This is a genomic window from Flavobacterium sp. (assembly GCF_040402835.1).
Classification (GTDB): domain Bacteria; phylum Bacteroidota; class Bacteroidia; order Flavobacteriales; family Flavobacteriaceae; genus Flavobacterium.
Map to the genome: position 1 here is coordinate 1 of NZ_JBBALW010000002.1, position 115343 is coordinate 115343.

Annotated in this window: 106 protein-coding genes, 2 tRNA genes and 1 pseudogene (1 of these 109 running past the window's edge); 74 read left to right on the top strand and 35 right to left on the bottom strand. The window is 33.0% G+C overall.

Going from position 1 to position 115343, the window contains the following annotated elements:
* Positions 1–274: 274 nt before the first annotated feature.
* The 7 genes from AC9UEH_RS00970 to AC9UEH_RS01000 all read right to left on the bottom strand — a co-directional run bounded on the left by AC9UEH_RS00970 (position 275) and on the right by AC9UEH_RS01000 (position 6163).
* A complete protein-coding gene (locus AC9UEH_RS00970) occupies positions 275–739 on the bottom strand; it encodes an RES family NAD+ phosphorylase (protein ID WP_509527568.1) in 465 nt (154 codons plus the stop codon).
* On the bottom strand, positions 739–1233 hold the full coding sequence (locus AC9UEH_RS00975; RefSeq protein WP_509527571.1) for an Xre family toxin-antitoxin system antitoxin: 495 nt from the start codon (positions 1231–1233) through the stop codon (positions 739–741). Before AC9UEH_RS00975 ends, AC9UEH_RS00970 begins: the two co-directional genes overlap by 1 nt.
* A gap of 459 nt (positions 1234–1692) precedes the next feature.
* On the bottom strand, positions 1693–3009 hold the full coding sequence (gene sufD / locus AC9UEH_RS00980; RefSeq protein WP_509527573.1) for a Fe-S cluster assembly protein SufD: 1317 nt from the start codon (positions 3007–3009) through the stop codon (positions 1693–1695).
* Positions 3010–3084: 75 nt separating this feature from the next.
* Positions 3085–3837 (bottom strand): Fe-S cluster assembly ATPase SufC, encoded by a 753-nt coding sequence (gene sufC / locus AC9UEH_RS00985; protein ID WP_509527576.1) that lies wholly within the window; start codon positions 3835–3837, stop codon positions 3085–3087.
* Between the two features lie 89 nt (positions 3838–3926).
* Positions 3927–4274, bottom strand: a complete 348-nt coding sequence (locus tag AC9UEH_RS00990; RefSeq protein WP_509527579.1) for a four helix bundle protein — start codon at positions 4272–4274, stop codon at positions 3927–3929.
* Positions 4275–4305: 31 nt separating this feature from the next.
* The gene (sufB, locus tag AC9UEH_RS00995) at positions 4306–5754 is read right to left on the bottom strand and encodes a Fe-S cluster assembly protein SufB (protein WP_509527582.1); all 1449 of its coding nucleotides are present in this window, start codon (positions 5752–5754) and stop codon (positions 4306–4308) included.
* A gap of 79 nt (positions 5755–5833) precedes the next feature.
* Positions 5834–6163, bottom strand: a complete 330-nt coding sequence (locus AC9UEH_RS01000) for a HesB/IscA family protein (RefSeq protein ID WP_509527584.1) — start codon at positions 6161–6163, stop codon at positions 5834–5836.
* A 259-nt stretch (positions 6164–6422) separates the two neighbouring features.
* Between AC9UEH_RS01000 and AC9UEH_RS01005 the strand changes: the two genes are divergently transcribed.
* The 4 genes from AC9UEH_RS01005 (at position 6423) to AC9UEH_RS01020 (ending at position 11770) form a co-directional block, all read left to right on the top strand.
* Positions 6423–7283, top strand: a complete 861-nt coding sequence (locus AC9UEH_RS01005) for an MBL fold metallo-hydrolase (RefSeq protein WP_509527586.1) — start codon at positions 6423–6425, stop codon at positions 7281–7283.
* Between the two features lie 70 nt (positions 7284–7353).
* Complete coding sequence (locus tag AC9UEH_RS01010) at positions 7354–8973, top strand: S8 family peptidase (RefSeq protein WP_509527589.1); 1620 nt, start codon at positions 7354–7356, stop codon at positions 8971–8973.
* Positions 8974–9075: 102 nt separating this feature from the next.
* On the top strand, positions 9076–10950 hold the full coding sequence (locus tag AC9UEH_RS01015) for a M1 family metallopeptidase (RefSeq protein ID WP_509527592.1): 1875 nt from the start codon (positions 9076–9078) through the stop codon (positions 10948–10950).
* 52 nt (positions 10951–11002) lie between these two features.
* Positions 11003–11770, top strand: coding sequence for a UDP-2,3-diacylglucosamine diphosphatase (locus AC9UEH_RS01020; protein ID WP_509527595.1), 768 nt, complete (start codon positions 11003–11005; stop codon positions 11768–11770).
* A gap of 46 nt (positions 11771–11816) precedes the next feature.
* Here AC9UEH_RS01020 and AC9UEH_RS01025 read toward each other — a convergent pair whose 3' ends face one another.
* The 5 genes from AC9UEH_RS01025 to AC9UEH_RS01045 form a co-directional block, all read right to left on the bottom strand.
* Positions 11817–12278 carry a DUF2062 domain-containing protein gene (locus AC9UEH_RS01025; protein ID WP_509527597.1) on the bottom strand — a complete coding sequence of 154 codons (462 nt, stop codon included), beginning with the start codon at positions 12276–12278 and terminating at the stop codon, positions 11817–11819.
* A 22-nt stretch (positions 12279–12300) separates the two neighbouring features.
* Entirely contained in the window at positions 12301–13563 is a 1263-nt protein-coding gene (locus AC9UEH_RS01030; protein WP_509527600.1) for an MFS transporter, read from the bottom strand.
* Between the two features lie 14 nt (positions 13564–13577).
* On the bottom strand, positions 13578–15266 hold the full coding sequence (gene recJ, locus AC9UEH_RS01035) for a single-stranded-DNA-specific exonuclease RecJ (RefSeq protein ID WP_509527602.1): 1689 nt from the start codon (positions 15264–15266) through the stop codon (positions 13578–13580).
* Between the two features lie 47 nt (positions 15267–15313).
* The gene (rsmI, locus tag AC9UEH_RS01040; RefSeq protein WP_509527605.1) at positions 15314–15991 is read right to left on the bottom strand and encodes a 16S rRNA (cytidine(1402)-2'-O)-methyltransferase; all 678 of its coding nucleotides are present in this window, start codon (positions 15989–15991) and stop codon (positions 15314–15316) included.
* Positions 15992–16068: 77 nt separating this feature from the next.
* Positions 16069–17025: a DUF8457 domain-containing protein gene (locus AC9UEH_RS01045; RefSeq protein ID WP_509527607.1), complete on the bottom strand. Its 957-nt coding sequence runs from the start codon at positions 17023–17025 to the stop codon at positions 16069–16071.
* Positions 17026–17226: 201 nt separating this feature from the next.
* Here AC9UEH_RS01045 and AC9UEH_RS01050 point away from each other — a divergent pair, with 201 nt between their 5' ends.
* From AC9UEH_RS01050 to AC9UEH_RS01080, 7 genes are all read left to right on the top strand, one after another.
* Complete coding sequence (locus AC9UEH_RS01050; RefSeq protein ID WP_509527609.1) at positions 17227–17844, top strand: thymidine kinase; 618 nt, start codon at positions 17227–17229, stop codon at positions 17842–17844.
* Positions 17845–20289, top strand: coding sequence for a bifunctional UDP-N-acetylmuramoyl-tripeptide:D-alanyl-D-alanine ligase/alanine racemase (locus tag AC9UEH_RS01055; protein WP_509527612.1), 2445 nt, complete (start codon positions 17845–17847; stop codon positions 20287–20289). It abuts the gene before it with no gap.
* Positions 20290–20309: 20 nt separating this feature from the next.
* Positions 20310–20690: a large conductance mechanosensitive channel protein MscL gene (gene mscL, locus AC9UEH_RS01060; protein WP_509527615.1), complete on the top strand. Its 381-nt coding sequence runs from the start codon at positions 20310–20312 to the stop codon at positions 20688–20690.
* 154 nt (positions 20691–20844) lie between these two features.
* A complete protein-coding gene (locus tag AC9UEH_RS01065; RefSeq protein ID WP_509527617.1) occupies positions 20845–21834 on the top strand; it encodes an aspartate-semialdehyde dehydrogenase in 990 nt (329 codons plus the stop codon).
* 92 nt (positions 21835–21926) lie between these two features.
* Positions 21927–22274: a hypothetical protein gene (locus AC9UEH_RS01070; RefSeq protein WP_509527619.1), complete on the top strand. Its 348-nt coding sequence runs from the start codon at positions 21927–21929 to the stop codon at positions 22272–22274.
* A gap of 63 nt (positions 22275–22337) precedes the next feature.
* On the top strand, positions 22338–24545 hold the full coding sequence (locus AC9UEH_RS01075; RefSeq protein WP_509527621.1) for a TonB-dependent receptor: 2208 nt from the start codon (positions 22338–22340) through the stop codon (positions 24543–24545).
* 40 nt (positions 24546–24585) lie between these two features.
* Positions 24586–26703 (top strand): prolyl oligopeptidase family serine peptidase, encoded by a 2118-nt coding sequence (locus AC9UEH_RS01080; protein WP_509527624.1) that lies wholly within the window; start codon positions 24586–24588, stop codon positions 26701–26703.
* Positions 26704–26755: 52 nt separating this feature from the next.
* On the opposite strand, the gene mtgA is transcribed toward AC9UEH_RS01080, so the two are convergent.
* Both mtgA and AC9UEH_RS01090 read right to left on the bottom strand, forming a co-directional pair.
* Positions 26756–27436: a monofunctional biosynthetic peptidoglycan transglycosylase gene (gene mtgA / locus AC9UEH_RS01085; RefSeq protein ID WP_509527626.1), complete on the bottom strand. Its 681-nt coding sequence runs from the start codon at positions 27434–27436 to the stop codon at positions 26756–26758.
* A 5-nt stretch (positions 27437–27441) separates the two neighbouring features.
* Positions 27442–28554: an NAD(P)/FAD-dependent oxidoreductase gene (locus tag AC9UEH_RS01090; protein ID WP_509527843.1), complete on the bottom strand. Its 1113-nt coding sequence runs from the start codon at positions 28552–28554 to the stop codon at positions 27442–27444.
* A gap of 139 nt (positions 28555–28693) precedes the next feature.
* Between AC9UEH_RS01090 and AC9UEH_RS01095 the strand changes: the two genes are divergently transcribed.
* From AC9UEH_RS01095 to AC9UEH_RS01110, 4 genes are all read left to right on the top strand, one after another.
* On the top strand, positions 28694–30595 hold the full coding sequence (locus AC9UEH_RS01095; RefSeq protein ID WP_509527628.1) for a S9 family peptidase: 1902 nt from the start codon (positions 28694–28696) through the stop codon (positions 30593–30595).
* Between the two features lie 95 nt (positions 30596–30690).
* On the top strand, positions 30691–31074 hold the full coding sequence (rnpA, locus tag AC9UEH_RS01100) for a ribonuclease P protein component (RefSeq protein ID WP_509527845.1): 384 nt from the start codon (positions 30691–30693) through the stop codon (positions 31072–31074).
* Positions 31075–31157: 83 nt separating this feature from the next.
* Positions 31158–32795, top strand: a complete 1638-nt coding sequence (locus AC9UEH_RS01105; RefSeq protein WP_509527631.1) for a S41 family peptidase — start codon at positions 31158–31160, stop codon at positions 32793–32795.
* Between the two features lie 2 nt (positions 32796–32797).
* Positions 32798–33610: an OmpA family protein gene (locus tag AC9UEH_RS01110; RefSeq protein WP_509527633.1), complete on the top strand. Its 813-nt coding sequence runs from the start codon at positions 32798–32800 to the stop codon at positions 33608–33610.
* Here the strand turns inward: AC9UEH_RS01110 and AC9UEH_RS01115 are convergent.
* The 4 genes from AC9UEH_RS01115 to AC9UEH_RS01130 form a co-directional block, all read right to left on the bottom strand.
* The gene (locus AC9UEH_RS01115) at positions 33607–34056 is read right to left on the bottom strand and encodes a GNAT family N-acetyltransferase (RefSeq protein ID WP_509527635.1); all 450 of its coding nucleotides are present in this window, start codon (positions 34054–34056) and stop codon (positions 33607–33609) included. The two genes, AC9UEH_RS01110 and AC9UEH_RS01115, sit on opposite strands and share 4 nt — an antisense overlap.
* A gap of 10 nt (positions 34057–34066) precedes the next feature.
* Positions 34067–35050 (bottom strand): DUF4837 family protein, encoded by a 984-nt coding sequence (locus AC9UEH_RS01120; protein WP_509527638.1) that lies wholly within the window; start codon positions 35048–35050, stop codon positions 34067–34069.
* 45 nt (positions 35051–35095) lie between these two features.
* Complete coding sequence (locus AC9UEH_RS01125) at positions 35096–37378, bottom strand: lytic transglycosylase domain-containing protein (protein WP_509527640.1); 2283 nt, start codon at positions 37376–37378, stop codon at positions 35096–35098.
* A 99-nt stretch (positions 37379–37477) separates the two neighbouring features.
* Positions 37478–38665 carry a phosphoglycerate kinase gene (locus tag AC9UEH_RS01130; RefSeq protein ID WP_509527643.1) on the bottom strand — a complete coding sequence of 396 codons (1188 nt, stop codon included), beginning with the start codon at positions 38663–38665 and terminating at the stop codon, positions 37478–37480.
* Between the two features lie 431 nt (positions 38666–39096).
* Here AC9UEH_RS01130 and AC9UEH_RS01135 point away from each other — a divergent pair, with 431 nt between their 5' ends.
* Positions 39097–40269, top strand: coding sequence for a cation:proton antiporter (locus AC9UEH_RS01135; RefSeq protein WP_509527646.1), 1173 nt, complete (start codon positions 39097–39099; stop codon positions 40267–40269).
* 430 nt (positions 40270–40699) lie between these two features.
* Entirely contained in the window at positions 40700–41290 is a 591-nt protein-coding gene (locus AC9UEH_RS01140) for a hypothetical protein (RefSeq protein WP_509527648.1), read from the top strand.
* A gap of 551 nt (positions 41291–41841) precedes the next feature.
* Here AC9UEH_RS01140 and AC9UEH_RS01145 read toward each other — a convergent pair.
* The 4 genes from AC9UEH_RS01145 to AC9UEH_RS01160 form a co-directional block, all read right to left on the bottom strand.
* Positions 41842–41912, bottom strand: a tRNA-Cys gene (locus tag AC9UEH_RS01145).
* A 116-nt stretch (positions 41913–42028) separates the two neighbouring features.
* On the bottom strand, positions 42029–42388 hold the full coding sequence (gene folB / locus AC9UEH_RS01150; protein ID WP_509527651.1) for a dihydroneopterin aldolase: 360 nt from the start codon (positions 42386–42388) through the stop codon (positions 42029–42031).
* Between the two features lies 1 nt (position 42389).
* Positions 42390–42689, bottom strand: a complete 300-nt coding sequence (locus tag AC9UEH_RS01155) for a type II toxin-antitoxin system RelE/ParE family toxin (protein ID WP_509527653.1) — start codon at positions 42687–42689, stop codon at positions 42390–42392.
* Positions 42679–42897, bottom strand: a complete 219-nt coding sequence (locus AC9UEH_RS01160) for a hypothetical protein (protein WP_509527656.1) — start codon at positions 42895–42897, stop codon at positions 42679–42681. Before AC9UEH_RS01160 ends, AC9UEH_RS01155 begins: the two co-directional genes overlap by 11 nt.
* A 110-nt stretch (positions 42898–43007) precedes the next feature.
* Here AC9UEH_RS01160 and AC9UEH_RS01165 point away from each other — a divergent pair, with 110 nt between their 5' ends.
* Complete coding sequence (locus AC9UEH_RS01165) at positions 43008–45128, top strand: glutamine--tRNA ligase/YqeY domain fusion protein (RefSeq protein WP_509527658.1); 2121 nt, start codon at positions 43008–43010, stop codon at positions 45126–45128.
* Between the two features lie 107 nt (positions 45129–45235).
* Here the strand turns inward: AC9UEH_RS01165 and AC9UEH_RS01170 are convergent, their stop codons facing one another.
* From AC9UEH_RS01170 to AC9UEH_RS01180, 3 genes are all read right to left on the bottom strand, one after another.
* Complete coding sequence (locus tag AC9UEH_RS01170; protein WP_509527661.1) at positions 45236–46222, bottom strand: SPFH domain-containing protein; 987 nt, start codon at positions 46220–46222, stop codon at positions 45236–45238.
* A gap of 155 nt (positions 46223–46377) precedes the next feature.
* Positions 46378–47916 carry a glutamate--tRNA ligase gene (gene gltX / locus AC9UEH_RS01175; protein WP_509527664.1) on the bottom strand — a complete coding sequence of 513 codons (1539 nt, stop codon included), beginning with the start codon at positions 47914–47916 and terminating at the stop codon, positions 46378–46380.
* 100 nt (positions 47917–48016) lie between these two features.
* Positions 48017–48826 carry a Fic family protein gene (locus tag AC9UEH_RS01180; RefSeq protein ID WP_509527666.1) on the bottom strand — a complete coding sequence of 270 codons (810 nt, stop codon included), beginning with the start codon at positions 48824–48826 and terminating at the stop codon, positions 48017–48019.
* 148 nt (positions 48827–48974) lie between these two features.
* Between AC9UEH_RS01180 and AC9UEH_RS01185 the strand changes: the two genes are divergently transcribed.
* The 7 genes from AC9UEH_RS01185 to AC9UEH_RS01215 all read left to right on the top strand — a co-directional run bounded on the left by AC9UEH_RS01185 (position 48975) and on the right by AC9UEH_RS01215 (position 60042).
* Complete coding sequence (locus AC9UEH_RS01185) at positions 48975–52361, top strand: hypothetical protein (protein WP_509527669.1); 3387 nt, start codon at positions 48975–48977, stop codon at positions 52359–52361.
* A complete protein-coding gene (gene ybeY / locus AC9UEH_RS01190) occupies positions 52354–52773 on the top strand; it encodes an rRNA maturation RNase YbeY (protein WP_509527672.1) in 420 nt (139 codons plus the stop codon). Before AC9UEH_RS01185 ends, ybeY begins: the two co-directional genes overlap by 8 nt.
* A 208-nt stretch (positions 52774–52981) precedes the next feature.
* Positions 52982–54853 (top strand): tRNA uridine-5-carboxymethylaminomethyl(34) synthesis enzyme MnmG, encoded by a 1872-nt coding sequence (gene mnmG / locus AC9UEH_RS01195; RefSeq protein ID WP_509527675.1) that lies wholly within the window; start codon positions 52982–52984, stop codon positions 54851–54853.
* 186 nt (positions 54854–55039) lie between these two features.
* Positions 55040–55900: a class I SAM-dependent methyltransferase gene (locus AC9UEH_RS01200; protein ID WP_509527677.1), complete on the top strand. Its 861-nt coding sequence runs from the start codon at positions 55040–55042 to the stop codon at positions 55898–55900.
* Positions 55901–56131: 231 nt separating this feature from the next.
* Positions 56132–56731 carry an OmpH/Skp family outer membrane protein gene (locus tag AC9UEH_RS01205; protein ID WP_509527679.1) on the top strand — a complete coding sequence of 200 codons (600 nt, stop codon included), beginning with the start codon at positions 56132–56134 and terminating at the stop codon, positions 56729–56731.
* A gap of 122 nt (positions 56732–56853) precedes the next feature.
* Positions 56854–59127, top strand: coding sequence for a helix-turn-helix domain-containing protein (locus AC9UEH_RS01210; protein WP_509527682.1), 2274 nt, complete (start codon positions 56854–56856; stop codon positions 59125–59127).
* Positions 59128–59529: 402 nt separating this feature from the next.
* Positions 59530–60042, top strand: coding sequence for a hypothetical protein (locus tag AC9UEH_RS01215; protein ID WP_509527685.1), 513 nt, complete (start codon positions 59530–59532; stop codon positions 60040–60042).
* A gap of 302 nt (positions 60043–60344) precedes the next feature.
* Here AC9UEH_RS01215 and AC9UEH_RS01220 read toward each other — a convergent pair whose 3' ends face one another.
* Positions 60345–60728 carry a DoxX family protein gene (locus tag AC9UEH_RS01220; protein ID WP_509527688.1) on the bottom strand — a complete coding sequence of 128 codons (384 nt, stop codon included), beginning with the start codon at positions 60726–60728 and terminating at the stop codon, positions 60345–60347.
* A gap of 6 nt (positions 60729–60734) precedes the next feature.
* Positions 60735–61883 carry a DNA polymerase III subunit gene (locus AC9UEH_RS01225; RefSeq protein ID WP_509527690.1) on the bottom strand — a complete coding sequence of 383 codons (1149 nt, stop codon included), beginning with the start codon at positions 61881–61883 and terminating at the stop codon, positions 60735–60737.
* A gap of 783 nt (positions 61884–62666) precedes the next feature.
* Here AC9UEH_RS01225 and AC9UEH_RS01230 point away from each other — a divergent pair.
* Together AC9UEH_RS01230 and AC9UEH_RS01235 are read left to right on the top strand one after the other, a co-directional pair.
* On the top strand, positions 62667–66341 hold the full coding sequence (locus tag AC9UEH_RS01230) for an ice-binding family protein (protein WP_509527692.1): 3675 nt from the start codon (positions 62667–62669) through the stop codon (positions 66339–66341).
* Positions 66342–66343: 2 nt separating this feature from the next.
* On the top strand, positions 66344–66571 hold the full coding sequence (locus AC9UEH_RS01235; protein ID WP_509527694.1) for an Fjoh_0651 family PID-CTERM protein: 228 nt from the start codon (positions 66344–66346) through the stop codon (positions 66569–66571).
* Positions 66572–66996: 425 nt separating this feature from the next.
* On the opposite strand, the gene AC9UEH_RS01240 is transcribed toward AC9UEH_RS01235, so the two are convergent.
* From AC9UEH_RS01240 to rnr, 3 genes are read right to left on the bottom strand one after another with little or no spacing between them, the layout of a single operon-like run.
* On the bottom strand, positions 66997–67674 hold the full coding sequence (locus tag AC9UEH_RS01240) for a LysE family translocator (RefSeq protein WP_509527696.1): 678 nt from the start codon (positions 67672–67674) through the stop codon (positions 66997–66999).
* 40 nt (positions 67675–67714) lie between these two features.
* Positions 67715–68395 carry a head GIN domain-containing protein gene (locus AC9UEH_RS01245; protein ID WP_509527698.1) on the bottom strand — a complete coding sequence of 227 codons (681 nt, stop codon included), beginning with the start codon at positions 68393–68395 and terminating at the stop codon, positions 67715–67717.
* Positions 68379–70568 (bottom strand): ribonuclease R, encoded by a 2190-nt coding sequence (gene rnr / locus AC9UEH_RS01250; RefSeq protein WP_509527700.1) that lies wholly within the window; start codon positions 70566–70568, stop codon positions 68379–68381. The genes AC9UEH_RS01245 and rnr overlap by 17 nt, the downstream gene beginning before the upstream one ends.
* A gap of 143 nt (positions 70569–70711) precedes the next feature.
* On the opposite strand from rnr, the gene AC9UEH_RS01255 reads away from it, so the two are divergent.
* From AC9UEH_RS01255 to AC9UEH_RS01265, 3 genes and pseudogenes are all read left to right on the top strand, one after another.
* Positions 70712–70945 carry a DUF2007 domain-containing protein gene (locus AC9UEH_RS01255; protein WP_509527702.1) on the top strand — a complete coding sequence of 78 codons (234 nt, stop codon included), beginning with the start codon at positions 70712–70714 and terminating at the stop codon, positions 70943–70945.
* A gap of 643 nt (positions 70946–71588) precedes the next feature.
* Positions 71589–72017 carry a ribose 5-phosphate isomerase B gene (gene rpiB, locus AC9UEH_RS01260; protein ID WP_509527704.1) on the top strand — a complete coding sequence of 143 codons (429 nt, stop codon included), beginning with the start codon at positions 71589–71591 and terminating at the stop codon, positions 72015–72017.
* A gap of 31 nt (positions 72018–72048) precedes the next feature.
* Positions 72049–72216, top strand: a pseudogene (locus tag AC9UEH_RS01265) (S1 RNA-binding domain-containing protein); the annotation flags it as partial.
* Positions 72217–72255: 39 nt separating this feature from the next.
* Here AC9UEH_RS01265 and AC9UEH_RS01270 read toward each other — a convergent pair.
* The gene (locus tag AC9UEH_RS01270) at positions 72256–72429 is read right to left on the bottom strand and encodes a Sec-independent protein translocase subunit TatA/TatB (RefSeq protein WP_509527706.1); all 174 of its coding nucleotides are present in this window, start codon (positions 72427–72429) and stop codon (positions 72256–72258) included.
* Between the two features lie 213 nt (positions 72430–72642).
* Here AC9UEH_RS01270 and AC9UEH_RS01275 point away from each other — a divergent pair, with 213 nt between their 5' ends.
* From AC9UEH_RS01275 to purD, 21 genes are all read left to right on the top strand, one after another.
* Positions 72643–73143 (top strand): peptidase, encoded by a 501-nt coding sequence (locus tag AC9UEH_RS01275; RefSeq protein ID WP_509527709.1) that lies wholly within the window; start codon positions 72643–72645, stop codon positions 73141–73143.
* Positions 73144–73147: 4 nt separating this feature from the next.
* Positions 73148–74647, top strand: a complete 1500-nt coding sequence (locus AC9UEH_RS01280; RefSeq protein WP_509527711.1) for a GH3 family acyl-acid amido synthetase — start codon at positions 73148–73150, stop codon at positions 74645–74647.
* A gap of 7 nt (positions 74648–74654) precedes the next feature.
* Complete coding sequence (locus AC9UEH_RS01285) at positions 74655–75596, top strand: carboxypeptidase-like regulatory domain-containing protein (RefSeq protein WP_509527713.1); 942 nt, start codon at positions 74655–74657, stop codon at positions 75594–75596.
* Between the two features lie 2 nt (positions 75597–75598).
* Positions 75599–76462, top strand: a complete 864-nt coding sequence (locus AC9UEH_RS01290) for a carboxypeptidase-like regulatory domain-containing protein (RefSeq protein WP_509527715.1) — start codon at positions 75599–75601, stop codon at positions 76460–76462.
* Between the two features lie 42 nt (positions 76463–76504).
* Positions 76505–78184: a DUF6909 family protein gene (locus AC9UEH_RS01295; protein WP_509527717.1), complete on the top strand. Its 1680-nt coding sequence runs from the start codon at positions 76505–76507 to the stop codon at positions 78182–78184.
* A 9-nt stretch (positions 78185–78193) separates the two neighbouring features.
* Complete coding sequence (locus tag AC9UEH_RS01300; RefSeq protein WP_509527719.1) at positions 78194–79204, top strand: hypothetical protein; 1011 nt, start codon at positions 78194–78196, stop codon at positions 79202–79204.
* Positions 79204–80061 carry a glucose-1-phosphate thymidylyltransferase RfbA gene (gene rfbA, locus AC9UEH_RS01305; protein WP_509527721.1) on the top strand — a complete coding sequence of 286 codons (858 nt, stop codon included), beginning with the start codon at positions 79204–79206 and terminating at the stop codon, positions 80059–80061. Before AC9UEH_RS01300 ends, rfbA begins: the two co-directional genes overlap by 1 nt.
* A 2-nt stretch (positions 80062–80063) precedes the next feature.
* Positions 80064–80615: a dTDP-4-dehydrorhamnose 3,5-epimerase gene (gene rfbC / locus AC9UEH_RS01310; RefSeq protein WP_509527723.1), complete on the top strand. Its 552-nt coding sequence runs from the start codon at positions 80064–80066 to the stop codon at positions 80613–80615.
* Entirely contained in the window at positions 80609–81460 is an 852-nt protein-coding gene (rfbD, locus tag AC9UEH_RS01315) for a dTDP-4-dehydrorhamnose reductase (protein ID WP_509527725.1), read from the top strand. The genes rfbC and rfbD overlap by 7 nt, the downstream gene beginning before the upstream one ends.
* Before the next feature lie 314 nt (positions 81461–81774).
* Positions 81775–82311, top strand: coding sequence for a hypothetical protein (locus AC9UEH_RS01320; protein WP_509527727.1), 537 nt, complete (start codon positions 81775–81777; stop codon positions 82309–82311).
* A gap of 108 nt (positions 82312–82419) precedes the next feature.
* The gene (locus AC9UEH_RS01325; RefSeq protein WP_509527730.1) at positions 82420–83079 is read left to right on the top strand and encodes a class I SAM-dependent methyltransferase; all 660 of its coding nucleotides are present in this window, start codon (positions 82420–82422) and stop codon (positions 83077–83079) included.
* 33 nt (positions 83080–83112) lie between these two features.
* Positions 83113–84387 carry a flippase gene (locus AC9UEH_RS01330; RefSeq protein WP_509527733.1) on the top strand — a complete coding sequence of 425 codons (1275 nt, stop codon included), beginning with the start codon at positions 83113–83115 and terminating at the stop codon, positions 84385–84387.
* Position 84388: 1 nt separating this feature from the next.
* Positions 84389–85201, top strand: a complete 813-nt coding sequence (locus AC9UEH_RS01335; protein ID WP_509527735.1) for a glycosyltransferase family 2 protein — start codon at positions 84389–84391, stop codon at positions 85199–85201.
* 33 nt (positions 85202–85234) lie between these two features.
* Entirely contained in the window at positions 85235–86464 is a 1230-nt protein-coding gene (locus AC9UEH_RS01340; RefSeq protein ID WP_509527738.1) for an O-antigen ligase family protein, read from the top strand.
* 1 nt (position 86465) lies between these two features.
* Positions 86466–87143 (top strand): acyltransferase, encoded by a 678-nt coding sequence (locus AC9UEH_RS01345; protein WP_509527740.1) that lies wholly within the window; start codon positions 86466–86468, stop codon positions 87141–87143.
* On the top strand, positions 87143–88291 hold the full coding sequence (locus AC9UEH_RS01350; RefSeq protein ID WP_509527742.1) for a glycosyltransferase family 4 protein: 1149 nt from the start codon (positions 87143–87145) through the stop codon (positions 88289–88291). The genes AC9UEH_RS01345 and AC9UEH_RS01350 overlap by 1 nt, the downstream gene beginning before the upstream one ends.
* A gap of 50 nt (positions 88292–88341) precedes the next feature.
* Positions 88342–89451, top strand: a complete 1110-nt coding sequence (locus AC9UEH_RS01355; RefSeq protein ID WP_509527744.1) for a DUF1972 domain-containing protein — start codon at positions 88342–88344, stop codon at positions 89449–89451.
* A complete protein-coding gene (locus AC9UEH_RS01360) occupies positions 89390–90721 on the top strand; it encodes an O-antigen ligase family protein (RefSeq protein WP_509527746.1) in 1332 nt (443 codons plus the stop codon). Before AC9UEH_RS01355 ends, AC9UEH_RS01360 begins: the two co-directional genes overlap by 62 nt.
* A gap of 67 nt (positions 90722–90788) precedes the next feature.
* Positions 90789–91772 (top strand): UDP-glucuronic acid decarboxylase family protein, encoded by a 984-nt coding sequence (locus tag AC9UEH_RS01365; RefSeq protein ID WP_509527748.1) that lies wholly within the window; start codon positions 90789–90791, stop codon positions 91770–91772.
* 2 nt (positions 91773–91774) lie between these two features.
* Positions 91775–93142 (top strand): exopolysaccharide biosynthesis polyprenyl glycosylphosphotransferase, encoded by a 1368-nt coding sequence (locus AC9UEH_RS01370; RefSeq protein WP_509527751.1) that lies wholly within the window; start codon positions 91775–91777, stop codon positions 93140–93142.
* 105 nt (positions 93143–93247) lie between these two features.
* Positions 93248–94519 carry a phosphoribosylamine--glycine ligase gene (purD, locus tag AC9UEH_RS01375; RefSeq protein ID WP_509527753.1) on the top strand — a complete coding sequence of 424 codons (1272 nt, stop codon included), beginning with the start codon at positions 93248–93250 and terminating at the stop codon, positions 94517–94519.
* A 31-nt stretch (positions 94520–94550) separates the two neighbouring features.
* On the opposite strand, the gene AC9UEH_RS01380 is transcribed toward purD, so the two are convergent.
* Positions 94551–94781: a DUF6341 family protein gene (locus AC9UEH_RS01380; RefSeq protein WP_509527756.1), complete on the bottom strand. Its 231-nt coding sequence runs from the start codon at positions 94779–94781 to the stop codon at positions 94551–94553.
* A gap of 48 nt (positions 94782–94829) precedes the next feature.
* Here AC9UEH_RS01380 and AC9UEH_RS01385 point away from each other — a divergent pair, with 48 nt between their 5' ends.
* Complete coding sequence (locus AC9UEH_RS01385) at positions 94830–95759, top strand: DUF6427 family protein (RefSeq protein ID WP_509527759.1); 930 nt, start codon at positions 94830–94832, stop codon at positions 95757–95759.
* On the opposite strand, the gene upp is transcribed toward AC9UEH_RS01385, so the two are convergent.
* Entirely contained in the window at positions 95754–96407 is a 654-nt protein-coding gene (gene upp, locus AC9UEH_RS01390; RefSeq protein WP_509527762.1) for a uracil phosphoribosyltransferase, read from the bottom strand. The two genes, AC9UEH_RS01385 and upp, sit on opposite strands and share 6 nt — an antisense overlap.
* A 67-nt stretch (positions 96408–96474) precedes the next feature.
* Here upp and AC9UEH_RS01395 point away from each other — a divergent pair, with 67 nt between their 5' ends.
* Positions 96475–97080, top strand: a complete 606-nt coding sequence (locus AC9UEH_RS01395; protein WP_509527765.1) for a DUF4254 domain-containing protein — start codon at positions 96475–96477, stop codon at positions 97078–97080.
* A gap of 57 nt (positions 97081–97137) precedes the next feature.
* The gene (locus tag AC9UEH_RS01400) at positions 97138–98124 is read left to right on the top strand and encodes a glycosyltransferase family 9 protein (RefSeq protein WP_509527846.1); all 987 of its coding nucleotides are present in this window, start codon (positions 97138–97140) and stop codon (positions 98122–98124) included.
* Between the two features lie 72 nt (positions 98125–98196).
* On the opposite strand, the gene AC9UEH_RS01405 is transcribed toward AC9UEH_RS01400, so the two are convergent.
* Complete coding sequence (locus AC9UEH_RS01405; RefSeq protein ID WP_509527768.1) at positions 98197–99249, bottom strand: 2Fe-2S iron-sulfur cluster-binding protein; 1053 nt, start codon at positions 99247–99249, stop codon at positions 98197–98199.
* A 152-nt stretch (positions 99250–99401) separates the two neighbouring features.
* Here AC9UEH_RS01405 and AC9UEH_RS01410 point away from each other — a divergent pair, with 152 nt between their 5' ends.
* From AC9UEH_RS01410 to AC9UEH_RS01495, 18 genes are all read left to right on the top strand, one after another.
* Positions 99402–99737 carry a PadR family transcriptional regulator gene (locus AC9UEH_RS01410; RefSeq protein WP_509527771.1) on the top strand — a complete coding sequence of 112 codons (336 nt, stop codon included), beginning with the start codon at positions 99402–99404 and terminating at the stop codon, positions 99735–99737.
* A 2-nt stretch (positions 99738–99739) separates the two neighbouring features.
* Positions 99740–100411, top strand: a complete 672-nt coding sequence (locus AC9UEH_RS01415) for a hypothetical protein (RefSeq protein WP_509527773.1) — start codon at positions 99740–99742, stop codon at positions 100409–100411.
* Positions 100412–100414: 3 nt separating this feature from the next.
* Positions 100415–101107, top strand: coding sequence for a hypothetical protein (locus AC9UEH_RS01420; RefSeq protein WP_509527775.1), 693 nt, complete (start codon positions 100415–100417; stop codon positions 101105–101107).
* Positions 101108–101110: 3 nt separating this feature from the next.
* Entirely contained in the window at positions 101111–101722 is a 612-nt protein-coding gene (locus AC9UEH_RS01425) for a hypothetical protein (protein ID WP_509527778.1), read from the top strand.
* Between the two features lie 3 nt (positions 101723–101725).
* On the top strand, positions 101726–102433 hold the full coding sequence (locus AC9UEH_RS01430) for a hypothetical protein (RefSeq protein WP_509527780.1): 708 nt from the start codon (positions 101726–101728) through the stop codon (positions 102431–102433).
* 39 nt (positions 102434–102472) lie between these two features.
* Positions 102473–103942 (top strand): DUF5687 family protein, encoded by a 1470-nt coding sequence (locus AC9UEH_RS01435; protein WP_509527783.1) that lies wholly within the window; start codon positions 102473–102475, stop codon positions 103940–103942.
* Positions 103943–103953: 11 nt separating this feature from the next.
* A complete protein-coding gene (locus tag AC9UEH_RS01440) occupies positions 103954–104649 on the top strand; it encodes an ABC transporter ATP-binding protein (protein ID WP_509527785.1) in 696 nt (231 codons plus the stop codon).
* Between the two features lie 261 nt (positions 104650–104910).
* Positions 104911–107754, top strand: a complete 2844-nt coding sequence (gene porW, locus AC9UEH_RS01445; RefSeq protein ID WP_509527788.1) for a type IX secretion system periplasmic lipoprotein PorW/SprE — start codon at positions 104911–104913, stop codon at positions 107752–107754.
* A gap of 5 nt (positions 107755–107759) precedes the next feature.
* Positions 107760–108167 carry a bactofilin family protein gene (locus tag AC9UEH_RS01450; protein WP_509527848.1) on the top strand — a complete coding sequence of 136 codons (408 nt, stop codon included), beginning with the start codon at positions 107760–107762 and terminating at the stop codon, positions 108165–108167.
* Positions 108133–108375 (top strand): AtpZ/AtpI family protein, encoded by a 243-nt coding sequence (locus AC9UEH_RS01455; RefSeq protein ID WP_509527791.1) that lies wholly within the window; start codon positions 108133–108135, stop codon positions 108373–108375. The genes AC9UEH_RS01450 and AC9UEH_RS01455 overlap by 35 nt, the downstream gene beginning before the upstream one ends.
* A 1-nt stretch (position 108376) precedes the next feature.
* Complete coding sequence (locus AC9UEH_RS01460) at positions 108377–108784, top strand: hypothetical protein (RefSeq protein ID WP_509527794.1); 408 nt, start codon at positions 108377–108379, stop codon at positions 108782–108784.
* A 68-nt stretch (positions 108785–108852) separates the two neighbouring features.
* Positions 108853–109938, top strand: a complete 1086-nt coding sequence (atpB, locus tag AC9UEH_RS01465; RefSeq protein WP_509527797.1) for a F0F1 ATP synthase subunit A — start codon at positions 108853–108855, stop codon at positions 109936–109938.
* A 19-nt stretch (positions 109939–109957) separates the two neighbouring features.
* Positions 109958–110164, top strand: coding sequence for an ATP synthase F0 subunit C (atpE, locus tag AC9UEH_RS01470; protein WP_338406946.1), 207 nt, complete (start codon positions 109958–109960; stop codon positions 110162–110164).
* 69 nt (positions 110165–110233) lie between these two features.
* Complete coding sequence (locus AC9UEH_RS01475; RefSeq protein WP_509527800.1) at positions 110234–110728, top strand: F0F1 ATP synthase subunit B; 495 nt, start codon at positions 110234–110236, stop codon at positions 110726–110728.
* Position 110729: 1 nt separating this feature from the next.
* Complete coding sequence (atpH, locus tag AC9UEH_RS01480; protein ID WP_509527801.1) at positions 110730–111263, top strand: ATP synthase F1 subunit delta; 534 nt, start codon at positions 110730–110732, stop codon at positions 111261–111263.
* A gap of 14 nt (positions 111264–111277) precedes the next feature.
* Positions 111278–112855 (top strand): F0F1 ATP synthase subunit alpha, encoded by a 1578-nt coding sequence (gene atpA, locus AC9UEH_RS01485; RefSeq protein ID WP_509527803.1) that lies wholly within the window; start codon positions 111278–111280, stop codon positions 112853–112855.
* Between the two features lie 121 nt (positions 112856–112976).
* Positions 112977–113837, top strand: coding sequence for an ATP synthase F1 subunit gamma (gene atpG, locus AC9UEH_RS01490; protein WP_509527805.1), 861 nt, complete (start codon positions 112977–112979; stop codon positions 113835–113837).
* Between the two features lie 75 nt (positions 113838–113912).
* Positions 113913–114350 carry a GNAT family N-acetyltransferase gene (locus AC9UEH_RS01495; protein ID WP_509527806.1) on the top strand — a complete coding sequence of 146 codons (438 nt, stop codon included), beginning with the start codon at positions 113913–113915 and terminating at the stop codon, positions 114348–114350.
* 16 nt (positions 114351–114366) lie between these two features.
* Here the strand turns inward: AC9UEH_RS01495 and AC9UEH_RS01500 are convergent, their stop codons facing one another.
* Positions 114367–114816 (bottom strand): 6-pyruvoyl trahydropterin synthase family protein, encoded by a 450-nt coding sequence (locus AC9UEH_RS01500; protein ID WP_509527808.1) that lies wholly within the window; start codon positions 114814–114816, stop codon positions 114367–114369.
* Positions 114817–114922: 106 nt separating this feature from the next.
* Between AC9UEH_RS01500 and AC9UEH_RS01505 the strand changes: the two genes are divergently transcribed.
* Positions 114923–114996 (top strand) — tRNA-Ala (locus tag AC9UEH_RS01505).
* Between the two features lie 260 nt (positions 114997–115256).
* Positions 115257–115343, top strand: the 5' portion of a protein-coding gene (locus tag AC9UEH_RS01510) for a T9SS type B sorting domain-containing protein (protein WP_509527809.1). 3795 nt of this gene lie beyond the right edge of the window; the window shows 87 of its 3882 coding nt (coding positions 1–87); it begins with the start codon at positions 115257–115259; its stop codon lies off the right edge, out of view.

The following is a 115343-nucleotide window of genomic DNA, read 5'->3' on the forward strand; positions in this document are numbered from 1 at the left end:
AGTAATTTCAATAAAATCAGTCACTAACGAGTGCGACTAAAGCGCCTATACCTATTTTTATTTTATGGGTTTTTTTGTAAATCTGAAATCATAATTCTTAAATCAGTTCTTCGCATTAGGGATTGCAGCGTAAAGCCCACAGGCAAGTGTAGCGAAAGCGGAACTTATCTAAGAAATGAAAAACATAAAATCAAAAAAACCAGCCCACAACCGCAGTTTGGCAAATGACGGTTATGGGCTTAATTTAAAGTTGGATTTTGTTTTAAATTAGTATTTAACTGAAAGTCTGGAGCCTTTCATCGATAGGTAAATTGATAAATTCAATGACTTCTACTTTGCCAAAATCTTTGTACAGTGGATTCAGAATAATATTTGATTCCAATCCAACAATTGTAGAAGGCACTCGTAAAGCGAAAATATTTCGGTCTTTTGATAATTTTGTAAAGATCTCTGTGGTTTTTGATGAATAAGGATACTGGTTCCATCTTTCTGGAATTTCCTTTAATTCTTCAATAACAAAATCATCTGGAAATTCAATTTTTGCGACCAATATTTCTTTAGGTAAATATGCGATATTTTCAGAATGGACATAATACTCGAGCAAAGCTAAAGAAATATTTTCTGAACAATAGACAGCTCGTGTACCAACTTCATTCCATCTCCCACCTACTTTTTCAGCTCCTATTCCCGAAAGTGTTGAATCTTTATATTTGATATTGGCAATCCAATAAACAATCATTAGCTGTAAACATTATATTGAATCCTAACAATTTCATTTTCTACCATTTCAAAACCAAAACTACTATCAAGTAATTCAAAAGGTATTTTGTTTCCAAAAGTTCTTGATGGAGTCATTAACCATTCTTTAAAATCTTCTTTAGAATCAAAAACATCATATCCCAATCCAAATAACCGTGCCAATTCGTATATTCTTTCAGACGTTTCCTTACTGTAAACTGTTTTCTTTTGCATACTACTTATAGAGGCTGGTAATATATGTTCAAATTCTTTTTCAGTAGATCCAGTATATTGTATTAATTGCTTCCAATCTGTTTTTTTTACACCTTCTCGAATTCTAACTATTAATTCCATTTTATATCCAGGTGCATCTTTACCATTCAAAACAACCCAAGAAGGTGAAAATTTTGTCAGGTTTGACTCTTTAGAGAGTTTTCTGGATACTCTAACGATTGTGCTTTTAGGTTTTCCTAAATTTTTAGCAGTTGTTTTCATACTCGTAATTGTATTATTACATTTATACGATTGTAAATTTACAATAATATTTTAAAATTTGACTATTTTTTCTGAAAATTCTCTAAACCGTATTAAAAATAAAAAAAAATTACCGCCAACTGCGGTTTCGAGAAACGGCGAGGCACGGGACTTTTCAAAATGGAAAAGGTTTTTAATTTAAGTTTTGTGTATATTTATGAAGACTTGGACTTGGCTCATCGCCACTTCATGAAGGTGCAAAACGTTATCTTGAAAATCTAAAATCATAATTCTAAAATCTGTCCTCCGCATTAGGGAATGAAGCGTAAAGCCCACAGGCAAGTGTAGCGAAAGCGGAACTTGGCGAGGACTTGCAGCGGAATGCCCGACCGCAACTGGAACGAAAGTGGAAGTTGGGGTAATGCCCAAAAGAAAAACCCCCGACAGTTTTAAAAAACTATCGGGGTTTGAAATTATAATCTACAAATCAAATCCCATTTTTACACCCAATCGTGTAGCAATAATTGTAGTAATTCGTTGTTTCAATTCTGGGATTTTGATGCTTTCTATTACTGCATTTGAGAAGGCGTACATCAATAATGCTTTGGCTTCTTTTTTAGGAATTCCACGTTGTTGCATATAAAACATTGCGGTTTCGTCGAGCTGACCAATGGTACAACCGTGAGAACATTTCACATCATCGGCAAAAATCTCCAATTGTGGTTTGGCATTTATTGTTGCTTTGTCACTCAATAAAATATTGTTGCTTTTCTGGAAAGCATTCGTTTTCTGCGCTTCTCTTTCAACGAAAATTTTACCATTAAAAACGCCCGTCGAACGATCTGAAAAGATCCCTTTATAATCTTGGTGGCTTTCGCAATTTGGCGTCGAGTGTTGCACCAAAGTATAATGATCTACATGTTGCTTGTCGCCAATTATCGTAATTCCATTTAAATTACTTACAATTCGTTCCCCAAAATGATAGAAATTCAAGTTGTTTCTCGTCAAATTTCCGCCAAATGAAAAAGTGTTTACAGAAACATTGGTTTCCTTTTGTTGGGAAACGTAGGTGTTATCAATTAGATTGGCTTGAAGGTTGTCATTTTGAATTTTATAATAATCAACAATGGCTCTTTTTTGAGCAAAAATCTCGGTTACAGAATTTGTTAATACTGGATTTTCATTCAAACTTTGATGTCTTTCGATAATTTGAACATGTGAATTTTCACCAACAACAATCAAATTTCGTGGCTGAACCAAAAGTGCTGCTTCACTTCCTGTAGAGAAATACATAATTTCAATTGGCTTGTCAACGACTTTGCTTTTTGGAATATTGATATACGCTCCCTCATTGGCGAAAGCCGTATTTAAGGACGTTAAACTTTCGTCTTTATTGGCAATTTTATCAAAATAATTATCAATAACCATTTTGTATTTTGGCTTGTTTAAAGCTGATGACATCAAGCAAATATCTAGCCCATCGTGTGTTGTGGACGACAAAAATGTATTGAAAAAGCCATCTATAAACACTAGTTTATACGTGTCTATTTCATGCAAAAAATATTTTTTTACATCCGCAAATTCTATTGCATTTTCGTTTTTTGGAAAGACGGAAAAGTCGTATTTCAAAACCGAATTCAGCGATGTATATTTCCAAGATTCCTCTTTTTTAGTTGGGAAACCTTTATTTTCAAAGTTTTTTATAGCCGAAGTACGAACATCGTGCAACTCTGAAGTCACGTCGATTCGTTCTTCAAAAGCCATAAAAGACGACAGTAATTTTTCTTTTAATTCCATATGTGGTTAATGGTTAATGGTTGTTGGTTGTTGGTTCTCAAAAACTGACAACCAACAACCAACAACCGACAACTCTTATGCTTCTTGTTCATTTTTAACCCAATCGTATCCTTTTTCTTCTAACTCTAATGCCAATGAAGCATCGCCAGATTTCACGATTTTTCCATTGTATAAAACGTGAACAAAATCAGGAACGATATAATCTAAAAGTCTTTGGTAATGCGTAATTACGATGATGGCGTTTTTGTCGCTTTTTAATTTATTTACGCCATTGGCAACAATTCGAAGGGCGTCAATATCCAATCCAGAATCGGTTTCATCAAGAATTGCCAATTTCGGTTCTAACATGGCCATTTGGAAAATTTCGTTTCGTTTTTTCTCTCCTCCAGAAAATCCTTCGTTTAAAGAACGGGACAAAAATTTACGGTCAATTTCCAATAACTCTGATTTTTCACGAATTACTTTCAGCATTTCATTAGCTGGCATTTCTTCCAATTTGTTAGCTTTGCGAGTTTCGTTAATTGCGGTTCTTATGAAATTGGTTACTGAAACTCCAGGGATTTCCACTGGATATTGAAACGACAAGAACACGCCTTTGTGGGCTCTTTCTTCTGGTGCTAATTCACTTAAATCCTCACCATCTAAAAGGATTTCTCCTTCGGTTACTTCATAATTTTCGTTTCCGGCTATGATGGATGCAAGTGTGCTTTTTCCGGCGCCGTTTGGCCCCATAATCGCGTGGATTTCTCCTGCTTTCACCTCAAGGTTGATTCCTTTTAAGATTTCTTTATCGCCAATGGAGGCGTGTAAATTTTTTATTGATAACATAATTAATTTGGAAATTTGGAAATTTGGAAATTTAATAATTAAAAACGAATTCTTTCATTTTCAAATTATCTCTTTTTCAAATTATCTCATTATTTTTGTTTTGATGTGATTATTATTTTATTTGTAATTCTTGATATTTTGTTTATTTGTTCTATTAATTCATCTGCATTCGGATAATTATCTGAGAATTTGCATAATTCTAGCCAGTAAATGGTTTCTTCAATTTCCTTAGCAGAGATTTTAAATTTATGCACAAAATCGGCTTTGCTTTCAGCATTTTGAGCTTCCCTAATATTTGCGCCAATTGAAGTTCCAGATTTTAATAATTGATTTGCAATTACAAACTTTTTGCTCTCTTGTAAGCTATCACAATATTTGATAATTTGAAGAGCAAACTTAAAAGTTAAGGTTACAATTATATTCTCTTTGTTCTCCATTTACAAATTTTCAAATTAAATAATTTTCAAATTATCCTACTGATCCTTCCAGTGAAATTTCTAACAATTTCTGTGCTTCCACTGCAAATTCCATTGGCAACTTATTCAGAACTTCTTTGCTAAAACCATTTACAATTAATGCGATGGCTTTTTCGGTAGGAATTCCACGTTGATTGCAATAAAAAACTTGGTCTTCGCCAATTTTACTCGTCGTGGCTTCGTGTTCTATTTTTGCCGATGGATTTTTACTTTCTATATACGGAAAAGTATTAGCGCTACAATTATTTCCCATCAACAGCGAATCGCATTGCGAAAAATTCCTTGCGTTTTCAGCATTTGGGCTAATTCTTACTAAGCCTCTATAGCTATTGTGTGATTTTCCTGCTGAAATTCCTTTGGAAATAATAGTTGATTTGGTATTTTTACCAAGGTGGATCATTTTCGTTCCTGTATCAGCTTGTTGAAAATTAGTGGTTACTGCAATCGAATAAAATTCCCCAACGGAATTGTCTCCTTTTAAAATAACAGAAGGATATTTCCAAGTAATTGCTGATCCTGTTTCAACTTGTGTCCACGAAATTTTTGCGTTTTTCTCACATATTCCTCTTTTAGTTACAAAATTGAATACTCCTCCAACTCCTTCTTTGTTTCCTGGATACCAGTTTTGAACGGTTGAATATTTAATTTCGGCATCTTCCAAGGCAATAAGTTCAACAACAGCAGCGTGCAACTGATTTTCATCCCGACTTGGTGCGGTACAACCTTCTAAATAAGAAACATAACTTCCTTCATCGGCAATCAATAATGTTCTTTCAAATTGCCCCGTTCCAGCTTGATTAATACGGAAATAGGTTGATAATTCCATTGGACAACGAACGCCTTTTGGGATATAACAAAACGAACCATCTGAAAAAACAGCGGAGTTTAATGCGGCATAGTAGTTGTCTTTTTGAGGAATAACGGTTCCTAAATATTTTTTTATTAATTCTGGATATTCACGAATGGCTTCGGAAATACTCATAAAAATGATTCCTTTTTCACTTAATGTTTTCTTGAATGTTGTAGCCACCGAAACGGAATCAACCACAATATCCATAGCCACATTGTTCATCATTTTTTGCTCATCAACAGAGATTCCTAACTTTTTGTACATTTCTAAAAGTTCAGGATCTACATCGTCTAATGTTTTATTTGGATCTACCGCTTTTGGAGCCGAATAATAAGATATAGCTTGAAAATCCGGTTTTGTATAATGAACATTTGCCCATTCAGGTTCCGTCATTTCTTGCCAAGCACGAAAAGCTTCAATGCGCCAATCGGTCATCCATTGCGGCTCTTCCTTTTTACGGGAAATGGCGCGAACAATGTCTTCATTTAATCCAATAGGAAACGTTTCCGATTCTAAATCAGTGTAAAATCCGTATTCGTATTCTTTAGTTTCGAGCTCAACTCGTAAATGGTCTTCTGTATATTTTGACATAATTTTGTCTTAAAGTTTTTAAAGTCTAAAGTTTTAAAGTCATTAGGAGCCTTTCGACTTGATGCCTTTCGACATTCGACTAAAGTGAGAATGATTCCCCGCAACCACAAGTTCTACTTGCATTTGGATTATTAAAAACAAATCCCTTTCCGTTTAAGCCGCCTGAAAATTCTAAAATTGTTCCCGCTAAATACAAAAACGATTTCTTTTCAACGGCAATTTTTACATTATTAACTTCAAAAACTTTATCTGTTTCTCCAATTTGTTTGTCAAATTTTAATTCATAAGACAAACCCGAACAACCTCCGCTTTTTACGCCCACACGAACGAAATCGATGGCTGCATCAAAACCATCGTCTTTCATCATATCGACGATTTTTTTACTTGCTGTATCTGATACTTGTATCATTTTATTATTTTTTATGATAGTAAAAACTGTAATTTTAAATTCAAAATCAATGAACTATTTTGATTTTTTAAAAACTCCGAAAATAGCTTATTTTGATTTTGTCTAAATAAAGGACAAATATATTACAATAAAATGTTTTTGTCCTATTTCTTCAATACTTTTTAACTAATAATTGTATAGAAAAAATTGATTTGACATCTTTATAAAGCCGTTCAGATTTCCTAAATTGCAAAAGATTTCAAATCATTAAATCTAAACCATGAAATTATACCCAATAGAATCTGGAAATTTTAAGCTTGACGGAGGTGCAATGTTTGGCGTTGTACCGAAAACCCTTTGGAACAGAACCAATCCTGCCGATGAAAATAATCTGATAGATATTGCCGCAAGGTGCTTACTTATTGAAGATGGCGCACGACTAATTTTGATTGATACCGGAATGGGGAACAAACAATCGGAGAAATTTTTTAGTTATTATTCGCTTTGGGGAACACATTCTTTAGATAAATCATTGGCAAAATACGGATTTCACAGAGATGATATTACGGATGTTTTTATGACGCATTTGCATTTTGATCATTGTGGCGGAAGTGTTCAGTGGAATTCTGACAAAACAGGGTATGAAATTGCTTTTAAAAATGCAAAATATTGGACAAATGAAAATCATTGGGAATGGGCAACAAAACCAAATCCTCGTGAAAAAGCCTCTTTTTTGCACGAAAATATTATTCCGATTCAAGAAAGCGGCCAATTACATTTTATTCAAAAACCTGATGGCGATTTTCTTGAAAAATCAGAACTTGGATTTGGTATTTTCTTTGCTGACGGGCACACCGAAAAACAGATGATTCCGCACATAAAATACCAAGATAAAACGATTATTTTTTGCGCCGATTTATTGGCAACAGCCGGACACGTTCCCATTCCGTATGTTATGGGTTACGACACACGACCATTATTAACGATGGATGAAAAAGCTAAATTTATGAATGCTGCGGCAGATAATAATTACTATTTATTCCTAGAACACGATGCCCACAATGAAATAATTACTGTCGAAAAAACCGAAAAGGGAGTTCGATTGAAAGAAAAATTTACTTGCAACGACATCTTAAAATAGTGTTAATCACTATTGTATAAATGAATTTCTTAAAGTATTTTTGAACCGAAAATTAAATAAAACTAACAAAATGAATGTAATTAAATTAACCTATTTATCGCTTTTTGCAGCATTAACCGTGTCGCTTTCAACAAATGCGCAAACTGCCGAAAAAGTTGCTGTTGCTAAAAAAGGAAAACTAACTGAAATCCAATTAAAAAGATGGAGTCATCTTGATTTAGACAAAGACAGTATTCCTGGTATGAGTGTTGACAAAGTATATTCTGAATTATTGAAAGGTAAAAAAAGCGTTCCTGTAATTGTGGGAATTGTCGATTCTGGTGTGGATATTGAACACGAAGATTTAAAGTCTGTTATTTGGACTAATAAAAAAGAAATCGCTGGAAACGGTATTGATGATGATAAAAATGGTTATATCGATGACATTCACGGTTGGAATTTTCTTGGAAATGTCACCAAAGAAAATTTAGAATATGAAAGAATAATCAATAATAAAAGTTTAGTTGATGAAGCTACCTATCTAGAAGCAAAACGGCTTAATGATAAAAAAATAGAAGAGGCTAATCAAGCAAAAACTCAAATAGAACGCGCTTTAAGTGGTACAACTAAAGCTGATGAAACATTGATAAAATTACTTGGAAAACCAACTTACACTGCGGAAGATTTAGATGCTATAGATTCAAAAGAACCAGAAGTTCTTCAAAGTAAAAGCATTATGAAACAAATGCTTGCTTATGGTTTGAGCGTTGCCGATTTGAAAAAAGAAATTCAAAAAGAATTAGATACTTATATTAAAGTATTGAGTGGTGACAATTTAAAAACCAATTACAGAAAAGTTTTAGGTGATAATCCAGATGATATTAAAGATGTAAAATACGGTGACAACAATGTTATGGGCCCTGATAAAGAAGAAATTCTTCACGGAACGCACGTTGCAGGAATTGTAGCGCAAGTGAGAAACAACAATATCGGAGGTGACGGAATTGCTAATAATGTTCAAATTCTTACTGTTCGGGCGGTACCAGATGGCGATGAATATGATAAAGATATTGCACTTGGAATTCGTTACGCGGTTGATAATGGTGCGAAAGTCATAAACGGAAGTTTTGGAAAAGCTTTTTCTCCTCACAAACAATGGGTTTACGATGCAATTAAATATGCAGAATCAAAAGATGTTTTAATAGTTCACGCTGCTGGAAATGATGCTGAAGATATTGATACTGAAAATAATTACCCAAACGATTCTGCTGATAAAAAAACAGAATTTGCGGATAATATGATTACTGTTGGCGCCCTGAATTATGAATACGGTACCAATGTAGTTGCCGATTTTTCTAATTATGGAAAATTAAATGTAGATGTATTTGCGCCAGGAGTAAAAATTTATGCTTCAACACCTAATAATACGTATCAATTTTTACAAGGAACTTCAATGGCATCGCCAAATGTAGCAGGAGTTGCGGCGTTAATCCGATCGTATTATCCTACATTATCTGCAAAACAAGTGAAACATATTTTGATGGATTCTGGAACTGCAATTACTACAAAAGTAACTGTTGGTGGAGATGAGAAAGATTCTCGTCAATTTTCAGATTTATCACAATCTGGAAGAATCGTAAATGCTTATAACGCAATGGTAATGGCTGAGAAAATGGCTAAAAAACCAAATTCAAAAAAAGTAAAAGGATAAATTTTAGAAAAATATATTAATAAGCTTGCCAGAATTTTATACATTTCGGCAAGCTTATTTCTATTTTAAAACTATCTGAACAACTTCAATTTTTATACAACTATGAAAAAATTCTATATAATTTCTATTCTTTTATTAAGTTTTGGAAAAGTAATTTCTCAAAATTCAACCTATTGGCAGCAAAAAGTTGATTATAAAATGGATGTTTCCATTGATGTAAAAACGTATTTATATAGAGGAAAACAGGAATTGGTTTATACCAATAATTCATCTGATACGCTGAAAAAAGTTTTTTATCATTTGTATAATAATGCATTTCAACCTGGAAGTGAGATGGATATGCGTTTGCAAAACATCAAAGATCCCGATGGAAGAATGGTCAATAAAATCAAAATTGGCGATAAAGAAGTTAAGGAAAGTAGAATTAAAAACTTGAAACCGAATGAAATTGGCTTTTTGCACATTTCAAATTTCAAACAAAATGGAGTTCCCGCTGCGGCAAAAGAAGTGGAAACTATTCTCGAAGTTACTTTGGCGAAAGCCATTTTGCCTGGTGAAAAAACAACTTTCACTTTAGATTTTGACGGGCAAGTTCCTGTTCAAATTCGTCGTTCGGGACGAAATAATAAAGAAGGCGTGGAACTTTCGATGGCACAATGGTACCCGAAAATTGCCGAATTTGATTTTGAAGGTTGGCACGCAGATCCTTATATTGCAAGGGAATTTCACGGTGTTTGGGGAAATTTTGATGTGAATATTACCATTGATAGAGAATATGTTTTAGGCGGAACTGGTTATTTGCAAAACAAAAACGAAATTGGTCACGGCTATCAAGATACAGGAATAAATGTAGTTTATCCAAAGAAAACAAAAATGCTGAGTTGGCATTTTATTGCGCCAAATGTACACGATTTTACTTGGGCAGCCGACAAAAATTACATTCACGATATAGTTCAAGTTCCTAATGGTGCAACGCTTCATTTCTTGTATAAAAACAATCTAAAAATTATTGAAAATTGGAAAAATGTAGAGTCAAAAACAGTGCAGCTGATGCAATTTTATAATAAAATTGTTGGAAAATATCCATACGAACAATACTCGGTTATTCAAGGTGGCGATGGCGGAATGGAATATGCAATGTGTACCTTAATTCTTGGCGAAGGCACTTATGACGGACTTCTTGGGGTTATTGCACACGAAATGGGACATTCTTGGTTCCAACACATTTTGGCTTCAAATGAAAGTAAACACGGCTGGATGGACGAAGGATTCACCTCATTTATAGAAGATTTAGGAATGAATGAATTGGCAGAAAAAAAGGCAGAAAACCCATTTGAAGGAAGCTACAAAAGCTATATAAATATGGCAAATTCTGGCAAAGAACAACCGCAAGGAACACACGCCGATCGTTTTGATGAAAATCGGGTTTATAGCATTTCGTCTTATAGCAAAGGAGAACTTTTCTTGTCGCAATTGGAATACCTCATCGGAAAAGATAATCTAATGAAAACGCTTCAACGTTATTATTCGGAATTCAAGTTCAAACATCCAACTCCAAATGACATAAAACGAACTGCGGAAAGGGTTTCAGGAGCTGAACTGGATTGGTATTTAACTGATTGGACAGAAACTACCAACACGATTGATTACGGAATTAAACAAGTTTCGGAAATTTCAGATAAAACATCCATTTCATTAGAAAGAATTGGTAGAATGCCGATGCCAATTGACTTGGAAGTAGAATATACAGACGGAACTAAAGAAAATTTTTACATTCCGTTGCGCATGATGAGTTTTGTAAAAGAGAATCCTAATGAAGCTATGAAAAGAACGGTTTTGAACGATTGGACTTGGGGAAATCCAAATTATGAATTTACGATTTCGGCTCCAAAAAACACAATTAAAAAAATTACAATTGACCCAAATGGCTTAATGGCAGATGTGAAAAGGGATAACAATGTGTATGAATTGAAATAAAAAATAACCATAAATGTTTTGCATTTCCTATCTTTGATTTTTAATTCGCAACATGCAACAGCTTTTAAATAAAAAAATATACTTTGCCTCCGACCAACATTTTGGTGCGCCAACTCCTGAATTAAGTTTTCCAAGAGAACAAAAATTTGTGGCTTGGCTTGACGAAATTAAAGTTGATGCGGAAGCGATTTTTTTATTAGGTGATTTATTCGATTTTTGGTTTGAATATAAAACCGTAGTCCCAAAGGGATTTGTTCGGGTTTTAGGGAAATTAGCTGAAATTCGGGATAGTGGAATACCAATTTATTTCTTTGTTGGAAACCATGATTTGTGGATGCATGACTATTTTCAGAAGGAACTTAATATTCCTGTTTATCACGATAATAAAGAATTTACTTTTGGAAATAAAACTTTCTTAATTGGTCATGGCGACGGAAAAGGCCCTGGCGATAATGGGTATAAAAGAATGAAAAAAGTTTTTACAAATCCTTTTTCAAAAGCTATATTTCGTTGGCTACATCCTGATATTGGTGTGAAATTAGCCCAATATTTATCCGTGAAAAACAAACTGATTTCTGGCGATGAGGACGTGAAATTCCTTGGCGAAGAAAACGAATGGTTGGTACTTTATTCCAAAAGAAAACTAGAAACAAAACATTACAATTATTTTATTTTTGGTCACCGTCATTTACCAATGAAAATTTCCGTGGGGGAAAATGCGGAATATGTGAATTTGGGAGATTGGATTGGCTATTTTACGTTTGGGGTTTTTGATGGAGAAAATTTTGAAATTAAGACTTTTCAAGAAACTATAGTGTAGTTTTTGAGTTTTAACAGTGCTTGAAAACAGAAAAAAATTATAAAACTTAACCCCGCATTTTTCCTTTCAATAATAGTTTCAAAATAAAAATTGACACCAAATATAACACAATAGAAAAAGGAACAGCCGTTAACAGCCATCCTCCAAAACCACAAAGCAATTCAAAAGAAAGATGGGAAAGTGTGGTAAAAAAACTATTTTGAAAGGATAAAATAATTTCAGAGGCCGAATGATTTGTTTTAGGAATAGAAAAAATAAACTCCCCAATATTGATAAATGGAACAATCATCACTATTTGAACAGGCCACATAATGAAACTTTGAGCAATCATTATTGGCAGGTTTAGATTTCTTTTTAGTGAAAGTGCTGTTAGTAACAAAGTGGTTAAACCGAGTATCGGAATTATTGAAATTAAACATGAAACAATGATGCTTTGCGTTATTTCAATTGGTGTTAAACCTTGTTTAAATAACGCAATTATTTTTGTTTTTAATGCAATTATATCCATTGTTTAGTGTTTTTAATTGACCTTATTTCTCGTGTTCATCAATGTCTTTTTGCAAGTCTAATTTTCTGAATGTTGGTGATGCAAAACCTGTAAACAACACAATAATCAGTGTCATCGTTCCTCCAAAAACTACAGATGTGACTGTTCCCATTAATTTTGCAGTCAAACCACTTTCAAAAGCACCAAGTTCATTAGAAGATCCTACAAAAATTGAATTCACAGCCGCAACACGTCCTCGCATGTGGTCGGGTGTTTTTAATTGTAAAATCGTTTGACGAATTACAACCGAAATTCCATCTACAACACCGCTTAAAAATAATGCAACTACCGAAAGCCAAAAAATAGTGGATATTCCAAAAACGATAATGCAAATTCCAAAAGCAAAGATCGAAAACAACAGCTTCATTCCTGCATTTTTATTCAACGGTACATACGCCGAAATAAACATGATTAGAAATGCTCCTAAAGCGGGGGCGGCACGTAAAACTCCAAATCCCTCGGGACCAACTTTCAAAATATCTTGAGCATAAATAGGCAAAAGCGCCACTGCACCACCAAAAAGTACCGCCACCATATCCAAAGATAAAGCGCCTAAAATGGTTTTATTATTGTAAACAAATTTTACGCCTTCCTTTAAACTTTGCATAATTGGTTCCCCAATTTTAGGATTTAGAATTGGTTTTGTACTAATTTGACTTAAAGCTATTAATGCCAATAACGAACATCCCAGAACAGAACACATTGACCAATGAACACCAATTAAAGTAATAGAAAAACCAGCAACTGCAGGCCCTAAAACAGAACTTATTTGCCAAACAGAACTACTCCAAGTGGCGGCATTTGAATATACTTTTTTGGGTACAATTAGCGATAAAAGCGAAAATATTGTTGGCCCTAAAAAAGCACGAACCAATCCGCCAAGAAATACTAAAAAGTAAATGGAATATAAGATAACTTTGGAAGAATAGTTGCTTTTGAAAGGCGGCCAAGTCAATAGAAATAATCCGAAGCTAATTACTAAAAAACCTAAAATACATTTCAACAACAATCCTTTTTTCTCGTTTTGATCTACAATATGACCCGCAAATAAAGCCATCGAAATTGCAGGAACCACTTCCATTAAACCAACAATTCCAAGTGAAAGCGCACTTTTTGTTAAGCTATAAACTTCCCATTCAATAACGATGAATTGCATCGACCAACCAAAAACCATAACAAACCGAAGCAGTAAAAAAACATTAAATTCTTTGTATCGCAAGGCTGCATAAGGATCATTCTTCTTCATATTCTTATAAACGATTATTTAATATCTCTTAATCTTAATTGAATAGTGACTTTTCCATTCCACTCATTTTCATCTAAACAATACACGGCATCAAAGGGTTTTTTATCGGTAACCAAATTGATTTTATTTCCCAAACCAAAACCAATTGCCTCAATTCCTTCTGAATTATTTTGCTTTACAAATAGTTTTAAATGTGCTTCTTCCGAACCCATATTTTTTGGATAACCCGTATCATTTATGTTTTTTGAAATGAAAATTGGCGTCATATTTAAAGGTCCAAAAGGTTCAAATTGTTTCAAAATCCGAATTAATTTGGGAGTAATTTCTGTAAAATCAAGTTCTGCATCAATGGATATTTCTGGCAATAACATATCAGGATGAATGGTTTCTGACACCACTTTTTCAAATGCTTTTTTGAAATCGGCATAGTTTTCTTCCTTTAATGTCATTCCAGCAGCATACATGTGACCGCCAAATTGTTCCAAATGTTCCGAACACGCTTCCAAGGCATTATAGACATCAAATCCTTTTACAGATCGTGCCGAAGCTGCTAATTTATTACCACTTTTTGTAAAAACCAACGTTGGACGATAATATGTTTCTATCAATCTGGATGCTACAATTCCAATCACACCTTTATGCCAATCTTCTTGGTAAACAACCGTTGTAAATCCAACAACTTCGTCATTTTCGACTATTTGTGAAAGCGCTTCAATGGTGATTTGTTTGTCTAATTCTTTTCGGTCGGAATTGTATTTTTCAATTTCTGAAGCAAATTGTTGTGCTTGCTCAAAATCAAATTCCGATAATAATTCAACTGCGTGATTGCCGTGTTTTATTCTTCCTGCAGCATTAATTCTTGGTGCAATTATAAATACAACATCGGTAATATCAAGCGTTTGCTTTTTTATTTGATGAATCAAAGCCTTAATTCCGGGTCGCGGATCTGAGTTGATAACTTGCAATCCAAAATGTGCTAAAACCCTATTTTCACCCGTCATTGGAACAATATCAGCAGCAATTGCAGTCGCCACCAAATCGAGATAGGGCGTTAAATCTTCAATGGTTTGATTTCTGTTTTCGCCCAATGCTTGAATCAATTTGAAGCCAATTCCGCAACCACATAATTCGTCATACGGATAGGAACAATCGTCTCTTTTTGGGTCTAAAACCGCTACAGCATCTGGCAAAAATTCTCCTGGTCGGTGGTGATCGCAAATGATAAAATCGATGTTTCGCTCTTTGGCATAAGCCACGTGATCAATAGATTTTATACCACAATCTAAAGCAATAATTAATGAAAATTCATTGTCATCGGCAAAGTCAATTCCCTTGAAAGAAATTCCGTAACCCTCATCATAACGATCTGGAATGTATGTGGCAACATCTGAATAATAGGTTTTTAAATAGGATGAAACCAATGAAACTGCAGTTGTTCCATCGACATCATAATCGCCAAACACAAGAATTTTTTCTTGATTTGCAATCGCCAATTCAATTCTTGCAACGGCTTTATCCATATCTTTCATCAGAAATGGACTGTGCAAATGTTCTAATTTTGGTCGGAAAAAATCTCTGGCTTCTTCGAACGTGTCAATGCCGCGTTGCACCAAAAGTGTGGCAACAAATTCTTCAACATTTAAGGCTTGCGCCAATTGGGTAACTTTTTGAGAATCGGGTTGTGGTTTTAAAGTCCAACGCATATAATTTGATTTTGAATGGTTACTAATTTATTGAACTTTACCCGTAATTATTTAGAAGGTTTCCCTCCCAAAATGACCACAATTTCCCCTTTTGGTGGTTTGTTTTCGAAATGAGTTAGCACTTCTCGAACGGTTCCACGAATGTTTTCCTCGTGTAATTTTGACAATTCTCGGGAAACGCAAATTGGTCGGTCTTCACCAAAATAAGTGATAAATTCCGTTAAGGTTTTTACTAATTTATGTGGCGAAACATATAAAATCATCGTTCTTGTTTCTTCGGCTAACGCTAAATATCGGGTTTGTTTTCCTTTCTTGTCAGGCAAAAATCCTTCAAATACAAATTTGTCATTTGGCAATCCGCTATTTACTAATGCAGGAACAAATGCTGTTGCGCCGGGCAAACATTCAACCGTAATTCCGTGTTCAACGCAAGCGCGAGTCAATAGAAATCCTGGGTCTGAAATCGCTGGTGTTCCTGCATCGGAAATCAATGCAATGGTTTCGCCGGCTTTCAATCTTGATATTAAATTCTCAATTGTTTTGTGCTCGTTGTGCATGTGATGGCTGTGCATGTGCGTGCCAATTTCAAAATGTTTCAGTAATTTTCCACTCGTTCTGGTGTCTTCTGCCAAAATCAAATCGACTTCTTTGAGAATTCGAATCGCACGAAGGGTCATGTCTTCGAGATTTCCAATGGGCGTGGGAACGATATATAATTTTGACATATTTAAAATAAATTTAATGCAAACCAGATGTGATTTAAAGAATTACCGACAACTTAATTTGAAATGAAAATGAAAATTTAGGCGAATTTCTTCTCTACAATTTCCATAAAACGGGCAACATAATCGTCTTTCCCTTCCCAATTATTATAATCTGGTTTTACCATGTCTTCAATGAAATTTTCTGCTTCATCAAAAGTATCAAACGTACTTAATTGAGAAATTACACGGTTTAAATCTTCGCTGCTTCCGCCAAATAATTGTTTTTCGAAAGCAATTTTATCGTTCAGTCCAAATGAAATTGTTTTGGCAAAACTATCATTGATTAGGTTCGATTTCTTTACTTCAAATTCTTCGACAACATCTTCAATTTCTTCTACTTCTTCAGGTGCTGACATTTCAAAAGCAGGTGAAAAAACTTCTTCTTCTTCAATTTCAGGAATTTCTTCTGTTTCAACTTCCGTTTCTGTAATTGGTTCATTTACTGCTTCTTCTGAAACTTTTGTGCTTTGTACTCGCTCAAAAATTGGATCCGAATTGGAACCTAACATATCTTCAAAAGAGATTTGTTTGACTTCTTTTTTGGATTTTTTCGTTTCAAATTTAACTTCCTTTTCTTTGAATAATTCAAAATGAGGTTCAAAATCTGTTTTATCTTCAAACGCAGCGATGGGTTTTTCGACTTCTTCCGCTATAATTTCTTCGCTTTGAGCAACTTCTTCCTCTAAAATTAGATTCAGGTCTTCCTCAATTTCTTCAGAGACAACTTCAATTTCTAATTCGGCTGATGCCAATAAAACTACTTCTTCAGCAATAATTTGTTCATTATCAAATGCCGCCGCTACTAATTCTTCCATTTTTGAAAGACCAATTGTTGGCTTGACATCCGAAAAATTATCTTCAACAAATTTCAAAACAGACAATTTCTCATACAATTTTTGCGTTTCTAAATGCAATTGAGCGAGTTCTGATTTGTTTTTTAGCTTTAAAATTCGGTGTGCGATACTGATTAAATCAGCTTCCAACTTTTTTTTCATGACTTTAAAATTATTGTTCGTAAGAGTGTTCGTGTTAAAAAAATGTCTTCTTTTATCTTTTATTTAGGCAAAGGAAGAAGCGACCTTTGATAAAAATTTTCTACATTTGAAACGACGTAAAAGTATAAAAAATTCATGTCGGTTTGTTAGCGTTACAAAGTAATAAAAACTATTCATTTTAAGAGCAAGAAAAGTAAAAAAATGTTTCTCGAAAATACAGTAAATCATAAAGAACAATTTGGATGGATTGAAGTAATCTGCGGGTCAATGTTTTCGGGCAAAACCGAGGAACTTATCCGAAGATTGAAAAGAGCACAATTTGCAAAGCAAAAAGTGGAAATTTTCAAACCTACCATAGATACACGCTATAACGATGAAATGGTGGTTTCACACGATTCCAATGAAATTCGCTCTACACCTGTTCCCGCTGCCGCAAATATTGCGATATTGGCGCAAGGATGTGATGTGGTTGGCATTGACGAAGCACAATTTTTTGATGATGAAATCGTAAAAATTTGTAATGATTTGGCTAATCAAGGGATTCGCGTAATTGTTGCTGGATTGGATATGGATTTTAAAGGAAATCCTTTTGGACCAATGCCCGCTTTGATGGCAACAGCTGAATATGTTACGAAAGTGCACGCCGTTTGCACACGAACAGGAAATTTAGCCAATTATAGTTTTAGAAAAGCCGAAGGAGATAAACTCGTGATGCTTGGTGAAACCGAAGAATACGAACCTTTGAGTCGTGCAGCGTATTTTTATGCGATGAAAAAAAATCAGGAGAAAGAAGAAGTTGTCAAAAACAAATTGCCTTAATTGAGTTTAAGCACACAAAATATAGCCCCAATTATCAATGCCAAATGGTTTGAAAATTCAAATTCTTTTGAAATTGACCACATATCTATTGACAGTCGCTCCTTGCAAAATGGTGTAAATACCTTGTTTTTTGCCTTAGTTGGACCTAATAATAACGGACATATATACATTGAAGAATTAATTCAAAAAGGCGTTCAGAATTTTGTAGTTACTTCAATTCCTGAAAATTTAAAAGACAAAGCCAATTTTCTTTTGGTTGAAAATTCAATTGTAGCCTTACAAGAATTTGCTGCCTATTATCGCAATTTATACCATTTTCCAATTATTGGAGTTACCGGAAGCAACGGAAAAACAATTGTCAAAGAATGGCTGAACTTTCTTTTAAATCCAGATTATACGATAATTAGAAGCCCAAAAAGTTATAATTCACAAGTTGGCGTTCCATTATCTGTGATTTCTATCAATGAAAAACACAATTTAGGGATTTTTGAAGCGGGAATTTCCACGAGAAACGAAATGGAAAAGTTGGAGAAAATCATTCGCCCAACCATTGGGATTTTAACAAATATTGGAACGGCTCACGATGAAGGATTTGATAATTTAGGTGAAAAAATTAAAGAAAAATTAAAGCTTTTCGTTCATTCTGAAATTCTAATTTACAATAAAAACAAAACTGTTGAAGCGTTTGTAAATTCAAAAATAAAAACTTTTTCATGGAGTTGCAAAGAAGAAACTGCCGATGTTTTCATAAAAATCAAACCAATTTTAGACAAAACTGTATTACAAATACACTATTTAGGTTCTAAATTTGACATAAAAATACCTTTTCAAGATGATGCTTCTATAGAAAATGCGATACATTGTTTGATGGTTTTACTTTATTTAAAGTATGATTTTGAGACAATTGAACACCGAATGGAATTGCTTTTTCCTGTTGAAATGCGCTTGAAAGTAAAAAATGGAATTCATAATTCAACGCTAATTGACGACAGTTATAGTTCCGATTTTCAATCTTTGAAAATCGCGTTGGATTTCCTTGAAAGTCAAAAGCAATACAAGAAAAAAACCGTAATTCTTTCGGATATTTTTCAAAGTGGTTTAACCAATGAAGAGCTGTATTCCAAAGTTTCACAGTTGATACTTTCCAATAAAATCAACAAAGTAATTTGCATTGGTGAAACGATTTCAGAATATAAAAACAAATTTATAAACTCAACCGCTTTCAAAAATACGGAGGCATTTATTTCTGAATTTGACAGCCTAAATTTTGGCAATGAAACCATATTAATAAAGGGCGCACGGGTTTTTGAATTTGAAAAAATTGTGACGTTACTTGAAGAAAAAACACACGAAACCGTTCTTGAAATAAACCTAAATGCTATCAGTCACAACTTGAATTTTTATAAATCTAAGTTGAAACCAACCACAAAAATGATGGTTATGGTGAAAGCTTTTGGCTATGGAAATGGCGGATTTGAAATCGCCAAATTGTTAGAACATCACAACGTAGATTATTTGGGAGTGGCTTTCGCCGATGAAGGAATTGCGTTGAAAAATTCGGGAATTAAGATGCCAATTATGGTCTTAAATCCTGAAACCACTAGTTTTTCTGCAATTATCCAGCATCAATTGGAGCCCGAAATTTATAGTTTGAAAGGATTGAATTCGTTTTTGCAATTGGGAAAACAGAAAGAAATAAACGAATATCCAATTCATATAAAATTGGATACTGGAATGCATCGTTTGGGTTTTGAAGAAGAAAATATGGCTGATTTGATTTCGGTTTTGAAAGACAATAAATATGTGAAAGTGAAAAGTATTTTGTCCCATATGGCAACAAGCGACGCATTGGAACACCGAGATTTTGCACTTTCGCAAATTGATTTATTTGAAAAATTATCTTCAAAAATAATATCTGAATTACAAATAAACCCTATTCGTCATATTCTGAATACTTCTGGAATTAGTAATTTTCCTCAAGCGCAATATGATATGGTTCGACTTGGAATTGGTTTGTATGGCGTTTCAAATGATGCAAATGAGCAGCGTTTTTTAGAAAATGTAGGAACTTTGAAATCTATAATTTCACAAATCAGAACCATCGAAAAAGGCGAAAGCGTGGGTTATGGTAGGCGATTTGTAGCACAAAAAACTTCAAAAATTGCCACAATTCCTATTGGATATGCCGACGGAATTTCAAGAAATTGGGGAAATAGTTTGGGATTTGTAATGATTAACAATCAAAAAGCAACCATTATTGGTAGCATTTGTATGGATATGTTGATGGTTGACATCACAGAATTAAAGTGTCAGGAAGGCGATGAAGTGGTTTTATTTGGAGCAAATCTAACGGTTAGTTTCATCGCTGAAAAATTGGAAACAATTCCTTATGAAATTCTTACGAGCATTTCTCAAAGGGTGAAACGGGTTTTTTATCGGGAATAATCATTTAAAAATACATAAATATGGGAATGCTTAAAGAATTTAAAGCCTTTGCGATGAAGGGCAATGTCATCGATTTGGCGATCGGGGTAGTTATTGGTGCTGCATTCGGAAAAATTGTTAGCTCATTGATTGAAGATGTAATTACGCCTCTTATTTTGAAACCGGCATTAGAAACAGCAAAACTATCAGAAATTGAACAATTAGTGGCTTTTGGGGGTGTGAAATATGGAATATTTTTGTCTTCATTAATCAATTTTGTTATTATTGCCTTTGTGTTATTTTTGATTATAAAAGGAATAAATACTTATAAAAAGAAGCACGAACCTGAAGAAATTCCAGTTCCAAAAGGACCAACTCAAGAAGAATTATTGACTGAAATCAGAGATTTATTAAAAAAATAATACCGCTGCATTATATGTTCTAACTTAAACCACGTCAATAGCGTGGTTCTTTTTTGTTGTAAATATAACAATTTGTGATATTTTGTTAAGAGCGTTGTTTTGCATTTAATATTAAGTACTTTTGCAATGCAAATAAATTTAAAATTAGAATCGTATGAAAATTGCAGTTGTTGGTGCGACAGGAATGGTTGGAGAAATAATGCTTCAAGTTTTAGCAGAAAGAAATTTTCCGATAGCAGAATTAATACTCGTGGCTTCGGAAAAATCGGTTGGTAAAGAAATTGAATTCAAAGGGAAAAAATATAAAGTTGTAGGAATGCAAACGGCAGTTGACATGAAAGCCGATATTGCTTTATTTTCTGCGGGCGGAGAAACTTCTTTAGAATGGGCTTCAAAATTTGCAGCAGCAGGAACAACCGTAATTGACAATTCTTCAGCATGGAGAATGGACGCTACAAAAAAATTAATTGTCCCTGAAATCAATGCTTCAGAATTGACAAAGGAAGATAAAATTATTGCAAATCCAAATTGTTCTACCATTCAAATGGTTTTGGTTTTGGCACCATTGCATAAAAAATACAATATCAAACGGGTTATTGTTTCAACCTATCAATCCATAACGGGAACTGGAGTAAAGGCGGTTCAACAATTGGAAAATGAATATGCAGGAATTCAAGGCGAAATGGCATATAAATACCCTATTCACAGAAATGCAATTCCACAATGTGATAGTTTTGAAGACAACGGCTACACGAAAGAAGAAATGAAATTGGTTCGTGAAACCAAAAAAATATTAAGTGATAATTCCATAAAAGTGACTGCAACGGCGGTTCGTGTGCCAATTGTAGGCGGTCATAGCGAGGCCGTAAACGTAGAATTTACTTCTGATTTTGATGTAAATGAAGTGCGTTCTATTTTGCACCACACCTCTGGAGTTGTAGTTCAGGATAATAATGATACTTATACCTATCCGATGCCGATTTATGCGCAAGGAAAAGACGAAGTATTTGTAGGTAGAATTCGTCGGGATGAAAGTCAAGAAAACACCCTAAACATGTGGATTGTTGCCGATAATTTAAGAAAAGGTGCTGCAACAAATACGGTTCAAATTGCAGAATATTTAGTGGCAAACCAATTGGTATAATCCCACTTTTGCTGATTAACCGTTTATTTTACAAATCACAAACTTTGTTAAAATCAACGGTTTTCTAATTTCCTTTTTTAATTTAGCCTACGATGAAAAAGAAAATAATACATATCCATTTTTCTTTAGTGATTGCAATATTATTTTCAATAATGTTCCAATCATTTGATTCCTATTCTCACTTTAAAAAAGAACTCTCCGAACCAAAATGTGTGCATGAAAGTGACTCAAAGCAACAAATTACGCACCAACATCATTCGACGGAACATTGTTTCATCTGTAAATTTTCTTTTAGTGCAGCTGTAACTTCTGATTTTTTTATTTTTAAAACTCAAAGCAAACTAATTGCAATTCCTAATAGTTTCTTCTTTTCTGAAGTTTATTTATCTTTTACAGAAAATTCAAACCCGCTTCGTGGCCCACCCGTTTTTAATGTTTAATCTGAATTGAATCAGTTGTTTAACATGCTTATTGTTAAACTTTAATAACATTAAATCTTTCAAATGAAAAAAATATTAATAACCCTTTTCGTAGGGTTTTCAGCATTGCTAAATGCGCAAAATAAAATATCAGGAACCATAACAGACAAAGAAAACCAACCCATTAAAGGAGTTTCGGTGTTTGTTTCTGATTTGCATAAAAGTTCCTCCACGGATGAAAATGGAAAATACAGCGTTACGAATCTTCCATTGGGAAACATCAAAATTGCAATTTCAGCCCTTGGTTTTATAACTCAAAATAAAACGGTCACTATCCAAAGTGGTGAAAATAGTTTGAATTTAATTTTAGAACCTACTATTTTTCAAATGGACGAAGTGATAGTTGCAACTGCATTTAATAAATTACAATCACAAAATGTAATGAAAGTGGAGCACGAAAGTATGAAATCATTACAACAAAAAGGAACTTCAACTTTAATTGAAGGACTGGCAACAATTCCAGGTGTTTCACAAGTTTCAACAGGAACTTCCATTGGAAAACCTGTAATTCGTGGGTTAAGCGGGAATCGGGTTTTGGTGTATTCGCAGGGCATTCGGATGGAAAACCAACAATTCGGCGACGAGCACGGATTGGGATTAAATGATGCTGGCGTTGAAAGTGTTGAAGTTATCAAAGGGCCAGCTTCTTTGTTATATGGTTCTGATGCATTGGGGGGTGTTCTGTATTTTAACCCTGAAAAATTCGCAAAAACCAATACTTTTCAAGGCGATTTTAGTCAAAAATTATTTTCAAATACCTTAGGAAGCAATACTTCTTTGGGATTAAAAACCTCAACAGAAAATTGGAAATACATAGTTCGTGGAAGTTATAATTTACATTCTGATTATAAAATTTCAGATGGAAATCGAGTAACAAATACCAGATACAATGAGCAAGATTTCAAGACTGGAATTGGTTATAGCAACTCCAATTTTTCAAGTGTTTTAAGGTATAATTTTAATAAATTGGATTTAGGAATTACTGGAAATAACATAGCAGAACAAACAACAAATATCAACACCAATTATCCAAAGCAAGGCGTTTTTAACCATTTGTTGAGCTTAAATTCTACTGTTTTTTTTAAAAACTCTAAAATAGATATTGACTTGGGATTCATTTCAAATGATAGAAGTGAATTTATTGAAAGTGCTACTGCAAATTTGCACATGAAGTTGAAAACGATGAATTATGATTTGAAATACCATTTGCCAAAAATCAGCAACGTAGAATTTATTTTCGGAATTCAGGGAATGCGTCAAACCAATTTAAATTCAGGCATTGAATTCTTAATTCCTGATGCAACAACAAATGATTTTGGGGTTTTTGGAACTTCAAATTACGAATGGAAATCGAATGTTTTTCAAGCGGGAATTCGATTCGACAATCGGAATATTTCTAGCGAAAGTCACGGTATTTCTGGCAATGAAAGTTCGTTTGAAGGAATTAATAAAACATTTAATAGTATAAATGGATCGTTGGGTTACAAAACCAATTTAAAAGAAAATTTAACTTTGCGTCTCAATTTAGCGTCTGGATTCCGAGCCCCAAATTTAGCAGAACTAACTTCAAATGGTGTTCATGACGGAACAAACCGCTACGAAATTGGGAATAGTGCTTTAAAAACAGAGCAAAATGTTCAAACAGATTTGAACTTGGAATATAAAAACAGCCATTTTGAGTTTTTTGCAAATGGTTTTTACAATCACATCAACAACTATATTTATACAAATCCTTCGGGGTTAATTATTGCAGGAAATGATGTTTTTAATTATATTCAAAACAACGCAATCCTTTATGGTGGGGAGATGGGAATTCATTTACACCCACATCCTTTGGATTGGTTGCATTTTGAAAGTAGTTTTGAAAGCGTCACGGGTAAAAAAGAAAATGGAGATTACTTGCCATTAATCCCAGCAAATAATTGGAATAACACACTTCGTGCAGAATTTAATATTAAAAATTGGTTGAAAGATGGTTTTGCCACACTTAATGTTTCTGATACTTTTAACCAAAATAATGTAAGTGGCTTTGAAACAAAATCGAATGGTTATACTTTAGTAAATTTTGGAATTGGTGGCGATTTAAAATTTGGAAAAACGGCTTTTAATATCCATTTAAACGGAAATAATCTTTTAAATAAAAGTTATATAGCCCATTTATCAAGATTGAAAACTGATGGAATTCCAAACATTGGAAGAAATATAGTTTTGGGAATAAATTTCAATATTTAGAAAATAACAACCTATTTTTGTAGTATAAAACTAATCTCTAATGAAAACAATAATTTCACTAATGGCAATATCTGCTTCCGTAGCCTCATTTTGTCAAAATCAAAAGTTGGATTTACTTACCTATCCAGAAACCAAGAAAACAGAAACCACCGATACGTATTTCGGCACTGTAGTCAATGACCCGTATCGTTGGCTGGAAGACGATAAATCCAACGAAACAGGCTCTTGGGTCAAAGAAGAAAACAAATTAACTTTTGATTATTTGTCTAAAATTCCATTTAGAATTAAAATCAAAGAACGAATGGAAAAATTATGGAACTACGAAAAAATTTCCGCACCATTCAAAGAAGGCGACTACACTTATTTTTATAAAAATAATGGGTTGCAAAACCAATCAATCTTATACAGAACTAATAAATCCGGAAAAGAAGAACTCTTTTTGGACCCCAATACCTTTTCCTCCGATGCTACAACTTCACTTGATGCTGTCAGTTTTTCTAAGGACGGATCGTTACTTGCTTATTCAGTTTCTAAAGCTGGGAGCGATTGGAGAACGGTAATTTTAATAAATGCTAAAACAAAAAAAGAAGTAGATACAGCATTAATTGACGTGAAATTTAGCGGACTCTCATGGAAAGGAAACGAAGGAATTTTCTATTCTAGCTATGAAAAACCGAAAGGAAGTGAACTTTCCGCTAAAACTGATGAACACAAATTGTACTTCCACAAATTAGGAACCGCTCAAAAAACAGATGCAATTGTTTTTGGAGACAAAGAAAAACGACGCTATGTTGGCGGAAGTGTTTCTGATGACAACCGTTATTTGTTCATTTCTGCGGCAAATTCTACCTCTGGAAACGAACTTTATCTTAAAGATTTAAGTAAGCCAAATTCTGAAATTATCCCAATTGTAACCACATTTGATTTTGATGTGGATGTTATTGATAATTTAGGGTCGAAATTATATATTCTAACCAATATAAATGCGCCCAACAAAAGAATTGTTTGTGTAGACGCAAGTAATCCAAGTCAAGAAAATTGGGTTGATTTTATTCCAGAAACCGAAAACGTATTGTCTCCAAGTACCGGTGCGGGATTTATTTTTGCAACTTACATGAAAGACGCTATTTCAGTAGTGAAACAATACGATTACAAAGGGGCTTTAATTCGCGAAGTTGCTTTGCCGGGAATAGGAACTGCTTCTGGTTTTAACGGAAAAATCAAAGATGCCGAATTGTATTTCTCGTTTACCAATTATACCACGCCAGCCACTATTTATAGTTTTGACCCTAAAGAAGGCAGATTTTCTGTTTACAAAAAACCAGTTGTAGATTTCAAAAGTGAAAACTATATTTCTACCCAAGTATTCTATGCTTCCAAAGACGGAACGAAAATCCCTATGATTATTACCTGCAAAAAGGGATTAAAATTAGATGGGAAAAACCCTACTATTCTATATGGTTATGGCGGTTTCAATATTAGCTTAACCCCAAGTTTTAGTATTGCCAATGCCGTTTGGCTTGAAATGGGTGGGATTTATGCTGTTGCCAATATGCGTGGTGGTGGTGAATATGGTAAAAAATGGCATGATGCGGGAACGAAATTCCAAAAGCAAAATGTATTTGATGATTTTATCGCTGCTGCAGAATATTTAATTAATGAAAAATACACTTCCTCCGATTTCTTAGCTATCAAAGGCGGTTCAAACGGTGGACTATTAGTTGGAGCAGTCATGACACAAAGACCAAAATTGATGAAAGTTGCACTTCCTGCTGTTGGAGTTATGGACATGCTGCGGTATCACACCTTTACAGCTGGAGCCGGATGGGCATATGATTATGGAACTTCAGAAGATTCAAAAGAAATGTTTGACTATATCTATGGTTATTCTCCAGTTCAAAATGTAAAACTAGGCACCAATTATCCCGCGACATTAATAACTACGGGAGATCATGATGATCGAGTTGTACCTGCACATAGTTTCAAATTTGCCGCAGAATTACAAGCAAAACAAGCGGGAACAAATCCGGTTTTAATTCGGATAGAAACCAATGCGGGCCATGGCGCTGGAAAACCTGTTTCGAAAACGATAGAGGAAGCTTCAGATGTGCAAGCCTTTACGCTGTATAATATGGGATTCAAGGAATTGCCTAAATAAAAAATTCTTTTGTACATAAAAAAAGCAGACTAATCTCTATTAGTCTGCTTTTTTAATAATCCAGTTTCCCAATATATCGCATTACTCGAACTATTTTATCTTTTCGGTTATTAATATAAACCGTAGAGTTTGAAGCTTTATATTTTCTTGGATTGGGTAATATTGCAGCAATTCCAGCGGCTTCTTTAGCAGTAAGATTGGAAGCATCCTTTCGATACCAATATTCAGCTGCTGCTTGTGCTCCATAAATTCCGTTGCCCATTTCAATGGAATTTAAATAAACTTCCATAATTCTTTCCTTGCCCCAAATCAATTCAATTAAAACTGTAAAATAGGCTTCAAATCCTTTACGGATATAACTTCGCCCTTGCCAAAGGAAAACATTTTTAGCCGTTTGTTGTGAAATGGTACTTCCTCCTTTAATTTTTCTCCCTTTCTGGTTGTTTTTTAAAGCTTTTTGCATCGCCGTAAAATCAAATCCGTAGTGGATTAAAAAGGTTCCGTCTTCACTAGCAATTACTGCTTTTTGTAAATTTTTTGATATGTTTTCTATTGGAATCCAATTGTGATTGCAAAACATTTCTTTTCCCGCCAATTTATTTTCAACCGCTCTTGAAACCATTAAAGGCGTAAAAGGTACTGGTACAAACTTGAATACAACAACAATTCCTATTGAGATTCCTAAAAACCAAAGAAAAATTCTAAAAACTATTCGGGTAAATTTTTTCCACATATAAATTATATTAAATCGGCCAATTCTGTACCAATTAAACTGCCAATTGCAACTCCCATTCCGCCCAATCGAACACCGCAATAAACATTTTCGGAAAGTGCTTCAACTATTGGATTTTTGGTTGTTCCCAAACCCATAATTCCGCTCCAACGGTGTTCTATTTTGAATTCTTGATGGGGTAAAATTACTTCTTTTAATAATTTTTCCAATCGGTTTTGGATTAATTCTGTTTCACCAAATTCAGAAGTGGTTTCTCCTTCAAAATCCAAATTTCTACCACCGCCAATCAATATTCTATCGCCAATATTTCTAAAATAATAATAGCCTTTGTCTAAATGGAAAGTGCCTTTTATATTCAAATTTGGAATAGGTTCTGTAATTAAAACTTGTGCACGAGCTGGTTTTACTTGCCCTTTTGTAATTTCAGCAGCGAAACCATTGGTTGCAAAAAGTATTTTTTTAGTCTTGAAATTAAAATCTCCAAGCGCCACTTCCACAGTAGTTCCATTGTCATAAAATGAAGTTACTGTTTGTTGATTCAAAATCAAAATATCATTTGAAATGGCTTGTTTTACCAATTCCTGCATCATATTTCCAGTGTCAATCTGACCTTCAAAAGGATTGAAAATCACACTTTCATGAATGCCATTAAATCCGAAACGATTTATTTCTTTGGCGAAAACATCGGATTTAAATAGCGGATTCAATATTTCATTGATGAAGGAAAGCTTGTTCAAACATTCGATATAAGTTGCTTCGTGTTCCTTTAAAAACATTTCGTAACCGCCAAATGGTTTGTAATCTAATTTTTTATCACCAACTCTTTTTCTTAATAATTGCAACCCAATTTGTCTTTTTTGAATCAATTGGATCACTTCTTCTTCAGAATGTGATTTTAAATCATCAATGATTTCGGAAAGACTTCCAAAACAGGCAAAACCTGCATTTTTAGTACTAGCTCCTTGCGGTAATATTCCTTTTTCAAGCACTAATATTTTACTTTCTGGAAAGCGTTCGCGCAATCTCAATGCGGCATGCAAACCAACAATTCCACTGCCAACAACTGTGTAATCTACATTGGTAAACCAATTTTTTATTTCCCAATAACTGAGTTGCATCATTTTTATTTCAAATGTAATTAAATATACGTTATGAAAAATATAAATACTATTGATTCTAGATTCAACAATTCAATTTGATAGTCTTTATTATAATAAAAAACTGTACTTTTAAACCTTGAATAAAACTTTTTTAACTATGAAAAAATTACTGATTTTAACTTTAATCACAATGAGTATAAATGCTGTTGCTCAAAATGTCATGTCGCCAGAATTGCTTTGGAAATTAGGAAGACTGTCTTCATTAGGGATTTCGAAGGACGATAAAAATATTATTTATAAAGTTTCAACGCCTTCTGTTGAAGAAAATAAATCGAGTTCAAAATATTATTCCATTCCTGTAAATGGCGGAAATGCAACAGAAATAACGGATTATAAATCGCGTTTATTGGATAAAAATAGTTCTCCTGATGGAAAATTTACGGTTTATAATGAAGAAGTAAAAATCGATAAAGTTCACGGAAAAGATTTCTATCCTAATTTGGATAAATCCAATGTTCAAATCTATAACGGATTGGATTATCGCCATTGGGACACTTGGAACGAAGGAAAATTCAATCACGTTTTTTATAAAGCAAACACTGAAAATTCTGTTGGAATTGACATTATGAAAGACGAAAATTTCGATGCTCCTCAAAAACCATTTGGTGGCGATGAAGATTATATTTGGTCTACAGACAGCAAAAGTATTTTGTATGTTTCCAAGAAAAAATCGGGAACGGCTTATGCAATTTCTACCAATACGAACATCTACGAGTACAACCTTGAAACAGGAAAAACAGAAAATAGAACGGAAAGCAATTTGGGATATGACACCAATCCAACATTTTCTCCTAAAGGAAATTTGACGTGGTTGCAAATGAAACGCGACGGTTACGAAGCCGATAAAAACGATATTATTGTCAATTTTAAAGGGACAAATGTAAACCTTACGGCAAATTGGGACGGAAGTGTAGAAAGTTTTATTTGGAGTAAAGACGGTAAAAATGTCTATTTTCAAGCGCCAATTGATGGAACACTTCAATTATTTGTAGTTGATTTTCCAGGTTTAACCAAAAAATTACCGCAAGTCGTTCAAGTTACCAATGGTGATTTTGATGTGTCAGGATTGGTTGGAATTGTAGGCGATAAAATCATTTTAACGCGTTCAGACATGAACCACGCAGCAGAATTGTATTCGTATGATTTGAAGAAAAAAGTATGGAATCAATTGTCAAATGTGAATACAGCAACCTACTCATCATTGGCGTTAAGCAAAACAGAACGACGCTATGTAACCACAACCGACGGTAAAAAAATGCTGGTTTGGGTAATTTTACCTCCTAATTTTGATGCGTCAAAAAAATACCCAACGCTTTTATATTGCCAAGGCGGACCACAATCGCCATTGACACAATTTTACTCTTTCCGATGGAATTTTCAATTAATGGCTGCTAATGGGTACATCGTTGTAGCGCCAAACCGAAGAGGAATGCAAGGTCACGGGGTAGAATGGAATGAGCAAATTAGTAAAGATTGGGGCGGGCAAGTTATGAACGATTACCTTTCGGCGATTGATGATGTGGCCAAAGAAAGTTATGTTGACAAAGCAAGATTGGGTTGTGTTGGAGCGAGTTACGGAGGTTATTCCGCATTTTATTTGGCAGGAATTCACAACAACAGATTCAAGACTTTTATCGCTCACGATGGCGTTTTTAACACTCAAAGTATGTTTGGAACTACCGAAGAAGTATTCTTTAACAATTGGGATTTTGGTGGTGCTTACTGGGAAAAAGACAACAAAGTAGCGCAAAAAACCTATACTGATTTCAATCCCGCAAGCCATGTGGATAAATGGAATACCCCAATATTAATTATCCAAGGTGGAATTGATTTTAGAGTGCCAATTGGTCAATCGCAGGAGGCATTTCAAGCTGCGCAATTGCGAGGGATTAAAAGTAGATTTCTATACTTCCCAGAAGAAAACCATTGGGTTTTGAAACCACAAAACGCACAGGTTTGGCAAAAAGAATTTTACAAATGGTTGAAAGAAACATTATAAAAAAATAAGATTAAAATGCAAAACCACGGATTCGTTCCGTGGTTTTTTATTACGTCATCCTTCGTACCTTTGCATTTTAGAATTTGAAAATGAAAATGAAATTTACCTATCCAAAAGCAGAAAAGCTAAAAAGCAAAACCACCATCGATTTACTTTTTTCAAAAGGAAAATCAATAGCAAAATATCCGTTGCGATTGGTATATATTGCAGGGGATTTTGGGGAGAATACACCAATTAAAATAGGTGTTTCTGTTTCTAAAAAACATTTCAAAAATGCCGTTGATAGAAATTATTTCAAACGCGTGCTCCGCGAAACCTATCGGCTGAACAAGCATTTGTTGTTGGATAATTTAGACGAACCTTATGCATTTATGTTTTTATACCAAACAAAAGACCGCTTGACTTATGAAGAAATCAATAAAAAAACGATTCAATTGTTCGAGAAGTTTTTGACAGCAATAAAAAGCGAGGAAGTATAGAAAGTTTATAATTATAAATAATTTATCATTGTCATTTAAAGTTAATTCGTATTTTCGTTAGCAATAAATTCTAAAGTTAATAAATGTACACTTTCCCTAAAAAACGATATATACTTCCCATAGTAGCAAGTGGTTTACTTTTTATTGGCGCAAGCTTCAAGGAAGATTTTTTTGAAGTTGCCAAACAAATAGAAATCTTCACCACATTGTTCAAAGCGGTAAATATGAATTATGTTGACAATACCAATCCGGGCGAATTAATGGACAAAGCTATCAAAAGCATGTTGGCCGGTTTGGACCCCTACACCAATTATTTTAATGAGCAGGATGTTGTGAAATTCAAAATCAACAACACCGGTGAATACACTGGAATTGGCGCTGTGATTACTCGAAAAGAAACCAAACTAATCATAAAAGAAGTATATAAAAATTATCCGGCTGACAAAGCTGGGTTAAAAGGAGGCGATGAAATTGTCCAAATTGGCGATATTCTTCTAGCCGATTTCAAAGAAGATGCAAGTGAATTATTGAAAGGTGGAAAAAATGCTAAAGTGGATATTAAATACAACCGCCAAGGCAAAACGCTATCGGCACAATTGGTATTGGAAGAAGTAGATTTGAAAGCAGTTCCGTTTTTTGGGAAAATAGACGATAAAACAGGCTACATTGTTTTGAATCAATTTACGAATAAAGCATCAACACAGGTAAAAGAAGCATTAGAACAATTGAAAAGAGAAGGTGCAGAGAAAATTATTTTAGATTTACGAGGAAATCCCGGCGGACTTTTAAACGAAGCTGTTGCTATTTGTAATCTTTTTGTCCCGAAAAATGAGATTATTGTTACCACAAAATCAAAAATTGAAAAACATAATACTACTTTTAAAACTACTCGAGACCCAATTGATACTGAAATTCCTTTGGTGGTAATTGTAAATGGAAAAAGTGCTTCTGCTTCCGAAATTGTGGCTGGAGCATTACAGGATTTAGATCGAGCGGTAATAATTGGAAGTCGTAGTTTTGGAAAAGGATTGGTGCAACGACCAATTGATTTGTGTTATGGAACCCAAATTAAAATTACAATTTCTCGATATTACACCCCTTCTGGACGCTGTATTCAAGCGTTAGATTATTCCCACAAAGACAAAGATGGCAAAGCAATTCGCACGGCATCAACTGATTATAACGCTTTTAAAACCCGAAAAGGGCGGACCGTTTTTGATGGCGGAGGAATTCTTCCTGATGTTGTTATGGACGAAACCAAACTCAGTACTATTTCGGATGCGTTGGTAAAAAATGAAGGTATTTTTAATTTCGTAACCAATTATTATTACAAAAATCCAAATTTAGGAACTACAATTCCCACAATTACCGATGCTGATTTCGTCGCTTTTAAAACTTTTTTAAAGACGGAAAATTTCTCATTTGATACAGAAACTGAATTGGCATTAAAAAAGACATTGGCAGTTGCAAAAAAAGAAAATTTAGATACTTCAATTGCAGTTGAATACCAACAATTGCTTTCTGCATTGCAAAAAAGTGAAGAAAATGTATTAAATCAAAACCAAAAAGAAATTAAAAACTTGATTTTGGACGAAATCATCAAACGCTACCAATACAAAGAAGGATTGTATTTGTATTACACAAAAAACAATTCTGAAATTAAAAAAGCTGTTAAAATTTTAACCAATCAATTGGAATACAATAACATATTAAAAAATTAATTATGCGCTTTTTGAAATTTATTCCGATTTTGTTTTGTGGTTTATTATATGCTCAAGATGAGGTGGTGCAATCGGTATATTTTGAATTCGATAAGTTCAACTTGGATGAAAAGCAAGGCAAAGCGGTTATTGATTATATCCAAAAAACGGATTCTACAAGGATAGAATCAGTGCAAATATTTGGATATACAGATGACGTAGGCAAAGACGCCTATAATTTTAAATTATCGTCTAACCGAGCAAATACCATCAAGGAAATGCTTTTAAATAACGGTATCAAAAATAAAATTATTGTAACTATTGAAGGTAAAGGCCGCATATTGATTGATGACGATATGGTTGAAAATTTACCTGAAAAACGTTCGAAAAATCGTAGAGTGGACGTTGTGTTAAACCTAAAAGAACTTCCCAAAATTGAACTTCCAGGGTTTTATAACTCCATTCAAAAGAAGCAAATTGTTGGCGATCATATTTATCTTGACAACCTATTATTTGAAAGAGGAAGCAGTAAATTAGAGTTTAAAGCCAAAACACAATTAGACAAAATTGCTCGGGATTTAATGAAATACAAAAATATTGAATTCGAAATACAAGGACATGTTTGCTGTACTCCGCTGTATCAAAAAGAGGCAATTGACCGAGAAACAAGAAAAAGAGAACTTTCAACTAATAGAGCAGGATCTGTTTATAAATACTTGCTTTTTAGGCGAATTTCAAAAGACAGAATGACCTTTAAAGGATATGGAAATAGTGTACCGCTAGGTAAAGGTCCAGAATATGATAGACGCGTAGAGCTTTTAATTACAAAAATTTAGACCTTAATTTTCATTTCTATGTGTGGAATATCGTCTTCTAAATACATTTCTGAAGTTTGGATAAACCCATGTGTTTCATAAAATTTCTTTAGGTACAATTGAGCGGAAATAGTAATATTTTCCTCTTTGAAATGCCTTTTAATTTCATCAATTCCTTGTTCTATTAGCTCGTGTCCAAATTTTCTGTCACGGTAATTTGCCGCTACAACAACTCTCCCAATAGAAGAAGAATCAAAATAATCACCGGCTTTAAAAAGTCTTGAATAGGCAATTATTTCACCATCACACTCTCCAAAAAGATGCAATGCTTTTTGATCTTTATTGTCTAAATCTTGATAAACGCAGTTTTGTTCGACAACAAAAATTTCGGAACGCAATCTCAATATTTGATATAATTCGACAACAGAAAGTGCATCAAATTTTTTCGTTACCCATTTAATTGGCATAATTTTTTATTTATTTTTTTATGAATTTCACCGATTTAATTATCGCTTCCAATTCAAACATTAAGTCTCTTTTTTTCTTAGATGGCGCATAGCAAAATCCTTCCAAAACTAACATTCTTCGGTTTTTATAGTCTGTAATACAATAATTTATGAACGGTCCAGACATAAAATCATTTTTCATTTCCCAAGTTCCTTTCGTTTCATAGGTGATTCTTCCGTCTAATTTTATGTTGAAAAAATAGGGGGAATAGGCTTGCTCGGTAATCATTTTTGAATGCCGTTCCATTCCGTGAATATAAAGAGAACCGATGGAATCTCTCATTTTGATAATAGTATTAATCACACTCGAATTAGGATGATTTTCGATGTTATTGATAGGTATTTGGTAAATTAAAATACTTGTACTTCCGCCAGTTATTTCTTTTTTAAACCATATAAATTTCTTGCGAGTCAAAACGCTATTGTACCCTTTTGGAATATTTAAAGCAATTTTGAACTTCTTTTTTATTCGCTCGGTTTTAATCAGTGCTGTATCGTTAATTCTTTGGTTTTCTGTGATTTCTGTTTGACGCATTATCTGAATTATTTCAGGCGTATGCTTTTCGATAGTATCGATGATTTCTATCGTATTTCGTCCTGAAATATAAAATACATTTTGAGGTGTAGCAAATTCATTCTTTTTAATTTCAAACCGGCCAACAGCTTCTTTTTTTATTACAATACTGTTTCTGCTATTTACTACAAATCCTTCTAAAAATTTAATAGGATATTGATTTATGGTGAATTGAGGTTCTTCTTGCGGTAGTCCAATAACCAATGAAGCAAACTTGTTTCGGACACTGTCTCCTATTTCCCCTTTCCACAATTGATCGTCTATAAGTATGGAAATAGTGTTGATTTCGCCCGTAGTTTTTTCAGTGGAAGTATCTCTTTTGTTATTGCACGAAACAAAAAATGCAGCCGTTAAAAGCAAAAAAAAATGGACTTTATTCATAATATATAAATGAATTTAAGTCCAAATTTAAGTAAAGATATTGTATTATCCGTTAATTTTTAATTTCATTCCCGGTTTAAGATTTTCACTGCTAATGCCGTTCCATTTTTTAATATCTGAAATGGTAATTCCAGGATATTTTTTTGCAATCGTATAAAGTGAATCTCCTTTTTGAACATAATAATGCTCTTGATTTTTAGTGGCTTTTGAAGCTATTTTGTCTTTCTTAGCCGCTTTTTCTGTAACAATAATTTCCGTTTTTGAGACTATTATTATACTTCCCAATTGAATATTATTGTCAGTTAAATTGTTCCATAATTTAATATCATCCGATGAAACTTTATATTTTTTTGCAATATTTCCAATGTTGTCGCCTTTCAAAATAACATATTCTTGTGTTTTATATTCTTTCTTTACAGCAACTTGTGCTTCTGGATTTTCACTTTCATTTGCAATTTTAAGTTGAAATCCAAGTTGAACATTTACATCATCTAAATTATTCCATTGTTTTAAATCTTCAACAGAAACAGCATATTTTTTTGCAATATTCCCAAGGTTATCTCCTTTTTGAACTACATAATATTCTGGTGTTTTTGAACCCTCAACAGTTGAATTTTTATCCGATTTAGAATCCGCTGAAGCTAGTGCATCTTTAGTTTCAACAGGTTTTTTATCCGATTTAATTTCTTTTCTAACTTTCGAAACTACTCTCTCGGTTGTCATTATTTTTAAAGTTTTTCCAGAAGAAATTGCATTCTTTTTTAGGTTGTTCCATTCCTTAATATCAGAAACTGAAACATCATATTTAGCAGCAATCGAACCTAAATTATCACCTTTTCTAACCTTATATTTTTTCGTTGTTTTCACAAATGAAACTACTTGTTCCTCTTTATACTTTTTGTCTGAAACAGTAGTATTTAAAGCAACAATAGCGGTGTCTGTTTTGATTTCAGCAGCTTTTACTTCTGCTTTTTTAGGAATCACAGCAACACTTTCATAACTGTAAATTTTCAAATTTCTACCTTTAGGAGCTTTGTTGTTTTTAAGTTTATTCCATTTTTTAATATCAGACATTGCAACGCCAAATTTACCCGCAATTTCACTCAAGCTATCGCCACGCTTCACTTTATAAAATCTGGTTTTAGAAACAACTGTTCGTTCTGAATCTGAATTTAAACTATCACGAACCGCGATTCCTCTGCTTTTATAAGGGCGTTCTCTTTTGCTGGCTTCATATTGCGTGTAAGCATAAATCTTGTCTTCATTTGAAGTATAAATTGCGACTTTATCATTCGGCAATCTCAAGAAATGATTTTCACCTGCAATAAAAGGAATTACATCTCTTTTATAGGAAGGATTCAATAATTGCAATTGTGAAACAGGAATATTCAATAAATCAGAAATTTGCTTGAAAGAAATTTGCTGCTTTATCATAATTGTATCCGTCGCAAAATGCTTAATTATAGCGCGATTGGGAACAATTCCGTGTGCTGTGTGGTATTCGTAAATGTACATGGTAGCCAAAAATGCAGGAACATAACCTTGTGTTTCTTTTGGTAAATACTTTCTAATATTCCAGAAATTTTGTTGTCCGCCAGAACGACGAATTGCTTTGGCAACATTTCCTGGTCCTGAATTATAAGATGCTAAAACCAAATCCCAATCGCCAAAAATTTTATACATATTCGACATATACAACGCCGCCGCATCACTCGCTTTCAAGGGATCACTTCTGTCGTCAACGTATGTATTTATATCTAAATTGTATTGTTTACCGGTTTGAAACATAAATTGCCAAAGTCCCGTTGCACCAACTCTTGAAACTGCTTTTGGGTTCAATGCCGATTCTACAACCGCCAAGTATTTAATTTCCAAAGGCACATTTTGTCTCGCCATTGCCTCTTCAAACATTGGAAAATAATATTCAGAAATTGCCATCAATCTTTCGAATGATTTTTTTCTGTTTTTTAGAAAGGATTTAATGATGTTTTCAAGACCTTGATTGTATTCTATATTGAATGGCGATTTCGCATCCATTGCAGCAAGTCTTGATTTCAGTAATGCGGTTGGTAATTCAAAATCAACTTTTTCATCAATATTAATGGTTTTAATGTCAACAGAAAGGTCGTTGTATAAATCCAAATTCGACAATTCTTTCATCCACAAACTGTCCACGCAAGCGGCAATATTATCATGAACAAATGTCGATTTTATAGAATCTAAATAAGACTTTTTCGTTTCCTTTTTCAAATTCCAAACTGGATCTTGAGCAAAGGTGTTTAGTGATAAAATCAGAAAAAGGCTTATGGTTATTTTTTGTATATTCATAAATGTTAATGTCAAAATGCTACAATTCAATTTATTACGTATTTTACAAATCTAATATTTAATAACGTAAAAAATCAATATTTAGTGTTAAAATGTCTTTTAGTCTAAGATTGCTGCAACTCCTGGCAAAATTCTTCCTTCTAACATTTCAAGCATTGCCCCACCACCAGTAGAAACATAGCTCATTTTGTCTTCTAAACCAAACTGTTTTACGGCAGCTACAGAATCGCCACCACCAACAAGTGAAAAAGCACCGTTTGCTGTTGATTCTGCTATATAATTTCCTAAAGATATTGTTCCGTTGGCAAAAGTTGGCAATTCAAAAACTCCCAAAGGACCGTTCCAAAGAATCGTTTTTGAATCCATAATTACTTTTTTGAATGCTTCCAATGATTTTGGTCCCGCATCTAAACCTTGCCATCCGTCAGGAATTTGGCTAACATCTAAAATTTGAGTTTGTGCGTCATTTGAAAAAGCATTGGCAGCAACAACATCAACAGGAATGTGAATTTGAACGCCTTTTTCTTTAGCAATTTTCAAAATTTCTAAAGCCAATTCCATTTTGTCGTCCTCGCAAATAGAATTTCCAATTTTTCCACCCAACGCTTTCACGAAAGTAAAAGTCATTCCGCCACCAATAATCATGTGGTCAATTTTGTCTAATATATTTTCGATAACCGTGATTTTTGAAGATACTTTCGAGCCTCCAAGAACTGCAGTTACTGGTTTTTCACTATTTTTTAAAACCTTATTCAAGCTTTCAATTTCTTTTGCTAATAAGGCTCCAAAACATTTGTTTTCTGGGAAAAATTGCGCAATAATTGTTGTGGATGCGTGTGCTCTGTGCGCCGTTCCAAAAGCATCGTTTACATAAATATCTCCCAAAGACGCCATTTTTTTTGCAAAACCAACATCTCCTGCTTCTTCTTCGGCATAAAAACGAAGGTTTTCAAGCAATAAAACTTGACCTGGTTGCAGATTTTCAGCTGCTTTTTCAGCAATTTCACCCACACAATCCGAAGCAAAAAGCACTTCCGTTCCCAAGATTTCCGATGCCGTTTTCACGATGTGTTGCAACGAATATTTTTCCTCAATTCCCTTTGGTCTCCCGAGGTGCGACATCAAAATCACGCTTCCGCCATCGGCAATAATTTTGTCGATTGTAGGTTTCGCCGCTTCAATTCTGGTAGTATCTGTAACGCGGAAATTTTCGTCCAAAGGAACATTAAAATCTACTCTAATTACTGCTTTTTTGTTTTTAAAATTGAAGTCTAGAAAGGTTTTCATTGGTGAAATTTTTTTATTGGTTGTTTATTAAATTCGCTACAAAGATAGTATTTTTATTTTTTTGGCGCGACCCTTGTTTAGAACGTTTAGAGAGACGAGACATTTAATACTAAACTTCGGGTCGGGCTTTGCGCTGCAATCCACGCAAAAAAGCGCGGGATTTTCACTGCCATCCCTCGCGCAAACCTCGATTTAAGAATTATGATTTTAAATTTCCCGAAAAGCCAAATTGACTTATATATAAAAAGCCCTTTTGATGATTTGTAATACGTAATAACTATATTTGAACAAAATATGCTAGTGAGTAGCGACAATCTACCCGAATTAGGGGTGATAGGGGCTCCTTTGTAACACACATATATAAGTTCATGCTATTAAGAAAGAGCAAACTTTAAACTAATTGACAAAAAAAAGACACCTATTCACGAATAATGACAACAACAATAATTATAACATTTTGCGTTCTTCTGCTCATTGCGTATGTATTTGACCTGACGTCATCTAAAACAAAAATCCCTTCAGTAATTCTTTTGTTATTGTTGGGGTGGGCGGTTAGACAGCTTACAGCATTGCTTGACATTCATCTTCCTGACTTTTCTCCGATACTTCCCGTTTTAGGAACAGTCGGACTTATTCTTATTGTGCTCGAAGGTTCATTAGAACTTGAACTTAATAAATCTAAGTTCGGACAAATCAAAAAATCTTTTTTGGGCGCATTAATCCCATTGATTGCTTTAGCTTTTTTGCTGGCATTTGCATTTCGGTATTTCGGACACTTTGGACTAAAAGACAGTTTGACAAATGCAATTCCTTTTTGTGTAATAAGCAGTGCTATTGCAATTCCAAGTGTTAGAAATCTTTCGTCTCACAATAAAGAATTTGTGATTTATGAAAGTAGTTTGTCTGACATTTTAGGAGTTCTGTTTTTCAACTTTCTTGCATTAAATAAAACAATTGACACAAACTCATTCGGCCACTTTGGATTGCAACTGCTAATCATTTCAGTTGTTTCGTTTATCGCAACCATCGGACTATCATTTCTTTTAAGCAAAATTGAGCATCACATAAAGTTTGTCCCAATCATTCTGCTTGTAGTTTTGATTTATGCCGTTTCAAAAATCTATCATTTGCCTGGACTAATTTTCATTTTGCTGTTTGGCTTATCAATTGGTAATCTTGACGAGTTGAAACAATTTAAGTGGATAGATAAATTAAAACCTGACGAATTAAATAAAGAAGTAAATAAATTTAAAGAGCTGACCATTGAAGCAGCATTTCTGATTAGAGCATTATTCTTTTTACTATTCGGCTACTTAATTGAAACAAGTGAAGTTTTGAACCCTGAAACTTTTATTTGGGCTTTGGCAATAGTGTTTTTTATTTTTGCTTTTCGATTAATTCAACTCAAACTTTCTAAACTTCCTTTACAGCCTTTATTGTTTGTTGCTCCAAGAGGACTTATAACCATTTTACTATTTCTTTCCATCGAGCCGACAAATACTATTTCACTTGTTAATAAAGCACTCATTATTCAAGTGATAATTCTAACGGCATTGCTTATGATGTTTGGTTTAATGGTTAACAAACCTCATAAAAACAATTGACAATATGCAACAACTTTTCTTCGCACAAATAGAAGCCCGAGCCGCTAACAGCGGTTTTAAGAAATAGAGAAAATGTGCAAAATTCACTTTTTTCTTTCGCAAGAATTTTAATTTAATTGTTGCATATTTAAATATGAGAAAAATCTTATTGTTGTGAAATTTTTTACTAAATTAGTTGGAAGATATACGGAATTTTTTCCGCTGCCATCCCTCGAGCAAACCTCGATTTAAGAATTATGATTTTAGATTTCCCGAAAACCGAATTGCCTTTTACAAATAAAAAGTCCTTTTGACGATTTGTAATACGTAATAACTATATTTGAACAAAATATGCCAATCAGTAGCAACAATCTCCCCAAAATTGGGTAGATAAGTCTGATTTTGTCAGACATATATACAAGTTATAGCCCATTTTAAAAAACGATAAAACTTGAGACTAACAACATACATATTGGCATTTACTGCATTAACAATCTTGACAGGTTGCGACAATTTTGAAAAACGCTTTTACGAAAAAATTGACCAAGGACAGATAAACGCAATTAAAAACGGCTCTGACACTTTTGACCTTGCAACCGTTACAGATTTTGAATGGGACAGCGTTATTCTAATTCGTGGAAATGAAAGTGTGCCATACTTCAAAGAAGAGATTGAAGAAATTCTTAATAATCGGACAAGTCAAGTTCATTGGGAAGACAGACGATTTAAAGAAGTTGACGACCCAAAACTTATTTATAAAACTAGTGACTTGCCAACAAATCGTGACCGTTTTTACTTTTTGACACCTGACAAAAAAATGGTAGAAAAAGAAATAAAAAGCGGTATTCAAAAACACAGACCTGCGTTCGACATCAATTATTGTTTGACAGACAGCATAAATGAAAGATATTGGCTTTCTAAAAATGAATGCAAATTTATACTTAAATCCAATTCGATAAATCCAGGACAAGGAACAGTATTTTTTTATCCTGCTTGTAAGACGAAGTTTTCGCCAGACAGTGTTAAATTTCACGACAAATAATCAATGACGACAGAAAGAAAAACGGGCTATAACAGCACCTACAAGAAATTGGCGGTTCAGTGGGTAAATAAAGTTTTGTGCTTCGTATCAAGTTCAGTGCTGGCAGACAGTTTTGTGCTCCGAAATCGCCAACTTCTTGTAGCAGCAAAACGTTAAAAAACAAAACTATCAAGCAACTTAGCATTGTTTTTTTTAATCAAACCCTTCCTGAAAATTTCCACAAAAAACCCTCAAGTTACTTTGAAGGTTTTAGAGGCACCATCCATCCGGAAGCTTCGGGAGAACCGAATAATATCTTTACTAAATTTTCAAAAAATTTACACCAAAAAAACCCTCAAGTTTCCTTGAAGGTTCTGGAGGCAACTCCCGAAAGCTTTCGGGACGGATTCGAACATAACTTTAATTAATTTTTCCTAAAAATTTACACCAAAAAAACCCTCAAGTTTCCTTGAAGGCTTTAGAATCATATCTTCTGGATTCGAAAACTGCTTTAATTAATTTTTCCTAAAAATTCCCATAAAAAAACCCTCAAGTTTCCTTGAAGGTTTTAGAGGCATCGTCCGGATTCGAACCGGAGTAGGAGCTTTTGCAGAGCCCAGCCTAGCCACTCGGCCACGACGCCATTATTTAATTGGATTGCAAATATATAAAAAAGTTTAGTGTTTAGAAGTTTAATGTTTAAAAAGTTTCTTTAAAAAGACGATTCTCAATTTATCATTTTTATACACCTCAAAAAATCTAATTTCTGTATTCTTCTAATTCTATAGTAACTGCTTCAACATCGCCGCCAATAGGAGGATTCAACTTAGAAACACCCAATACAATTCTGGAAACCGACGGAATTTTTGCAAATATTTTCGTGATTATTCGATGCCCAACGTGCTCTAATAAATGCGAACGAATCGCCATTTCTTCCTCAACAATTTGATTTAAAAGCACATAATCAACCGTATCTTTCAAATCATCCGACAAACACGATTTTCTTAAATCGGTTTTAATTTCTAAATCAACCGTGTAATCCGAACCAATTTTACCTTCCTCAAGCAAGCATCCGTGATACGAGAACGTTCTGATATTTTTAAGTTTTATTGTACCCATTTTATTCTTTTAATTTTGTGGTATTTGGATCTTGGTGATTGTTGGTTATAGCTTGAATCGAAACCGTTTTTTCTAATTCGTTAACTGTAAAATGAATCAAATAAGGGAATTTTTTTAAAGGCAGGACACGTACAATATTGTATTTTTCTTCAAAAAAAGGAAAATTATAGAGTGTGTTTAATTGATTTTCATAATCTAATAAAAATTTTTTACCTAAACCTTTTCGGATTGTTTCATAATAAAAAACAGCTTCATCTATTTCAAGTTCAGCTCTAACTAAGGTTTTTACATTAAAAACCATATTTATCTTTTATCTTTTTTAATGACGCTCTAGCATCGACATAATCCTCTGGTTTAGCATTTTTTATACGTTCTAAAACCAATTCTTGTTGCCACAATGAAACCTCACAAATGTTTTCATCATCTATTGAAACTTCAGGAACGTGCTTGAAAAAATTAATAAAAGTTTCGTAAAAATCGTCTGGAATTGTAACGGTTAATTGTCTCATAGCTTTTAGTTTTATACAAAAATACTAATAAATTCAATTCAAATTCTATTATCTCAAAGTCTTTTATCTCTCATCTAAATTTTTATCTTTGCATTTCAATTTAGAAAATTATGTCAACCGAAGAGAAATCACTTCATTTTATTGAACAAATTATAGAAGACAGCTTAGCAAGTGGTTTTCCTCAAGATAAATTACGTTTTCGTTTTCCGCCAGAACCTAATGGCTATTTGCATATCGGTCACGCCAAATCCATTTGCTTGAATTTTGGTTTAGGATTGCGGTACAATGCGCCTGTAAACTTGCGTTTTGACGATACGAATCCTGCGAAAGAAGAACAAGAATATGTTGACGCTATCAAAGAAGATTTGCTATGGTTGGGTTTCCAATGGGCTGAAGAACGGTATGCATCGGACTATTTCCAACAATTATACGATTGGGCGGTGTTGATGATTAAAAATGACAAAGCCTATATTGACAGTCAATCATCAGAAGATATAGCGGCTCAAAAAGGAACGCCAACACAACCTGGAGTTGACGGACCTTATAGAAATCGTTCGGTTGAAGAAAACGTATCGTTATTTGAAGCTATGAAAAACGGAGATTTCCCAGAAGGAAGTCACGTTTTGAGAGCTAAAATTGATATGAAATCTACAAATATGTTGCTGCGAGATCCTTTGATGTATCGAATTTTACACCGCCATCACCACAGAACAGGAAACGATTGGAAAATCTACCCAATGTACGATTACGCTCACGGTGAAAGCGATTATATCGAGCAAATTTCTCATTCTATTTGTACTTTAGAATTTGTAATGCACCGCGAATTATACAATTGGTTTTTAAATCAGATTCAACCTGAACTTGTTTCAGGTTCTAATAACATTAAAGTAAGACCAAATCAATACGAATTTGCGCGTTTGAACTTGAATTATACCGTAATGAGCAAACGAAAACTCTTACAATTGGTTCAAGAAAACATCGTAAACGGTTGGGACGATCCAAGAATGCCGACAATTTCGGGTTTGCGAAGACGAGGTTTTACAGCCAATTCTATTCGTAAATTCTGCGAAACCATTGGAGTTGCAAAACGGGAGAATGTGATTGATGTTTCTGTTTTGGAATTTTGCTTGCGCGAAGATTTAAACAAAACTGCGCCTCGAGTTATGGCGGTTTTAGACCCAATTAAAGTCGTAATTACCAATTATCCTGAAGGAAAAAAAGAATTATTGGAAGCCGAAAACAATCAAGAAGATGAAAGTGCAGGTTTTAGAAAAGTTCCGTTTTCAAGAGAAATTTACATCGAAAGAGAAGACTTTTTAGAAGAAGCGTCAGCTAAATTTTTCCGATTGTCAATTGGTAAAGAAGTGCGATTAAAAAATGCCTATATCATTAAAGGAGAAAGCGTTATAAAAGATGCTGCTGGAAATATCACCGAAATTCACGTTACGTATGACGAAGACAGCCAAAGCGGAAGTGGAAGCGAAGCAAGTCAAAGAAAGGTTGCGGGAACGTTGCATTGGGTTTCTATTCAACACGCAATTCAAGCCGAAGTTAGAATGTACGACCGTCTTTTTATTGACGAAGCGCCCGACAGTCACAAGGAGAAAAATTTCTTAGAATTTATGAATTCTAATTCTTTACAAATTGCAAATGGATTTGTAGAACCGAGTTTGGCAACCGTAAAATCGGGAGATAAATTTCAATTTCAACGTCTGGGTTATTTCAATGTTGATAAGGATTCAACGGTTGAAAAATTAGTATTTAACAGAACGGTTGGACTAAAAGACGCTTGGGAAGAAAAAGGTAAAAAAGAAGAAAATTTATTGATGTCGATGCAAAAAGAAATCAATAAATATGTGAAAGAAAAGGACGAAACAGCTGCAAATTTAATATTAGAATCCATCATTGAAAACATTAAAAGTGTCGATAATTTCAGTTTAATTTGTCAAACAATTGTCAAAAATGTGAAAAACGACAATAACGCATTATTGTTTTCAAATTTGATTTTGCATTATTCTGATAAAATTCAATTTAAAGATATAGAATCGGAAGCGTTAACAAAACTCTATTCGATGTCTTTAAAAAGTCAAATGCCGTCGGTTAGATTTTTTGCAATTCTAAATTTAAAAAGTGATTTAGAAAATTTAAATGATTTTAAAACGCAACTTTCAGAATTGAAACTTTCAGAAAAAAACGAAAAAGTTTTAGAAGCTTTAAAATATTATAAATAGATTTGAACAATAAAAAAGCACTTCGTCGAGGTGCTTTTTTATTGTTTGTGATTGATATATACAGAAAAGAGGCGATAAAGCCTCTTTTTTATAAAATTCGCCACAATTTATTCTTCCGTTTCTGAAGCTTCATTTGAAGTATCCTCTGCCTGATGTTTCTCTGCTTTTCTAGTTTTTGTTTTTTTCATTCCCGATTTCATAGATTCGCCAACTAGATTACTTGCGGTAAAACTTGCTACCATATTGTTCAACATGTCGCTTCCTGCTTGAGGAGAATTCGGTAATAATATTAAATTAGAGTTTGCGTCTGCTCCAATTGCTTGCAAAGTGTCATAATGTTGAGTAACGACGATTAATGCAGAAGCTTCCTGAGAATTAATCCCTACTTTATTCAAAACATCCACACTTTCCACCAATCCTTTTGCAATTTCTCGTCTTTGGTCTGCAATTCCTTGACCTTGTAAGCGTTTGCTTTCTGCTTCTGCTTTGGCTTTGGCAACAATTCTAATACGGGATGCTTCTGCTTCAAATTCGGCTACCGTTTTTTCTCTATCGGCAGCATTAATTCTGTTCATAGCATTTTTCACCTGAATATCTGGGTCAATATCGGTAACCAATGTATTGATAATTGTATAGCCATAAGTTGTCATCGCTTCGTTCAATTCCCTTTTTACCGCAATAGCAATGTCATCTTTTCTTTCAAAAACATCATCAAGAATTAATTTTGGAACTTCAGCACGAACCACATCAAATACATACGAAGTAATTTGATCGTGCGGATATTCCAATTTATAAAATGCATCATAAACGGTATCTTTCACAACCATAAATTGAACGGAAACTTTTAGTTTTACAAATACATTGTCTTTAGTTTTTGTTTCAATTACAACATCTAGTTGTTGGATTTTTAGATTTACACGACCCGCAATTCTATCAATTAAAGGAATTTTTAGTTGTAATCCTGAATTTCGAACGCTTAGAAATTTTCCAAAGCGCTCAATTACCACTGCCGTTTGTTGCTTCACTGTAAAAAAGGAAGAGAAAAGTACGAATAACCCAAAGGTTAAAAAAATAATTAAGAAAATGTGGTCCATAATGTTTTTATCGATTTAAATTAGGTGTTAAAGTAGTCAAATTAAACCCATAATAATATTTATTAACATTTCTGTAGGAAGAAAGGGCATATATTAATTCTAAAAACAAGAAAAGAGGCGATTAAGCCTCTTTTTTTTATGAATTATAATGCCAATTATAAACTTATAATCGCCTTTTGAATTCTTTTTATGGTTTCTTCTTTTCCTATGAAAGCCACGATATCAAATAAATGTGGCCCTTTCAAAGCACCAACCAAACTCAATCGGAACGGTTGCATAACCTTGCCCATTCCTATTTCATTTGCAGTCATCCAATCTTTCACTATTGTTTCGATTGTTTCTGTTGTAAAATCTTCAATTTTTTCTAAAACTACAATTAATTGTTGCATTAATTCGGGCGTTTCTTCCTTCCAATTTTTAGATGCTTTTTCATCGTAAACCTTTGGCGACACAAAGAAAAAGTCAGATAAATCCCAAAATTCGGATACAAAATTAGCTCTTACTTTTATCAATGAAACCACTTTCGTTAAATGTGCCTCAGTCGTTGCAATACCATTTGAAGCTACGATAGGAGCAAATGATTTCGCCAAACTTTCATCGCTTTGCATTTGCAAATAATTATGATTGAACCATTTATTTTTTTCAGGATCAAATTTTGCACCGGCTTTATGAACACGATTCAAATCGAATTTTTCAACCAATTCTTCTAATGAAAATATTTCTTGTTTTGTGCCGTCATTCCAACCCAATAATGCTAAAAAGTTGATAACCGCTTCTGGAAAAAATCCAGTTTCACGATAACCAGGCGAAATTCCTTCTTCCGTTTTAGCTTCGCTCTGTTCGCCCTGAAGGCCTCGAGTCCAAGCTAATGGAAACACTGGAAAGCCTAATTTATCGCCATCACGTTTTGATAATTTTCCATTTCCAATAGGTTTTAATATCAATGGTAAATGAGCAAATTCAGGTGCTTCCCAACCAAATGCACGGTACAATAAAACGTGTAATGGCATTGACGGCAACCATTCTTCACCACGAATTACGTGCGACGTTTCCATCAAATGGTCGTCCACAATATTTGCCAAATGATACGTTGGCATTCCGTCACTTTTGTATAAAACCTTATCGTCTAAAACGGTGGTTTCAAACTTTACATCGCCACGAATAATGTCTTTTAAATGTAATGTTTCGTCAACAGGTGTTTTAAAACGGATTACATATTCTTCATTATTTGCAATTCTTTTCAGCGTTTCTTCATTTGAAATCACCAAAGAAGTATCTAATTTTTCACGATTGTGATGGTTATAAATAAATGTTTTTCCTTGCTCTTCGTGTTGTTTTCTATGGAAATCCAATGCTTCGGAAGTATCAAATGCATAATATGCCCAGCCCGAATTAATTAATTCGTCAGCATATTGTTTGTACAAATGTTTTCTTTCGCTTTGACGGTAAGGACCAAATTTTTCATTTTTACCAATAGTTTCATCAGGTGAAATCCCAAGCCATTCCAATGCTTCTAAAATGTAATTTTCTGCGCCTAGAACAAAGCGTTTTTGGTCGGTATCTTCAATTCTTAAATAGAAAATCCCGCCATTTTGCTTAGCAAATAAATAGTTGAATAAAGCGGTACGAACACCGCCAATATGTAAAGGTCCGGTTGGACTTGGTGCAAAACGCACGCGAACTTGCTTTAACATTCTTGTAAATTTTCAGCAAAGATACGATTTCAATTAGTCAAATAAAGAATTTGACGCAATTGAAAATCAATCCCAATTTCACAGAATTGATTTCAAAGTTTTACAACAAAAAACGGAAACCTTTAAAATCTTTATTGATTTTTGAATAGGAATCTATTGTTACATTCATTTTATCTGAAAGGGTTTCTGTAATATAGTTTTTAATCAAATCTGGTTTTGAGTTATAATAATGTTCAACCAAAAGACTGTTGTAATTGTTGTTTTCATTATTAAAAACGAATAAAGGAAAGCCTTCTTTCATCAATAAAAAATTTATCAAAAGCCTTCCCGTTCTTTTATTTCCATCTACAAATGGCTGTTGAATCCATATTTCTTGTGCCAAAAACACACATTTGTCAACTGTATTTTTGTCGCTTTTATTGATAGTTTCAATCAATTGACTCATATTTTCAAATACATTTTCTGGGAAACTTAACGGTATTATTTTTTCTATTTCAACGGCATTTTGTTTTATAGAAATCACATTTTGACTAATTTTAAATTCATTTTGCTGTTGCCCTTTTTCCTTTGCGCCTTGATAATAATCTTCGTTCCACAAGCTTCCAAGCGTTAGCCAATTGAGTTCCAAAATCAAATTCACGCTCAAATCTTCCTTATTTTTTACCGCGGACAACATTCTTTTCAACGCGCGATACATTCCTTTTTGTTCTAAAATATCAGAATTCCGAATGTTATTTCCAGAAATGGTATCACTTTTAAAAAGTTCTGTGGTTTGCAAAAGCGTCAATTGATTGCCTTCTAATTTATTGGTAGCATAAACATATTCATACAATAATGCTTGCTCTTCTTCTAAAGTTGCAGTATAATTTAATTCGTTATACGATTTTAATAATTGAATAAGTTCGTCCATAACTTTTCGTCGGTTATTATGTAAAAATACGAAAAATCTACGTTTTATTAACTTTGTTTGACTTTTTTTACCTTTTTCTTTGTCTTTAACATTTCTTTATTCACTTAAATTATTACTTTTAACAGTTATTATAAAATTTCAAAATAAATTGGACAGTTCGACATTTATTTACCAAAAATTAGAGGCTTTTATAAAAAAGTTTTACACAAATGAATTGCTACGAGGCATGATTTTCTTCGTTGGCTTTGGCTTGTTGTATTTATTATTTACACTTTTTATAGAATATTTTCTTTGGTTGAAACCAATGGGAAGAACGATTTTATTTACCGTTTTTATTTCAGTTGAAGTATTCTTATTGTTTCGATTTATAGCTTTTCCAATATTCAAATTATTGAAACTTCAAAAAGGGATTGATTTCAAAGAAGCATCGGCTATAATTGGAACCCATTTTACAGAAGTAAGCGATAAACTGACCAATTTCTTGCAACTTTCGGATGCGGAACACAATCAAGATAAATCAGAATTGCTTTTAGCATCTATTGAACAAAAAGCAAATATGTTGCAGCCAATTCCCTTTGGAAATGCGATTAATTTTAATGCAAACAAAAAATATTTGCCGCTTGCTTTACTTCCAATATTGTTTTTTGCCTTCTTTTATATTTCTGGAAACAGCATAATTTTATCTCAAAGTTTGAATCGAGTAGTGCATTTCAAACAACAATTTCTTCCGCCAGCCCCTTTTAAATTCGTTGTTTTAAATAAAGATTTACAAACCGAACAAAACAAAGACTTCGTTCTTAAAGTAAAATCTGAAGGAAAAATAATTCCTGAAAATGCAATGATTTTTATAGGTGACGAAAGTTATTTTATGGAAAGCATTGCAAATGGAGAATTCCAATTTAAAATGGAGAAACCAACAACCAACGTTTCGTTTCACGTGGAGGCGAATGAAGTTTCATCGGAAGAGTTTGAATTATCAGTTATAACTGTTCCGTCAATTTCAAATTTGGAAATGGTTTTAAATTTCCCCTCGTATTTAAATAAAAAATCTGAAATCATTAAAGGAACAGGAAATGCGTTACTTCCCGAAGGAACTTCTGTAACTTGGAAAATGAATACGATTGCCACACAAAGTGTAAATTGGTCGGATTTGAAATCTAATTATTCATTTTTGAAAGATGATAATTCATTTAAATTAACTAAAAATATTTCTCAAAATACTAAATATAATATAGTTACATCTAATAATGAAGTGCAAAATTACGAGAAATTGAATTACCAAATTTCTGTAATCAAAGATCAGTTTCCAACAATTAATGTGAACAATGCGCCAGACAGTTTGAAGGTTTCTAAAAGCTATGTTTTGGGTCAAATTTCAGACGATTATGGGTTGTCAAAACTTCAAGTTATTTACAATGAAATAGACAAACCACAAACTGCAAAACGAGGAACAATCGCCGTTAAAAAAGACATTTACGATCAATTCGTTTTTGCATTTCCAAATAATCTTACAGTGGTTCAAGGCGTTTCTTATGAATATTATTTTGAGGTTTTTGATAACGATGCTCTTCACAATTTCAAAAGTTCAAAATCATCAGTTTTTTATAATAGAGTTGCTACTGACGAAGAAAAAGAAGATCAAATTTTGCAAGAGCAAAACAATAACATTAACAGTTTAGAAAAGTCTTTAAAAAACCAAGACAAACAAATTTCAGAAATTGAAAAGTTGCAAAAAAATGGAAAAGAGAAGGAAAGTTTAGAGTTTAAAGACCAACAAAAAGTAAATGATTTCATCAAACGTCAAAAGCAACAGGACGAAATGATGAAGGAATTTGCTAAAAAGATGGAAGAAAATTTGGATAAATTTAAAACCGATAAAAAAGACGAATTCAAGGAAGAACTTGAAAAGCGTTTGGAAAAAGCGGATAAAGATTTAGAAAAAAACCAAAAATTATTGGACGAACTGAAAGAGTTGAACGATAAAATTAAGAACGAAGAATTGTTTCATAAATTAGAAAAATTCAAACAAACGAGCAAAGACCAAACCAAGAATTTAGAGCAATTGGTTGAGTTAACCAAGAAATATTACGTTGAAAAAAAGGCAGAACAAATTGCAGATAAATTAGATAAATTAGCGGACAAGCAAGATAAATTAGCCGAAAACGAAAAGGACAATAAAGCCGAAAAGCAAAACGAAATCAACAAGGAATTTGATAAAATCCAAGAGGATTTAAAGGAATTGGAAAAGGAAAATAAGGAATTGAAAGCTCCTGTTGATCTTCCAAAAGGTGCTGATAAAGAAAAAAGCATTGACGAAGATTTAAAAAAAGCAGCTGACGAATTACAAAAAGATAAGAAAGACAAAGCCAAACCAAAACAGAAAAGTGCCGCCAAAAAGATGAAGGAAATGGGCGGTCAAATGATGGAAAGTATGTCTGGCGGAGAAATGGAGCAACTCGAAGAAGACGTTAAAATGTTGCGTCAAATCCTCGATAATTTATTGGCATTTTCTTTTTCTCAAGAAGACTTAATGAAACAGTTTAAAGGTATGAAAAGTGGTTCGCCGTCGTTTAATAAAGATTTAAAAATCCAACAAAATTTAAAACAACAGTTCAAACACGTTGACGATAGTTTGTTTGCAATGTCTTTAAGAAACCCAAAAATTGCTGAAGATGTTACGAAAGAAATCGGAAATGTGCATTATAATATTGACAAGGCTTTGGATAGTTTTGTTGATTCGCAAATTCCAAAAGGTCTTTCGCACCAACAATATACGATTTCGGCTGCAAATAAATTGGCTGATTTCCTAAGCGACGCTTTAAATAATATGCAATCCGAAATGCAAATGTCTGGCGCTGGAAAAGGCGGAAAACCTAAACCAGGCAAAGGACAAGGTTCGGGAATGCAACTTCCAGACATTATCAAAAAGCAAGAAGGACTTGGCGAAAACATGAAAGAAGGAATGAAAAAAGGCAAAAAGCCCGGAGACGGAAAGAAACCCGGCGATGGGAAAAAACCGGGTGAAGGTCAGAAACCTGGTGAAGGCGATAAAGGTAAATCTGGCAAAGATGGAAAATCTGGAACTGGCGATTCGCAAGGAGGAGAAAACGGTGAAGATGGAGAAGGAAATGCAGGTGAAATAATGAAGATTTACCAAGAGCAAAAACAACTTCGGGAAGCATTGCAAAACGCATTAAACAAAGAAGGAATTGGCGGAAACGGTCAAAATTCTTTAGAGCAAATGAAGCAAATCGAGAAGCAATTATTGAACAAAGGATTCAATAACGAAACCCTTCAAAAGATGCTTAATTTACAATATGAATTGCTTAAATTAGAAATAGCAACGCAACAACAAGGCGAAGAAAAGAAGCGTCAATCGCAAACAAATCTCAAAGATTTCAACAATCAAAGCAAACCGCTGCCTTCAAATTTGCAAGAATATCTCAATAGCATCGAGATTTTAAACCGACAAACCCTACCTTTGCGTTCCAATTTCAACCAAAAGGTTCAAGAATATTTCAAAAACAATGATTAGTTTTAACTACGAAACAGATTTCGAATTAGACCACGAAGCCGACTTTTCTAAATGGCTTTCTGCCGTTATTTTATCAGAAAATAAAAAAGAAGGTGACATTAATTACGTGTTTTGCGACGACGAATATTTGCTCGAAATCAACCAGCAATACCTCGACCACGACACCCTAACCGACATCATTAGTTTTGATTATTCTGCAGGAAACGAACTACACGGAGACATCTTCGTTTCGGTCGAAAGAGTTCGGGAAAACGCATCCGATTTCAACGTAACGTTCCTCGAAGAAATCAAGCGCGTCCTCGTCCACGGCGTTTTGCACTATTGTGGATACAACGACAAATCGGAATCTGACGAGCTAATGATGCGAAAAAAAGAAGACGAAAAAATGCAAATGTTTCACGTGGAACAATAATAATCAGGAGCGAATTTTCGGGTTTTTCTACAAATGTAATTCCCGCTTTCATTCCAAATCTCTCGCAAAAAACCTCGAGGATTTTCCCTTCAATCGGGGCTATTATTTTTTTGTATTTTTGCATTTGGAATTGACAGTTAAAAAAACAACAATGTTTCACGTGGAACATTTACAATAAAGAATAAACGAACATTAAATAAATATAATTTTGTTTCAAGATATATACGACGTAATTGTAGTTGGCGCAGGCCACGCAGGTTCAGAAGCAGCAGCAGCAGCGGCTAATTTAGGGTCCAAAACGTTATTGGTTACAATGAGTTTGCAAAACATTGCTCAAATGTCGTGCAATCCCGCAATGGGAGGAATCGCTAAAGGACAAATCGTTCGGGAGATTGATGCGCTTGGAGGTTACTCTGGAATTGTTTCTGATAGAACAGCAATCCAATTCAAAATGCTGAATAAATCCAAAGGTCCTGCAATGTGGTCGCCAAGAGTTCAAAGCGACAGAATGCGTTTCGCAGAAGAATGGCGATTGATGTTGGAGCAAACCCCAAACCTCGATTTCTATCAAGAAATGGTTGGGGGTTTAATCATAGAAGACGGAAAAATCAAAGGAATTAAAACTTCTTTAGGTCTGGAAATAAAAGCTAAATCTGTAGTTTTAACGAATGGAACTTTTTTAAATGGATTAATTCATATTGGAGAAAAACAATTCGGAGGAGGAAGAGCTGGTGAAAGTGCTGCATACGGAATCACAGAAGATTTAGTAAAAGCAGGTTTTGAATCAGGAAGAATGAAAACAGGAACGCCGCCACGAGTGGATGGAAGATCTTTGGATTATTCGAAAATGAATGAAGAAAAAGGTGATGCAAAGCCAGATAAATTCTCTTATTCGGACATTACAAAGCCTTTAGTTCATCAAAAATCTTGTCATATGACGTATACATCTTTGGATGTCCACGATATTTTGAGAGAGGGTTTTGACCGTTCGCCAATGTTTAATGGTAGAATAAAAAGTATTGGACCCAGATATTGTCCGTCAATTGAAGATAAAATTAACCGTTTCGCAGACAAAGACAGACACCAGTTATTTGTAGAACCGGAAGGGTGGAATACGGTCGAAGTATATGTAAATGGTTTTTCTACTTCATTACCAGAAGACATCCAATTTAAAGCTTTGCGCTCTGTTGTGGGATTTGAAAACGTTAAGTTTTTCCGTCCTGGATATGCAATCGAATACGACTATTTTCCACCAACGCAATTGAAACATACGTTGGAAACCAAGTTGGTTGAAGGATTGTATTTCGCTGGACAAATAAACGGAACAACAGGATACGAAGAAGCCGCTTCACAAGGATTGATTGCAGGAATCAATGCGGCTTTGAAAGTTCAAGAAAAAGCGCCAATGATTTTAAAAAGAGATGAAGCATATATTGGGGTTTTAATTGACGATTTAATTACAAAAGGAACAGAAGAGCCTTATAGAATGTTTACTTCAAGAGCAGAATTCAGAACGCTTTTACGCCAAGATAACGCCGATTTTAGATTGACGCCGATGTCTCACGAAATAGGATTGGCTTCAGAATTGCGTTTACGAAGAATGGAACACAAGCTAAAAGAATCTGAAAAAATGGTTGCTTTTTTCAAAGAAACAAGCATTACCGCAGCAGAAGCTAATCCTATTTTAGAAGCAAAAGAAACTGCTTTGGTGAACCAAAGCGATAAGATGTTTAAGATGTTTTCTCGTCCTCAAATTGATTTGAACGACATGATGCAATTACAAAAAGTAAAGGATTATATTGCAGCTAATGAAGTTGATTTAGAGATTTTAGAACAAGCAGAAATACAAGTTAAATATTCTGGATATATCGAAAAGGAAAGAAACAACGCCAACAAATTAACGCGTTTGGAAGATGTGAAAATCCCCGAAGATTTTGATTATAATAAAATAAAATCAATGTCGATTGAAGCAAGACAGAAGCTTGGAAAAATCCGACCAGTTACTATTTCTCAAGCATCGAGAATCAGTGGAGTTTCGCCAAGTGATATTTCGGTATTGCTAATTTATATGGGACGATAATAAAGTGTTCAGTATTCAGTTTTAAGTAAACAGTTATCTAGTAATTGCACCAAACTGATCACTTAAAGCCAGCCACTGACCACTAAAAATTAAATTGTTCCACGTGAAACCATTATTAATTTTATATATAAATTTTTGGCAATGTTGCTAAATTGACCACTGAAAACTGACCACTAAAAACTAAAAATGGATATTTCAAATAAAAATCACTTCCTAACCGTAAAAGATTATTCTGTTTCAAAAGAAACATTTGATCTGTATTATGACGAAACATTGGATATGTTGATTACATCGCCGCAGCCAAGTCTTGATAATCTAGGAAAATATTATGAAAGCGTTGACTATATTTCTCATACGGATTCTAAACGTTCTATGTTTGAAAAAGCATATCATTTTGTAAAAGGTATTGCGCTTAAAAATAAACTAAATTTAATAAATAGTTGTAATTCAAACAAAGGAAAATTATTAGATATTGGAGCCGGAACAGGAGATTTTTTATTGACTGCAAAAGAAAATGGTTGGAACACAATTGGCATAGAAACAAGCGAAAAAGCCAAAGCAATTGCGGTTAAAAAAGGAGTAGAGTTTTCATCATCAATTGAAGAATTAGAAAGTCATACTTTTGATGTAATTACGATGTGGCACGTTTTAGAACACGTTCCTAATTTAGAAAATCAAATCAAGGAATTGAAAAGATTAGTAAAGCCAAATGGAACAATAATTATTGCGGTTCCTAATTTTAAATCCTACGATGCGAAATATTATGGGAAGTTTTGGGCGGCGTATGATGTACCAATTCACTTTTGGCATTTTTCTAAAACAGCTATAAAATTACTTTTTGAAAAAGAAAAAATCAAACTCGAAAAAGTGCTTCCAATGAAATTTGATTCTTTTTATGTGAGCTTGTTATCCGAAAAATATAAAAACGGGAATATGAATTTTATAAAAGCCTTTTGGATTGGATTGGTGTCAAATTGGAAAGCAAATCGAAGTTTAGAGTTTTCATCGCACATTTACATCTTAAAAAACAACCGAAAAGCAGTTTAAAGCGATTTAAAAGAAGGTTTTTGGCTCAAACATATATTTTACTGTCTTTTTTAAGAACGTTTTGCATTTCAAATCTAATAAAGCCGCTTTTTATAGCTTTAAATTATAACAAAGATTAAAACCATCGTAAAACCTTATAGTTATAAAATTAGCTAAGTTTGAAACTTTTTAAATTTATTAATCAAAAATTTATACTTTTACCAATAATTAAAAAATCAATCAAAAATTAGAATGAAAAAATCATTAGTACTTATCGCAATCGCATTTTCAATTATCTCTTGTAATAAAACTGCAGAAGTTGCTTCTTCAAAAACCGCTTACGTTGACACGTCAAAATTAATGAGTGAATATACCGAAGCAAAAGATATTGAAGCAAAATACAAAGCCAAATCTGAAGAAATGGGAAAAGAGTTGGAAGCAGAAGTGGCACGTTTTAAAACAGAAGCTGCAAGTTTTCAGAAAAATGCACAATTAAACGGTCAAGCTTGGGCACAACAAAAAGGAGCAGAATTGCAAAAAAGAGAGCAACAACTTCAATATGCGCAACAATCTATTGCACAACAATTGCAACAAGAAAGTGGTGTGGAAATTGATTCGGTAGTTAGCAATGTTAAGAAGTTCATCAAATCTTACGGTAAAGAAAAAGGGTACGCTTATATTTATGGAACAGGCGAAGCAGCGACAATTTTGTATGCTGAAGATAAATACGACATTACAAAAGACATCATCAAACTTTTGAATGATAAATATAAAACGGGTTCAAAACCAGCTGCAACGAACATAAAAGCAGATGCAAAAAAAGAAATTGAAGCCTTAGAGAAAAAGAAATAATTTTTAGAAATATATTTTAAAAATGTCTTCCAAGTGAAGGCATTTTTTGTTTCTAAAAAAACGAAATTATAGCAATCAGATTCAAAAAAATATAGTACTTTTCAACGACTAAATTTATACCGATGCAAACTATCTCAGAAGCCGCAGAATACACTTTACGATTTATCAATCAAACACATCGCTCGGTGTTTTTGACAGGAAAAGCAGGAACGGGGAAAACCACCCTTTTGCGAGAAATTATACAAACGACTCATAAAAATACAGTTGTAGTTGCGCCAACAGGAATTGCGGCGTTAAACGCAGGTGGAGTAACGATTCATTCTATGTTTCAGTTGCCATTTGGAGGTTTTATTCCTGATAATTCGGCGCCACATTTTTCCGATACTGTAAAATTTGAAACCAAAAGCACTTTGGTTAGACACTTCAAAATGAGTGGTTTAAAGAAGTCGGTAATCAAAAATATGGAGTTGTTGATTATTGACGAAGTGAGTATGTTGCGTGCTGATTTGTTAGACGCAATTGACTTTATGATGCAATCGGTTCGGAGAAAAAAAATGCCTTTTGGTGGCGTTCAAGTTCTTTTTATTGGCGATTTATTACAATTACCACCCGTTATTCGTGACGAAGAATGGAGTACTTTAAAGAAACATTACAATGGAAAATTCTTTTTTCATTCACACGTTATTCAGCAAAATCCTCCTTTATATATTGAATTATCAAAAATTTTCCGTCAAACGGATGATGCCTTTATTTCGATTTTAAATAACTTGAGAAACAATCAAATTTCGCAAGAAGATATTAAAAATTTGAATGAATATGTGCAGCCTAATTTTGATTTGAGAGCCAATAAAGGTTACATTACATTAACCACTCACAATGCCAAAGCTGATGCGATGAATGCTCAGGCGTTGCAAGATTTGGAGGGAAAATTGGAAACTTTCAAGCCCGATGTTGTTGATGATTTTCCAGAAAAAATATATCCAATTGAGCAAAACTTGCAATTGAAAATTGGTGCGCAAGTGATGTTTGTTAAAAACGATCTTTCATTAGAAAAAAGGTATTTCAATGGTAAAATGGGATTCATTAAATCCCTTTCAAAAGAGGAAATTTTAGTTCATTTTCCAGAAGAAAATAAAACCATAGAAGTTGAAAAATACGAATGGCAGAATATTCGGTACAAAGTCAACGAAATGACCAAGGAAATTGACGAAGAAGTTTTAGGAACATTTGTTCATTATCCGATAAAATTGGCTTGGGCAATTACCGTTCATAAAAGCCAGGGATTGACATTTGATAAAGCAGCGCTCGATGTTTCACAGGTTTTTCTTCCCGGACAGGCGTATGTTGCATTGTCTCGATTACGCTCTTTAAAGGGCCTGATTTTACTTTCTCCGCTTCGTATGAATGGCATTTCGAACGATCAAGATGTAATGGATTATTCTTTAAACAAAGCAACCGATGAAGTATTGGCGGTTTCATTGGAGCAAGAAACCAGAAATTTCATCCGAAATTATCTAAAAGGCACATTCGATTGGAATGATTTGGCTCAGGAATGGCGGAACCATCAGTTTAGTTATAACGAAAAGTCGGATATTTCTGAAAAGTCCAAACACGCTATTTGGGCCAAAAAACAGGCGGAATCCATCGGAGAATTATTGGAGCCGTCCCGGAAATTTTTATCACAATTGGATAAATTATTTGCGAGTGAAACCTTTGATATAAATCACATTTCTGATAGAATTCACGCCGCTTTCAATTATTTCTTTATTCCAATGGACAATGGGGTTTATGATATTTTATGGAAAATAGAAGAAGTAAAAAGAGTTAAAAAAGTAAAAGCCTATTACGAAGAATTATTGGTTTTGGAGGAATTACAAATCAAAGCGGTTTTGCACTTAATGAAAGCCAAATTGTTAGTAAACGCGGTAGTTTCTAGTGCCACAATTTCCAAAGAAAACTTAACTTCTGAAGAAATAAAATACTATAGGATTAACAAGATTAATTCAATTCAAGCGAAATTTAAGGAAATCAATATTACACTCGTACAAGATGATTTTGATGTGGATCGCTATGCCAATAGAAAAACATCAAAATCTAAACAACCAAAGAAATCAACCACGCAAGAAACGTATGAATTGTGGCAACAAAAAAACTCTATAAAAGAAATTGCGGAAATTAGAAAACTTACACCACAAACCATTTATGGGCACTTTGCAAAGCTAATAGAAGCGGGTCAAGTGCAACTTTCGGAAGTTTTACCAGAAGATAAAATTGATGAATTAACCAACGTTTTTAGAGGCAAAAAAGAAGATTCTTTGAGCGAATTAATGGAGATAAATGGAGATAAATTCACGTGGAACGAAATGAGAATGTTCAAAGCGAGTATTGGAAAGTAAAAAAGCTTTAATATTAATGAACATTTCCTAAAAAAAAGGTCTTCACAAACAAATGTTAACATATTTAACACGTTTATTAGCAATACTTGCCGTTTATACCTAAATATTACCACTTATTACTTTGTGTTATGAAACAAATATTAATTACTTTAAATTTGAAGAAAATTTTTTAATTCAAATAATAAAGCATGACAATTAATTTTACTAATGAGTATTTCGAAATCAGAAAATGCTCATGAGATTAAAATTATTAAATAATTAAAAAAACAATTTATTGATATTGACGACTATTTATTGTTAACGTTCATTTACACAGTTAAATTTTTAAACCATGTGGAGTCCAGAGCCCACAATAATAAACGGGGAGAAATCGAAAAGCCTTAAGAGTAGAAAATAAATATTATGAAAACATATTTTACAAAAATGGCGCTATTTATAGCATTGCTATTTATTACAGCAAATTCATTTTCGCAAAACCCAACTCTGACAAAGGGTGAAACTATTTCATATATAAATAAAATACTGAAAGAAGCTGTAGGTAAAACTTTTCTTTGGAATGGAGAAACGTATACTTATACCAGAGTATCGCTATCCTCTGAGGATGAAAGCACATTAATTTTAATAATTGAAATGAATGATGATATAATACCCGCTAGGAAATATAGTTTTACTCCAAAAGACATTACTTTGAAAGAAGGAAGTAAAGCTTCAGATACCGTAGGACAATTCACTTTAAGCGCAAAAAATTCAATATATTATTATAAAGACAGCAAAGGAAGTGTTAGTAGTTGGGGCGTTTCAAGTTTTGAAGTTCCTTATTCAAAAGACAATGCCGAAAATTTCAATAGAATTGAAAAAGCGTTCAAATATTTAGGAACCATTTCAAAAGAAGTTAATGATCCATTTGGGAAATAATTAAGTAAAAAGAATAATTTTTATTTGAGATTCCTTCGCCATCGAATTTATTAATTGAATATACGAAAGTAAGTTGTAGATTAAAAAATTAAATTTCAAATCTTTAGAAATGTTTTAGAAATGTTTAAAGTAAATTTAAATATTTCGGGCAAAAGAAAGTCTAAGAATGCAAAACCTATTCATTTCGAATGAGTTTTTTAAACTAAATCAACGAGGAATATTGCATTGGTTTATTTAAAGTAAAGTCCCTGTTTCTTATAGAACCAAATGAAACTTTTTTAGGCGAGGAGTCTGTATGGAGTCTAATTCATCCAATACACCACCATAACAGCGGGAATAAAATAGATTACAATAGTTCTTGCGCCGTCATAATCTTTCGCCAATCGCTGACCAAAAAGCAACATCAATAGCGTAACACAAGAAAAAATTCCACCATAAAAAGCAAACGATCGTCCTTCATTTACAAACAATTCAATGGCGCCAATAACACATAAAACACCCGAAATTAATTCCAAAACCAAAATGTGAAATAAGGCAAGCGGCACGGTGTTTTTTAAAACTGTTTTAGAAAAATGACCCGTCAACCATGCTATATTGTCTTTCCAATGAAACAATTTGTCGTAACCGGATTGCAAAAAAGTAATTGCCAAAAAAACCAAAACCAAAATAGAAGCTACATTATTCATAATATGTTATTTTTTGTGAATTAAACGAGTCAGTTTTATGGATAAATCAGTTAAAATTATTTTCGCATTTCCGTTACGCTCAATGTGATACATTGCGTCCGAAAGCTCCTTAAAAATGTCATTTATATTATTTCCATTTACAAACGGAGCAAAATTTTCCAATTGAAATTTCGGCACTTTCATCTCCATATAAACCAACTTTGGCGTTTCATAATTCAGTAGCAATGCCTGTCGGAACATTTCAATACAAAAGTTCAAAAACTTCTTCTGCGTTTCCCTTCCTAAAGCTGCAATTTGCTCGCTCCAAAGAATTAAATCTTGAATCGCCGCCGCATTACCTTTCGCTCGAAAAGCCGCACGAACCCAAGAAACAAACCATTCTTCAAACGGCAATTCCTCGCTTTCTTCGTCCAATAAAAGCAACGCTTTATTATAATTTCCTTGCGATTGGTGCGCAATTTTATCCGCCAAACTTGCCTCAATATTTTCTCTAAGAATCAATCCGTCGGCAATAATTTTCTCACTCAAACCATTAAAATGCAACACCTGACAGCGCGACCGAATGGTTTGAATTATATCTTCTTCATTTTCAGAAATCAAAATAAAAACTGTTTTTTCTGGTGGCTCTTCCAATAATTTCAGCAGTTTATTTGAGGCTGAGATGTTCATTTTTTCCGCCATCCAAACAATCACAATTTTGTAACCGCCTTCATATGATTTTAGTGCCAACGCCTTCAAAATTTCCTGCGCATCGTCCACCCGAATTTCTCCTTGCTTGTTCTGAACGCCTAAAATTTTGTACCAATCAAACAATCCACCGTAAGGATTTCCAGCAATAAATTGTCGCCAATCAACCATAAAATCCAAACTTTTCGGATTCTTTTTCACATCTTCCGTCGTTACGGTTGGAAAGATAAAATGCAAATCTGGATGCGAAATCGACTTAAATTTCAAGTTGCAAGATTCGTTTCCATTGTTGTTTTCGCCATCAAAATTTCCGCACAAAACATACTGAGAATAGGCAATTGCCATCGCCAAAGTCCCACTTCCTTCTGGCCCTACAAACAATTGCGCATGAGGAATTCTGCCCGAAGAGGCGCTTTTTGTCAAATGATTTTTTATATAATCTTGTCCTAAAATTTGGGAAAACAGCATAAAGCAAAGATAGGAGAAAGTTGCTAAAAAAGGTTATTTGTGGATTCGGTTATTCGGTTATTTGAGAAAACTCCTATAATCTTTTAAATATGGGGCTAAAATCCTATCCCCAGCCCTGTCATTGAGAGGGACGTGGCAATCAAAAGAAAGGGGAGACTGGATGTAAATATAGAAACGGATAATTAAACGAACTTACTTGCCTTATATGATAGGGAAGGGTTTATTTGGGTATCCGTTTATATGGTTAATCGGTTATTTGATTATCTGCGAAAATCCGTATAATCCTTTTAAGCTTTAGCAAAAAAATCTCTCAATTTGTCAATCTGAATTAATTTCAGATTCTTTTCCAATGTTTAGCAACCTGAATTTTTAAAATTACTATTTATAACCGTTATAAACTATAAGAGTTTATTTTTATTAATTCATTAACAATGCTGTTTTGTACAATTTCTCTTCAAATTGCTATTTCTCTCCTTTTTTCTCTTTACAATCTCATAAAAACAAAAAAATTTCCATTTGCTCGCTTTTTTAACATAAAAACAGCAACAATTCGCCCTAAAAGAACCCTATTAATTACCAAAATAACAGGTCTGAAAATACAGCTATACGCCTATATATCGGTTTATTCCTAAATACGCCCATTTATGCACCGCTGTTGTTTATAAACATTTCTTATAATAAATTTATATGCGAATAGAATCAATACAAAAAATATCAATAAAAGGCAGTTTATCTTAATTCATATTTAATTTTTTATATCTGATTCTCAATAAAATTATTATTATGAAAAAATTATTATTATTGAGTACGGTGACCGTTGTCGTGTTGCTTTTCCCAAACACAAGCTTTAGTCAGGCTCCTAATGGCACGCTTAATTTAGGAATACTTGAATCTTTTGAGGCTTACACCGCAGGCGGAGCTATTACCAATTCAGGCGGGACCGTTACCGGTGACGTTGGAACCCATTTAGGAATTATTAGCGGTTTTACTTCGCCACCTTATTCAGGCAACACGTACAGCGCCACTACTGTAACTAATCAGGCTCGTTATGATTTATTGAGGTTGTACGTTCATCTTAACGGTCTTTTTGTTGATTTTCCAAACGCCTATAACCCAATTACTTACCCCGCTCATGGCGCCACTTTTGGAGGAGGCGAGACTCTTGTACCAGGAGTATATTCCATCGGCAGCGCAGGAACTATAGGAGGGGCTCTTACACTTGACGGAGGAGGAAATCCTAATGCTGTGTTTGTGATAAAAATGAACGGAGCAATGACAGTCGCGTCCGGCGCAACGGTTAGTTTAAGTAACGGAACAAAATCTTCTAATGTTTTTTGGCTTATTAACGGAGGGATATCTGTTGCGGCAGGTGCTGCAGTAAAAGGAACTCTATTTTCAAAGGCAGGTGCTGTTGGCGTTGGCGCAAATGTTATTCTTGAAGGAAGAATGCTTTCTATGTCTGGTGGAATAACTATGGGAAGTGATTCTAGTATCACTCCTCCTCCACTACCTAGCACCATAGCAATATTCTGTAACAGTAGTTGTACCCCAGCTCCTGCTGTTGATATTTTAGGAGTTCTTTCAGGTTTTGTGCTTTTTACTAAATCGGGAGATATCGGGAATGTGGGTATGTCTGGTATTAATGGAATTATTGGGACCAATGCGGGAGCTATAACGGGTAACACAGGTGGTGTGCAAATCGGAACTCAAGAAACTGCAAATGCTCTTACAATACAAGCAGCAACAGATTTAGATGCCGCTTATATAGCCCTTATGAATATGACTCCTTCGGTAACGCATGGCGCAACTTTTCTTAACGAAACACTTGCGCCTGGGGTTTACCACATACCGACAGCTGGGGCCTTAGGCGGCATTATTATTCTTGATGCGGCCAATGATTCCAATGCAATATTTGTTTTTAGGTTTGCTGGGGGGTTTAATATAGCAGCAGGGTCAAAGATTATCTTAGCTAATGGAGCACGCCAATGTAATGTTTTTTGGGTTGGAGGAGCCGGAATTGCCACTGGTGCAGTTAATATAGGAGCTTCTTCTGAATTACAAGGAACATTTCTTGCCCATGGCGGAGCCTGTAACTCAGGAGCTGGAGTATTTCTAGCGGGTAGACAGCTTTCTACGAATGGTGCCATTAATACTGAAACCGCAGTGTTTTATAAAAACCCCGAATGTGTAACTTCTATATCTTTAAACGCAACAATTGCGGGAACAATTACAACAGATCAAAATATTTGTAAAGACTCAGCTCCTAACGATTTGACTCTTACTGGAAATACTGGAAATGTTATTAAATGGCAAAAATCTTCAGATTTTGCATTTACTTCTCCATTAGATATCGCTATTACTTCAACAACATTAACAAGTGCTACAATTGGCAGTTTATCTGCAACTACTTTTTTTAGAACACTTGTTCAAAATAGTACCTCCCCTTCTCAATATTCTAATGTGGTGACTATTACAGTTCTATCTACAACTTGGACAGGTTCTACAAGTACCTCATGGAATAGTGCTTCTGACTGGAGTTGTGGAGTCCCTTCGTCAGGTGACAATATTGTTATTCCAGGAGGACTGACTAATTATCCTATTTTAAATGGAACAAGGACTATTGGAAATGTGATTATCGATGCTGGAGCCACACTAAATTTAAATAACTATACACTAGTGGTTTCCGGTGTTTTTTCAGGAACCGGAACATTAATTGGCAGTTCTACTTCAGGTCTAACTATCAATGGATCTGGCAACAGGGGGACATTCTATATGAATCAAACTACACCTGGATCAACCAATAAAGTAGCAAATTTTACCTTAAATACTACTACATCTGGAAGTGCAACTTTAGGAAATGCTATGGATATTTTTGGGGTTTTGACTTTAACTAACGGTACATTTAATACCGGTGGAAATCTAACTTTGTCTAGCAACGGTTTTGGAACAGCTGTTGTAGCACCAATAACCAATTGTATTGATGTAGCAATAACAGGCGATGTAACTGTGGAACGTTTTTTCCCAGCACTTCGAGCTTTTAGATTTATTTCTTCTCCAGTAACCACAACTTCTACAATTAGAGATAACTGGCAACAAGGAGTAAACAATCCTCCGCCTGCTTACACAAGCAACTTAAATCCAAATGCTGGTTATGGAACACATATTACTGGAAACATTACTAGTGATTATGGATTTGACGCTACTCAAACAACATCCAATTCTATGTTTACTTTTAATAATACTACTGGTGCATGGGTTGCGGTACCCAATACAAATTCGTTAACACTTACTTCTGGAGTACCTTATCGATTAATGATAAGAGGGGATCGATCAATAAATATGAGTACCAATACGCCAACACCCACCAATACCACATTAAGAACCAAAGGAACATTAAAAATATGTGATGCTCCGGCTGGGATATTGAGTCAAACTGCAAATGGATTTAGTTTTATAGGAAATCCATACCAAGCAACTGTTGATATTAAAGCGACACTTACACAAAGTAGTAATCTAAACACCAATTCCTATTGGGTTTGGGATCCAAAAGTAAATACAAGAGGAGGATATGTTATTTATGATTTAGTTAATAGTTTAAACCCGGTTTCAGGTTCTTTTGTAAATCAATATTTACAGCCTTGGCAAGCTTGTTTTGTTAATACTATTTCTGCGGGCGCAGCGAGTATTACGTTTCATGAATCAGATAAATCGACCTCTATCGTCAATGAAAATGTATATAGATTCAATAATTTAGCTTCTTATATTCGATTAACGCTTTACGAAAGCAATACCCTTGCGTCTGTTGGAGTAGCTGCAGATGGGCTGATTGTGAAATTTGGAGACAGTTTCAATAATGCAATAGATGGATATGATGCCTTAAAATTTAGTAATCTAGATGAAACTTTTTCAACTAAAAACAATACCACTTTGTTGGGTATTGAAAGCAGATTATTTCCGGAAGTCTCCGATGTAATACCGTTGAATATTACTCAATACCGATTTACTAATTATACTATAGTAGCAAACGGAACGAATATGAGTGGTTTGACGGCTTATTTACACGATCAATTATTGCAAACTTACACAGAGATTCCTCAATCAAATTCGGTAAGTTATCCTTTTGTGATAAATACAAATGATGCGCAAACTTCAGCCTCGGACAGATTTAGAATAGTATTCCAAAATCCATATTTAAACCTAGAGTCTGATACCTCCTTGGTCCTTACAATTTCCCCAAATCCTTCTAAACAAGGAATATTTGAAGTGGTTATGAATGGGGCAAACGACGAGACTAAATTAATTATTTACAATACGATTGGGCAAGAGGTCTATGCTACCAATTTGTTGCAAACAGCCATCAATCATATTACTCCTAACAAAGTTTTTGCTAAAGGTGTTTATTATGTAAAAGTTGAAAAAGATACTAGGACGACAATTAAAAAATTAATAATAGAATAACGATGAACAACCCTAAAATAACAATGACTTTTTTTACGACACTACTGCTTTTAGCAACTACCGCTGCTTTTGCACAAACATTTGATGACGACGTTATAGATAATACACAAGCTAATCCAATAGATAACTATATAATTTTAGCATTGTTTTTAGCGTTGCTATTTGCTTTTTATAAAATGAAGAGAATTGGGAAAGAGAAAGGTATTTTCATTCAAAAAAAGAGGTTGTAAAATCTATGGATATACCTCAATCTGCAGAAAAAGCGGGGGAGTAGGGTTTTAATTATTGTTAATAGTCTTTGTGGGTAAGGTTTGGATATCTAATTAATAACCCAAAAAAATCCTAGTAAATCTACAAAAGCGCTATATCTCATATTTTTTAGTTAATCGATAAAATGAAAGTAGGAATACATAATAAACAGTGGAATAATAACCCAAAATAATTGTCAAAAAAATAATATTGTTTTTGATGAATTTGATATTACGATTTGTAGAATTCCTATCAAACAAAAAAGAGCATAAATATATGTTGGCCAAGCATTTCCTAATAACATTAAAATATTTAGAACTAATCCAATGGTCAAAATAAAAAAACCAAAATATCGAAGTATTAAATTACTGCTTTTCATAATTTTATTTTTATTTTGAGAACTTTTTTACTCCATTTTCTCCAACGCCTTTTTAACCATTTTTTGGTCGCTTGGAAACCAACCTTGAAGCATAATTGTCATTCCAAAAAGTATCAATAATATGCTTATTAATTTTTTGATATTCAAAATGTTTTTTGGGGTCATTTTGTGTTTTAATTGTTTGGCTAATAGGATTTTACCCATATCCACAAACAAATACGTCAAAATTACAGAAGTGAAAAAAGTAAGCATTCTTGAAGTTTCTAATTCAAGTTTTGGTCCAACGGTAATTAGTATTAAAAACCAAAAAAGAAGTACACCAACATTAATAAAATTCAATAAAAAACCTTTGATAAAAAGCGCACGGTAATTCTTTTTTTGGAATACGATTTCAATATCATCTTCGTTTACTTTTGAAGTAATTTTTCTAAGTTTTATAAAGGAAATCAAACCGTAAGTCAGCATTAAAATTCCTCCAAAAATGAAAATTGCAGGATCGTTTTTCAAACTTTGAATCAATCTGTAACTACTGAAATAAGCAATTAAAATAAAAAATACATCTGCTAAAACAACGCCTAAATCAAACACCAAAGCAGCTCTAAATCCTTTAACTGCACTTGTTTCAAGCAACACAAAGAAAACAGGGCCAATAAGAAAACTTAAAAAAATTCCGAGTGGAATTGCTGTTAAAATGTCTTGAATCATTAATATAATTTAGAGTCGAATTATTACAAATATAAAAATATTATCTACTACTTTGATTGATTGAGCCGCCTAAAACCGTTTTTTGATTAATTTGTTTCGGTTTGCCAAAAACAGTTATCGTTCCGCCAGCTCTTACTTTTGCGTCCACCAATTCAGAAGCACGAATATCGGCAATTCCACCAGCGCTGATAGCGACATTTGTTTGCTCGGTTTGAAAGTCTTTTGCATTTAAAACTCCGCCTGAAGAAATAATAATATCTTGGTTTTTAGCCGTTCCTTCTAAATTAATTATACCTCCAGAAGTGGCACGAATACTCACCTTTTGAACGTCTAATTTTAATTTAATTTCGGCTCCTTCTTTAGCATTTAATGAAAATGAAATTTGTTTTATTGCTTTTTCACTTGAAACATAAGAACCTTCACAAGCGTCTAAACTTTGAATGTTTTTATAATACAATAACGCCGTAACGTCCTCGCCAGATAAGAATTTACCGATTGGCATTCTTACTTTTAATTCGCCTTTATTGTTAACAATTTCAACTTCTGAACTGTTTTTTCCTGACAATTCAATCTTACTTTCTTCAGACGGAATCAGCTGAACTGAGATTTTATCAAATACTTTTACAGCATCAAAATCACCTAAATTTTTAGTGGTAATTTCTTGCGAAAAACCAATTTGCGAAAGCAATAAAATTATAATTAACCTATAGTTCTTCATCATTATTTTGTCTTAAAAAATAGAAATCCAACTGTTTTTTCACTAAATCGGCAGTTTTTACTTTTACATAAATTTCATCGCCAAGTTGCAATACGTTTTTAGTACTTTGACCAACAAGTGCATATTGTTTTTCGTCAAAAATATAATAATCATCTTTTATTTCTCGGATTCTTACCATTCCTTCACATTTATTTTCTATTATTTCTACGAAAATTCCAAATTCTGTGACGCCTGATATAACTCCTAAAAACTCTTGATCTTTATGATCTTGCATATATTTTACTTGCATATATTTGATAGAATCGCGTTCTGCCTTTGTTGCTAAACCTTCCATTTGAGAACAATGAATAGATTTTGATTCATATAATTCTATATCTGCTGATTTCCCTCCATCAAGATAAAATTGCAATAATCTATGAACCATTACATCAGGATAACGACGAATTGGTGAAGTAAAATGGGAATAATATTCAAAAGCCAAACCGTAATGTCCAATATTATCTGTCGAATATTTTGCTTTACTCATCGAACGAATCGCCAAAGTATCTATTAAATTTTGTTCTTTTTTACCATTAACTTCTTTCATTAAATTATTCAAAGCTTGGGCAACCGATCCTGAGTTGAAATCAACTTCATAACCAAACTTTTTGATTAGTTCTTGCATCGCCAAAAGTTTATCTTCATTTGGTTCGTCGTGAATTCTATAAACAAAAGTCTTTTTTTGACGTCCAATGAATTCTGAAACTTTTTTATTTGCCAAAAGCATAAATTCTTCTATCAAATGATTAGAATCTTTAGAAGTTTTAAAGTAAACACCTTCAGGATTTCCTGTTTCCGAAAGGTTGAATTTTACTTCTACTTTATCAAAAGAAATCGCTCCGTTATTCATTCTATTTTCTCGCATAATTTTTGCTAATTCATCTAATTTAAATGTAGCAAAAACAATTTCGTCCGAGACTTTATAAGCACTTCCTGTGATTGAAGTTTCAATAGGAATTATATTTTCTTTAGTTTCAATGATATGTTGTGCTTCTTCATACGCAAATCGCTGATTAGAATTTATCACTGTTCTACCAAACCAACTGTTTTTAATATTCGACTTTTTGTCTAATTCAAAAATAGCTGAAAAAGTATATTTTTCTTCGTTTGGGCGCAAAGAACAAGCAAAATTTGACAAAACTTCGGGTAACATCGGAATAACTCTATCTACTAAATACACAGATGTTGCTCGATTATAAGCTTCATTATCTAGAATTGTTCCTTCTTGTAAATAATGGGAAACATCGGCAATATGGATTCCAATTTCGTAGTTTCCATTTTCTAATATTTTAAATGATAGGGCGTCATCAAAATCTTTTGCATCTTTTGGATCGATTGTAAAAGTCAATGTATCGCGCATATCTCGACGCTTTGCAATTTCACTTTCGTGAATTGAAGTATCTATTTTTTGTGCAAAAACTTCAACTTCCAATGGAAATTCGGCTGGTAAACCATATTCAGCTAAAATAGCGTGAATTTCAGTATTATGTTCTCCTGGTTTCCCTAAAACTTTTATTACAGAACCAAATGGACTGTCAGCTCTTGCTGGCCAATCTTCGATGTGAACTAAAACTACATCTTTGTTTTCAGCATCGCCTAATTTGTCTTTTGAAATAAAAATATCGGTGTACATTTTTGGATTTGCAGTCGATACAAAGGCAAAATTCTTCTGAATATCTATTACACCTACAAAATCAGTTTTCTTTCTTTCTATAACTTCTATAACTTCTCCTTCGGCACGTTTTCCTTTTCGTCTGTTATACACATACACTTTTACGGTGTCGCCATCTAAAGCGTGGTTCAAATTATTGGTCGGAATAAATACATCTTCTTCAAATTCTGGACAAACAAAATAGGCGGTTTTTCTGCCCGTCATATCAATTTTACCTTCGTAATAATCATTACTTGCTTCTACAACTAAATATTGTCCAGGTTCAATCTCGTCTATTTTTTTTTGGGCTACAAGAATCTTTAAATCTTTAATAATTTGATTTCTACTTTGTGTATCATCTAATTCTAATTTAATTCCTATTTGCTTATAATTGAATGCTTTATTGGCATTTTGTGCTAATATTTTTACTATTTTATCTGTTAAATCAGCTTGTTTTTTGACTGGTTTTCTTAGTCTTTTACTCATAATTCTTTTCTTAAAAGTTGAAATTTACAAAATAGTTAGCAGTTGTTTGTTCATAAGTAGTAGTTTTAAAGAAAATATAACTTTTAAAAACTAAATTCTCTTACCAATACTATTCGCAGTACCTTTATAAAAAATAAATAAAAATGGAAGAATTTGTAACTATTGCAACTTTTAATTTTCCTCACGAAATTATCGTGTTAAAATCTATTTTACAAAATAAAGGAATTGCATTTTTCTTTCTCAATGAAACGTTGGTTTCTGTTAATCCATTAGCAAGTTACGCTTACGGTGGAATTGAGTTAAAAATTCATCCCAACGATTTTAAAGCAGTTCAAACTATTTTAGATGAATTGAACAGCAATTTAAATATCGTTTAAATAATTTTTAAAGTTTTAATTTCTCAAATGTTATCAACAGATATACAATACAACAAAAAGAAAATTAAATTTAAAATTATTTTTTAATGGTTATTATAGTGTGTTAATAGCTACAATAAAATTATTTTTTTAAGTGTTGTTTTTAAGTTATAATTATTTACAAGAAGTTATAAACATATTTATTTTTATCTAATGAGTTCTAAAATAAGACTTTCTAAATTTTAATTAACAATGGTTAATAATCTTTATATTCTACTTTTTGTAAATAAGTTTAAATTCAAAATTTGTTAATAAAACGCAATTTTATAGTTATAACTTTTCCAAAAATTCATCAAACTAAATTAGTTTTATTCAACTCAATTTTTGATTACGAATTAATACAATACAACCTAAAAATAGTTGTAAAATTCTATATAAAGTTATGAACATAAATTGTTAAATTAAGGTTAACTGATTATCAAACAGTTATGAATTGTTGTTAACATTACATTAAATTAACAATTACATTACATTAAAACCAATGAATAAAAGAGAACTAATTGATTTTCAACCTGTTTATAATTTATGTAAATAAAAATAATAGGAATGTATTTCACGCTTTTCTTTTGGTAAATTTGTATCGAAAACACAACACTTTATAACTATGAAAATTTCTATTGGAAACGACCACGCTGGACCAGAATATAAAAAAGCAATTGTTGAAATGCTCAAGGCAAATGGTTATGAAGTTACTAATTACGGAACCGATTCGGCAGATAGCGTGGATTATCCAGATTTTGCACATCCCGTTGCATTAGATGTGGAATCTAAAAAAGCAGATTTTGGAATTATTATTTGCGGAAGCGGTAACGGAATTGCAATGTCGGCCAATAAACATCAAGGAATTCGAGCGGCTTTGTGTTGGACAAAAGAAATTGCAGTTTTAGCACGACAACATAATAATGCTAATATTATTAGTATTCCCGCTCGTTATACTTCTATTCCACAAGCGGTAGAAATGGTTCAAACTTTTCTTAACACCGATTTTGAAGGCGGAAGACACCAAAATAGAGTAGATAAAATCAGCTGTTAATTATATATTAAATTAAAAAAGTAACAATTTTTTTATGGATGTTGGAATCAATCAAAGTGGCTTGGTTCATATTTCGCAACTCAAAGCTGGTTTTGTGAGTGATGTGAATGAAGTAGTAAAATTACACTAACGCGTTCAAGTGAAAGCTACAGAAGCGGATGAAGATAGAAAACGGATTCAATTGTCGATGATTATTTAAAACAAAAAAAGGCTTTTCAAATTATGAAAAGCCTTTTTATTATTTTGTTTCTTCTTCTTTTTTGTCAGCTGGTTGTTCCTCTTTAGCTGCATTTTTGAATTCTTTAATTCCAGTTCCTAATCCTTTCATTAATTCTGGAATTTTTCTACCACCAAACATTAACAAAATTACTGCAACGATTAAAATTATCTCGGTTGGTCCTAATCTTCCCATAACACACTATTTTATGCTTTCGCAAATTTATAATAAATCTTACTACAAAGATAAATATAAAAATCGGCATTTCATTTCACTCATTAATAAATATTTATGATTTGGTGTGCAACGTATAAATTCCTAAATAATTGAAATTTAACATTATCGTAAATACACAAAGCCATAGATGCGACTTTTATCATTATATTTGTGGATAATAATTGAAAAATAATGCCTGAAAAAGCTCAAAAAAGACAAATTTTAAAGAGGAAATTATTTACAAAAAACCGATTGGTTATTTTGAATGAAGATACTTTTGAAGAAATTTTTTCCTTACGATTAACATTAATGAATGTTTTTGTTGTGGCTTCAATCGGCGCAATTTTAATTATCACTTTCACTACTTATATTATTGCTTTTACGCCCTTAAGGGAATATATTCCGGGCTATGCATCAACAAAATTACGACAAGAAGCAACTGAATTGGCATTAAAATCAGATTCTTTGGCATTGGCATTAAAGAAAAATGATGCCTATTTGAAATCGGTTGTTAAGGTTTTAAATGGCGATTTGGAATATGAAAAAATCAATAAAGATTCGATAATGTCTTCCGATAATGTTAGTAAAACAATTGAAAATGATGCGCCTTCAAAAGCAGAATTACAATTGAGAGAACAGGTTTTGCAAGAAGAAAAAATGCTTTCAAAAGATAAGAAAAAGTCAAAAAAATAGAAAAATGTCTTTAAAATCTTTCTTGGCTAAAAAATTTGCGAAAAGCATTTATAGAAAAACTCAAATTTGGGCGAATAATCCTATACAAACCCAGCAAAACGTTTTTAAAGAGTTGATTCGTCAAGCGAAAAACACGCAATTTGGTATTGATCATCATTTTGAAGCTATTAAAACATTTGAAGATTTCTCTAAAAATGTTCCCATTCGAGATTATGAAGCGTTAAAAATGTATGTTGACAAAGTCGTTCAAGGCGAAGAAAACGTTCTTTGGAAAGGCAAGCCATTGTATTTTGCCAAAACATCGGGAACAACTTCTGGTGCAAAATATATTCCATTAACCAAGGAATCGATGCCGTTTCACATTGAAGCCGCTCGAAATGCAATTCTACATTATATTCACGAAACAGGCAACGCCGATTTTGTAAACGGAAAAATGATATTTCTGCAAGGAAGCCCCATTTTAGAAGAAAAAAATGGTGTTCAATTGGGAAGATTATCAGGAATTGTAGCGCATTTTGTACCTAAATATTTGCAAAAAAACAGAATGCCCACTTTTGAAACCAATTGCATTGAAGATTGGGAAACCAAAGTTGACGCCATTGTTGAAGAAACGTTCCATGAAGATATGACGATTATTTCGGGGATTCCATCTTGGGTTCAAATGTATTTTGAAAAATTACAACTAAAAGCGAAAAAACCTGTTGGCGAACTTTTTAAAAACTTCAATTTATTCATTTATGGCGGTGTGAATTTTGAGCCTTATCGCGCGAAATTTGAGAATTTAATAGGTAGAAAAGTCGATTCTATTGAATTATTTCCCGCTTCGGAAGGATTTTTCGCCTATCAAGATTCGCAGAAAGAAAAAGGAATGTTGCTACTTTTGAATGCAGGAATTTTCTACGAATTTATAAAATCGGATGAATTTCATACTGAAAATCCCAAACGATATACTATTGGCGAAGTCGAATTGAATGTAAATTATGTGTTGATAATTTCAACAAATGCGGGACTTTGGGGCTATAATATTGGAGATACCGTTCAATTTACTTCTTTAAAACCCTATCGCGTGATTGTTTCTGGGCGCATCAAACATTATATTTCGGCTTTTGGGGAACACGTAATCGGAAAAGAAGTCGAACACGCGTTGAAAAAAGCGATGGAAAACATGTCAATTCAAATAAACGAATTTACTGTTGCGCCACAAATCATGCCGCTTGACGGTTTGCCGTACCACGAATGGTTCATAGAATTTGATCCCGACGGTTCAGGAGAACCAGAAAACATAGTTGCATTTGCGGAAGCGATAGATAGCGAAATGCGAACGCAAAATTCGTATTATGACGATTTGATTGTGGGGAAAGTTTTGCGGAAATTAGTCATTACAAAAGTGGCGAAAAATGGTTTCCAAGAATATATGAAATCCATTGGAAAATTAGGCGGACAAAACAAAATTCCAAGGCTGAGTAACGACAGGACGATTGTTGATTTATTAAAAAGAGAATAGAAAAAAGATGCAAGAAAATAGACTTTGGTTGGTGTTGCTTTTAATGAGTTTTTGTGTTTCCGCCCAAACCAAAGGCGTCGTTGTTGACGAATCCGGGAAACCCATTCCGTATGTGAATATTTGGGTTGAAAACGAGAATATTGGAACTACTTCGGAAGAAAATGGAGAATTTTCAATTACTGTTGCTGAAAATAAAACCCTAGTTTTTTCAGCCATTGGATTTGAAACATTGAAAGCCAAACTAAACGAATCTGGAAGAGTAGTTTTAAAATCAATCGCCTATCAATTAAACGCGGTTTTAATTCAAAAACGAATTGGAAAAGACCAAATAGAAATTGGAAAGTATAAAAAAGGAAATATTTCTATGTATTACGGAACAGCTACCCCCCAACCTACAATAATGGCTAAATTCATAGCGGCAACGGAAGATATAAAAACACACCCATTTATTGACAATATAACTTTTTTTACTCTTTCAAATATCAATAAGGCTAAGATAAAAGTTCGTTTTTACGAAGTGGCTCCAGACGGAAGCCCTGGTTTGGATTATTCAGATGACATCATTATTGTTACAGTTAAAAAGGGAAAGCGAAACACCACACTTGATTTGAAAGATAAAAATATAATAATTCCAGATTCCGGTTTATTTATTGCTTTTGAATGGATGATTATAGAAGAAAATAAATATACTTACGAATATACTCTTGATGAAGAAAACAATAAAGTACAAGGCGCACTTCCGGATTCAAAGAAAAAAGTTTATAAAGACGGAATAGAATACAATCCTTTTATAGGTACTATTCCCTCGGATTCAAGCACTTCCTGGCAATATATAGCGGGAAAATGGGTTTCTAGAATGATTCATAAAAAATCAAACCTACGTGGTGGATTAGACAAATATGACAATAAGTTTGGTGAATTAGCAATTAAAATAACCCTAACTAATTAATAATGAAATATTTATTCTTAATTTTATTTTCACTTTCCTTTTTCGCTCAAACCAAAGGCGTCGTTGTTGATGAATCGGGGAAACCAATTCCGTATGTGAATATTTGGGTCGAAAACGAGAATATTGGAACGAGTTCTGAGGAAAATGGCGAGTTTTCTATTACTGCTTCCGCAAATAAAAATCTGATATTTTCTATTTTAGGATTTGAAAAAAGAATTATAAAAGCATCGGAAGTTTCTAATGTAAAATTGAAAGCGGTTTCGTTTCAATTGGACGAAGTGGTAATTGCCCGACATTTTGAAACTAGAAAATTAGAAATCGGACAAATCAACAACGCTATTTTTGAAGCGTTTGATAACGGACCGAGAATTGACGTGAAATTTTTCCCCTTCGAAAGTGCGTATAAAAAAACCAAATACATCAAGAAAGTTAGTATTCTAACAGATAGCAGAGTTGATAATGCGACTGTTAAAATACATTTTTATAAAGTAGACTCTAATGGTTTTCCAGGCGACGAACTTCTTACAAAAGATTTCATTGTAACCCTTCAAAAAGGAGTTGTTAGAAACGGTTTTGACTTGACTGATTTGAATCTGAAAATGCCAAAAACAGGAATTTTCATTGGGTTTGAAAAGTTAATAATCGCAAAGAATAAATTGGAAAAAACCATAGTAAATTCCAATACGGGAAAAACAACAACCAAAATAGTATATTATCCATTTGTATTGTATAATTATATAGAAAGGGATTTTTTATATACGTTTTCAGTTGGAAAATGGAGTCGTCAAACGAACGAAAAAACAATAGGTTCTTCAGATAAAATTAAAATGTATGAACCAGCAATAAATTTGGTTTTAACCAACTAAAATATAAAACCTTATATTTGTTGGTTATAAAATAAAAACCACATGAAAGAAATTAAAAATATTGTCCGATCAAGAGCACAAGAATCATCAAGTGCCGTTGAAAAATTATACATCACAATGCGCCATTTGTTCAATAGAGGCTTCTATAAACCAATGGGTGTTTCTGGTGATACTTTGCGTGAAGCGTTATTGTTATTACGCCCCGAAATTTACGGTACAATTGCCGATGATAAAGTAGAATTAAACGGACTTTTATATGTGATAGAAAGGCTTCCCGTTGGAATTGAAGAATGCAGATTCATCAATCTAACTTCCGATGAAGGCTATTCAAAATCACATTTTCAAGCGATAATTCCGCCTAAAAGAAGAAGAAATTGTTATCGAATTGATGACGAACAAATGAATGTTGAAATTACCCGTGGTCGTTCTGACATTTACGATATTTTGACGCATTTGACTTTCATTTTCATTGAATCTCATAAAATAAAAAACCGTGTTTTAATTGACGAAAGCGGCGAAGTTTCTCGCGATTGGCAAAAATTAGAACAAGCGGTTTTATCCAATAAAAAATTAATGTTAGTTGATAAAGAGAAGGCAATTTCTCATGCGGCAAATATTTTAGGGAGAACATTTGCGGAAGTTTTAGATATATATGATGCCTTTGGAACGAAAGAAAAACCAGATCGTTTTTTACATATTATTTATTGGTTGGGAAAATTAGCCATCGAAGAGGTGGTTGATAATAACAAAAGAACCATCACTTTTAGTCCAATTTTGAGAGAAAGATTGGGACACCATATTCACGGAGAAATTTGGGCAACCAACATTAAAGAAGTGCTTAAAGCAAATGATTTATTGGACCGTCCAATTCATATTATCAGTGCGAATATGCACTCTGTTATGAATTCTATATTTGCAACGCACGTTTTGAAAACGAAATTCAAGGACAAATCTGATTTCTTTATTTTTGAAGAATTAAGTAAATCTGGCGCAGATGAAGTTCGGAATAAAGTAGAAGATTTTGCAAAATTACACGGAATGATTTCGCTTCCTGATACTTCTGGAACCAACATTGATGTTCAAATTTTTGATACTTCGAAAATCGATTGGAATAAATCGGCTTTTCCGAAAGCACAATTGAACAATAAAAAACCGGTTATCATCGTTATGGATTATGCTTTTGGAGAGCAAGCATATGAAACGATTGATGAATTATTAAAACCATACAAAAAAGACATCCTTTTGAATGTGGAATCGGTTTCAATAATGGGAAAAGCGGGGATTCTTCAAGGAGGAAAAGGCGATATTATGATTCCGTCGGCACATATCAATGAAGGAACGGGAGATAATTATTTCTTTCATAACGAATTAACTGCCGAAATGCTTGAAGGAAATGACATAGCTGTTTTTGCAGGACCAATGATTACGGTTTTAGGAACTTCATTGCAAAACAAAGATTTGTTGAAGTTTTTCCACGAATCTACTTGGGGCGTAATTGGTTTGGAAATGGAAGGTGCCTATTATCAAAAAGCGATTCAATCGGCATCAAAAATTAGGAAAAGCATCAATACAGACGTGAAGGTTAGGTATGCCTATTATGCGTCTGATAATCCATTGGAAACCGGAAGTACATTGGCTTCAGGCGGATTAGGAACAACAGGAGTAAAGCCAACCTATTTGATTACAATTAAAATATTAGAACAAATTTTTAACGTAAAATAGATTTTTAAGATGAGTCAAACTACAAATAATTCAGACAATCAAGAGATTGATTTGTCTATGATTTCTTATAAAATTAAAGGTTTTTTCGACGGAATTGCCGCTTCAATTTTTAATAGCATTTTGTTTTTTAAAAGAAATCTTTTGTGGTTTTGTGGATTAACGGTTATTGGAGTTGGAATTGGAGTTTACTTAGACACCAACAATAAGTCGTATGACTCTGAAATCATTGTAAGACCAAATTTTGGAAGTACAGATTATCTTTATTCTAAAATTGAGTTATTAAATTCTAAAATTAAAGAAAACGATACTTTGTTTTTAAAATCTATTGGAGTCCTCAAACCTAAAAACCTTAGTTTAATAGAGATTGAGCCCGTTATTGACATTTATAGTTTTGTCAATAATAATCCAGTTTTAAGTAATACTCAAAATTCTCAAAACTTTGAATTAGTAAAATTATTAGCAGAAGACAGCGATATTAACAAGACAATAAAGGACAAAGTAACCAGTAAAAATTATTCTAGCCATAAAATTCACATCAGAACAAAGGGGTTTATTTCGGATAATAAAATGATTGTTCCAATATTAAACTACCTAAATCAAAACGAATATTTTGAAACATTAAGAAAAACGCAGATTCAAAACGTTATTATCAAAATGGTCAAAAATGAGGAAATAATTAATCAAATTAATGGTTTTTTAAATGAATTTTCGGCTTCTACAAAATCAAATCAAAAAAGCGAGAAATTGGTTTATTATAATGAAAACACGCAACTGAATGATGTTATAAGAACTAAAGAAAATTTATTGGTTGAATTAGGAAATCAAAGAATGGAATTAACAAGTTTAGATAAATTTATCAAGAAAACAAGTAGCGTCGTTAATATTAAAAACGAGAATGTTACCAATGGAAATTTAAAATTTGTACTGCCAATTTTCTTCATTTTTGGATTTATTTTTATAAATTTATTTTCAAAATTTTATAATAAACAAGCTTTAAAAGCACTACAAAATAGAGCATAATGAAAGGAATTATATTAGCCGGAGGTTCAGGAACAAGGCTGCATCCGTTAACACTTGCGGTCAGCAAACAATTGATGCCGATTTATGACAAACCGATGATTTATTACCCTTTATCATCGCTGCTTTGGTCGGGAATTAGAGAAATTTTAATCATTTCTACGCCACACGATTTGCCTTTATTCAGACAATTATTAGGCGATGGGACTCGATTGGGCTGTCGATTTGAATATGCTGTTCAAGAACATCCAAATGGTTTGGCTGAAGCATTTATTATCGGAAAAGAATTTATAGGAACTGATAAAGTCGCTCTAGTTTTAGGAGATAATATTTTTTACGGTACTGGTTTATCCGATTTGCTTCAAGCCAATAATAATCCTGATGGCGGAATTATTTATGCCTATCACGTGAATGATCCAGAACGATACGGAGTTGTAGATTTTGATTCTGAAGGAAATGTACTTTCAATTGAAGAAAAACCAGAACAACCAAAATCGAATTTTGCAGTTCCAGGAATTTATTTTTATGATAATGACGTGGTTGAAATTGCAGCAAATATAAAACCAAGTCACCGAGGCGAAATTGAAATTACAGACGTAAATAGAGAATACCTTAGAAGAGGAAAATTAAAAGTCAGTATTTTGGATAGAGGAACCGCTTGGTTTGATACAGGAACGTTTAATTCATTGATGCAAGCCTCTCAATTTGTGCAAGTTATTGAAGAACGTCAAGGATTAAAAATTGGTTCTATTGAAGAAGCAGCTTATAAAATGGGCTTTATTGACGCCGAACAATTAAAAGCGTTGGCACAACCCTTATTAAAAAGTGGTTACGGAACGCACTTGTTAGATATTCTATAAAAATGAATTTTATACCTACAAAATTAGAAGGCTGTTTTATAATTGAACCAAAAATAATCAACGACGAAAGGGGTTATTTTATGGAAAGTTTTAATGAAAACACGTTTCAAAAAGGAATTGGAAAACCCGTTCATTTTGTTCAAGACAATCAATCTTTCTCTACAAAAGGGGTCTTACGGGGATTGCATTATCAAACTGGCGAACACGCTCAAGCCAAGTTAGTTCGGGTTTTGCAAGGCGAAGTTTTAGACGTTGTGGTTGATATTAGACCTAATTCTAAGACGTTTGGAGAATATGTTTCTGTTTTACTTACAGGAGAAAATCAAACTCAATTTTTCGTTCCAAGAGGTTTTGCTCACGGATTTTTAGTGTTGAGCAATACCGCAACTTTTTTTTATAAATGTGATAATTTTTACAATAAAGAAGGCGAAGGCGGAATTAGTTATAATGATAAATCTGTAAATATTGATTGGCAACTCCCAACTGAGAATCTAATAATTTCGGAGAAAGATTCGATTTTGCCAACATTAGAAAACGCTATAAAAGCATGGTAGTTTTAGTAACTGGCGCCAACGGACAATTGGGTCAAGCAATTCAATTTATTGCGCCGAATTATCCATCAGTAAAGTTCATTTTTTGTGATTCAAAAACACTTAATATTACAAATAAAACGGATTGTAAGGATGTCTTTTACAAAACAAAACCCAATTTTTGTATTAATGCCGCCGCTTACACCGCAGTTGATAAAGCAGAATCAGAACCAGAAAAAGCGGAATTAATTAATGTAATTGGAGCAAAAAACATCGCTGAAACCTGTAAAGAATTTAACACAAAACTAATCCATATTTCTACCGATTTTGTTTTTGATGGTTCAAAAAATGCGCCGTACAATGAAACGGATTTACCCAACCCGAAAGGAGTTTACGGACAAACAAAATTAAACGGTGAAACAGCGATTCAAGAAGTATTTGACGCTTATTTTATCATTAGAACGTCTTGGGTTTATTCGCAATTTGGAAATAATTTTATGAAAACAATGTTGCGATTGGCTTCAGAAAGAGACAGTTTATCTGTGGTTTCAGACCAAATTGGCACACCAACAAATGCAGTTGATTTAGCAGAATGTTTAGTTACGATTATAACGGAACACTCAAAACGGAACACTGAACACTACGGTGTTTACAATTTTAGCAATGAAGGGCAATGCAGTTGGTTTGATTTTGCAAAGAAAATATTTGAATTAAAAAAAATTAGTATAAATTTACTTCCTATTCCTTCTATAAGTTTTCCAACACCAGCGGAAAGACCAAAATATAGTGTTTTAGATAAAAGTAAAATAAAAAGAGTTTTTGGTGTTGTTATTAAAAAGTGGGACGAAATTCCGGAAAATAATAAATAAAAGAACTGTTTTTTACATGATATCTTAAGTGAAATAAAATGAGAAACTGTAAGAAATAAAAAATTATAATGGCGTAAGTCATAGATTAATAATAACATATAACAACTAATAATAAATTTTTTATCGCGGTTAATAGTCTTTAATCTATTAAAATAAAGGATGTAATATATTTAATTTAAATTGCATCAACAATAAAATTTAATAGCTTTCGTTTTAGTTAAATAAATTAAAAATCATTAATAATGATTTGATTAGAATAAACTTTTAAAAATTACCTTTACAAATAATCACGTATAAAACAAAAACAACAAAAAATGAAAACAAAAATTATATTAACAGCATTGCTTTTGTCTATTTTATTATTTTCTTGTAAAAATGAATCTAAAACAAACGAAGTTGGGCAAATCAAAAAAAATGTATTTAAGGTTACTTTAGATTTATTAATTAAAAAGAATGATACCATTCATTTGTATTATACAGAAGATAATACAATAAATTTTACAGAAGAAAACTCAATGTGGGTTTCTATTCTTGGAAAAAACGACGCACAACAAATGACTTTTGAGCTTCCAGAAGATTTTTTCCCAACTCAATTTAGAATAGACTTTGGAGTAAACGGAGAGAATGAAAAGATTAAATTGAATAGTGTGAAATTTGACTATTTAGACAAATCTAATCTAATAAGCGAATCTTTAATTTATAATTGTTTTAGAATAAATGCCGACAACACAACAATTGACTCAGTCACAAAAGAATTAAGCAGAAAGGACCCAAAAGCAATTGTCGGCCCTAGTTTATACCCTCAGGAAGCGATTTTAAAAACAGAATTAGATAAATTTTCTACAAAATAAAAAAAGGAAAAAATAACAGATTCAATAAAAAAATGATTATCTCTTTTAAGATAATTTTTTATCAATACTTTTTTATATTTATTTCTGCAATAATAATTTCTAACAACAATGAACTACGATAAAAAAGGGGCGGATTATTATTCTAATGTAAGATTAGATTTAATCAATCTAATAGACAAACAAACACAAAATTTAAAGGTTTTAGAAATTGGCGCAGGTTATGGAGAAACACTATTTTATTTAAAAAAAAACAAAATTGCCGCCGAGGTTGTAGGGGTAGATTTGTTTGAAGACAAGAATAATAAACAAAACTATAAACCACTAGATAATTTCATTTTTGGAAATATTGAGGAGATTGATTTACCACAATATGAAAATTATTTTGATTTAATTTTACTTCCCGATGTTTTAGAACATTTATTTGAACCTAAAATGGTTTTGAATAAAATCAAAGAATACCTAAATACCAACGGAAAGATTATTGTAAGCATGCCTAATTTTCGGCATTATTCAGCATTAATAAAGATTTTCATAAAAGGTGATTTTCGCTATGAAGAAAGCGGAATTTTTGATTACACTCATTTACGCTTTTATTGTAGAAAAAACATTCAGGAACTTTTAGAATCCAGCGGGTATAAAATTCTAAAAGAAGAAAGTTCCATTAAAAACTATAAGGGAAAATCAATCGCTAAAATAATTAATAGTCTTACTTTTGGATTGTTGGAAGAATTTTTTTCACTCCAATATTTCTATGTTATTAAAAAATAGAAAATCCAACAGAAAATCCCTAAATAGACTAGGATGATTCAAATAAACAATAATTTCTCAAAAATCATTTCCTCTTCGGGAGTCAATTTTATTTTTAGAATTTTTGGTCTTGGCACTTCCTTTTTTACCACAATACTCATTACACGATTATTTGGCGTGGCTACTTTTGGCAATTATTCATTAGTATTTACCATTTCTCAAGCAACAGCAATCATTTTTACCCTCGGAATTCCAAACACCTTGATTAAAATCATTGGGAATCACGATTTTAATTATCTGCAAGCCAAAAAATTGTTGATAAAAGGAATTAAAGGTGCTTTGTTGTTTTCAATTATTCCAGTGCTGTTTTTTTATTTTGGCGCCCATTTTTTATCCGAAAGCATTTTTAAAAATCCCGAGTTAAAAAACTATTTCTTTATCGTAACGCTGTCGTTGCCACTTTTTGTTTTACACGAAATTTTCCTTTATTTTTTGATTGCCACCAAAAATTTCATGAAGTACAACGTCTTCATGTTTATTGTTCCAAATGTACTATTAATTGGATTACTTTTTTGGTTTTATCAATTTGAACAATACGGACATTATACTTTTCTGGCTTTTGCTTTTGCCATTCTATTGACTGTTTTTGCCGAGGTTGTGGCTATTTTTGAGGTAAAACCACCAAAAACAGAAATTCCATTCCGAACTTTGGAATTGTTAAAAACTGCATCGCCGTTACTTTTCAGCGGATTACTTTTGTATTTGTTAAACTGGACTAACAACATTATGCTAGGAATCATGACTGATGAAACCCAAGTAGGAATCTATAATGTTGCCTACAAAGTAGGAAGCGTTGGGTTTTTGGTAATTGTGTCTGTAAGCACCATTATAACACCAAAAATGGCAGAATTATACGGAAAAGGAGATTTATTAGAATTGAAAAAACTGACTCATAATGCCACAAGATTAATCGCAATCTTGTCTATTCCAATAGTTTTGACGTTGATTATTTTTAGCAAATACATATTATCCTTTTTTGGCGAAGAAGTGGTAGCGGGAAACACCACCATGATAATCGTTTCTTTGGGCGTACTTTTTAGCGCAATGGCTGGAAATGGGGATCAAATTTTAAACATGACAAACAATCAAAAGACGTTGCGAAACATCACGATTATTTGTTTTTTTGTGAATATCATGATGAGCTATTTCTTGATTCCGCTTTATGGAATAAATGGCGCAGCATTATCGAGTTTAATAACTAATGTTTTAATCAATTTTTTATGTGTTTATTACATAAAGAAACGATTGGGTTTTTACACCTTGTTTTAATATGAATATCGAATTATCTGTTATAATCGTCAACTACAACGGCATCAACTATTTGAAAGAATGTTTCGATTCGCTGTATGATAAACTCAAAAATACATCTTTTGAAATTATCATAATCGACAATAATTCTTCGGACGAAAGCTGTGCGTATATCAAAAATAATTACCCTAAAATTATTTTAATCGAAAGCAAAGCAAATCTTGGTTTTGCCAAAGGAAACAATGAAACCGTAAAACACGCCAAAGGCGAATACTTATTACTCATCAACAACGACACGATTGTTCTTGATGACTTGTTCGGAGTTTTAGATTTTTTAAAATCGGATAATGAAATTGGAGTAATCGGAATCAACATGCTTGATGGCAACAAAGAATATCTTCCCGCAGCCGGAAATTTTCCAAACCCAAGAAATATGTTCCAATTAAAGAAACTGTTAGACAAAGGAAAGGAATTTAAAACTGGAAATTTCTCAAAACAAAGTTATGAAGTAGATTGGCTTGGAGGATCATTTCTATTGCTATCCAAAAAAGTATACCAAGAAATCAATGGTTTTGACGAGGATTATTTTATGTATGTTGAAGATGTAGATTTTTGTAAAAAAATAGCCGATTTAGGCTACAAAAGGATTTTTCTTCCTGATTTTTCTTACATTCATTTTGTAGGGTTTTCGAACAGCAAAAACCCTCAATTAATTAAAGGGTATGGAATTTATATTACCAAACATTGCAAAGGTTTAAATAAATTTATTTGTCAATGTGCTATAAAAATAAATAAGGGCGTAAAAAACCTTAAAAAAAACCTCAAAATAGAATAAAAATGTATTTTTGTTAACTATTATAAGTTAAATATGAAAATCACAGCAACCAAGTTTTACTCCATTCTTTTCGTATTTGTTGTGTTTGCTCAAATGTATTTAGCGTCTTTTAAGGCAAATGTTTTTTTGCAAATATTCATTTTAGGAATTTATTTTTTATACGAAAAACTTTCGTTTGATCGTAAATTCATAATTACTATTTTGCCGCTTTTCCTACTTTTTATACTTCCATTTGTTGGAATGTTTTTCCATGAAAAAGAAATTTACAATGTTATAAAAGACATTTTTCACTTTGTAAAGCCTTTAATAGGAATTGGAATTGGGTATTTGTTCTTCAAGAAAATCAACGATTTCAAACTTTTTGTTAAATCAATTGTTCTCATTGGTTTGGCCTCGGCGATGGTCCATTTTATTATAATTTTTGTATTCAGTAAAACCAGCACTGTATCTGAAATTCGGGAATTTGGAAGAGATAATTTCCTAGAGTTATTTTCGTTGCTGTTTTTATTGGTTTATAACAAATACCAAAAAGAACCCCTTTTTTCAAATAAAACCACTCCATTTTTGATTGGTATAGTATTAGTAATATCCAACTTGCTTTATTTGTCAAGAACCATGTTTGTAGTTGCGATAATTTGTTTGCTTTCGATTTTTGGCCTTAGCATTATAACAAAGAAAACAATAAAATTTATCATGCTTTTATTGGTGTTATTTGTGCTATTTTATTCCTATTTATTTTCTATGAAACTAGAGAGAGATAGTTTTTTATATAAAGTAAAAATCGCTCCTTCCGAACTATTTAAGACCCATATCGACCGAAACAATCATGCCGATTTGTGGGATCACTGGCGTGGATACGAAGCAAAACGCGCGATAGCTTTAATGAATCAAAACCCCAGCAGTTATATGATAGGTTGTGGTTATGGCTCATTGGTAAACCTAAAGTTTTATGCGCCGCTTTCCGATAGTGCTTCAGACAAAGGATTAAAATACATTTCTGAATTGCATAACGGATATGCTTATATTTTTTATAAAACAGGAATTGTTGGTGTTTTTTTATATCTATTATTTTTTGTTGGACTTTATAAAAAAATATACATTAATAGACAGTTTGTTACGATTTTTATATCGGCAATTGGAATTGCCTTTTTATTTACAACGATAACCATAACAGGAATTTATAATACCAAGGACACTATTGTTTTTATTCTTGGTGGGCTACTCTTTTTTGAGCACAAGCAGTTGTTAATTAACAAGATTTGATATGATAAAAGCATTATTTAATAAATTATTATCTAGTTCAGGAAAAAGCTATAAAATAGATCCGTATATTCCAAATAGCTTGCTTTTGCACGTTCTTTATAGCAGAGTAATAATGCTTTTTCGAGGATATGTATTCACAGGAAAGAAAGTCTTTTTAGGAAAAAACTGCACGCTATTAAACAAAAGCAATATCCACTTTGGGAAAAACGTAACTATAGAGAAGCATACAACAGTTGATGGCTTTGCTTCCCAAAAAATAATTTTAGCAGATGGCGTAAAAATAGGCGCTTATTCAGTGGTGACTTGCACAAGTCATTTAAGCAGTTTTGGAAAAGGATTGCAAATGGGGGAAAACTCAGCTATAGGCGATTTTACTCATTTTGGAGCATCAGGAGGTATAGAAATTGGAAGCGATGTTATTATGGGATCATATATTAGTTTTCATTCTCAAAATCATAATTTTAGCGACCTGTCAAAATTAATTAGAGAACAAGGAGTTACTTCAAAAGGTATAAAAATTGGTAATAACATCTGGGTTGGCGCAAAAGTAACTTTTCTTGACGGCTGTGTGGTAGGGAATAACTGCGTTGTTGCTGCAGGCGCTGTCGTAAATGATATTTTCCCAGATAATGTTTTGATAGGCGGAGTTCCTGCAAAAATTTTAAAAAAAATCAATTAATGATTAACATCTTATTCATTCATCAATCAGCAGAGCTTTATGGCTCGGATAAAACCTTGTTGTTGTTATTAAAACATATGGACAGAACAAAGTTTTTTCCAGTTGTTATTTTGCCTAATGAAGGTCCTTTAAAAATTGAGTTGGAGAAAGAAAACATAAAAGTTGTTATTGCCCCGGTCTTAAAATTATATCGTAAAATTTTTACGCCAAAAAACATTTTAAAATCTATTAAAGACATTAAAAAAGGAATTGAGACCTTAGATGCATTAAATACGCTACACCATTTTGACATTGTTTATTCCAATACTTTAGCGGTTTTACTGGGAATGATTTATGCCAAAAAAAGAAAAATAAAACACCTTTGGCACGTACATGAAATAATAGTTCATCCCAAATTTATAGCTTCAATTTTTCCTAAACTCTTAATGCGTTATTCACATTTAGTTGTTTGTAATTCAAAAGCAACGCAAATCAATTTAATCCAAAGAATACCAATATTAGAATCAAAATCAATTGTAATTTATAACGGAATTGAAATTCCTAAAGCTATAAATTTGGATAAAATTAATTTAGGTTTTCCAGAAGATAATATTATCATTTCATTAGTTGGAAGAATAAGTAGTTGGAAAGGACAACAATTGTTGGTTAGTGCCTTTGTTATTTTAAATGAAAAATACTCAAATATTAAGTTGGTTTTTCTTGGTTCTGCCCCATCAAATCAGGAACAATTTGAAATTAGTTTAAAAAACAAAATAGCCGAAAACAAGCTACAGGATAAGGTCTTTATTTTTCCTTTCCAAAAAGATGTTGCAAAATTTTGGAATTCAATTGATATTGCAGTAGTTCCCTCAACAGAGCCAGAACCTTTTGGAATGGTCGCTATTGAAGCAATGTTAGCCAAGAAACCGGTAATTGTAGCTAACCATGGGGGAATAACCGAAATTGTAATTGATAATGAAACGGGATATTTAGTCCAACCCAATAATAAAATTGCGCTTGCCGAAGCCATTTCAAAACTAATAGACGATTTTCAACTTAGAAATCAATTTGGAGAAAAAGGGCATGAACGAGTTGTTCAAGAATTTTCAATTGAAAAGCACGTCCAACAATTTGAAGCTGTTTTCCAAAATTTACAAGATAATTTTTAATTCTTATGGTTTAAAACCTTTATTTTAGCCATCTGAAAATAAAACATTTCATGAAAATAGCCATTTTAGGAACTCGGGGCATTCCAAATCATTATTCAGGGTTTGAACAATTTGCCGAATTTTTCTCTGTATATCTAGCAGAGAAAGGGCACGATGTTTATGTATATAATTCTCACGATCACCTTTATCAAGAAAAAACATACAAAGGAGTACATATTATTCATCAGTACGATCCAGAATATAAATTGGGAACTTTCGGACAATTTATCTATGATTTTAATTGCATAATGGATTCTCGCAAAAGAGACTTTGACATTATTTTACAATTGGGCTACACTAGCAATTCAATTTGGTTTTTCTTACTTCCTAAAAAACCAATTATAATTACCAACATGGACGGATTAGAATGGAAACGTTCAAAATATTCTAAACCGGTCAAACAATTTTTGAAATTTGCCGAACGAATAGCGGTCAAAAGCAGCAACCACCTAATCTCAGATTCATTAGGAATTCAAAAATATTTGAATGAAAAATACGAAGTTACTTCTACGTATATTCCTTATGGAGCGACAGTTTTTGAAAATCCAAACGAAGAATTATTGAAGGAATACGATGTTACTAAGGGGAATTACAACATGATTATGGCCCGTTTTGAACCAGAGAACAATATCGAAACAGTTCTCGATGGAATTGTTTTGTGCAAAGAGAATACGCCCGTTTTGATTTTAGGAAATCACAATACAAAATACGGCAGTTATCTTAAAGAAAGGTATAAAACTAAAAAAGAAATCCGTTTTATAGGAGCTGAATTTAATATGAATAAACTAAATAATTTAAGGTATTTTTCCAATTTTTATTTCCACGGACATTCTGTTGGAGGCACCAATCCTTCACTTTTAGAAGCAATGGCGTCGAAAGCATTTATTGTGGCGCACAACAACCATTTTAACAAGGCAATTCTTAAAGAAAACGGGTATTATTTTTCTAATCCACAGGAAGTGAAAAATATTTTAGAAACAATCAAAAAAAATGATAACTTGCAGTTGGTTCAAAACAACTTTGACGCGATTGAAAATGAATTTAATTGGGATAAAATAAATGGCGAATATCTCCAGCTTTTCGAAGAATGTATATCAAAATCTGAAACAAGAATACAGTAAACACACTTCTTTACTTTTTGTTTTAGTAGCATTATTATGTATTCCTTTAAGTTATGCATTTAACAGTATGTCACTGGTTTTATTGACATTAATCACGTTAATAAACTTCAAAAAAGAAAATTTAAAATTTGAGACAAGTCTCATTTTACCAATTTTATTATATCTTTTGATGCTTCTTTCCATCACTTGGACGATAGATTTTGAGAGAACTACCAATGCACTTTCAAAAGAATTACCGCTTTTAATAATTCCTATATGTTTTTTACTATTTCGCTCTTTCACTACTTTAGAAAAGGATAAAATAATCAAGTGTTACAGTTATGGAATTGTAGCCTATTCTATTTTTTATCTTATAAAAGCATTGATTAGATTTATAATCTCAAATGATACTTCTGTTTTCTTTTATCATGAATTAGTTTCAAAAGATGTAAATGCAATTCATGTTTCTGTTTATATCGCCATCTCTTTTTTTTACTTTTTGATAAAAACACAAAAAACAACATTTGATAAAGTAGTTTTAGGCATCTTATTTTTAATGGTTTTTTTATTGTCTTCAAAAAACATTATAGTAGTTTTTATCGGGCTTTTGGTTTGTTATCATTTGTTTTATTCCAAAACCTCCAAAAAAATGCGCCTTAAAAATCTAATTTTGTTAATTACATTGCTATTATTTCTGCCATTTGTAGGGAAAATAAAAGAGCGTTTCAAGGAAGAATATGAAACCATAATGACCGATAGTAGTGTAAATGACGTAATTAGTAAGGATTCGGGTACAGTCTATAATGTGAGCATTAAACAAGCCTGGACCAACAAAACATTCCAACCAAATGATTATTTTCCAGGTACTGCTTTTAGAGTTTATCAATTCAGAATTTTTATAGAATTGTTGCAAGAAGAATCCATTTTCTGGAAGGGTTTTGGTTTGGACGCATCGTATCCTAAAATAGCTGAAAAAGGAGTTCATTACAATTTGTTTTTAGGCGATGAAACGCAAGAAGGCTATCAAACGCTGAATTTTCATAATCAATATGTTCAAGTCTTTGCTGAATTAGGAATTTTCGGATTCGTAGGATTACTCGCAATGGTATTTCTAACAATAAGAAACGCCGTGAAATCAAAAAACTTCATTCACACTGCTTTTTCAGTCTTAATAATTTCGCTTTTTTTTACAGAATCTTTTCTTTGGAGACAAAGAGGAATAACATTCTTCATTCTAATGTACTGTATTTTCAACTCCAATTTGAAATCTGAAAAAACAATTTCCATTTAGTATAATATTATATTTTTTTTAACGTTTATTATACAATATTTAGAATGAAACGAAACATAAGCCAAATATGAAAAGAATTTTAATTACTGGAGCCGCAGGATTTTTGGGCTCTCATTTATGTGATCGTTTTATAAAAGAAGGATATCAAGTTATAGGTATGGACAACCTAATAACGGGAGATTTGAGAAATATTGAGCATTTATTTAAGCTCGAACATTTTGAATTTTACCACCATGATATAACAAAATTTATACATGTTCCCGGACAGTTAGATTATATTTTGCATTTTGCATCTCCTGCAAGTCCAATTGATTATTTAAAAATTCCAATTCAAACATTAAAAGTAGGTTCTCTAGGAACCCACAATCTTCTGGGTTTAGCACGCGTTAAAAATGCACGAATTCTAATTGCATCAACATCGGAAGTTTATGGAGACCCTTTGGTGCATCCGCAAACAGAGGAATATTATGGAAACGTAAATACAATAGGGCCACGTGGCGTTTACGATGAAGCCAAGCGTTTTCAAGAATCCATCACAATGGCATACCATACTTTTCACGGCGTAGAAACTAGAATCGTTAGAATTTTCAACACTTACGGTCCAAGAATGCGTCTAAACGATGGAAGAGTTATTCCCGCTTTTATTGGGCAAGCCCTTCGTGGCGAAGATTTAACTATTTTTGGAGACGGAATGCAAACACGTTCTTTTTGTTATGTTGACGACCAAGTTGAGGGAATTTTCAGATTACTTCATTCAGATTACGTATTTCCGGTAAATATTGGAAATCCGGACGAAATAACAATTAAAGATTTTGCTGATGAAATCATTAAATTAACAGGGACTAATCAAAAAGTGGTTTATCATCCTTTGCCAATTAATGACCCACTTCAACGTCAACCAGACATTACAAAAGCAAAAAAATTATTAGGTTGGGAGGCAAAAATATCTAGGGAAGTTGGAATGAAAATAACGTATGATTATTTCAAATCACTTTCAAAAGAGGAGCTATTAAAAGAAGAACATAAAGATTTTTCTGGATATATTAAATAAATATGACTGCTGCACAATCAGGAAGATACTCGAAATATATACGGCCAATAAGCATAGTTTCTGACTTATTGGTTATATCCTTATTGGCATTATTTTGTTTTAAAGGGCTCAATTTAAATTACAGTACCTATATTGGATATTTAATAATTTCATGGGGAACTATAGCCTTTCTTATAAAATTTTATGACATTTATAGATTCACAACTCCTGTAGAAATACTAACTAAAATTGTAAAACAGACCGCTTTATTTTCTTTATTAACAATAGCTTTCTTCCCATTTTCCAAAAAAGTTATTTTTAGCGGAAATGCAATTTTATGGTATATAATTTCATGTACTTTATTAATAACAATACTAAAATATCTTTTGTTTTATTATTTAAAGAAGTACCGCATAATTACAGGAAGTAATTTTAGAAATGTCGTAATTATTGGATTTGCTCCCGAATCAATTCGCCTCAAAAGTCTTTTTGAATCAAGAAACGACCTTGGCTATCACTTTTTAGGTTTCTTTTCAAATAAAAAGAAAAATGATGAAATCTTAGGCGATATAGACTATTTAAAAACATTTGTAATCGAAAATCAAGTAAATGAAATTTACTGCACTTTAGATGAAATGACAAACGAACAATTAGCAGATATTGTAGATTTTTCTGACGGGAACGGAATAATTATAAAATTTATACCCGGAATCAAAGAGATTTTCTCTAAAAAATTAAAAGTAAATTATTACGAAATGTTTCCGGTTTTGTCAATGCAAAAAACAGTATTGCACGACCCAACAACCAAAGTATTAAAAAGAGTTTTTGATGTAATTTTTGCTTTGTTAGTAATTATTTTCCTATTATCATGGCTCATACCGCTACTCGCTGTTTTAATAAAATTGGAATCAAAAGGAGCTGTTTTTTTTAAGCAAGGGAGACCAGGGTTAGATGAAAAAGAATTTTTTTGTTATAAATTTCGTTCAATGAAATTAAATGGAACAACGGAAACAGAGGCTTCTAAAAACGACCCTCGAGTTACCAAAATCGGAAAAATAATGCGAAAAACGAGTGTCGACGAACTGCCTCAATTCCTCAATGTTTTAGTTGGAGACATGTCAGTAGTTGGACCAAGGCCGCATCTTTGGTCTCAAAATAAGTCTTATGGCAACAAAATAAAAAAATATATGGTACGTCATTATGTAAAGCCCGGTATAACAGGTTTGGCTCAAGTAAAAGGATATAGAGGGGAAATTGAGTCTGACGATGATATGATTAATCGTATAAAACTAGATGTTTTTTATATCGATAATTGGTCGTTAATTTTAGATTTAAAAATTATCGTTCAAACCGTTTTGAACATTTTAAAAGGAGAGAAAAAGGCGTATTAATTGAATTTATTGTTCAATATATTTTCCTTAGAAATTTTTCCAGTTTTAATGCGCATATAAAAGCAAAAGAATTTATTTTTGCACTTCACAACAACCAACTACACAATGACAATTTTATTATTAGGTTCTGGAGGAAGAGAACACGCTTTTGCATGGAAAATGATTCAAAGTACGCTTTGTAAGAAACTTTTTGTTGCCCCAGGAAATGCCGGTACCGGAAGTATTGCTACAAATGTGAATTTAAAAATAACCGATTTTGATGCCGTGAAGTCATTTGCCTTGAGCGAAAAAGTAGAAATGGTAGTTGTTGGTCCTGAAGATCCTTTGGTAAAAGGAATTTTTGATTTTTTCCAAAATGACACCGATTTAAAACATATTCCTGTTATTGGTCCGTCAAAATTGGGCGCACAATTAGAAGGAAGTAAAGAATTTGCCAAAGAGTTTTTGGTAAAACACAATATTCCAACAGCTGCTTATGAAAGTTTTACAAAAGAAACTGTTGAAGCTGGATGTGCTTTTTTAGAAACATTACAACCTCCGTATGTGCTTAAAGCAGACGGATTAGCGGCTGGAAAAGGGGTTTTAATAATTCAAGAATTGACGGAAGCCAAAGAGGAATTGAGAAATATGTTGGTTCACTTGAAATTTGGGGAAGCAAGTTCAAAAGTTGTAATCGAAGAATTTTTAGACGGAATAGAATTAAGCTGTTTCGTATTGACCGATGGGAAAAACTATAAGATTTTACCCACTGCCAAAGATTACAAGCGTATTGGCGAAGGCGATACAGGTTTGAATACAGGAGGAATGGGAGCAGTTTCCCCCGTTCCTTTTGCAGATGCCGTTTTGTTAGAAAAAATCGAAAATAGAATCGTTAAACCTACAATTGAAGGCTTGCAAAAAGATGGAATTCAGTATAAAGGATTTGTTTTTATAGGTTTAATCAATGTTAAGGGCGAACCAATTGTCATTGAATACAACGTGAGAATGGGCGATCCTGAAACAGAAGTGGTAATTCCGAGGTTAAAATCGGATTTAGTGGAATTGTTTTTGGCTGTAGCCAATGAAAAACTAGACGAAAAAACACTTGAAATTGATAGCCAAAGCGCAGCCACAATTATGGTTGTTTCTGGCGGTTATCCAGAAGAATATATGAATGGGAAAGTGATTTCTGGAATTGAAAAAGTTTCAGATTCTATAGTTTTTCACGCAGGAACTAAAACAGATAATGGTCAAATAATCAGTAACGGAGGACGTGTTTTGGCAGTTACATCATTAGGAGCTAATTTTGAAGAAGCCATAAAAAAATCGTATCAAAATATAGACAAGCTACATTTTGATACGATGTATTTTAGAAAAGATATTGGTTTCGATCTTTAATTTTAAAACTTAAAACAGTAGTTTTAGAGTTTTATTTAAAAAAAGAATGTGCCGTAGTATCTTGATATTCTTCGTTATTGTCTTTATGCAATTTCAATTGTTTAATCCAATAAACCATTGCTGTAGCGCAAATTATTAAGAAAATCCAATTAATCGTATTCGCTGCAAACCAATGTTCGAGTTCTAATTTTCTTAAATAATTATGTGGAATGAAAATAATATTTTCAAACAACCATTGTATTCCTTCAAAAAATGCTTTCATCTTTGTACAAGTATTATATTTACATTTACAAAAGTATAAAATATCCGTATGATAACAAGTTTTTTTAGGAAATCAACACCAATAAATTATGCATTTATTTTTTTAATGCTATTATTTTTCTTTGGAGCGTATCAATTTCACCAAGTTGGAAGTGTTTTTTCGATTGGGCTTTTCTTTAAAAAAATTAGTATTATTGTAGCAATAATTGCCACTTTTTTTACTGTAAATTTCATAATAAAAAAGAACGGACTGAGCAAAGACAGTGCATACATGATTTTATTTTATTTGCTGTTGCTACTTTTCTTCCCTTCAGTTATGAATAATTTAGACTTAATTATTTCTAACTTTTTCATCATTTTAGCGTTAAGAAGATTAATTTCTTTGCAATCGCCGAAATCGCCAAAAGAAAAAATATTTGATGCTTCTTTATGGATTTTTGCGGCTTCGTTATTTCATTTTTGGAGCATTCTCTTTATAATTTTAGTATTTATTAGCATTCTTTTTCACACCGCAAGAGATTATCGAACTTGGTTTTTGCCTTTTATTGCTTTTTTTACTTCAATTGTTATTGCTATTTTAATTGATTTGGTTTTTCATAAAAACATCACCAGCAACGTAATTACAAATACTTCACGGGACTTTGAAATCAATTATTTTGTCAATAACTATCAAAATCTTGCCATATCCTTGTTTGCAACGATTTCTTTATATTTTAGTTTTTATGTGATATTTACAATTTCAAACCGACCAATTATTCTACATTCGTCCTACAAAAAAATTGTTGCTGCTTTTTTTATTGGGATTGCAGTTTTTCTGATTTCGCCCAATAAAAGTAATGATATCCTTGTTTTTACTTTTGCGCCATTGGCTTTTATGATTACCCTTTTCGCTGAAACACCACAATCAAAAGTGAAGCGAGAACTGACTTTAGCAATTGTAATTTTGTGTAGTTTTTTTGCGTTTTTCTCGCAATTATAGTTTGTTTCCAAAAGCCAAATCACCTGCATCTCCAAGTCCTGGAACAATATAATTTTTCTCATTCAATTCGTCGTCAATAGAAGCAATCCAAAGATGACAATGCTCTGGCAATAGCGCTTCTAGATGTGCAATTCCTTCTGGAGCAGCAATTACCACTGCAATATGAATTTCTTTCGGCGTGCCTCGTTCAGTCAATTTATTAAAAACAGCCACAATAGATTGTCCAGTGGCAAGCATCGGATCAATCAAAATTAAATTCGCATTATTAATATCTGAAACGGCTTGGTATTCAACCAAAATATCAAAATAATTGTCATTATTCGGATGATGTCTATAAGCGGAAATAAATCCATTTTCAGCGGCATCAAAGTAATTCAAAAAACCATTATGCAGCGTTAATCCCGCTCTTAAAATAGAACATAAAACCAGATTATCACTGATTTCCGATGTGTTTTTTATACCAAGCGGAGTTTGAACGGCACAATTTTTAAAATGCAATTCTTTACTTAATTCATACGCCATAATCTCGCCGATGCGCTCCATATTTCTTCTGAAACGCATGCGGTCATTGTGACTATTTATGTCTCTAATTTGTCCTAAAAAATGATTTAGAACGCTATTTTTTTCTGATAAATGATGAATTTTCATAAATATAGGTATAAAGTTTAATCGTTAAAAGTATAAAAAGTATCTTTGCTTTTTAATATGTAAAGATATGTTTTCAAAATTAGCTTATTCTGTATTTGAACAAAGTATCTACGATTATCATCAATATGATAATGTCGATCAACCAATCAATAATCCTTTTCCGAAAGATAAAGTTGAGCATTTGTTGTATCATAAAAATTGGATTGACACTGTGCAATGGCATTTTGAAGACATTATTCGTGATCCAAATATTGATCCAGTCGCGGCGCTTACATTGAAAAGAAGAATTGATGCTTCAAATCAAGAACGTACCGATATGGTGGAATATACTGATAGTTATTTCCTTCAAAAATACAGTCACGTTGTCGCAAAAAAAGGTGCGAAAATTAATTCTGAAAGTCCTGCTTGGGCTTTTGATAGATTGTCTATTTTAGCTTTAAAAATCTATCACATGAATGAAGAAGCTACTCGAACTGGAGCTTCAGAGGAACACCATGATAAATGTCAAGCAAAGTTAAACATCCTTTTAGAACAAAGAACCGATCTTTCAACTGCAATTGATGATTTATTAAATGACATCGAAAGCGGCGATAAATTTATGAAAGTGTACAAACAAATGAAAATGTACAATGATGATGATTTAAACCCGATTTTGTATCAAAATAAGAAATAATTGACACTTAAATTGTCAAAAAAAATACAACATATAGCCGTCATAAGACTTTCCGCAATGGGGGATGTCGCTATGACGGCTCCTATTTTACGAGCCTTTTCAAAGCAATATCCCGACGTAAAAATCACCATAATTTCAAATCCATTCTTTAAACCATTTTTCGATGAAATTCCAAATGTTTCTTTTTTTGCATTTGATAAAACCGGAAAACACAAGGGTTTCTTAGGATTCTTTCGATTATTTCAGGATTTAAGAGAACGTAATATTGACGCATTTGCCGACTTACACAACGTTTTACGTTCTAAAGTAATCCGAACGCTATTTGCCTTGAGCGGAAAAAAAATAGCTTTTACAGATAAAGGAAGAACGGATAAAAAGGAAGTTACTCGTGCCGAAAATAAAATTTTTAGGCAACTTCCAACCGTTTTTGAAAGACACGCAAATGTATTTCTATCGCTTGGATTTCCTTTGGATTTATCGAATCCTTCGTTTCCTAAAAAACAGAATTTAGCTTCAGAAATTACCTCAATTGTGGGTGAAAAAATGCAGAAATGGATTGGAATTGCCCCTTTTGCACAACACGATTCCAAAGTATATCCGCTGGATTTAATGGCTCAAGTAATTGATGAATTGGCTAAAAATTCTAATAATAAAATTTTACTTTTTGGTGGTGGGAAAAAGGAAATCGAAACTTTAAATCTGCTTTCAAAAGGCAAAGAAAATGTAATTTCAACGGCAGGAAAACTTAAATTCAATCAAGAAATCCAACTCATCGGCAACTTAGATATTATGCTTTCTATGGATTCTGGAAACGCACATATTGCTGCAATGTTAGGCGTAAAAACCATTACGCTTTGGGGTGCTACACATCCGTTTTTAGGATTTTCACCGTTCCATCAATCTATAGAAAACGCATTGGTTTCAGATAGAAATTTATATCCAAAACTCCCAACTTCGGTCTATGGAAATAAAAAAGTTGAAGGATATCAAGACGCAATGCGAACGATTTTACCAGAACAAGTAATTGAAAAAATAGTTCAATAAGAATTGCAAAAATCAATTTCAATTAACAATCAAATGAACTGATTACTAATTTTCTAAACACTGAAGACTTTCTTAAACATCATCATAATCCACATAAATCGTTTCGGAAGTTGGATGCGCTTGACAAGTCAAAACCAACCCGTCGGCGATTTCTTTGTCGGTAAGAATAGAATTTTTCTTCATTTCGGCAGTTCCCGAGGTAATTCTCGCCAAACAGCTGCTGCAAATTCCGCCTTGGCAAGAATACGGGGCGTCAATTCCTTGTTTCAAAGCCGCTTCCAAAATAGTTTGCTTTTGCGACATTTCAAAAGTCGTTTCTTCGTCGTCAACTAAAACCGTTATTTTAGAATGACCTACCAACGATTCTTTGATTTTATTTTCGGTTGAAGAACTCGAAAATAGCTCGAATTTTATATTTTTTTCAGAAACATTATGTTCTTTTAAAACTGCAGAAACCGTATTTATCATTTCTTCGGGACCGCACAAATAAAATTTTTCAAAGGTCAATTCTTTGTGTTTGTTTTTCAAGACAAAATTTACAGTAGATTTTTCAATTCTACCAAAAAGTTCGTTTTCATCTTTCGCTTGTGTAAAAGAATAATGCACAAAAAAGCGACCAACATATTGTGATTGTAATTCGTGTAATTCCTGATGAAAAATTGTTTCTTCGTGAGTTTTATTTCCGTAAACCAACACAAAAGTGCTTTTTGGCTCACTAGTTAAAACGCTTTTTGCAATAGACATTACAGGGGTTATTCCGCTACCAGCTGCAAATGCTGCGTAATTTCTTTGACGATCTGTTTGCGGTTCAAAGGTGAATTTTCCTTCTGGACTTCCAACTTCCAGCGTGTCGCCAGCTTTTAATTTTGAATTAGCAAATTGCGAAAACAATCCGTTTTTAACAGCTTTTACTGCAATTCTCAATTCACCACTTTCGGGTGAGGAACAAATAGAATAGGCACGACGAATTTCTTCTCCGTCTAAAGTTAATTTTAAATTGAGGTATTGTCCAGCAACAAATTTGTAGTTGGATTCTAATTCTGTGGGAACATTAAAAAGTATCGAAACTGCGTCTTTGGTTTCGCGTTTCACTTCTTTAATGTTCAATTTATAAAATGACGACATTGCTTTCTTTTTTGCAAAGATAGGAAACGAATTAGGTTTCTAAAAGTGAATGTGTTTTAAATTTTATATACCTAAATGTTTTATGTATAAGTTTCTTATGTATATTTGCGTTTTAAAATGAGATTGCTTCGTGCCTCGCAATGACCAAAAAAATGAAAAATTCACAATTGTACAAAGGAAGTTTGAACACCATAATCATGAAATTGCTGGAGGAAAACGGCAAAATGTATGGCTATGAAATCACTCAAAAGGTAAAAGCAATTACACTTGGCGAACTTCAAATTACGGAAGGTGCATTGTATCCTGCGTTGCATAAATTGGAAGCCGAAGGATTGCTTGATGTGGAGGTTGAAAAAGTAGATAATAGACTTAGAAAATATTATAAACTCACCGAATCAGGAACCAAAGAAACCGTAAATCGTTTGGCGGAATTGGAAGATTTTATTAGAAACATGCAAAGTTTAGTGAATCCAAAATTAGAATTTTAATCATGAAATTAATCACCGAACAAATAGCAAAAATAGACGAAACTTTAGTGTTAAACGGGGTTGTTTATGATGACATAAAAATAGAATTAACTGATCATATTGCTTCTGAAATTGAAAAGAATATAGGCGAAAATGATATTTTGTTTGAAGAGGCTTTTATAAACGCGTTTGACAATTGGAAAGAGCAATTAAGACCAAGTTCATCAAAATGGCTTGGAAGTAAAAATGTTGGGCCAAGAATTGTAATTGATAAAATGATTTTAAATTCAAAAAAACTTGTCTTAATAGCAATCGTATTTGTTCTCATTACAAGTATTGCATTGACCGCTTTAGTGAGAAATTTCAATAATGAAATAGCAATTGAAAACATAAGAATGACGTTAAGAATTGTCTTTTTGCTTGAACTGTTTTTCATAGTATTTTGTAAATATCTGATTTGGAAATCAAAATCTGTTACATCATTTGTATTTATTTATAAAAAACTAAACCTTTCTGCTTTGGGATTACTCTTATTTTTAGGAATTGGACTAATGCCTTTAATGCGAACAAAGGTAGATTTAGAAATCAATTTAGCTTCAAACTTTTTAACAAGTATTTATTTCATTTGGCCAATATGTTATATAAAACTTGCCTACAATCATTTTCAATTTGAAAGAAAATTAGCTAAAGTTTAGACTATGAAACTAACTAAAGAACAAATCGACAAAATAGACGAAACGTTAGTTTTGAACGGAGTAGTTTATGAAGATATAAAATTAGAATTGATTGATCATATTGCTTCGGATATAGAAGAAATAATAATGAAGCAAAGTGTTGCTTTTGAAACAGCCCTAATCAATGCTTTTGATAAATGGGAAGAACTTTTAAGACCTGCATCAAACCTATTTTGGGCACCTTTTTGGTTAAATGAACCAAAATTATTTATGGACAAATTGGTTAAAGAATCTAAACGGCAATTATTATTTTGGTGGTTATTAAGTGTCATTATTTCCTTAATAACAGCTTGGACAATAATGCAAAATAAATCAAATATTTTTTTAAACCAATTAGTTCTAGGGTATGAAACACTTTTAATTGTATTAATCGTATTATTGCTTACAGGAAGGTATTTCGTTTTCAAATCTCCAACCAAAACAATTTTCAGTTATATGTTTAATCTTCATTGTGTGGGTTCATTTCTTATGTTGGCAATTCAATTATTTGGCTTAGAATTTTCTTCAGATTTTATTTTTGCGTTGAATCAAAAGTTTATAATGAGGCGATTATTTTTTTCGATTTTTATTCATATTTGGTGTGCAGTTTATTCAATTTATTCGATTTATTTTTTGTATAATCATTTTCAATTCGAAAGAAAATTATCTAAAGTTTAGACTATGAAACTAATTAAAGAACAAATCCAATTCATAGACCAATATCTGCAAAAAGCGGATGTTATTTTTGTGGATGTACGATCAGAACTAACCGATCACATTGCGTCGGCAGTGGAAGAAAAAATGGAACTGGAAGAACTCTCTTTTTATGACGCATTCAAAGCATATATGGTGGTAAACAAGAAAATGCTTTTGGCTTCTAACAGAAGAAATTTTAAAAATTTTAAAAACGCAAGTATTAGTTTTTCTAAAACATTTATCAAACCTCAAAATATAATTTTTGCGATTATGCTCCTTTTTGGTTTTCGCTATGCGAACCAATTGATTTCATTAGAAATGATTAGCCAAGGGATATTTTCCATGATTTTTCTATTTGTTTTTGTTCAGGCAATTTATACGTTTGTCATTATCAGGAAACGCTATCTTTATCTTGAAAATAGTTCCTCTGTATTGTTGGTGATTTATTATGTAAATCTTTTTTCAAATGGATTTGTATTGCACTCTAAAAACTTTATCGGGAATCAATTCAGCATCGTAGTAACCCTGTTTTTGCTTTTTGCGTATGTTGGTTATTGCATAACAACAATTAGAAAATTCAGATTAAAATATTCATAACGCATGGATTTCAAGAAACTAACTACCGCTCAAATAGACCAACTTTACACTTTCACGAAACAGCATCATGTGGAATATTACGATTTGCAAACGGAGCTAGTCGATCATTTGGCCAACGCCATCGAGCTAGAATGGGAAAGCAATCCAACGCTGTCATTTGAAACCCTTTTAGATAAAGAATTCAAGAAATTTGGTGTTTTCGGTTTTATAGACGTTCTTCAAAATAAACAAAAAGCGATGTCCAAAAGATACAACAATTGGGTTTGGAATCATTTCAAAGCATTTTTTAAATTACCAAAAATTATAGGAACTGTAATAGTAACAGCGGCTCTATTTTATTTTTTAAAATTCAATGACAACAGCCTAATAATTATCAGAATTTTGTTTGTAATTCAATTAGCAATAGTGTTCTTCGCATTGATAAAGCGAGAGTTGAATAAAAATAAGAAGGAGTTGAATCCTAAAAAATGGCTTTTAGAAAACACCATTTACCGGTGCGGCAATTTTGGTAGTTTGTTTTGGTTGCCTTTTTATACAGTAAATAACGCATGCAATAGTGTTACTGAAATTTCGGATTATTTTCTTTTCGGAATCAGTTGTTTTTTTGTGTGTATTGGATTGTTTTTTTACATTATTTTATTTGAAATCCCCTCAAAAGCGCAAGACTATTTAGAAAAAACCTATCCGGAATACCAACTTTCAAAACAATAATTTATATATTTATCCAATAATTTATAAACCTTCAATTTTATGTTCAAACATTTTATCAATCTCGAATTAAAAGCCTTTTTGCGATCGGCGTCATTTGGGAACAAATTAGTCATGAAGCTACTTATGGCTTTTTTTGCAGTTTATTTCGCTGTAGCTTTTATTGCCCTTGGGTCGGGGGTGTTTTATATTATACAAGAAAGCGGTTATAAAGACCCACTTTTATTTGTTAATAAATATGCTCTTTACTGGTTTCTCGGGCATTTATTATTAAGGTATTTAGCACAAACAATTCCCGTAATGAGCATCCGACCATTATTGATTTTGCCTATAAAAAAAGCGTCGTTGGTTCATTTTGTATTAGGAAAATCAGCGATTTCCTTTTTTAATTTTCTGCATGCTTTTTTCTTTATCCCGTTTTCAATTGTTTTGTTATTAAACGGATACAATATAGTTGGGGTAATTACTTGGCATCTTGGAATGATGGCATTGGTTTTTGCGAGTAATTTCTTGAATATTTTAGCCAATAAAAAAGACGCTATTTTAATTCCAGTTGCGGTAATCGTAGCGGCATTAATAGCCTCTCAATATTTTAAATGGTTTGACATAACACAATACACTCAAGTATTTTTTGATGCGTTGTATTCAATTCCAGTCGCCTTTTTAGTGCCTTTTTTACTTTTGGGAATCTTGTATTATTTTGCCTATTATTATTTTATAAACAACATGTATTTTGATGATAAACTGGCAACTAAACAAATAACTGCCGACGGAAAAGAATACGCTTGGTTGAACAAATACGGGACTTTAGGTTCGTTTTTGAAAAACGATATTAAATTAATCACAAGAAACAAACGTTCCAAAAATACGGTTATAACCGGCTTCTTTTTTCTTTTCTACGGGTTGTTATTTTTCAGACAAACCATTGAAGGCACCGGAAATGTAATGCAAATATTTGCAGGAATTTTTGTTTCGGGAGGGTTTTTAATGAATTTTGGACAATTCGTTCCTAGTTGGGACAGCGCCTATTACAAACTGCTAATGAGTCAAAATATTACCTACAAAGATTATTTGGCGTCCAAGTGGTGGTTGGTAGTAATTGCAACAGTTATTTCAACCATTTTAGCATCATTTTACCTTTATTTTGGTTGGCAAACCTATATGGCTATTGTAGTTGGTGCAATTTATAATATTGGCGTAAATTCCCATATCGTTCTTTGGGGTGGCGCTTATATGAAAACTCCAATCGATTTAAATGTGGGTAAAAATGCCTTTGGAAACAAACAAGGATTCAACGTTCAAAACATGTTGTTTGCCATACCTAAACTGCTAGTTCCTATAGCTTTATACGCATTAGGATATTATTTAATAAGTCCAAATGCAGGATATGCTTTGGTAGCCCTTGCGGGAATTTTAGGGTTTGCTTTTCGAGACAAAGTATTCTCAATAATTGAAAAAACCTACAAATCAGAAAAATACAAAACTATTAACGCTTACGCTCAAAACGAATAAAAAATACAACCATGATAACAGCACAAAAATTAACGAAAACCTACAACGGCACAACAGTTCTAAATATCGCTACTCTTGAAATTCCAAAAGGACAAAGTTTTGGATTAGTTGGAAATAATGGCGCAGGAAAAACAACTTTTTTCAGCTTGCTTTTGGATTTAATCCAACCTACCACTGGAACATTAACCAACAATGGAATTCAAGTGAACACCAGCGAAGACTGGAAACCATTTACTGCAGCATTCCTTGACGAATCTTTCCTTATTGGCTATCTTACAGCCGAAGAATACTTCTATTTTATTGGTGACCTTCGCGGTCAAAACAAAGCCGATGTGAATGCGTTGCTTGTAAAACATGAAGAATTTTTTAACGATGAAATCCTAAGAAATAAAAAATATTTACGTGATTTATCGAAAGGGAACATGAAAAAAGTGGGTATTATTGCCACACTAATCGGAAATCCAAAAGTGATTATCCTCGACGAGCCGTTTGCCAATTTAGATCCAACTACCGTAAGCCGACTAAAGAAAATAATCAAAGAATTAGCCGAAAATCCTGAGATTACCGTATTGGTTTCTAGTCACGATTTACAACACACCGTTGAGGTTTGCGACCGAATTGTTGCATTAAACAAAGGCGAAATTGTAAAAGACATCGTGACTTCTGCAGAAACTTTGAAAGAATTAGAGGCGTTTTTCGCAGTTTAATTTGGGCGTCCCCTTATTACACCTGACAAGTTTTCAAAACCTTTCAGGTGTAATAACACGGTCGGGCTGTACGCTGCAGCTGCTGTTTCTCTTTGTTATACAGAGGATTTCCGCTACCATCCCTCACGCAAATCCCACAACAAACACAATTTGTTGTCCAAAAACATACCCGAACCTTTTATAGTATCAAAAAGAAATGTATTTTTACGAGTTATATACTAAAATCAGGATTTAGTAGTTTAAGAATAAAATCGTTTCAAATTGAAAAAAAAAATATTTAAATATTCGTATACTTTAGGTTCACTCCTTTTATTGTTAGCTTGTTCTACCAAAAGGGACACTTTTGTATCTAGAAATATCCACGCCCTTAGCGCCAAAGATAATATTTTGTACAATGGACAAATTGCACTAGATAAAGGAGTTTCAGATTTAAAAGGAACTTATAAAGACAACTTTTGGGAAGTATTACCAATTGAAAGAATGCAGGTTAACAAAGGGGAATTGAACCCAGGAGAAACCAAAAACGCCAATTTTGAACGCTCCGAAACTAAAGCCACGAAGGCCATTCAAAAACATTCCATGAATATCAATGGAATTGAGAGAAATTCCCAAATGGATGAAGCCTATTTATTATTAGGAAAAACCAGATATTACGACCAGCGTTTTATCCCGGCTCTAGAAGCCTTTAATTATATCTTATACAAATCCCCAGGAAGTGACAAAATCCACGAAGCTAAAATTTGGAGAGAAAAAACCAATATGCGATTAGAAAATGACGCATTGGCACTAAAAAATATGCAGGTTATTTTAAAAGACATAAAACTTAAAAATCAAGTCTTTGCTGATGCAAATGCTACAATTTCACAAGCATTTATGAATGTTGGGAAAAAAGACAGCGCTATAGCAAGTTTGAAATTAGCCACTCAGTTCACAAAATCTAAAGAGGAAAAAGCAAGATATCGTTTTATTTTGGCACAAATCTATGAAGATTTAGGATACAAAGACAGTGCTTCCGTTGCCTATCAATCGGTTATTGATATGAAACGAAAATCACCAAGACAATATATTATTCACGCACAAGCTAAAAAAGCGCAACTAGCGGGATTTGAAAAAACGGATTCAACTTTTTTTTTATTAAAATTCAACAAACTTATGAAAGACAGGGAAAACAGACCTTTTCTGGATGTACTTCACCATCAAATGGCGTTGTATTACGATAAAAACAAGAAGTTTGAAAGCGCTAAAAAAGAATACAATAAATCATTAAAAGTTAAAACCGGAGACACCTATACAATTGCTTCTAATTATAGAAATTTGGCAGATATTTATTTTAATGCTACAAAATATCCAATGGCGGGAAAATACTATGATAGCACTTTAGTGCAATTAAAAGAACGTTCTCGGGAATATAAATTTATCAAAAAGAAAAATGAAAACTTAGTTGATGTAATTAAATATGAAGGAATAGCAAATCGAAATGATAGTATTCTAAATGTTGTAGGCTTATCGGAACCAGCAAAAATTGCTTATTATGAAAAATATATTGTAAAGCTCAAAAAAGAAGATGAACATAAAAAAGTTTTAGCGGCTAAAGAAGCATTAAAAGAAAAAAATAACCCTAAACCAACTGAAGCTTCAGGTTTAGCTGGAACCAATGCCAAAAAAATATCCGATTCAAAATCTGATATGATGCCACCAGGCACAACCCAAGCAAATGTAAACACCGGAAAAGAAAGTGATTTTTATTTCTACAATCAAAAATCAGTGGCTTATGGGAAACTTCAGTTTAAGAAAATATGGGGAGACCGAGCATATAAAAATAACTGGAGATTATCCCCTGAAAAAATAAGTTCTGACAGAACAGATATTTCCAATATAAAAGACAGTATAAATCCATCAAAAAAAGCGGAAGAAGTTGCATTAGACGAAAAATACACAACTAATTTTTATATAAAAGACATTCCTAATAATCAAATCGCCTTAGACAGCATCGTTAGAGAACGCAATTTTGCTTATTCTCAATTGGGAATTATTTATAAAGAAAAATTCAAAGAATATCAATTGGCAGCTAATAAATTGGAGCAATTGCTAAAAAACAAACCCGAAGATCGATTGGTACTTCCTTCAATGTACAATTTGTTCAAAATTTATGAAATCATCAACAAAGAAAAGGCTTTAGCGATGAAAGAAAGAATTATTAGTCAATATCCAAATTCGAGATATGCGCAAATTTTGAGTAATGAAAACATAGAAATTGCAGGACTTGACACGCCAGCAATAGCTTACAATAAGTTATACAAACTATATGAATCTGGAGATTACAGAACCGTTAACACCGAATTAGAAAAGGCGATAGATCAATTTACAGGCGAAGAGTTACTTTCTAAATTTGAGTTACTTAAGGCGAATACAATTGGAAAATTAAAAGGGATTATTGAATTTAAAAAAGAGTTAAATTTAGTAGCGTTGAATTATCAAAATAGTGAAGAAGGCAAACAAGCAGTAGCGCTACTCAAAAATGACGTTCCTATTTTAGAAAGTTTTAAATTTTACACAGTAGCTGCAAAAACAATGAAAATTTTGTTCAAAGTTAATTATAACGACGATACAAATAATAAAATTTTAATGGATAAAATTAATCAATTTGTATCATCTAGAAAGTTAGATAAACTGCATTTTTCAAATGACATTTATACGATGACGGATAATTTTATTGTAATTCATGGAATTATTTCAGAAGAATTTGCAAAAGGGATTACGGCAATATTGAAGGATTTTAAAGAGTATAAAATACTACAAACACCAATTATAATTTCAAATTATAACTACCAAGTGGTTCAAATACACAAAAATATTGAGGAGTATTTGATTGCCCCCGTTGTAGCGCCATCAGTAATTCAAAACACTAATAAAATTGTTCCGGTTGTTCCTCAAACGAAAATGTCTTCTAATAATTTAGAATTTCCAGATGCAAATCCAGCAGATATGCCAGGGAAAAACAATGGTGAAATTTCTCAGCCATCAGTCAAAGGTAATGGAAATCCCACACCAATTTCAGGACAAGGAACATTAGAGACAGATCAAATGATAAAACCAAAAAAATAATGAAAATGTTTGAAAAAAGTCCAAAATCATATACCGATCTTTTAGGAAAAACCAATAGAATTGTTGAAGGGACCACCATAACTGGAGATATAAATTCACCTGCCGATTTTCGCCTTGACGGACATTTGATAGGGAATTTTCAGTCGAAAGGCAAAATTGTTATCGGGCCCGCAGGCAGTATAAAAGGTGATATTATTTGCAAAAATGCGGACATTGAAGGCAAGTTTGAAGGAAAAATCCAAGTGGCAGAAATGCTGAATTTGAAATCAAAAGCAAGTATTCACGGCGAAGTAATTTGCGGAAAATTATCTGTAGAACCGGGTGCCGATTTTAGCGCTTCGTGCGTGATGAAAACAAATATAAAAAGTATCATTTCAAATGACGTTCAACAAAGACCCGAAGAAAAACAATAACACACTTAATTCCTATGCACGTTTTTCAAGCATTGCTATTCAAATGTTTGTAATTATTGGTATCGGAACTTTCGGAGGAATAAAACTAGACAACTATTTTCAAAACAAAAATGATTTATTTACTATAATTCTGTCGTTGCTTTCAGTAATATTATCTATATTGTACGTAGTTCGTAGTATTATTTCCTCCTCAAAAGACAAAGAATAAAATGAGTTCAACATTTCTATCAAGACAAATTTCGTTCACAATTCAATGCGTTTTATTTACAGTTTCAGTTTTTTCTATACACAGTTATTTGTTGTATTATTTTGCAGCCAAAACTATTTTTTTCTTCCCGATTTGGCATATTTATTTGTTTAATTTTTTACTAACAGCCTCGCTTTACACGATTATAAACTACAAATATTCAAAAGACAAAACTACTGTTTTCAATGTTTTTATGATAAGTACATTATTGAAAATGGTTTTAGTAATTGTTTTCTTATTGCCACTTGTAATGGGAGAGGTAAAAGATAAAAAACCAGACGTATTTAATTTCTTTATTGCCTATTTCTTATTTCTGATATTTGAAGTCTATTTTATAACGAAATTTCTTAACAACAATGATAAAATATAGTTTGTGTATTTAAAACAAAGTATGTAAATTTGCAAAAAAATTAAACAAGGTATTTTAAGTTATAAAATATGGGATTAAACACTTTTAAAGTTGCATTATTAACCGTGTTGTTTTTAACAAAATCAACATTTTTGAACGCAGCAGAAACCAAAGTAAACGAAAAGAAAGAGCCGTTCAACGCAAAAGAAATGATTATGCATCACGTAAAAGATGCCCACGAATTTCATATTGTTGAATGGAATAACGAACCCATTTCAATATCATTACCAATAATTCTTTGGACAAACAAAGGTCTAACAATCTTTTCATCAAGCGAATTTCATCACGATGATTCAGGTCTTCAAATTGTAGAAAAAAGCGGAAATAAATTTGTTAAACTTCACGAAAAAATTTATCAACTAAATAGTGGTGCAGAAGCTATTGAGTTTAATGGAGAACATCATCCAGAAAACGCATCACTTCCGTTAGATTTTTCGATTACAAGAAACGTATTTATGATGTGGGTTTCGGTAATTTTATTATTCCTCATTTTTATTACATCAGCTAGAAAATATAAAAATTCTAAAGACAATGTTCCAACAGGAATTGCAGGATTTGTTGAACCATTAGTAGTTTTTGTTAGAGATGAAATTGCAAAACCAATGATTGGGGAACATAAATATGAGAAATACATGCCCTATTTATTAACTGTATTCTTCTTTATTTGGATTAATAATATTTTTGGATTGATTCCAATTTTTAACGGAGCAAATGTTAGTGGTAACATTGCATTTACGCTAACATTGGCTTTATGCACATTTCTTATTACAACATTTAGCGGTAACAAAAATTACTGGAAACACATTTTTTGGATGCCGGGCGTTCCAGTTCCAATGAAAATATTTCTAATGCCAATAGAATTAATTGGTATATTCACAAAGCCAGTTTCATTAATGATTCGTTTGTTCGCTAACATTACAGCAGGACACATCATTATTTTAGCATTAATGTCACTTATTTTTATATTTGAAACAGTTTGGGTTTCGCCAGTTTCAGTAGCATTCTCGTTATTTATTGGAGTTATAGAAATTGTCGTAACCGCTATACAAGCATATATTTTTACAGTGTTGTCAGCCTTATATTTTGGAATGGCAACCGAAGAAGAGCATCATTAATTAATTTAAATTTTCTATTATGACTATTACTGGAATTGCAGCTATTGGAGCAGGTTTAGCAGCTATTGGAGCTGGTATCGGAATTGGTAAAATTGGAGGATCAGCTATGGATGCCATGGCTCGTCAACCAGAAATGCACGCAAAAATTCAAGCGTCTGCATTGATTTTAGCAGCTTTCGTTGAAGCGGTAGCACTTTTCGGAGTTGTTGCGGCGTTAATCGTTTAATTATGATTGATTAAATATAGAGATAGCGGTTGGCTATCTCTATATTTTTAATTTAAAAAAAACTTAAAAATGGATTTAATAACACCTGGATTAGGATTAGTATTTTGGACAATTATAACGTTCTTGATATTGCTTATTATATTAAAAAAATTCGCTTGGAAACCAATTCTTGGAGCGGTTAACGAAAGAGAAGAATCAATAAAAAACGCATTACTTTCTGCTGAAAATGCGAGAAAAGAAATGCAAAACCTTCAATCAGACAACCAACGTATTTTGCAAGAAGCAAGATTAGAACGTGACGCGATGTTGAAAGATGCTCGTGAAATGAAAGAAAAAATGGTTGCTGACGCAAAAAACGAAGCGCAAGCACAAGGTTTAAAGATGATTGAGCAAGCGAAAGCAGCAATCGAAGGGGAGAAAAATGCTGCTTTGGCAGAATTGAAATCTCACGTTGCAACGTTGTCATTAGAAATTGCTGAAAAATTATTAAAAGACGAATTATCTAACAAAGAAGCCCAAGTAAAATTGGTTGAAAAAATGTTAGACGACGCTAAATTAAACTAATATGTCAGGAATTAGAGCAGCAATTCGTTATGCAAAAGCCATTTTAGAAATAGCCGATTCCAAAGGAGTTGCTTCTGAAGTGAGTGCTGATATGACTTTGATTGCAACAACAATTACAGGAAATTCAGAATTGACGCATTTTATTCAAAACCCTTTGATTAAAACAGATACTAAAAAGAATGTAGTTTCAGAAGTTTTTGCTTCGGTTAATCCCGTAACACAAAGTCTTTTTCATTTATTATTGGAAAACAAAAGATTTGAAATTTTAGCAGCAATTGCAGTTGAATATAATAATTTGTTCGACGTAATGAATGGTGTTGAGGTTGCAAAAGTAACTACAGCTTTTCCAATGGATGCGGCTTTAGAAACTAAAGTATTGGCTAAAATAGCTACTTTTTCAGATAAAAAAGTAACAATAGAAAACACGGTAGATGCTTCAATTATTGGAGGATTTATATTAAGAATAGGCGATAAGCAATACAATGCTTCAGTAGCCAACAGATTACACGTATTAAAAAGAGAATTAAGTAACTAGTTATTTATACTATTATGGCAGAAATTAAACCAGCTGAAATATCAGCAATATTAAAAAAACAAGTAGAAGGTTTTGAAACTGGTGCTACATTAGAGGAAGTAGGTTCTGTACTTCAAGTTGGAGATGGTATTGCTCGTGTTTACGGGTTGTCCAATGTTCAATACGGAGAATTAGTAGAATTTGAAAACGGACTTGAAGGGATCGTTTTGAATCTTGAAGAAGATAATGTTGGAGTGGTACTTTTAGGACCATCAACAGGAATTAAAGAAGGTTCAACTGCCAAAAGAACGCAGCGTATTGCTTCTTTGAAAACAGGAGAACAAATGGTAGGTCGTGTAGTAAACACACTTGGTTTTCCAATTGATGGAAAAGGACCAATTGGCGGAGATTTATACGAAATGCCTTTAGAAAGAAAAGCTCCTGGAGTTATCTTTCGTCAGCCAGTTACGGAACCATTACAAACAGGTATTAAAGCAGTTGATGCAATGATTCCAGTGGGTCGTGGACAACGTGAATTGGTAATTGGTGACCGTCAAACAGGAAAATCAACTGTTTGTATCGATACCATTTTGAATCAAAAAGAATTTTACGATGCAGGAAAACCTGTATTTTGTATATATGTTGCAATTGGGCAAAAAGCTTCAACTGTAGCGGGAATTGCTAAAATGTTAGAAGAAAAAGGAGCAATGGCATATACCATTATCGTTGCTGCAAATGCTTCTGATCCAGCACCAATGCAAGTTTATGCTCCTTTTGCGGGTGCAGCTATTGGTGAATATTTTAGAGATTCAGGTCGTCCAGCTTTAATTGTTTATGATGATTTATCTAAACAAGCAGTTGCATATCGTGAGGTTTCTCTTTTATTGAGAAGACCACCAGGACGTGAGGCATATCCTGGAGATGTATTTTACTTGCACAGTCGTTTATTAGAAAGAGCGTGTAAAGTAATTGCAAACGATGATATTGCAAAAAATATGAATGACTTACCAGACACATTGAAATCAATTGTGAAAGGTGGAGGTTCGTTGACTGCATTACCAATTATCGAAACACAAGCGGGTGACGTTTCTGCATATATTCCAACGAATGTAATTTCGATAACTGACGGTCAGATTTTCCTAGATGGAGATTTGTTTAATTCAGGAGTTCGTCCAGCAATTAACGTAGGTATTTCGGTATCTCGTGTTGGTGGAAATGCACAAATTAAATCAATGAAAAAAGTAGCTGGAACATTAAAATTAGACCAAGCACAATTCCGTGAATTGGAAGCGTTTGCTAAATTTGGTTCTGATTTAGATGCAGTAACATTGAACGTAATTGAAAAAGGAAGAAGAAATGTTGAAATCTTGAAACAAGGTTTAAACAGTCCTTATACAGTTGAAGATCAAGTTGCAATTATCTATGCAGGTTCTAAAAACTTGTTGAGAAATGTGCCTGTAAATAAAGTAAAAGAATTCGAAAAGGACTTTTTAGAATTTTTAAACAACAAACACAGAGATACGTTAGATGCTTTGAAAGCTGGAAAATTCGATGACAACATTACGTCTGTTATCGAAAATGTAGCAAAAGAACTTTCGGCGAAATATAACTAATCCCCTCCCAGCCTCCCCGAAGGGGAGGAGAAGGAGTGGAAATAGAAATGTAATATTAATATAAGACAGATGCCCTCATTTGGTCTCCCTCCCCTTCGGGGAGGGTTGGGGAGGGGAAAAAATGGCAAATTTAAAGGAAATCCGTAATAGAATTACTTCCGTTTCGTCAACGATGCAAATCACATCGGCAATGAAAATGGTTTCTGCAGCAAAGCTAAAAAAAGCACAAGATGCAATTACAGCAATGCGACCTTATGCCGAAAAATTAACGGAATTATTACAAAATCTTTCTGCCAACCTTGACGGTGATGCAGGCGGAGAATTTACGACACAACGTGAAGTGAAAAAGGTTTTAGTAGTTGCAATTACTTCGAATAGAGGTTTGTGTGGCGCTTTTAATTCTAATGTAATTAAGGAAGTAAAAAATCGTTCTGTATTTTATGCAGGAAAGCAAGTGGATGTTTTTGCAATTGGTAAAAAAGGAAACGATACTTTAAGCAAAACACATTCGGTTATTGACAATCAAAGTCCTGTTTTTGACAATTTAACTTTTGAAAATGTCGCTGTAATTGCAGAAGCATTAACTCAAAAATTTATTTCTGGCGACTACGACAAAATAGAATTAGTTTACAATCAGTTCAAAAACGCAGCCACACAAATTGTTCAAACAGAACAGTTTTTGCCATTAGAAGCTTTAAAATCTGATAAAATAGCGTCAACTGGAGATTATATCTTTGAACCTTCAAAAGAAGAAATCGTTTTGACATTGATTCCAAAATCTTTGAAGACGCAATTATACAAAGGAATTAGAGATTCATTTGCTTCAGAACACGGCGCCCGTATGACTGCAATGCACAAAGCAACAGACAACGCAACGGAGTTGAGAGACCAATTGAAATTGACTTATAACAAAGCGCGTCAAGCAGCAATTACAAATGAAATTTTGGAAATTGTTGGTGGGGCAGAAGCTTTGAAAGGATAAAATAAATTTAGTATTTTTATAGAAAAAGTCACGCTATGCGTGACTTTTTTTTAATTTTACGGTTAAAAAATCAAAATGGAAATACTACAATTAGAAACAGTTTCAGAAATGGTAGCACAAATTGAAACCATTCATTTTTTGTACCCAAACATGACGGTGGAGACCTATGAAGCCTACTTAAATAACATGTTGCCAAATGGTTACAAACAAGTAGCTGTTTTTGAAAACAAGCAATGTGTGGCACTTTCTGGATTTTGGCACAATACCAAATTATGGACGGGGCCTTATTTAGAAATTGACAATTTTATTGTACATCCAGATCACAGAAAAAAAGGAATTGGAAAAATAATTACCGATTTTATTGACACCAAAGCTAGAGAACTTAACTGTTCTTGCATTGTTTTAGATGCTTTTACAGGCAATTTTCCAGCGCATCGCTTTTATTATAATCAAGGGTATGAACCACGAGGATTTCATTTTATCAAAACAATAGATGAAAACGGATTTTCATAAATTGGCTTTAAATAAATTAATTATCGCATTGGTACCATTCTGCAAATGAAGTTTCCGTTTCTTGCAATTTTAAAGAATGCAACTGAATCTCTATTGGTAAGCGGCTTTTGATTCTTTGAGCAAAATCAATTACCATGTTTTCACTTGTAGGCTGATATTCTACTAAAATTACGTGGTGATCTCGGGATTGTAATTCTTTGGCCAACTCCACATGAGGTGTGTTTTTATTAAATACGGTTGCATGATCAAACTGATCTACGACTTCCTCTTTAACAATTTTTTTTAAATCAGTAAAGTCAATCACCATTCCAAATTTAACATTAGAAGCGTCCGTAATTGGCTTTCCAATCACAGTTACCGACAACTTATAACTGTGTCCATGAACGTTTTTGCACTTTCCGTCGTAGCCATACAAAGCGTGTCCTGTTTCGAAACTGAATTGTTTTGTAATTCTAATATTGCTCATTGCTAAAGTATTTGATTGCAAATTTACTAAATTGAAGTCATTCTATTTTGATATTTACAAATTGCTTTTTTTAAAACTAAAAAAATGTATATTTGCGTTGCTATTAGGGGGATTAGCTCATTTGGCTAGAGCGCTACGCTGGCAGCGTAGAGGTGGTCGGTTCGAATCCGATATTCTCCACTATAAAAGACGCTATTTTTAGTTTTTTTTAATGTAATAATGTCAAGTATATTTGTTATGTGTGATTAAAACAATTAGAAATGTCTTTTATAATTGTTTTTATATTGTATTAAAATATTTATAATCAAGTTTTAGCCCTTATTTTTGTGTAAAAAATTAGTTGTCTATTTAAGTGGATTGTATAGTTTTTATATATCTTCTATATTTTTTTCTTAAAGATTGATATATTATATTTGAATAAATTCATATTATAAAAAGTAATGAAATACATCGCGCACTATTTTCTTTTTTTGATTTTAATTCCCTTCTCAAATATTGTTTCAGGACAAACATTAACTAATGGCAAT

Coding starts and splice junctions, on each gene's coding strand:
- rsmI (WP_509527605.1), bottom strand. CDS start 15,991: ATGTCAAAATTATATATCGTTCCCACGCCCATTGGAAATCTCGAAGAC.
- AC9UEH_RS01120 (WP_509527638.1), bottom strand. CDS start 35,050: ATGAATAAAGTCCATTTTTTTTTGCTTTTAACGGCTGCATTTTTTGTT.
- AC9UEH_RS01165 (WP_509527658.1), top strand. CDS start 43,008: ATGTCAACCGAAGAGAAATCACTTCATTTTATTGAACAAATTATAGAA.
- AC9UEH_RS01500 (WP_509527808.1), bottom strand. CDS start 114,816: ATGAGCAATATTAGAATTACAAAACAATTCAGTTTCGAAACAGGACAC.
- AC9UEH_RS01300 (WP_509527719.1), top strand. CDS start 78,194: ATGAGTCAAACTACAAATAATTCAGACAATCAAGAGATTGATTTGTCT.
- AC9UEH_RS01045 (WP_509527607.1), bottom strand. CDS start 17,025: ATGAAAAAAAAGTTGGAAGCTGATTTAATCAGTATCGCACACCGAATT.
- AC9UEH_RS01355 (WP_509527744.1), top strand. CDS start 88,342: ATGAAAATAGCCATTTTAGGAACTCGGGGCATTCCAAATCATTATTCA.
- AC9UEH_RS01325 (WP_509527730.1), top strand. CDS start 82,420: ATGAACTACGATAAAAAAGGGGCGGATTATTATTCTAATGTAAGATTA.
- AC9UEH_RS01095 (WP_509527628.1), top strand. CDS start 28,694: ATGAAAAAATTACTGATTTTAACTTTAATCACAATGAGTATAAATGCT.
- AC9UEH_RS01205 (WP_509527679.1), top strand. CDS start 56,132: ATGAAAAAATCATTAGTACTTATCGCAATCGCATTTTCAATTATCTCT.
- AC9UEH_RS00990 (WP_509527579.1), bottom strand. CDS start 4,274: ATGGAGAACAAAGAGAATATAATTGTAACCTTAACTTTTAAGTTTGCT.
- AC9UEH_RS01010 (WP_509527589.1), top strand. CDS start 7,354: ATGAATGTAATTAAATTAACCTATTTATCGCTTTTTGCAGCATTAACC.
- AC9UEH_RS01125 (WP_509527640.1), bottom strand. CDS start 37,378: ATGAATATACAAAAAATAACCATAAGCCTTTTTCTGATTTTATCACTA.
- rnpA (WP_509527845.1), top strand. CDS start 30,691: ATGAAATTTACCTATCCAAAAGCAGAAAAGCTAAAAAGCAAAACCACC.
- AC9UEH_RS01090 (WP_509527843.1), bottom strand. CDS start 28,554: ATGCAACTCAGTTATTGGGAAATAAAAAATTGGTTTACCAATGTAGAT.
- AC9UEH_RS01015 (WP_509527592.1), top strand. CDS start 9,076: ATGAAAAAATTCTATATAATTTCTATTCTTTTATTAAGTTTTGGAAAA.
- mscL (WP_509527615.1), top strand. CDS start 20,310: ATGGGAATGCTTAAAGAATTTAAAGCCTTTGCGATGAAGGGCAATGTC.
- AC9UEH_RS01475 (WP_509527800.1), top strand. CDS start 110,234: ATGGATTTAATAACACCTGGATTAGGATTAGTATTTTGGACAATTATA.
- AC9UEH_RS01105 (WP_509527631.1), top strand. CDS start 31,158: ATGTACACTTTCCCTAAAAAACGATATATACTTCCCATAGTAGCAAGT.
- AC9UEH_RS01025 (WP_509527597.1), bottom strand. CDS start 12,278: ATGGATATAATTGCATTAAAAACAAAAATAATTGCGTTATTTAAACAA.
- AC9UEH_RS01460 (WP_509527794.1), top strand. CDS start 108,377: ATGAGTTCAACATTTCTATCAAGACAAATTTCGTTCACAATTCAATGC.
- AC9UEH_RS01075 (WP_509527621.1), top strand. CDS start 22,338: ATGAAAAAAATATTAATAACCCTTTTCGTAGGGTTTTCAGCATTGCTA.
- AC9UEH_RS01110 (WP_509527633.1), top strand. CDS start 32,798: ATGCGCTTTTTGAAATTTATTCCGATTTTGTTTTGTGGTTTATTATAT.
- AC9UEH_RS01435 (WP_509527783.1), top strand. CDS start 102,473: ATGTTCAAACATTTTATCAATCTCGAATTAAAAGCCTTTTTGCGATCG.
- AC9UEH_RS01430 (WP_509527780.1), top strand. CDS start 101,726: ATGGATTTCAAGAAACTAACTACCGCTCAAATAGACCAACTTTACACT.
- AC9UEH_RS00970 (WP_509527568.1), bottom strand. CDS start 739: ATGATTGTTTATTGGATTGCCAATATCAAATATAAAGATTCAACACTT.
- AC9UEH_RS00975 (WP_509527571.1), bottom strand. CDS start 1,233: ATGAAAACAACTGCTAAAAATTTAGGAAAACCTAAAAGCACAATCGTT.
- AC9UEH_RS01030 (WP_509527600.1), bottom strand. CDS start 13,563: ATGAAGAAGAATGATCCTTATGCAGCCTTGCGATACAAAGAATTTAAT.
- AC9UEH_RS01225 (WP_509527690.1), bottom strand. CDS start 61,883: ATGCTGTTTTCCCAAATTTTAGGACAAGATTATATAAAAAATCATTTG.
- AC9UEH_RS01065 (WP_509527617.1), top strand. CDS start 20,845: ATGAAAATTGCAGTTGTTGGTGCGACAGGAATGGTTGGAGAAATAATG.
- folB (WP_509527651.1), bottom strand. CDS start 42,388: ATGGGTACAATAAAACTTAAAAATATCAGAACGTTCTCGTATCACGGA.
- AC9UEH_RS01395 (WP_509527765.1), top strand. CDS start 96,475: ATGTTTTCAAAATTAGCTTATTCTGTATTTGAACAAAGTATCTACGAT.
- AC9UEH_RS01160 (WP_509527656.1), bottom strand. CDS start 42,897: ATGAGACAATTAACCGTTACAATTCCAGACGATTTTTACGAAACTTTT.
- AC9UEH_RS01380 (WP_509527756.1), bottom strand. CDS start 94,781: ATGAAAGCATTTTTTGAAGGAATACAATGGTTGTTTGAAAATATTATT.
- AC9UEH_RS01345 (WP_509527740.1), top strand. CDS start 86,466: ATGATAAAAGCATTATTTAATAAATTATTATCTAGTTCAGGAAAAAGC.
- AC9UEH_RS01415 (WP_509527773.1), top strand. CDS start 99,740: ATGAAATTAATCACCGAACAAATAGCAAAAATAGACGAAACTTTAGTG.
- AC9UEH_RS01180 (WP_509527666.1), bottom strand. CDS start 48,826: ATGGACGAACTTATTCAATTATTAAAATCGTATAACGAATTAAATTAT.
- AC9UEH_RS01200 (WP_509527677.1), top strand. CDS start 55,040: ATGGATATTTCAAATAAAAATCACTTCCTAACCGTAAAAGATTATTCT.
- AC9UEH_RS01370 (WP_509527751.1), top strand. CDS start 91,775: ATGACTGCTGCACAATCAGGAAGATACTCGAAATATATACGGCCAATA.
- AC9UEH_RS01385 (WP_509527759.1), top strand. CDS start 94,830: ATGATAACAAGTTTTTTTAGGAAATCAACACCAATAAATTATGCATTT.
- AC9UEH_RS01425 (WP_509527778.1), top strand. CDS start 101,111: ATGAAACTAATTAAAGAACAAATCCAATTCATAGACCAATATCTGCAA.
- AC9UEH_RS01290 (WP_509527715.1), top strand. CDS start 75,599: ATGAAATATTTATTCTTAATTTTATTTTCACTTTCCTTTTTCGCTCAA.
- AC9UEH_RS01350 (WP_509527742.1), top strand. CDS start 87,143: ATGATTAACATCTTATTCATTCATCAATCAGCAGAGCTTTATGGCTCG.
- AC9UEH_RS01070 (WP_509527619.1), top strand. CDS start 21,927: ATGAAAAAGAAAATAATACATATCCATTTTTCTTTAGTGATTGCAATA.
- rnr (WP_509527700.1), bottom strand. CDS start 70,568: ATGAGTAAAAGACTAAGAAAACCAGTCAAAAAACAAGCTGATTTAACA.
- AC9UEH_RS01005 (WP_509527586.1), top strand. CDS start 6,423: ATGAAATTATACCCAATAGAATCTGGAAATTTTAAGCTTGACGGAGGT.
- AC9UEH_RS01235 (WP_509527694.1), top strand. CDS start 66,344: ATGAACAACCCTAAAATAACAATGACTTTTTTTACGACACTACTGCTT.
- AC9UEH_RS01170 (WP_509527661.1), bottom strand. CDS start 46,222: ATGGACCACATTTTCTTAATTATTTTTTTAACCTTTGGGTTATTCGTA.
- AC9UEH_RS01360 (WP_509527746.1), top strand. CDS start 89,390: ATGGCGAATATCTCCAGCTTTTCGAAGAATGTATATCAAAATCTGAAA.
- AC9UEH_RS01215 (WP_509527685.1), top strand. CDS start 59,530: ATGAAAACATATTTTACAAAAATGGCGCTATTTATAGCATTGCTATTT.
- rfbD (WP_509527725.1), top strand. CDS start 80,609: ATGGTAGTTTTAGTAACTGGCGCCAACGGACAATTGGGTCAAGCAATT.
- AC9UEH_RS01365 (WP_509527748.1), top strand. CDS start 90,789: ATGAAAAGAATTTTAATTACTGGAGCCGCAGGATTTTTGGGCTCTCAT.
- atpA (WP_509527803.1), top strand. CDS start 111,278: ATGGCAGAAATTAAACCAGCTGAAATATCAGCAATATTAAAAAAACAA.
- AC9UEH_RS01220 (WP_509527688.1), bottom strand. CDS start 60,728: ATGAATAATGTAGCTTCTATTTTGGTTTTGGTTTTTTTGGCAATTACT.
- ybeY (WP_509527672.1), top strand. CDS start 52,354: ATGATTAGTTTTAACTACGAAACAGATTTCGAATTAGACCACGAAGCC.
- AC9UEH_RS01320 (WP_509527727.1), top strand. CDS start 81,775: ATGAAAACAAAAATTATATTAACAGCATTGCTTTTGTCTATTTTATTA.
- AC9UEH_RS01050 (WP_509527609.1), top strand. CDS start 17,227: ATGTTTCTCGAAAATACAGTAAATCATAAAGAACAATTTGGATGGATT.
- AC9UEH_RS01255 (WP_509527702.1), top strand. CDS start 70,712: ATGGAAGAATTTGTAACTATTGCAACTTTTAATTTTCCTCACGAAATT.
- AC9UEH_RS01400 (WP_509527846.1), top strand. CDS start 97,138: ATGGGGGATGTCGCTATGACGGCTCCTATTTTACGAGCCTTTTCAAAG.
- AC9UEH_RS01020 (WP_509527595.1), top strand. CDS start 11,003: ATGCAACAGCTTTTAAATAAAAAAATATACTTTGCCTCCGACCAACAT.
- rfbC (WP_509527723.1), top strand. CDS start 80,064: ATGAATTTTATACCTACAAAATTAGAAGGCTGTTTTATAATTGAACCA.
- purD (WP_509527753.1), top strand. CDS start 93,248: ATGACAATTTTATTATTAGGTTCTGGAGGAAGAGAACACGCTTTTGCA.
- sufD (WP_509527573.1), bottom strand. CDS start 3,009: ATGGAATTAAAAGAAAAATTACTGTCGTCTTTTATGGCTTTTGAAGAA.
- AC9UEH_RS01135 (WP_509527646.1), top strand. CDS start 39,097: ATGACAACAACAATAATTATAACATTTTGCGTTCTTCTGCTCATTGCG.
- recJ (WP_509527602.1), bottom strand. CDS start 15,266: ATGCGTTGGACTTTAAAACCACAACCCGATTCTCAAAAAGTTACCCAA.
- AC9UEH_RS01495 (WP_509527806.1), top strand. CDS start 113,913: ATGGAAATACTACAATTAGAAACAGTTTCAGAAATGGTAGCACAAATT.
- atpH (WP_509527801.1), top strand. CDS start 110,730: ATGTCAGGAATTAGAGCAGCAATTCGTTATGCAAAAGCCATTTTAGAA.
- AC9UEH_RS01155 (WP_509527653.1), bottom strand. CDS start 42,689: ATGGTTTTTAATGTAAAAACCTTAGTTAGAGCTGAACTTGAAATAGAT.
- AC9UEH_RS01295 (WP_509527717.1), top strand. CDS start 76,505: ATGAAAGAAATTAAAAATATTGTCCGATCAAGAGCACAAGAATCATCA.
- AC9UEH_RS01240 (WP_509527696.1), bottom strand. CDS start 67,674: ATGATTCAAGACATTTTAACAGCAATTCCACTCGGAATTTTTTTAAGT.
- sufC (WP_509527576.1), bottom strand. CDS start 3,837: ATGTTATCAATAAAAAATTTACACGCCTCCATTGGCGATAAAGAAATC.
- AC9UEH_RS01115 (WP_509527635.1), bottom strand. CDS start 34,056: ATGCCAATTAAATGGGTAACGAAAAAATTTGATGCACTTTCTGTTGTC.
- AC9UEH_RS01000 (WP_509527584.1), bottom strand. CDS start 6,163: ATGATACAAGTATCAGATACAGCAAGTAAAAAAATCGTCGATATGATG.
- AC9UEH_RS01230 (WP_509527692.1), top strand. CDS start 62,667: ATGAAAAAATTATTATTATTGAGTACGGTGACCGTTGTCGTGTTGCTT.
- AC9UEH_RS01330 (WP_509527733.1), top strand. CDS start 83,113: ATGATTCAAATAAACAATAATTTCTCAAAAATCATTTCCTCTTCGGGA.
- AC9UEH_RS01450 (WP_509527848.1), top strand. CDS start 107,760: ATGTTTGAAAAAAGTCCAAAATCATATACCGATCTTTTAGGAAAAACC.
- AC9UEH_RS01420 (WP_509527775.1), top strand. CDS start 100,415: ATGAAACTAACTAAAGAACAAATCGACAAAATAGACGAAACGTTAGTT.
- AC9UEH_RS01275 (WP_509527709.1), top strand. CDS start 72,643: ATGCCTGAAAAAGCTCAAAAAAGACAAATTTTAAAGAGGAAATTATTT.
- AC9UEH_RS01130 (WP_509527643.1), bottom strand. CDS start 38,665: ATGAAAACCTTTCTAGACTTCAATTTTAAAAACAAAAAAGCAGTAATT.
- atpB (WP_509527797.1), top strand. CDS start 108,853: ATGGGATTAAACACTTTTAAAGTTGCATTATTAACCGTGTTGTTTTTA.
- AC9UEH_RS01270 (WP_509527706.1), bottom strand. CDS start 72,429: ATGGGAAGATTAGGACCAACCGAGATAATTTTAATCGTTGCAGTAATT.
- AC9UEH_RS01340 (WP_509527738.1), top strand. CDS start 85,235: ATGAAAATCACAGCAACCAAGTTTTACTCCATTCTTTTCGTATTTGTT.
- AC9UEH_RS01410 (WP_509527771.1), top strand. CDS start 99,402: ATGAAAAATTCACAATTGTACAAAGGAAGTTTGAACACCATAATCATG.
- AC9UEH_RS01405 (WP_509527768.1), bottom strand. CDS start 99,249: ATGTCGTCATTTTATAAATTGAACATTAAAGAAGTGAAACGCGAAACC.
- AC9UEH_RS01210 (WP_509527682.1), top strand. CDS start 56,854: ATGCAAACTATCTCAGAAGCCGCAGAATACACTTTACGATTTATCAAT.
- upp (WP_509527762.1), bottom strand. CDS start 96,407: ATGAAAATTCATCATTTATCAGAAAAAAATAGCGTTCTAAATCATTTT.
- AC9UEH_RS01455 (WP_509527791.1), top strand. CDS start 108,133: ATGACGTTCAACAAAGACCCGAAGAAAAACAATAACACACTTAATTCC.
- AC9UEH_RS01335 (WP_509527735.1), top strand. CDS start 84,389: ATGAATATCGAATTATCTGTTATAATCGTCAACTACAACGGCATCAAC.
- rfbA (WP_509527721.1), top strand. CDS start 79,204: ATGAAAGGAATTATATTAGCCGGAGGTTCAGGAACAAGGCTGCATCCG.
- sufB (WP_509527582.1), bottom strand. CDS start 5,754: ATGTCAAAATATACAGAAGACCATTTACGAGTTGAGCTCGAAACTAAA.
- rpiB (WP_509527704.1), top strand. CDS start 71,589: ATGAAAATTTCTATTGGAAACGACCACGCTGGACCAGAATATAAAAAA.
- mtgA (WP_509527626.1), bottom strand. CDS start 27,436: ATGTGGAAAAAATTTACCCGAATAGTTTTTAGAATTTTTCTTTGGTTT.
- atpE (WP_338406946.1), top strand. CDS start 109,958: ATGACTATTACTGGAATTGCAGCTATTGGAGCAGGTTTAGCAGCTATT.
- AC9UEH_RS01245 (WP_509527698.1), bottom strand. CDS start 68,395: ATGATGAAGAACTATAGGTTAATTATAATTTTATTGCTTTCGCAAATT.
- atpG (WP_509527805.1), top strand. CDS start 112,977: ATGGCAAATTTAAAGGAAATCCGTAATAGAATTACTTCCGTTTCGTCA.
- gltX (WP_509527664.1), bottom strand. CDS start 47,916: ATGTTAAAGCAAGTTCGCGTGCGTTTTGCACCAAGTCCAACCGGACCT.
- AC9UEH_RS01080 (WP_509527624.1), top strand. CDS start 24,586: ATGAAAACAATAATTTCACTAATGGCAATATCTGCTTCCGTAGCCTCA.
- AC9UEH_RS01440 (WP_509527785.1), top strand. CDS start 103,954: ATGATAACAGCACAAAAATTAACGAAAACCTACAACGGCACAACAGTT.
- AC9UEH_RS01280 (WP_509527711.1), top strand. CDS start 73,148: ATGTCTTTAAAATCTTTCTTGGCTAAAAAATTTGCGAAAAGCATTTAT.
- AC9UEH_RS01285 (WP_509527713.1), top strand. CDS start 74,655: ATGCAAGAAAATAGACTTTGGTTGGTGTTGCTTTTAATGAGTTTTTGT.